The 85,198-nt window shown below is 52.8% G+C and carries 64 protein-coding genes and 1 pseudogene; 52 read left to right on the top strand and 13 right to left on the bottom strand.

From position 1 onward, the window contains the following. The 3 genes from ACESLM_RS09315 to folE all read left to right on the top strand — a co-directional run. Window positions 1-938, top strand: a 938-nt coding sequence (locus ACESLM_RS09315) for an HD-GYP domain-containing protein (protein WP_372631288.1), incomplete at its 5' end; no start/stop codon positions are given. A 151-nt stretch (window positions 939-1,089) separates the two neighbouring features. Continuing rightward, a complete protein-coding gene (locus ACESLM_RS09310) occupies window positions 1,090-1,353 on the top strand; it encodes a YneF family protein (protein ID WP_094046861.1) in 264 nt (87 codons plus the stop codon). A 16-nt stretch (window positions 1,354-1,369) separates the two neighbouring features. Beyond that, the gene (gene folE, locus ACESLM_RS09305) at window positions 1,370-1,963 is read left to right on the top strand and encodes a GTP cyclohydrolase I FolE (protein ID WP_372631287.1); all 594 of its coding nucleotides are present in this window, start codon (window positions 1,370-1,372) and stop codon (window positions 1,961-1,963) included. Window positions 1,964-2,417: 454 nt separating this feature from the next. Here the strand turns inward: folE and ACESLM_RS09300 are convergent, their stop codons facing one another. Further along, window positions 2,418-3,401 carry a tyrosine-type recombinase/integrase gene (locus tag ACESLM_RS09300; protein ID WP_372631286.1) on the bottom strand — a complete coding sequence of 328 codons (984 nt, stop codon included), beginning with the start codon at window positions 3,399-3,401 and terminating at the stop codon, window positions 2,418-2,420. 129 nt (window positions 3,402-3,530) lie between these two features. Between ACESLM_RS09300 and ACESLM_RS09295 the strand changes: the two genes are divergently transcribed. The 6 genes from ACESLM_RS09295 (at window position 3,531) to ACESLM_RS09270 (ending at window position 9,761) form a co-directional block, all read left to right on the top strand. Then, window positions 3,531-4,157: an HD-GYP domain-containing protein gene (locus ACESLM_RS09295; protein WP_372631285.1), complete on the top strand. Its 627-nt coding sequence runs from the start codon at window positions 3,531-3,533 to the stop codon at window positions 4,155-4,157. A gap of 172 nt (window positions 4,158-4,329) precedes the next feature. Beyond that, the gene (locus tag ACESLM_RS09290) at window positions 4,330-5,406 is read left to right on the top strand and encodes a Gfo/Idh/MocA family protein (protein WP_372631284.1); all 1,077 of its coding nucleotides are present in this window, start codon (window positions 4,330-4,332) and stop codon (window positions 5,404-5,406) included. A gap of 157 nt (window positions 5,407-5,563) precedes the next feature. After that, complete coding sequence (locus ACESLM_RS09285) at window positions 5,564-7,207, top strand: spore germination protein (protein ID WP_372631283.1); 1,644 nt, start codon at window positions 5,564-5,566, stop codon at window positions 7,205-7,207. After that, a complete protein-coding gene (locus tag ACESLM_RS09280) occupies window positions 7,204-8,316 on the top strand; it encodes a GerAB/ArcD/ProY family transporter (RefSeq protein WP_372631282.1) in 1,113 nt (370 codons plus the stop codon). The genes ACESLM_RS09285 and ACESLM_RS09280 overlap by 4 nt, the downstream gene beginning before the upstream one ends. Continuing rightward, on the top strand, window positions 8,294-9,529 hold the full coding sequence (locus ACESLM_RS09275) for a Ger(x)C family spore germination protein (RefSeq protein WP_372631281.1): 1,236 nt from the start codon (window positions 8,294-8,296) through the stop codon (window positions 9,527-9,529). Before ACESLM_RS09280 ends, ACESLM_RS09275 begins: the two co-directional genes overlap by 23 nt. Window positions 9,530-9,551: 22 nt before the next feature. After that, a complete protein-coding gene (locus tag ACESLM_RS09270) occupies window positions 9,552-9,761 on the top strand; it encodes a CLC_0170 family protein (RefSeq protein ID WP_372631280.1) in 210 nt (69 codons plus the stop codon). A 97-nt stretch (window positions 9,762-9,858) separates the two neighbouring features. Here the strand turns inward: ACESLM_RS09270 and ACESLM_RS09265 are convergent, their stop codons facing one another. Together ACESLM_RS09265 and ACESLM_RS09260 are read right to left on the bottom strand one after the other, a co-directional pair. Further along, the gene (locus ACESLM_RS09265) at window positions 9,859-11,004 is read right to left on the bottom strand and encodes a superoxide dismutase (RefSeq protein WP_372631279.1); all 1,146 of its coding nucleotides are present in this window, start codon (window positions 11,002-11,004) and stop codon (window positions 9,859-9,861) included. A gap of 72 nt (window positions 11,005-11,076) precedes the next feature. Beyond that, entirely contained in the window at window positions 11,077-12,075 is a 999-nt protein-coding gene (locus ACESLM_RS09260; protein WP_372631278.1) for an alpha/beta hydrolase, read from the bottom strand. 209 nt (window positions 12,076-12,284) lie between these two features. Between ACESLM_RS09260 and ACESLM_RS09255 the strand changes: the two genes are divergently transcribed. Beyond that, window positions 12,285-13,028 carry an IclR family transcriptional regulator gene (locus tag ACESLM_RS09255; RefSeq protein WP_372631277.1) on the top strand — a complete coding sequence of 248 codons (744 nt, stop codon included), beginning with the start codon at window positions 12,285-12,287 and terminating at the stop codon, window positions 13,026-13,028. Window positions 13,029-13,127: 99 nt separating this feature from the next. Here ACESLM_RS09255 and ACESLM_RS09250 read toward each other — a convergent pair whose 3' ends face one another. The 3 genes from ACESLM_RS09250 to ACESLM_RS09240 form a co-directional block, all read right to left on the bottom strand. Further along, window positions 13,128-13,346 (bottom strand): tetratricopeptide repeat protein, encoded by a 219-nt coding sequence (locus ACESLM_RS09250; protein ID WP_372631276.1) that lies wholly within the window; start codon window positions 13,344-13,346, stop codon window positions 13,128-13,130. Window positions 13,347-13,355: 9 nt separating this feature from the next. Next, a complete protein-coding gene (locus tag ACESLM_RS09245) occupies window positions 13,356-14,264 on the bottom strand; it encodes a hypothetical protein (protein ID WP_372631275.1) in 909 nt (302 codons plus the stop codon). 199 nt (window positions 14,265-14,463) lie between these two features. Continuing rightward, window positions 14,464-15,534: a SepM family pheromone-processing serine protease gene (locus tag ACESLM_RS09240; RefSeq protein WP_372631274.1), complete on the bottom strand. Its 1,071-nt coding sequence runs from the start codon at window positions 15,532-15,534 to the stop codon at window positions 14,464-14,466. A gap of 200 nt (window positions 15,535-15,734) precedes the next feature. Here ACESLM_RS09240 and ACESLM_RS09235 point away from each other — a divergent pair, with 200 nt between their 5' ends. The 8 genes from ACESLM_RS09235 (at window position 15,735) to ACESLM_RS09200 (ending at window position 24,571) form a co-directional block, all read left to right on the top strand. Then, the gene (locus ACESLM_RS09235) at window positions 15,735-16,388 is read left to right on the top strand and encodes a GntR family transcriptional regulator (RefSeq protein ID WP_372631273.1); all 654 of its coding nucleotides are present in this window, start codon (window positions 15,735-15,737) and stop codon (window positions 16,386-16,388) included. An 80-nt stretch (window positions 16,389-16,468) separates the two neighbouring features. Continuing rightward, window positions 16,469-17,392, top strand: coding sequence for an ABC transporter permease (locus ACESLM_RS09230; RefSeq protein ID WP_372631272.1), 924 nt, complete (start codon window positions 16,469-16,471; stop codon window positions 17,390-17,392). Window positions 17,393-17,452: 60 nt separating this feature from the next. Next, window positions 17,453-18,310 carry a carbohydrate ABC transporter permease gene (locus ACESLM_RS09225; protein ID WP_372631290.1) on the top strand — a complete coding sequence of 286 codons (858 nt, stop codon included), beginning with the start codon at window positions 17,453-17,455 and terminating at the stop codon, window positions 18,308-18,310. Between the two features lie 94 nt (window positions 18,311-18,404). Then, window positions 18,405-20,081, top strand: coding sequence for a type 2 periplasmic-binding domain-containing protein (locus tag ACESLM_RS09220; protein WP_372631271.1), 1,677 nt, complete (start codon window positions 18,405-18,407; stop codon window positions 20,079-20,081). 23 nt (window positions 20,082-20,104) lie between these two features. Continuing rightward, complete coding sequence (locus ACESLM_RS09215) at window positions 20,105-21,295, top strand: extracellular solute-binding protein (protein ID WP_372631270.1); 1,191 nt, start codon at window positions 20,105-20,107, stop codon at window positions 21,293-21,295. A gap of 28 nt (window positions 21,296-21,323) precedes the next feature. After that, window positions 21,324-22,091: an SDR family NAD(P)-dependent oxidoreductase gene (locus ACESLM_RS09210; protein WP_372631269.1), complete on the top strand. Its 768-nt coding sequence runs from the start codon at window positions 21,324-21,326 to the stop codon at window positions 22,089-22,091. A gap of 28 nt (window positions 22,092-22,119) precedes the next feature. Beyond that, window positions 22,120-23,217, top strand: coding sequence for a mandelate racemase/muconate lactonizing enzyme family protein (locus ACESLM_RS09205; protein WP_372631268.1), 1,098 nt, complete (start codon window positions 22,120-22,122; stop codon window positions 23,215-23,217). A gap of 73 nt (window positions 23,218-23,290) precedes the next feature. Continuing rightward, the gene (locus ACESLM_RS09200; protein ID WP_372631267.1) at window positions 23,291-24,571 is read left to right on the top strand and encodes an alpha-L-fucosidase; all 1,281 of its coding nucleotides are present in this window, start codon (window positions 23,291-23,293) and stop codon (window positions 24,569-24,571) included. Between the two features lie 105 nt (window positions 24,572-24,676). On the opposite strand, the gene acnA is transcribed toward ACESLM_RS09200, so the two are convergent. Beyond that, on the bottom strand, window positions 24,677-27,388 hold the full coding sequence (gene acnA, locus ACESLM_RS09195; protein WP_372631266.1) for an aconitate hydratase AcnA: 2,712 nt from the start codon (window positions 27,386-27,388) through the stop codon (window positions 24,677-24,679). Between the two features lie 408 nt (window positions 27,389-27,796). On the opposite strand from acnA, the gene ACESLM_RS09190 reads away from it, so the two are divergent. The 7 genes and pseudogenes from ACESLM_RS09190 to ACESLM_RS09160 all read left to right on the top strand — a co-directional run bounded on the left by ACESLM_RS09190 (window position 27,797) and on the right by ACESLM_RS09160 (window position 38,654). After that, a complete protein-coding gene (locus ACESLM_RS09190; protein WP_372631265.1) occupies window positions 27,797-28,879 on the top strand; it encodes an amidase domain-containing protein in 1,083 nt (360 codons plus the stop codon). Window positions 28,880-28,980: 101 nt separating this feature from the next. Continuing rightward, complete coding sequence (locus ACESLM_RS09185; protein ID WP_372631264.1) at window positions 28,981-30,123, top strand: D-alanine--D-alanine ligase; 1,143 nt, start codon at window positions 28,981-28,983, stop codon at window positions 30,121-30,123. 88 nt (window positions 30,124-30,211) lie between these two features. Beyond that, a pseudogene (locus tag ACESLM_RS09180) lies at window positions 30,212-30,421 on the top strand (ABC transporter substrate-binding protein); the annotation flags it as partial. Between the two features lie 620 nt (window positions 30,422-31,041). Next, complete coding sequence (locus tag ACESLM_RS09175) at window positions 31,042-32,412, top strand: ABC transporter substrate-binding protein (RefSeq protein WP_372631263.1); 1,371 nt, start codon at window positions 31,042-31,044, stop codon at window positions 32,410-32,412. Window positions 32,413-32,483: 71 nt separating this feature from the next. Then, window positions 32,484-33,386: a carbohydrate ABC transporter permease gene (locus tag ACESLM_RS09170; RefSeq protein ID WP_372631262.1), complete on the top strand. Its 903-nt coding sequence runs from the start codon at window positions 32,484-32,486 to the stop codon at window positions 33,384-33,386. Further along, window positions 33,386-34,201: a carbohydrate ABC transporter permease gene (locus tag ACESLM_RS09165; protein WP_372631261.1), complete on the top strand. Its 816-nt coding sequence runs from the start codon at window positions 33,386-33,388 to the stop codon at window positions 34,199-34,201. The genes ACESLM_RS09170 and ACESLM_RS09165 overlap by 1 nt, the downstream gene beginning before the upstream one ends. Before the next feature lie 409 nt (window positions 34,202-34,610). Continuing rightward, window positions 34,611-38,654: a carbohydrate binding domain-containing protein gene (locus ACESLM_RS09160; RefSeq protein WP_372631260.1), complete on the top strand. Its 4,044-nt coding sequence runs from the start codon at window positions 34,611-34,613 to the stop codon at window positions 38,652-38,654. 58 nt (window positions 38,655-38,712) lie between these two features. Here ACESLM_RS09160 and ACESLM_RS09155 read toward each other — a convergent pair whose 3' ends face one another. Together ACESLM_RS09155 and ACESLM_RS09150 are read right to left on the bottom strand one after the other, a co-directional pair. Further along, window positions 38,713-40,329 (bottom strand): response regulator, encoded by a 1,617-nt coding sequence (locus ACESLM_RS09155; protein ID WP_372631259.1) that lies wholly within the window; start codon window positions 40,327-40,329, stop codon window positions 38,713-38,715. Next, window positions 40,307-42,055: a sensor histidine kinase gene (locus ACESLM_RS09150; protein ID WP_372631258.1), complete on the bottom strand. Its 1,749-nt coding sequence runs from the start codon at window positions 42,053-42,055 to the stop codon at window positions 40,307-40,309. Before ACESLM_RS09150 ends, ACESLM_RS09155 begins: the two co-directional genes overlap by 23 nt. Before the next feature lie 344 nt (window positions 42,056-42,399). Between ACESLM_RS09150 and ACESLM_RS09145 the strand changes: the two genes are divergently transcribed. Next, on the top strand, window positions 42,400-43,797 hold the full coding sequence (locus tag ACESLM_RS09145; protein WP_372631257.1) for an extracellular solute-binding protein: 1,398 nt from the start codon (window positions 42,400-42,402) through the stop codon (window positions 43,795-43,797). 110 nt (window positions 43,798-43,907) lie between these two features. Here the strand turns inward: ACESLM_RS09145 and bglS are convergent, their stop codons facing one another. Next, a complete protein-coding gene (gene bglS, locus ACESLM_RS09140; protein WP_372631256.1) occupies window positions 43,908-44,636 on the bottom strand; it encodes a beta-glucanase in 729 nt (242 codons plus the stop codon). A 468-nt stretch (window positions 44,637-45,104) separates the two neighbouring features. On the opposite strand from bglS, the gene ACESLM_RS09135 reads away from it, so the two are divergent. The 17 genes from ACESLM_RS09135 to ACESLM_RS09055 all read left to right on the top strand — a co-directional run bounded on the left by ACESLM_RS09135 (window position 45,105) and on the right by ACESLM_RS09055 (window position 73,736). Further along, window positions 45,105-45,254 (top strand): beta-galactosidase, encoded by a 150-nt coding sequence (locus tag ACESLM_RS09135; protein WP_372631255.1) that lies wholly within the window; start codon window positions 45,105-45,107, stop codon window positions 45,252-45,254. Window positions 45,255-45,368: 114 nt separating this feature from the next. Then, on the top strand, window positions 45,369-46,025 hold the full coding sequence (locus ACESLM_RS09130; protein WP_372631254.1) for a beta-galactosidase: 657 nt from the start codon (window positions 45,369-45,371) through the stop codon (window positions 46,023-46,025). Between the two features lie 45 nt (window positions 46,026-46,070). After that, window positions 46,071-47,606 carry a glycoside hydrolase family 43 protein gene (locus ACESLM_RS09125; RefSeq protein WP_372631253.1) on the top strand — a complete coding sequence of 512 codons (1,536 nt, stop codon included), beginning with the start codon at window positions 46,071-46,073 and terminating at the stop codon, window positions 47,604-47,606. Window positions 47,607-47,638: 32 nt separating this feature from the next. Continuing rightward, window positions 47,639-50,554, top strand: coding sequence for a glycoside hydrolase family 3 C-terminal domain-containing protein (locus tag ACESLM_RS09120; protein ID WP_372631252.1), 2,916 nt, complete (start codon window positions 47,639-47,641; stop codon window positions 50,552-50,554). A gap of 946 nt (window positions 50,555-51,500) precedes the next feature. Next, window positions 51,501-52,409, top strand: coding sequence for an ABC transporter permease (locus tag ACESLM_RS09115; protein WP_372631251.1), 909 nt, complete (start codon window positions 51,501-51,503; stop codon window positions 52,407-52,409). Between the two features lie 15 nt (window positions 52,410-52,424). Then, complete coding sequence (locus ACESLM_RS09110) at window positions 52,425-53,333, top strand: carbohydrate ABC transporter permease (RefSeq protein ID WP_372631250.1); 909 nt, start codon at window positions 52,425-52,427, stop codon at window positions 53,331-53,333. Window positions 53,334-53,400: 67 nt separating this feature from the next. Then, window positions 53,401-55,137, top strand: coding sequence for an ABC transporter substrate-binding protein (locus ACESLM_RS09105; protein WP_372631249.1), 1,737 nt, complete (start codon window positions 53,401-53,403; stop codon window positions 55,135-55,137). A gap of 89 nt (window positions 55,138-55,226) precedes the next feature. Continuing rightward, entirely contained in the window at window positions 55,227-57,044 is a 1,818-nt protein-coding gene (locus ACESLM_RS09100) for a cache domain-containing sensor histidine kinase (RefSeq protein WP_372631248.1), read from the top strand. After that, window positions 57,025-58,572, top strand: coding sequence for a response regulator transcription factor (locus tag ACESLM_RS09095; protein ID WP_372631247.1), 1,548 nt, complete (start codon window positions 57,025-57,027; stop codon window positions 58,570-58,572). The genes ACESLM_RS09100 and ACESLM_RS09095 overlap by 20 nt, the downstream gene beginning before the upstream one ends. Before the next feature lie 188 nt (window positions 58,573-58,760). Further along, window positions 58,761-61,748 (top strand): WD40/YVTN/BNR-like repeat-containing protein, encoded by a 2,988-nt coding sequence (locus tag ACESLM_RS09090; protein ID WP_372631246.1) that lies wholly within the window; start codon window positions 58,761-58,763, stop codon window positions 61,746-61,748. A gap of 298 nt (window positions 61,749-62,046) precedes the next feature. Beyond that, the gene (locus tag ACESLM_RS09085) at window positions 62,047-63,024 is read left to right on the top strand and encodes an ABC transporter permease (RefSeq protein WP_372631245.1); all 978 of its coding nucleotides are present in this window, start codon (window positions 62,047-62,049) and stop codon (window positions 63,022-63,024) included. Between the two features lie 16 nt (window positions 63,025-63,040). Further along, on the top strand, window positions 63,041-63,922 hold the full coding sequence (locus ACESLM_RS09080) for a carbohydrate ABC transporter permease (RefSeq protein ID WP_372631244.1): 882 nt from the start codon (window positions 63,041-63,043) through the stop codon (window positions 63,920-63,922). Window positions 63,923-63,976: 54 nt separating this feature from the next. Further along, entirely contained in the window at window positions 63,977-65,617 is a 1,641-nt protein-coding gene (locus tag ACESLM_RS09075; RefSeq protein ID WP_372631243.1) for an ABC transporter substrate-binding protein, read from the top strand. A gap of 176 nt (window positions 65,618-65,793) precedes the next feature. Further along, window positions 65,794-68,127: an AraC family transcriptional regulator gene (locus tag ACESLM_RS09070; RefSeq protein WP_372631242.1), complete on the top strand. Its 2,334-nt coding sequence runs from the start codon at window positions 65,794-65,796 to the stop codon at window positions 68,125-68,127. 27 nt (window positions 68,128-68,154) lie between these two features. Beyond that, a complete protein-coding gene (locus ACESLM_RS09065) occupies window positions 68,155-69,801 on the top strand; it encodes an extracellular solute-binding protein (protein WP_372631241.1) in 1,647 nt (548 codons plus the stop codon). A gap of 45 nt (window positions 69,802-69,846) precedes the next feature. Next, window positions 69,847-72,825, top strand: a complete 2,979-nt coding sequence (locus tag ACESLM_RS09060; RefSeq protein WP_372631240.1) for a family 43 glycosylhydrolase — start codon at window positions 69,847-69,849, stop codon at window positions 72,823-72,825. Then, on the top strand, window positions 72,822-73,736 hold the full coding sequence (locus ACESLM_RS09055; RefSeq protein WP_372631239.1) for a glycoside hydrolase family protein: 915 nt from the start codon (window positions 72,822-72,824) through the stop codon (window positions 73,734-73,736). Before ACESLM_RS09060 ends, ACESLM_RS09055 begins: the two co-directional genes overlap by 4 nt. Window positions 73,737-73,811: 75 nt before the next feature. Here ACESLM_RS09055 and ACESLM_RS09050 read toward each other — a convergent pair whose 3' ends face one another. Next, the gene (locus ACESLM_RS09050) at window positions 73,812-74,618 is read right to left on the bottom strand and encodes a polysaccharide deacetylase family protein (RefSeq protein WP_372631237.1); all 807 of its coding nucleotides are present in this window, start codon (window positions 74,616-74,618) and stop codon (window positions 73,812-73,814) included. Between the two features lie 14 nt (window positions 74,619-74,632). Beyond that, window positions 74,633-76,129, bottom strand: a complete 1,497-nt coding sequence (locus ACESLM_RS09045; RefSeq protein ID WP_372631236.1) for an alpha-L-fucosidase — start codon at window positions 76,127-76,129, stop codon at window positions 74,633-74,635. A gap of 126 nt (window positions 76,130-76,255) precedes the next feature. Here ACESLM_RS09045 and ACESLM_RS09040 point away from each other — a divergent pair, with 126 nt between their 5' ends. From ACESLM_RS09040 to ACESLM_RS09025, 4 genes are all read left to right on the top strand, one after another. Further along, window positions 76,256-77,092: an AraC family transcriptional regulator gene (locus tag ACESLM_RS09040; protein WP_372631235.1), complete on the top strand. Its 837-nt coding sequence runs from the start codon at window positions 76,256-76,258 to the stop codon at window positions 77,090-77,092. A gap of 96 nt (window positions 77,093-77,188) precedes the next feature. Continuing rightward, a complete protein-coding gene (locus tag ACESLM_RS09035; protein WP_372631234.1) occupies window positions 77,189-78,766 on the top strand; it encodes a spore germination protein in 1,578 nt (525 codons plus the stop codon). Continuing rightward, a complete protein-coding gene (locus tag ACESLM_RS09030; RefSeq protein WP_372631233.1) occupies window positions 78,735-79,952 on the top strand; it encodes a Ger(x)C family spore germination protein in 1,218 nt (405 codons plus the stop codon). The genes ACESLM_RS09035 and ACESLM_RS09030 overlap by 32 nt, the downstream gene beginning before the upstream one ends. 25 nt (window positions 79,953-79,977) lie before the next feature. Beyond that, on the top strand, window positions 79,978-81,069 hold the full coding sequence (locus ACESLM_RS09025) for a GerAB/ArcD/ProY family transporter (protein ID WP_372631232.1): 1,092 nt from the start codon (window positions 79,978-79,980) through the stop codon (window positions 81,067-81,069). A gap of 33 nt (window positions 81,070-81,102) precedes the next feature. Here ACESLM_RS09025 and ACESLM_RS09020 read toward each other — a convergent pair whose 3' ends face one another. Then, window positions 81,103-81,312 (bottom strand): YczF family membrane protein, encoded by a 210-nt coding sequence (locus ACESLM_RS09020; RefSeq protein WP_372631231.1) that lies wholly within the window; start codon window positions 81,310-81,312, stop codon window positions 81,103-81,105. A 178-nt stretch (window positions 81,313-81,490) separates the two neighbouring features. Here ACESLM_RS09020 and ACESLM_RS09015 point away from each other — a divergent pair, with 178 nt between their 5' ends. The 5 genes from ACESLM_RS09015 (at window position 81,491) to ACESLM_RS08995 (ending at window position 85,131) form a co-directional block, all read left to right on the top strand. Then, window positions 81,491-81,808: a hypothetical protein gene (locus ACESLM_RS09015; protein ID WP_372631230.1), complete on the top strand. Its 318-nt coding sequence runs from the start codon at window positions 81,491-81,493 to the stop codon at window positions 81,806-81,808. A gap of 31 nt (window positions 81,809-81,839) precedes the next feature. Then, complete coding sequence (gene uvsE / locus ACESLM_RS09010; RefSeq protein WP_372631229.1) at window positions 81,840-82,853, top strand: UV DNA damage repair endonuclease UvsE; 1,014 nt, start codon at window positions 81,840-81,842, stop codon at window positions 82,851-82,853. A gap of 123 nt (window positions 82,854-82,976) precedes the next feature. Then, window positions 82,977-83,744 (top strand): enoyl-ACP reductase FabI, encoded by a 768-nt coding sequence (gene fabI, locus ACESLM_RS09005; protein WP_372631228.1) that lies wholly within the window; start codon window positions 82,977-82,979, stop codon window positions 83,742-83,744. A gap of 228 nt (window positions 83,745-83,972) precedes the next feature. Further along, entirely contained in the window at window positions 83,973-84,818 is an 846-nt protein-coding gene (locus ACESLM_RS09000; protein WP_372631227.1) for an inositol monophosphatase family protein, read from the top strand. 52 nt (window positions 84,819-84,870) lie between these two features. After that, the gene (locus ACESLM_RS08995) at window positions 84,871-85,131 is read left to right on the top strand and encodes a hypothetical protein (RefSeq protein WP_372631226.1); all 261 of its coding nucleotides are present in this window, start codon (window positions 84,871-84,873) and stop codon (window positions 85,129-85,131) included. Window positions 85,132-85,198 lie beyond the last annotated feature (67 nt).

The raw sequence follows: 85,198 nt of genomic DNA, 5'->3' as shown, positions 1-85,198 counted from the left end.
CGACCGGCGTACAGCTTACCGTATATATGATTAGCACCCTTAAACGACTGGGCGTCACGACGGTCTATATCGACGATCCGATGTTTCGCGATATTTCGCACGATGAACTGTTGTCGGAAGAGACGAAGCGGGCCGTCATCCACCAGATGTCGGAAACGTTCGAACAGCTTCGCTCGGGCAAAAATTTCAGTTCGAAGGCGATCGGACAGACGGTCGACGATCTGCTGGAGGACGTAATGAAAAATCAGAACCTCATGATCCAGCTGTCGGACATACGCACCGCCGACAACGCCATGTTCCTTCACGCGATGAACGTCTGCATGATGGCTTCGCTGGTCGGCCTGAACATGGGGCTCAACATGATTCAGCTCAAGGAGCTGGCGGTCGGAGCGCTGCTGCACGATATCGGCAAGCTGGGCGCTCCGGAAGTTCAGGAAGGGCGTATGCACCACGCTTGGCGCGGATTCGACTTGCTGAAGAACAAGAGGGAGCACAGTCTGCTTATCGCGCACGTCGCCTTCCAGCATCACGAGGCGATCGACGGAAGCGGCGCTCCTCGCGGGCTTACCGGGGATGACATTCATACGTACGCGAAAATTACGGCGGCTGCCAATCTATACGACAATATGATCTATCCGTCCGGCGACGAAGCTCCGCTGATGCCACACGAAGCGTGCGAACGGTTGAACGCCTATTCGGGAACGCTGCTGGATCACGAGGTGCTCGTCCACTTCATGCGCATCGTGTCGATCTACCCTAACGGCATATCGGTCAGGCTGTCCACTCGTCAGACGGGCGTTGTCGTCGGACAGCACCGGGGGCTGCCGGGAAGGCCCGTCGTCCGCATTATCGACAAGGACGGCGACGATGCGGTCGGCTACAGCGAGATCGATCTGGCGCAGCACCCGACCGTGTTCATCGATTCCGTGCTGTCTTGACCGCGGGGAATGCGGATGGGCTTGCAACGGGCTTGCAAGCTATGGTTTGCGCACGCTGTTCGGCCATGCTATCATAGTACAACAGCCCTGCTCAACGCATTGCGGCGTTCGCGGGGTTTTATTTTATGAAATTCGGAGGGTGTATCGGCAAATGTGGTCCTATATTATTCCGATCGTGACGTTAATCGTCGGTTTGATCGTCGGTTTCATCATCGGGGTGTTCTACCTGCGCTCGCAGATGACCAAGATGCAAAGCAATCCCGAAATGCTGCAGAAAATGGCCAAGCAGATGGGGTATAACATGAACAGTCAACAGATCGCCAAAGCGCAGCAAATGATGAAAAACCAAAACTCCGGCGGCAAGGCGACCCAGGGCGGAAACCAGAACCGCAACAATCCGAAGTTCCGCAGATAGTAGGGGAGGCGTTGTCATGGCGGGAGCCAAAGATTACTCTAACGCGCAAGTCGGCCAGAACCGCGAGCAGATCGAATTCCATGTGCGGGAAATATTGAAGCTGATCGGCGAAAACGTCGAGCGCGAAGGCTTGCTGGAAACTCCGGCACGCGTCACGCGGATGTACGAGGAAATTTTCGCAGGCTACGCGGTCGATCCCAGAGACGTACTCGGCGTTACTTTCGACGAGCAGCACGAGGAACTGGTGATCGTCAAGGATATCGTCTATTACAGCCAGTGCGAGCACCACATGGCGCCCTTCTTCGGCAAGGCGCATATCGGCTATATTCCCAGCGGCAAGATCGCGGGTCTGAGCAAGCTCGCAAGGCTTGTCGAAGCCATCTCCAGAAGGCTGCAAGTCCAGGAGAGAATTACTTCGCAGATCGCGGACATCCTGGAAGAGGTGCTTAAGCCGCACGGCGTCATGGTCGTCGTCGAAGGCGAGCATCTGTGCATGTGCGCGCGCGGCGTGAAGAAACCCGGCAGCAAGACGGTTACGTCCGCGGTTCGCGGGGAATTCCGCAAAAGCCCGGCGCTTCGTTCGGAATTTCTGGAATTGCTCAACAGATAAGAATACGACGCACCAACGCCTGCGAGCGATCGCAGGCGTTTTTGTTCTGCCGCCAATCCAAGCTCCTGGCATCGATTCGCGAAAATGTCGGGAGCGCGCGGCACGCCCGGGCTACAGACAACGAAAAAAAAGATCAGGCGCGACGACCGGAAGAAACGCAAGATCAAACGACGAGGGAAAAAGCGACAATTGGAGATGAAGGGAGAAAATAGGAGGCATAATGGATGTTTATTGTTAGACCTTAGCGTATATGGCAAATATAGATTTGAGGGTGGGCTTAGGATTGGGTATGCTGAAATCGATGTCGGACAATTTCTGTTATACGACATTCGAACCAGGCCTTAAGGACCTGTAATTCCCATAATTTATCTGGCGACACTTCAAATATTAGGCTAATTCGCTCAAATCTACAACGCTTCATTTTCCCTTTTCTTCCTTATTAATCCAAACTGAGTTAATATGTCAAAAATTCAGACAAAGTTTCTTCAACAAAATCGGGGGCCGCTTTGTTAATCAGTTCGACGGTATGCAAGTAGCGCTGCGTTGTATTGATGTGAGTATGGCCAAGCGTTTCTTGAACCTGCTGCAAGGTCGCTCCTTTAAGCAGCGCCAGCGTCGCGTTCGTATGCCTTAGCCAATGCGGCGTCGGTTTTTTCGAGCGGATGCTTTGTTTGCCCGCGTCGCGGATGATACGTTCGATCTGCCTTGAAGTGATTGGGAACACGGGCGCCGTCGGATCCTGCGCGGAGTTGCGCTTTCCGATCATGCCGCGATAGTTCTGAAAAATAGACCAGAGGCTTGCCGGAACCTTGACGTCTCTGCTCTTGCCTCCCTTTCCGTTCTTTACGTGCAGCCATACGGATTTCTCAAGCGGATCGGAATGGAAGTCCCCCCACTGCACGGCGACTAGCTCCGAGACCCGAAGTCCCAACGTAACGAGCGACAGTCCGATCAAGTAATTGCGAAAGCTTTGGCATTGCAGCTGATTCAACAAACTGCCAACCTCTCCCTTGGTCAAATAATGCTTGCGGCTTGTGACGCGCACTTGCGGAAGACGGATAGAGCTCGTCGGATTATACGGGAGGAGACCGACGTTGGCATCGCTTCCCCATTTGTACAATGACTTAAGCGGAGCGATCAGCGCGGCGACGCTTGCGGGGGCCAGAGGTTTATTGCGAAAACTGGCGGCTCCGCAAATCAGGCCCAACTTGTAGGCTTCTATTTCTCTCCAGGTGACTTCCCGAAGCGACATATGCGAGACGAAGGTTCTGAACGTTTTGATAGCCCTGCTGTAATTGCGAAGCGTATGAGGAGAGTAACCGCATACGGCAAGAAACATTTCAACGATCTGATCGTCGCCGATATTCGTTCCATTGGCGTAAGCGCCGGAACCTTTCATAGAACTTGCAGCCTGCGCCGTCAACGTCGTGGTATTCATGAACTGATCCTCCTCTAGAATGTCGTATAACAGAAATTGTCCGACATCGGCATAGTGGGTAACGTCCAATATATCGGCTAGACATGGCGAACATTGAATCGGGGCAGGTGCATAAAGGTGATTGGAGCCATGAGAGCAGTAGGAGAATTTCCCCATCATTTCGATCATCCCTCTGATATTTCGGAGATGATGAAGTTGTTGCGCTACAAGCACGAGGACACGTACCACCACTGCGTTCGAGTCGCCCTGCTGAGCGAGAAGGCGGCTTCGGCGATGCGGCTGGATCCGGCAAGCGCGCAGAAGCTGGTCAGAGGCTGCTTCATTCATGATCTGGGCAAGCTGCTCGTTCCGAACGCGATTCTGGATTCCGTCAAGCCGCTCACGGAGGAACAATGGTCTCTGATCAAACGCCATCCGGAGTACGGAGCGGACATTTTGAGAGATAAGGGAGAGCGGGACGCCGAGCTGATTCATCTGGTACTGCACCACCACGAGAGGTGGGACGGCAAAGGCTATCCCTACGGACTTGCCGGGGAACAAATTCCGCTGTTCGCGAGAATCTGCTCGGTCGTCGACGCCTTCGACACGATGATGTCTCCCCGTCCGTATCGTCGCCGCAAGACGCTGGAGGAGGCGACGGAGGAGCTGCTGAGGAACGTTGGAACCCAATTCGATTCCGCGGTCGTTCACGCTTTCGTTCCCATGGCGAGCGAAGTGACTCCGCTCTATTTTTCGATATATGACAGGGAAGATTAGCCGTTCCGCCGGATGCTCGCGCATTCGCCGGAACGCTTGAGAGTTCGTACGAAACGGCTTCGGACAAAAGACCATAAGAAGAAAGCCAAAATGGCTCTGTCTGTGCGGGCGGGTTTTCGATTAAGATGGGGGTAAGCGCTTAAATCGCAACTTAATTGGAGGAATTATCGATATGGCAAGCTCGTCCAAAATCCGCATCGGCCTGATCGGCGCAGGCAATATCGGCAACGTTCATCTTCAGGAATTCGGCAAGCTCGGCGAGGAATGCGAGTTCGTCGCCATTACGGACGCCTATCTTCCGCTTGCGGAGCAAAGGGCCAAGCAGTACGGAATCCCGGTCGTCTCCCCTTCTCCCGAGGAGCTGATTCGCAGGGATGACGTAGACGCGGTCATCGTCGCCGTTCCCAACCAGGCTCACGCTCCTCTGACGATTCTGGCGCTGGAGAGCGGCAAGCATGTGCTCGTCGAGAAGCCGATGGGACTGGACTCCGCCGCCGCCAAAGATATCGTCCGGGCGCAGAAGCGCACGGGCAAGACCGTGATGGTCGCGCATCAGATGCGTTGGGAACCGCTCGCTCTGAAGGTGAAGGAGCAGGTGGAGCGGGGAGAACTGGGCAACATCTATACGGCCAAGACCGGCTGGTATCGCCGCAAAGGCATCCCGGGCTGGGGCACGTGGTTCACCCAGCACAATCAGTCCGGAGGCGGTCCTCTGATCGATATCGGCGTGCACATGCTGGATCTGGCGTTCTTCCTGATGGGCGAGCCGAAGCCGGTATCGGTATACGGCTCTACTTACGCGGAGTTCGGCCCAAGGAAGAAAGGCATCGGAACCTGGGGCAAACCGGACTGGAACGGAATCTACGACGTAGAGGATCTGGCTACGGCGATTATTAAAATGGACGACGGAACTTCGCTTACGCTGGAGGTCAGCTGGGCGGTCCATATGGACACCGACAGCGCTCCGTTCCTTCATCTGATGGGGTCCGACGGAGGCATCGCGCTGCGCGGAGGGGAAGGCAAGTTCTTGACCGAGCGATTCGATCAGACGGTCGATCTGCCGCTCGCCGCCCCGACGGACGACGAAGGAGCCCGCGTACGTCTAAGCCGGCATTTCCTCGATTGCATTCGTACTGGCGCGCAGCCGTGGACGTCGGCGGAGACGGGCCTCCGCAGCAACCTGATCATCGACGCGATCTATGAATCTTCCCGCACGGGCGGCGAAGTGAAGCTTGATTGGAGCTTGTAAGCAACGGAAAGCTCTCGGACCGAATACGGTTCGAGGGCTTTTTTTCATTCCTGTCGGGGGCGTGCCTGGACGCGGGGTTTAAAAAGGGGAGGAATGCCAAAGAATAACACCTACATATTCAACAAGTCTTACTTGTAGAATGGCGGTGAGAGGCATCATGTTTCTGTTCGGAAAAAGAAAAAGAAGGCCATCTTCGGGCGGCGTGGAAGAACGGACTTGGCGTCCCGCCGAACGGCTGAACGAAGCCGCCGTCAATGGCGACCTGGAGCGGGTCGTCGATCAAATTCGCGAGGTTCTCGGGGAAAACGATGATTTTACGATTCGCAGGTTTCAAGTATTCGGACGGTATCCCGCGGCGATGTTTTTTTATCCCAATATGATTGACATGACGAGCTTGAATTCGGAGATTTTAAAGCCGCTCATGTATGGGCCTCCGCATGCGGAACGGCTTCCCGAGAAAGGGGACGAGCTGTGGGACTTCATTCTGGAAACGACTCTGTATCATAGCGATGTGCGGTCGGAGACGCTCGTCGCAAAGGTCGTCTCCGATGTTCTCCGCGGGCAGACCGCCGTCGTCATCGAAGGCGTGGAAAAAGCGCTGTTGTTCGGAACCCGGACCATCGACAAGCGTTCCATCGATCAACCCGCCACGGAGCAGGTCATTCGCGGACCGCGCGAAGGCTTCATCGAACTGCTGTCCACGAACATCTCCTTGATCCGTTACCGTCTGCAAACCCCGGACCTGCGCGTGAAGACGATGGAGATCGGCCGGAGGTCGCAGTCGAAGGTGGCGATCTGCTATATGCAAGGCATTACAAATCCGGAGCTCGTGGAGGAAATTACGAGGCGGCTGGAACTGATCGACGTCGACGCCATTCTGGATTCCGGGTATTTGGAGCAATACATCGAAGATAACCAGATGTCCCCGTTCCCTCAGGTTCAGTACACCGAAAGGCCGGACAAGGTCGTCGCGAATCTGCTGGAAGGACGGGTGGCGTTGATCGTGGACGGGTCGCCGCTGGCGCTGGTCGTGCCGACCGTCTTCAGCCAATTCTATCAGACGGTGGAGGACTACACCGAACGGTTCCTGATGATGAGCGCCATCCGCTGGGCCAGACTGATCGCGCTCGTGTTCTCCCTCGTCTTTCCGTCGCTATATGTGGCGATCATCTCGTTTAATCCCGAGCTGATTCCGACGGAGTTTGCGGTGGCCGTGGCGGGGGGGCGCGCGGGCGTTCCTTTTCCGGCCATCGTGGAGGTGCTGGTGATCGAAATCTCGATGGAGGTGCTGAGGGAAGCGACGATTCGCCTGCCGCAGCAGGTCGGCGGGGCGTTATCCATCGTCGGCGTGCTTGTCGTCGGCCAGGCCGCGGTCGCGGCCGGATTCGCCAGCCCGATTACCGTCGTCATCATCGCTCTCACGACGATCGGCTCTTTTGCCACCCCGGCGTACAACGCCGCGCTGGCCCTGCGCCTGCTGCGCTTTCCGCTTATTGTGCTGGCCGGAATCTTCGGCCTGTACGGAGTCATGATCGGCCTCATTCTGATCGCCAACCATCTGCTGTCGCTCAAGTCGTTCGGCGTTCCGTACTTGAGCCCGCTCGTTCCCGGCAGCGCGAAGGGAATGAAGGATCTGTTCCTGCGCGGTCCGTTCTGGTGGATGAGCACGCGCCCGGATTTCCTGTATCCGAGCGACAAGACCCGCATTAGCGAACGGACGGTCGAAGAGCTGAAGGAGCCTCCCAACAACGTGATGGAGCCCGCGAACATGGAGAAGACAGGAAAGGGGGGAGGGGCATGAAGCAAGCGAAGCACATTACGACGGTGCAGGTCGCTGCGATTATGACCAGCACGATTATCGGGGTCGGAGTGCTGCCGATTCCGTTGTTCGCCGTGAGGGGAGCGGGGTCGGGCGCTCCGCTCGTCACTTTGCTGGGCGCAGCGGTCGCTTTCGTGGGACTGTTTCTGATTACCCGGCTCGGCATGCGCTTTCCCGACCAGTCGATCGTTCAGTACGGCGAGGTCGTCATCGGCAAGTGGCTGTCATGGATCGGCAGTATCGGCGTGATCGGCTTCTTCGCGATTCTGACGTCGCTGACGGCCCGGGAATTCGGAGAGGTGGTCATTACGTCGGTATTGACCAAGACGCCGTTGGAAGTCACGGTCATCGTCATGCTTCTTCTGGCCGCCATCTCCACCCGTAACGACATTACGACATTCGCATACATCCACCTGTTTTATTTCCCGCTGTTGCTTGGCCCCGCTTTGCTGATCGTCGCATTATCGCTGAAGAACGCTGACTTGATCAATTTGCAGCCGCTTTGGGGCAACACTCATAAGGGCATGCTGACCAACGTGTTGACGATTGCTTCGTTGTTCCAAGGCTCGTTCATCATCACCTCGATCATCCCGGCGATGCGCGAGCCGCGCAAGGCGATGACGGCCAGCGTATTCGGACTCGTCATTGCGGGCGGCATGTACGTGACGATCGTCGCAGCGACCGTCGGCGTATTCGGCTCGGAGGAGACGAAAAATTTGCTCTGGCCGACGCTGGAACTGGCCAAGGCGACGTCGCTGCCTGCCAACGTGCTGGAGAGGCTTGATGCCGCTTTTCTGGCGGTGTGGGTGACCGCGGTGTTTACGACGCTGTTTTCCAGCTATTATCTGGCGGTCAAGGAGCTAAGCAAGCTGTTTCGTCTGCAGGACCACAAGCTGTTCTCCTTTTTTCTGCTGCCGGCCGTGTTTTCCATGGCGATGGTGCCCTATAACATTTTACATATGTATGAGACTATCCAGAACGTGGGCCGCATCGGGTTGTTCGTGACGATCGCTTACCCGGGGCTGCTGCTTGTCGTCGCCATTCTTCGAAAAAAGAGAGGAGAGCCGAGTGAAAAGCGGTCTGCGGGTTAAAAAGGCGCTGTTGTCGGCGTTCGCGGCGTCCTTCATCCTGCTGCTGACGGGCTGCTGGGACCGTCTGGAGATCGAGGAGAGAGCCGTCGTGCTTGGCATATCCGTGGACACCGCGCCGCCCGGAGCGGCCAAGCGAGAGGGAGAAATATCGCATACGGCCGAAGGGTTCCCGGTTCCCGATGTCCACATGATTCGCGTTTCTGTGCAGATCGCGCTGCCCGGAAAAATTCCGCTCGGGCCTGGAGAAAGCGGGGGAGGAGGCAAAGGCTCGGAACAGACGGTATGGGTCGTCGGTGCGGAAGGACATACGGTCGACGATGCGATCATGAATTTGCAGCAGCAAATTTCCGGCAAGCTCTTTTTCGGCCACCTGCGCGTTATCGTCGTATCCGAGGACATCGCGCGTCGAGGGATGCAGAATATCAACGACTATTTTCACCGGAATCCCGAGGTTCGAAGAATGGCCTGGATGATGATCTGCAAAGGAAAAGCGGAGAAGCTGATGAACGCAGCGCCCGAACTGGAACGGGTTCCGGCGCTGTACCTGATGTCGACGATGGACAACGCGGTAAAGCTCGGCAAATTTCCCGAGAACTACGTCGGCATGTATTGGAGCAATTCCGCCAAGCAGGGCCAGGAAGGCTACCTTCCTTACGTGGAGCTGAAAAAGCATCAAAATATCGAGGTGTCGGGGGTGGCTTACTTTAAAGACGACAAGCTTGAAGGGATGACCAAGCCTTTTCAGGTGGCCGCCTACATGTCGATTATGGGAATGAATCCCGCCGGATATAGGGGCGTGGTCAAAATCGGCGGGGCGTCGGACAGCGTCATGGTCTATGCGACGTCGCGCAGATCCACCATCAAGGTCCGGATGCAAGACGGTGAGCCGATCGTGAACGTGTCGATCTTCACGGAGGTTAATCTGGAAGAGAAAATCAACGATCAGATTACGATCAAAGATTCCGCCTCGCTGATCCAGATTGAGGAACAGAACAAGAAGTCCCTGCAGAAGGAGACGAAAGCCCTGATCCTCGAAATGCAGGAGAAAGGGGCCGATATTTTCGGGTTCGGCGAATACGTGCGGGCGAAAAAGCCGGGTTATTGGAACGCCCGCATCGGATCTAAGAGCAAGTGGCAGAGAGCGTTCAAGGAGCTTCGCATCGAAGTAGAGGTGGATTCGAAAATACGCAGGATCGGGATGAAGGCGAAGTAATCGGAAAGGAGTGAGTCGGAAGATGAGAGGCAGCGGTTATATCGGATCGCTTGGATACATTGTCCCGCTTTGTTTAATCACTGGGGTGTTGCTCCTCCGTTGGGAGGTCGTCATGTATCAGAAAACGAAGCTGAAGCGCGAAAAAAATTTCGCAAGGACGCTCGGGTGGATTAACGTCATCGCGGGAATCGGCATGTACGCGGGCAACTGGATTGTAAGCAAGCTGATTTAATCGACGAAGGGCTGTTCCGCAACCTATCAGGCATCTCGGTGACTCGAGTTGCCTAGCTTAGGGGACAGCCCTCAGTTCGCGCGCGGAAGTGAACGGTTCAATAAGGAACCCACTTAACCGTGCGAGCCGTGGCGAACCGTTCCGCGACGTAAGGCCAGTTGACGACGTTCCACCAGTCCTTGACGTAAGCGGCGCGGTCGTTCTGATGCTTGAGATAGTAAGCGTGTTCCCAGACGTCGAGCGGAAGCAACGGAATGACGTCCCATTGGGACAGATTCTGGTGCTTCTCTGCGGTCAGAATTTCGAGCCTGCGGCTGCGCGGGCTCCATACGAGAATAGCCCAGCCTCCTCCTTCGACTTTGCCGGCCGCTTCCGAGAACTGCTTCTTAAACGCGTCGTAGCTGCCGAAGCTGCGGTTGATCTCGTCGAGGAGCGCTCCGGTCGGCTTGCCTCCGCCCCGGGGGGACATGACGTTCCAAAACAGCGTATGCAGGTAATGTCCCGCACCGTTGAAAGCAAGCTCTCTCTCCCAATGCTTCACCAGATCGAAGTTGCCGGTTCGGCGCGCCTCCTCCAGCTTTTTCTCCGCCGTGTTGAGGCCTTCGACGTAGCTGAGATGGTGCTTGTCATGGTGAATGCGCATCGTCTTCTCGTCGATGTAGGGCTCCAGGGCGTTGTAGGCGTACGGGAGCGGAGGGAGGGTATGTCCGCCGATCGGAACGGATTGTTCAGCAGCGGCAGGCGGCGATGCAGGCGAAGCGGAAGCGGCTGGGGAGACGACAGCCAGGCGGACTTCGTCCGCATTCAGCGCGCCGGACAATCGCAGCTGGTTCAGCCCTTCTTCGCCAAAGTCGAGCTGCCGCTCCAAATAGGCGAACACGGAATGCGAAGGCTGCGCGTTCCCGACGGCCTCGCTATGTTGGCGCAGCAGCAGCAATTGGCGGCCGAATTCCTTGGATTGCTTCAACGCTTCCTCGAGCAGTTCGGGGCTAAGCGCGTTGCGATCGTCTTCGGCGTCTTCAGCCGGTTCGGCGAGCTGCCTGTTCAGCCGCTGCGCGTATTCCCGGGTTTGATCGAAGACGTTCTCCCATTCAACGAGCCAGCTTACGTAGACGGGCTCCAGCCCGGGCAGGGCGGAGCGGATGGACGAAGCGTTCTCCCGCTCGCGGGCTTTCCAGATCGCGATCTCCTCCGTAAGCCGGAGCGGATCGATTAAACCGTATTCGGATCGGATGATGGGCATGATTCGTCAGCCTCCCCTATTCGCTTGTATCCGAAGCAAGCTTCGTACAAACGTATGCGGGAGGCATCCGAATCATGCCAGTTTGCGAACGCTTTCCAGAAATGCGGCGGTTCGGGCGACGTATTCTTCCGTATGCGTGCGGTAGATCATTTCGTGTATCGCTCCGGGAACGATCCATAGCCGGGACAGGTCGTTCGTCTGCGCCCGGGCGACGTTCTCCGCGATGGAGTACGGGGCTTTGTCGTCTTCCGTGCCGTGGATCAGGAAGATCGGAAAAGCATAATCCGTCGCTTGCGCTTCGGCGGCGGGCACGTCGTCCAGCGCGACTCCCCCCATCAGGGGCAGGAACAAGCGAAGCAGAGAAATCGTCGGATATTGCGGGAGACGGATATAATGATTAATGTTCGCGTAGACGGTGTTCTCGTCTGGCAGGAAGGTGCTGTCCAGGATCATCGCGTCGACCGGCTCGGATTGCAGGGCCGCCTGAAGCGCCGTGCCGGCTCCCATCGAGAAGCCCCAGACGATCAGCTCGTCGCTGCCTTGCGAACGGGCGTACTGCAGCGCGCCCCTCAACTGCTGGGATTCGGAGATCCCTCCGGTCGCGGGCGACGGATTAAGCGGGTTGGCGTAGCCGTAGTCGAACATCAGGACGTTATACTGCAAGCCGTTGAGGAAGCCCGCGAGATCGTACATCGGAACCCACGGCTCTTCGCGGTTCGTTCCGTACCCGTGGCTCAGCACGACCGTTTTGCGGCTGTCGCCGGCGGGAATCCACCAGCCCTCGACCTGGGAAGCGCCGTCCGCGCTCGCGAAGACGACGTCGGAATAGGCGAGGCTCTTGGCGAGCATCGGGTTCGAGCCGATCGATGCGATCGGAGGATAGGAGAAGAGATACGCAGCATAAGCATGGAAAGCGACGAACAATCCCGCCATCAGGCAGGAGAGTGCAACGAATAGATTAAGCGCGATGCGGCTCAGCTTGAATGAGGCCGAGTGAGGATAGGAGGAGACGGGAGTGGAGATAACCGTATCCGATCCCGCGTAAGGAAGTGGCGTCGACAATGAGGTCATGGGGATCGCCTCGCTTTGCACGTTCTGAGATTCTTCTAATTTTAATCGTAGAAAAAGCGGCATTCAGCGTCAATGCGTAACGGAGAGTTGTAAATGAGACGTAATCAAATTGTAATAAAGCGCTTCCAATATTTACGGAAATGCAAGTTTGAGTTATAGTGGATGTAACAGGGTTTCATAGAGTGAAACGGATTAGGAGGGACACTGGCATGGAAGAGGAGAAAAAGACGGTTCGTGCCGTGGAGAGAGCGCTTGACGTGCTGCTTTGTTTCGCCTCGGGCCATGAGTGGGGACTTACCGAAATCGCGGGCAAGGTCGGCCTGCACAAGAGCACGATCCATCGGCTGCTCGCGACTCTGGAGGATAGAGGCTTCGTTACGCGCGATCCTTCGACGGAGAAGTACCGTCTGGGGCTCAGCATTCTCGAACTGTCGGCGCACTTGTCGCGGTCGGACGATCCTTCCGTCATGCTGCTTCCCGAGATGGAGAGACTGAGGGATCAGCTTAACGAGACGATCAGCCTCTACGTCCGGGATAGGACGGAGCGGGTCAGAATACAGGCGGTGCAGAGCATGCAGGCCATTCGCAGAGTCGCGACGGTAGGCGCGCGGCTTCCGCTGTCCGTGGGAGCATCGAGCAAAGTGCTGCTCGCCTTCGCCGATCCCGGCGTGAGAAGCGCGGTGCTGACGGACCCTGCTTGGCCCGCTCAGCTCGAGCGAGAGGCGTTCGCGAAGCAACTGGACGATATTCTCGCCGCCGGTTACGCGACCAGCTTCGAGGAGCGCGAGCCGGGCGCCGCGGCGGTGGCCGCTCCGATCTTCAACCGGTCCGGGAAGCTTGTGGCGGCGCTGTCCGTCTCGGGGCCTTCGAACCGGCTGACGCCGGACCGGATGCACGAGTTCGCTCCCGCCATCGTCGAATCGGCGCATCGCATGGGGACGATGCTGGGGTAATTTTGCGGCATAGGGTAATTTCATGACCGTATGAGGCAGGCGCTTCGCTCTCCAGGAGATACATACCCCTATTCTGTATCGATAATACAATTGTCCGACTTATTTGCTGTTGATGCGCTCCTGAACCCGCTTGAGGGCGATCGAGGAGGCCTTCGAGCCGAGCTGCTTCCAGTAAATCTTGTAGTGGGACTTGGCGGCCGATCGCTGTCCGAGCGCCCATTCGACGTCGGCCAGATTGAGATAGGCGACGGTGCGGGAAGGGACGAGCTTAACGACGTTGGCCAGCACCGGCTTCGCTTTCTTGTTTTGCCCGGTCAAGGACAGGAATTAGCCATAATCGTTCAGAATGCCGACGTAAGCGCCCAAGGTTAGCCGGAAATCGGCGTCGAAGGCGTCCGCAATACCGACGATATCCTCTTTGGCCAGCTTGCCTTCCGCGTAATCCCATGTGCCGAACGCTTCGCTGTATTGCTCAAGGCCGTATTCGAGATAGGCTACCGCCTTTTTGTTATCTTTGGCCTTATGCGCTTGCAGAGCTTTCTGATGGGCCAGCTTCAGCGTCGGAGCGGCCAGCGTATAGCTTTCTTCGTACGCTCCCGGGTACATGGGATAGTCGAGCGAAGCGAGTTCGATCAGTCCGTCCAGGTCCTTCGCTTTCAGCAGGTCGGCCTTCTCCATGTAGTAGTTTGCGGTCGGATCGTCGTATTCGTGGGTGACGACATAGAACCGGTCGCCGCCCCATTCAAGTTCCACTACGGATTCGAAGGCCCGGAACGGCACTTGGGTCCAGACGTAAATCCGGTTGCCTTCCGTGGAGAAATCCAGCTTGGCGGTGTTCAGGAACATGTCGCCGCTCTCGCTGCTTGCCGCGCGGTCCAGCAGCACGATTTTCGAGGCATCCTCGTTCGTGGCCACCAGTACGAGCTCGATCCATTCGTAATTGTAAATGAAAGAAATAAATTGCCTGGTATAGCCTTTAGGATAATTGCCCAAGTCTACTTCGTAGACGCTCTCGGCCGTAACGGCTTCAGCCTCTTCGTCGCTCAGTTCCAGATTGTCCGCCACGAACGGCCATATTCGCTCGTACAGCCTCGTGCCGTCCTTCAGCTCGGTCAGGCTTGCAGGCGCGAAGGAGGCGCTGCCGTCCGCCGCCGCTGCATAAGGAGTCTGCGGGACACCCGCGAACGCGAACAGGGCCAAGGCTGCGATCAGGAACCATTTTTGCCAGCTTCTCATACGTTACCCCTTTTCTTTTGGAGGTTGTTCAAAAAGTCCGCTTTTGATCACGAAGCATCACGGGAAGCGGATTCGACATCGAATCTTGAATTCAGCCAGTTCTTCCGGTACTCACGTAGGTTCGACTACGCTCCGTTCCTCATTCCCGGTCTTCATCCAACCTTCTCGGTGCTGAAAACCGGACTTTTTGAACACGTACTTATAACTTCCCGTCGGGTTCATCGGGTTTCGGGTCCAGCTTCTTCAGGAATTCCACCGCTTCTTGCAGCGTAGAGACTTTGACGAGCTTCGGCTTCAGCTTCAGCTTGTCGACAGTCTCCTGGGCGAGCGTCCAGTTGGATTCGTTCTGCGGGTTGTAGGGGACGAGAAAATAATCGGCATTCTCCCTGTCCGCCGCCATCAGCTTATAGTCGATGCCTCCGATCAGGCCGACCGTTCCGTCCGCGCTGATCGTCCCCGTGCCCGCGATTCTGTACCCTCGGGTCAAATCCTCTCCGGTCAGCTGGGCGATGATCTCTAGCGTCATCATGAGGCCGGCGGAAGGGCCGCCGGTATCCGCGAAGTCGAATTTGACGGGGTCGGGGGCAGTGACCTTAAGAACCGTCTCGTTCCTGAAGCCGATGCCGGTGCGGTTGTCCGGCGCCATCGTAATCAGCGGTACGGTCGTTTCGAATTTCTCTGTGCCTCTCGTGCCCGATACTTTGACCTCGTCTCCGGATTTTTTCCCCGTTAAGTAGTCGGAAAGCTCCTTCGCGGAAGGAACGTCTTGGCCGTCCACCTTCGTGATGATGTCGCCTTCCTGCAGGCCATTCTCTCTCGCTTTGGATTCCGGCAGCAGCGCGACGACGATGACTCCCTGCGGCTGGACGTCGATCGGTTTGCCCATCGTGGTGTAAGCGGCCAATAGCGCGTTGGCTTCGGAGCTGTCCCGCATGTAGGAGAGCAGGTTGCGATAAGCGGTCAGGTTGGTGGCGCCCCCGGTAGCCGTCTCCTCGGACTTGACTTCCATGCGAGGGTTGAATCTGGCGTACAAAATCGAGAAAATGTTCGGGTTCGAGTAGGTGGAGACGGTCGTGAACAGAAGCGCGCCTTTCTCCTCGAGCTCGTGGCCGGTCTCGACCCGGGGATGCACGGGCTCCGCGGATCCGGGACCGTACAGCATGTAGGGCCAAGGCTTAATGTACGCATAGAACAACAAAAAAAGGACGGCCAGTAAGATGAGGGCAGTCCGGTATTTTCGTAGCCAAGAAGGTTGCTTGTAGGTGTCCAAACCGGATTCGCCTCCGTTCGTAAGCTTGGCGCGCTGCAAGCGCAATGAGAATATTATAACGCATACGAGGTACAAGTAACAAAATTTAGTATGAGAAAGCCTTGTTGCGACCGCGTATCGATTCGGGAGAGCGAGTTGAGCTTTTTTTCGTCAACCGTACATGATATGATTCTGGTGAGATTGATTGAGGAGTGGGCAAAATGTCTGAAAAGCAACTGCAACGTTATGTTCTTACGGATGAACTTTATACGATTTTGAAGAAGCAGATCTTGTCTCATACGATGCCTGCTGGCGATAAGATTAACATTGATAAACTGACACGAGACTTGGGCGTAAGCAATATCCCCATTCGAGAGTCGCTTTTTCGTCTTGCCTCGGAAGGGTTTGTGACGATTGTACCCTTCAAGGGCATGTTCGTGGCTGAAATGAATTTAACGGATATCGATGAGATTTTTGAAATCCGCAGTCAGCTTGAAGGGCTGGCCATACGGAAAGCGACTCAGCATATTCCTGAAGCCAAGCTCAAAGACATTCTTAATGCCTTGAAGCACGGAGAAGAAGGCGCTCCTCAGAATAACGACGAAGATGCGATCTCGATTATGAATCACGATCTGCATGGTACGATTTTAATGTATGCGAACAATGAAAATTTAAAGCAGATGGTCACTTCTATTATAGAACGTATTCACCGGTATCTTAATTTGAATCACTATCGCATCGAGCTGGAAGAAGAGAAGAAGGAGCATGAAAGGATCGTTCAGGCTCTGCTGCTCCGAGATGTTGAACAAGCTGCGGAAGCCATGGCGATTCATTTGAAAAATGCGCACAAAAGACTTAGAGATAATTTCGATTGATCTCTTTACATCATAAATCGTGTATGATAAATTAATATCGTACACGATTTAGTAATCGCTTTCATTTAGGGGGATTCGACGTGGTTGCTCTTGCAAACCGTACGTGGATAAAAAACATTTACCGGCATTGGCAGCTTTATTTGATCGTGGCTTTGCCCGTTTTATTTCTGATTACGTTTAATTATGTTCCACTGTTCGGCGCACTAATCGCATTTAAGGAGTACAACCCGATTCAAGGCATATGGAGAAGCCCTTGGGTTGGGATGAAGCAATTCGATTTGTTTTTTAATTCTCCCTTTTTCTGGCCGATCCTAAGAAATACATTAATGCTCAGCGTCTATGCGCTGTGCGTCGGGATGCCGGCTGCAATCGTTCTTGCCCTCTGCCTGAACGAAGTTAAAAATCAGCGCTTCAAGAAAGTCGTTCAGATGGTCACGTATGCGCCTTACTTTATTTCTACAGTCGTACTTGTTGGCATGATCAATATTATACTGTCCCCTTCTACCGGCTTGTACGGCCAAATATCCAAATTGTTCGGAACAACGCCGAGTCTGGACTTGTTCGGAGATCCTAAAATATTCTCGTCTCTCTATGTATGGTCTGGCATATGGCAGGAAACCGGATACAGCGCGGTTATTTTTTTAGCGGCCTTGTCAGGCGTGAATCCTGAATTGCATGAGGCAGCGAAAATGGATGGAGCCTCAAGACTGCAGAAAATATGGAATATCGATCTGCCAACCATTCGTCCGACCATTATTGTGCTCCTGATTTTATCGGTAGGCGGATTGCTCAGTATCGGCTTCGAGAAAGTCTACCTGCTGCAGAACATCATGAATCTCAGTCATTCTGAGATTATCTCAACTTATGTCTATAAGATTGGTCTGATTAACACGAACTACAGCTTCGGAGTAGCTGTTGGACTGTTTAATTCAGTCGTTGGATTTATTTTGATTGTAACGACCAATCTGCTAAGCAGAAAATTTTCGGACTCCAGTCTGTTCTGAGGAGGAATAACCGTTGTGAATGATGCGATTGTAATCAAAGAACCTTACAGCGATCGGGTTATGATGCTCTGTATCTATATTTTTTTATCCATCGTGTTCGTCGTGATCGCATACCCGCTCTTATATATTGTCAGTTCATCCTTCAGTTCATCATCCGCCGTACTGGCGGGAAAAGTGTGGTTGTGGCCGGTTGAACCCACATTGTACGGCTATGAGGCGGTGTTTCAGTATCCGCAAATTTGGAACGGCTATCTGAATTCCATTCTGTACACTGGGCTAGGCTCATTAATCAGCGTCGCTTTAACGGTGATGATGGCCTATCCGATCTCGCGTAAAACGTTTACCGGACGTCGGTTTCTCCTGTGGCTGCTGCTGTTCGCCATGCTGTTTAACGGGGGACTCATTCCCTATTTCCTGGTTGTCAAAAATCTGCAGCTTATAGACACGCTGTGGGTCATGATCTTGCCGTCTGCGCTTAATATTTTCTCAATTTTAGTTGCTCGATCCTTTTTCCAAACCTCCATTCCTAATGAATTGTATGAAGCTGCGCAAATCGACGGATGCAGCGATACTCGGTTTTTGCTGCGAATCGTCATTTCTCTTTCGAAGCCGGTCATTGCCGTGCTGCTATTATGGTCAGCCGTAAGCAATTGGAACTCTTATTTCAATGCGCTAATTTTTTTGAACAGCGAGAATAGATATCCGCTGCAACTGGTGCTGCGTGAAATTCTGGTCAATAACAACATCAGTATGACCAATATGTCGCTGACCGCAGAGCAACTCAAAAGATTCGAAGACATGCGTACGCTGCTCAAGTATTCCGTGATCGTCGTTGCCAGTATTCCGATTTTGCTGCTGTATCCGTTTATTCAAAAACACTTCGTGAAGGGAGTGATGGTAGGTTCAATCAAAGAATGAATGAAGGTGCTTTGAAAAAAGCCATGCATGCGCTTTTGGAAATGAGCAGGACTGAAACGGAAAATCTCACATCAATTTCTATGGAGGGGTTCGTATGGGAGTCAACAAAAAAAGGGGTTTTATATTGTTTCTAGGCATTATGCTTGTGCTGTCTGCATGCTCTGGCGGCAACAACGGTGTCGAAAGTCAAGACCCGGCGCAGAGCAGCGCCCCGGCGACCAGTAAAGCGAATGACGATCAAGTCGTGGACATTACGTTCTTTGCTTCGCCATCGGGGAATGTCATCGATCTAGAAACAAACTGGTTCACCCAATATGTACGGGACGAATTTAAATTAAACGTTAAATTCAATGTAGCGCCATCCAGCGACAAATTAACGAAGCAACAGCTTCTTCTTTCGAGCGGCAACTACCCCGAAGTATTCTGGAACGGAGAGTTCTCTCCGTCCGACATCCTTAAATTGTCCAAGCAAGGAATCGTCGTCGCGCTTAACGACTACATTGACGCGTATGCCCCGAATTTGAAGAAGGCGATTGAAACCGCTCCGGGACTCAAAGAGGCGATAGTAGCTCCGGACGGGAACATCTACGGATTGACCTTCTATAATGCGTGTACACACTGTAACTGGGGATCGAAGTTTTGGATCAATACCGAGCTGCTCGAAAAGCACAGCCTGACCACGCCGACGACGACCGAGGAATTCGAGCATGTGCTGCAAGTATTCAAGGATAATGGATATATTCCGTTGTCGGGAACATCTGATGGTTTCGATCCGACTATTTTTCTCATGAATGCCTTCACATACAACAACGGATCGGATTACTTTGAGATTAAGGACGGACAAGTCAAATATGCACCTGTTGAAGAAGGCTGGAAACAAGGTCTCGCGTATATGAACCGGTTGTATAGCAAAGGCTTGATCGACAAGCAAGCATTCAGTCAGAAATCCGATGTACTCAAACAGTTGGTTTCGCAGAACAAGGTTGGCGTCGTGCCTTACTTGTATAGTGCAGGATTCATTGATACGACGCACGAAAAATATAGCAAATGGCAGACGATCGCGCCGCTGAAAGGTCCTGAAGGCATTCAATATGCGGCGTTCAGCGGCAACTCTCCAAGAAACATGACTTTCATTGCGACGAATAACGCGACCGAAGACCAGTTGGTCAGACTCATGAAGCTCATCAATTTCATTTACACGCCAGAAGGCACGCAGACGCTGAACTACGGTCCGGAAGGAAAATATTGGACGAAGGCTACGCCGGATGTGAAAGGATTGAATGGGGAGCAGGGACTATTCATCACCCAGTCGGATGCATTCTATTCTGCCAATGCGAAGCAAAATGAAGGCTGGGACCAAATGGGGCCGAATTTCCAGGATACGATATGGCGCAATGGTTTTGTACAAGCTAATCCGCCGTTCTCCCAGGATGGCCTCGAATCTCTGCTAATGCTCGAAACGATGTCTAACTATGCCGGCAAGCAGCCTGAATTTGTATACCCTGGAGCGGTATGGATGGAGTCGGAGGATTATCAGCAATATTCATTGCTGAAGACGAATATTGAAAACTATGTCAAACAATCGATGGCGCAATTTATTATCGGCTCCAAGTCGACGGACAAGGACTGGGACTCCTATTTGAAAGGCTTTGAGCAATTGAATTTGTTCCAATACCTGGAGCTTGCGCAAAAAGCGATGAAGGCGCCGTTTAATACTTCGGCTTACAAGTCCGATCCGCAGACAGTGGAATTCCTTTCTTCACTCAAGTAATCCAGTTGAGGTGAGCATACCGCATGAGACGAACTACTCTTAAAGTTGGATTAATTGACGGACCTTCCTATCAACCGCTCTACCGAAGTTTTGCGGAGTTCAGCGAGCGAACCGGAATCGAAATTCAGATTGTATTCCAAGGCGCACATCCCGATCTGAATCGATTTGTACAAAAGACGTTCGAATCCGGTGAAAATGCTTTTGATCTCTTATCCACACATACGAAATACGTACCGTCTCAAGCGCCATATCTGCTCTCGTTAAATGAGGCCTTCTCGACAGAAGAGCTGGGGGATTTCTCCCCCGCTCTTCTGGAACTGGCTCGTTACAACTCGCAATTAATGAGCATACCGCGAAACTTCGATGCCCGGTTGTTGTTTTATCGAACGGATCGTTTTGCGGAGCTGGCCATCGAGGTTCCGCGTACCTGGCATGAATTGAGCGAGGCAGCGCAGCAACTGCAAGCGGCAGGTTATACGGGCTTTGTCTATCCAGGCAAGGAGTCGGGGTTGTTCGGTACGTTTTTTGAACTGCTGATCAGCGAAGGCGGCCGGTTGTTCAACGAGAATCTCCAACCCGCTTTTTATAGTCGTTCCGGCATTGAGGCGCTTCGCAGGCTCAAGGAATTGTATCAGAAGAAACTCACGCCTGCCGCTCTCCCCGACTATCATTATGATGAAGTTTCGACTAGCTTCAGAAGCGGTGACAGCACGATGGCAACGGATTGGCCGGGCTATTGGGGACTGCTCAACGACGATGCCTGCATAGTAAGGGACAAATTCGGCGTTGCGTTGACGCCTTCGAGCGAGTGCGGCAAGCGCGCCGTCTATTGCGGCAGTCACTCTTTCGCCGTGACGGCGGCATCTGAGCGTCAGGATGAGGCGATTGAGCTGCTGAAGTTTATAACGTCGCCCGAGATTCAGGCCATCGATGCGGCGAACGGACACGTTCCTGTTCGCCTCTCTTTAATGGATAGGATTAAGCAGGGGGCGGAGGATCATCCAATCGAATCGCGAAGATGGGCTTTGCTGGAAGAGACGATCGAGACCAGTGTCATCATTCCTCCTAAATTTGCGGAATACCCTGAAACCGAAGATATCCTTTGGCAGTCTCTCAGACGCTGCATCATCGGTTCATTGACCGAGGAGCAGGCACTGTCGGAAGCGGCGTCCGCAATAAGTAAAATCGTTAGTAAATATAGCCAATCATGCTAAAGATGGATGGGATGGAAGGAGGCGTATCATGCTGCTGGAAAATAAAGTTTGCATCGTCACGGGCGGCGGCTCGGGCATCGGGGAAGTGACTGCGAAACGATTCGCTTCTGAAGGCGCCGAAGTCATTATTGCGGATATTGCAGAAAGCGATGGAAAACGCGTGGCGCAGGAAATCAAGGATGCATACGGCCCGGGCAAAGCGATCGCCTATCCTGCCGATGTGTCTTCGGAGAAAGCAGTGCGACAGCTGGTAGAAAACGTGATCGCACAAAAGCAGAAAATTGATGTTCTGTGCAACAATGCTGCAACGATTTTGCCCAAGGAGTTAGAAGAGGTAACCGAGCCTGAATGGACAAAGGTGATGGACATCAATCTGAAGAGCGCCTATTTGATGACGAAGTTCACGATTGCCTATTTGCGCCAAACCAAGGGAGCGATCGTGAACATGGCATCGCTTAACGGACTGGTCGGACAGCGAAAAAATCCGGTATACGCTTCCGCCAAGGGCGGCATGATTGCGATGACGAAAGCACTCGCTTTGGACTATGCGGCTGATGGCGTGAGGGTTAATTGCATTTGTCCGGCGGGCGTATCGACGCCATTGTTGGAACAATGGGTATTGCAGCAAGCTGACCCTGATCATGTGCGCCAGTTGCTTAATGATATGCATCCGCTTGGGAGACCGGCGGAGTCGGAAGAAATTGCCGATGCTGCCCTGTTTCTTGCGTCGAGACTTTCACGATTCATAACGGGGGTAGCGCTGCCTGTTGATGGAGGAGCATCGTTGGGGTACTAAAGATCATCGGAAATTGGAGGAGAGCTATATGAGAATTATTAAAGTCGAAACTTTCATTTTACATGTTCCAATCACCCCTCCAATTACGGACGCGATTAACGCGGCATCTCATTGGGGCGTTACGGGCGTTCGAATATTTACGGACGAGAATATTACCGGCTATGGCTACACAGGCACATGCGCCAAAGGCGACGAGATGATTGTCGATACGATCGATCGTTACTATGCCCCTCTTCTTATTGGCAAGGATCCATTCATGGTGAAGCAATTGTGGGATGAGATGCGATACGGCGCCATGCACTGGATCGGCAGGGCAGGGGTCACCCATATGGCGCAAGCAGCGGTGGACATCGCATTGTGGGACATCATGGCAAAGGCGTCTAACCAACCTTTATGGAAATATTTAGGTGGTCATAAATCAGAAAAAATCAAGGCTTACAACACGAATGGCGGATGGCTGAACTGGACCAAGGATAGATTGATTAAGGACATGACGGAAATATTGGAGCAGGGCTTTACCGCCGTCAAGATGAAGGTGGGCAGGACCGATCCGCGCGAAGATTTCGACAGAGTTCAAGCTGTGCGCAGAGCGATTGGCGACGATGTCGGCCTCATGATCGACGTCAACCAGCAATGGAATATTACAACCGCGATGACGTGGGGCAAGAAGCTGGAGCAATTCGATCTGATGTGGTTGGAGGAACCGCTGAATCCGGACGATATTATGAATCATCGCAGGTTGGCGGACGAACTCAATGTGCCGATTGCACTAGGGGAACATGTTTACACCAAATATGCTTTTCGCGATTACATTCATCAGGGAGCAGTCGAGTATGTGCAGGTGGACGTTACTCGAGTTGCGGGAGTAACGGAGTGGTTGCAGGTTGCTTCGCTTGCAGCGGCTTACGACTTGCCGGTGTGCCCGCATGTTGGCGATATGGGGCAGATCCATCAACACCTCGTTGCGGCAACTCCGAATGCGATTTTGCTCGAATATATTCCTTGGATCAGGCATATTTTCGTGGAACCTGCAACCGTCGTAGACGGTTATTATGTTCTTCCGCAATTGCCGGGCGCTTCGACTGAAATGATTCCTCGTTATTTTGAGCAGTACAGAGTGAGATAATCCAATCTGGATTATGCATCAATATGCGTGAGAATTTCGATAAACACAATACGACTCTTCGGGAGGCTTATTCATGAAAGCGACACATCCAGATGCACAATGGTTTGGCGATGCGCGATTCGGCGTGTTCATTCATTGGGGTCCTTACGCGCTTAGAGAAATCGAGGCGTCCTGGCCGTTAATGCCGCACAGCAAACAGCACATAAGCGCGGATGAGTATGAGAGGCTTGCGGAGGAATTCACCCCCGACAAATACGATCCTAAGCAATGGGCTAAGGCGATTAAGGAGTCGGGAGCCAAGTATGCGGTGCTGACGGCCAAGCATCACGATGGTTTCTGCTTGTTCGACACGAAAACGACGGACTACAATTCCGTGCAAAGAGGACCGAAGCGCGATCTTGTCGGACCTTACGTGGAAGCCATCAGAGAGGTCGGGTTGAAGGTAGGCTTGTATTTTACAACGATAGATTGGTACGATCCCGATTTCGCGACGATTCCAATCAGTCCGCACATTCAATCTCCAAAGCAAAATGTGTACGACCCGAACAGATGGTGGGAGTTCCATAAGCGCTTCGTCGAGCAATTGCGCGAATTGCTTACGAACTACGGTCAAATCGATCTCGTTTGGTTTGATGTTCCCGGTTTCGGGGCAGACCGCTGGCGGAGTCATGAAGTGAAGCAGATGATGCGCAATTTACAGCCGCACATTATTATTAATGACCGGCTTCCAGATGCGGGAGATTATGCGACACCGGAACAGTTCGTTCCTACCGTTCCGCCGCAAGGCTGGTGGGAAACTTGCATGACTATGAACAACCAATGGGCATATCATTCCGATCCGGCGGGCTATAAGAGCGAAGTTGCATTGCTGGAAACGCTGCTTGAGGTTGCGGTTAAAGAAGGCAATCTGCTGTTGAATGTCGGACCCCGACCGGACGGATCCTGGCCGGAGGAAGCCATTGTCAGACTCAAGCGCATCGGAGAGTGGCTCGCGCATTCGGGAGAAAGCATTTACGGGACGAGAAGCGTGCCGGAGCATCATCCGACCAGCTATTATGGACCGACGACGCGCAAGGACAACACCTTATATTTGCACGTTCGAGATATTCCTCGATTCCCAATCGAGGTTCGGGATATTAGCGGCATAGTGACGAATGTAAGGCTACTGCGAAACGGTAAAGCTCTGCCTTATGAAGTTCAAGAAGTACACGGCTACTGGGGCGGGTTGAACGGAACGCATACCGTGAATCGAATAAAAATTCAACTGGACGCGGCGGAGTGCGACGAATGGAATACGGTCGTTGCGATCGATTTTGAAAACTCGCCGGAATGGCCGCGCAATCTTCACAAATAAGCTGAAACCCCGTTCATGCCTTCGGATGGCATGAACGGGGTTCTTTATTCTGCGCGCCCTCGGAAACCGAAGACGCTCTTGCTTATATATTCGTTCGGTCAGCGACTAGTTATTGCTGGCCATCATCTGACGAAGCACCGTTTGAAGAATGCCGCTGTTGCGGTAGTAGTCGACGTCGACCATCGAATCCAGACGCACGATCGCGTCGAACGCGAAAGTCGTTCCGTCCTCGCGGGTAGCGGTCACGGCAACCGTCTGGCCCGGAGTCACGTCGTTGGACAGGCCGGCGATGTCGAACGTCTCGCGGCCGGTGATGCCGAGCGACTTCCAGCTTTGGCCCGCAGGGAACTGCAGCGGAAGAACGCCCATGCCGACGAGGTTGGAGCGGTGAATCCGCTCGAAGCTTTCGGCGATGACGGCTTTGACGCCGAGCAGGAACGTGCCTTTGGCCGCCCAGTCGCGGGAGCTTCCGGTGCCGTACTCTTTGCCCGCGATGACGATCAGGTTCGTGCCGCTGTCCTGATATTTCATCGAAGCGTCATAGATGGACATCACTTCGTCCGTAGGCAGGTAAGTCGTAACGCCGCCTTCCGTGCCCGGAGCGACTTGGTTCCGGATGCGGATATTGGCGAACGTGCCTCTCATCATCACTTCGTGATGACCGCGGCGGGAGCCGTACGAGTTGAAGTCTTTTCTCTCTACGCCGTGCTCGAGCAAGTATTTGCCCGCAGGGCTGTCGGCTTTGATGTTGCCCGCCGGAGAGATGTGGTCCGTCGTAACGGAATCGCCCATCAGCGCCATGACGCGAGCGGCTTTGACGTCTTGAATGTCGCCGGCTTCCGGAGCAAGGTCCTTGAAGAACGGCGGGTTGGCGATATAAGTGGATTTCTCGTCCCACTCGTACAGTTCGCCTTGAGGAACCGGGATTTGGTTCCATTGCTCGTTCTGCGTAAATACGTTCTTGTATTTAGCGCGGAACATATCCGGGTTGAGCGAAGCGGCAACCGCCTGCTGGATTTCCTCGTTCGTCGGCCAGATGTCCTTAAGGTACACCGGCTTGTTGTCGTTGTCGTAGCCGATCGGCTCCTTCGTCAAGTCGACGTTGACGTTGCCGGCCAGCGCGTAAGCGACGACGAGCGGAGGAGAAGCCAGGTAGTTCGCTTTGACTTGCGCGTGAACGCGTCCTTCGAAGTTACGGTTGCCGGACAGAACGGCGGCAACGGTCAAGTCGTTGTCGGCGATCGCGGCGCTGACTTCGTCCGGCAGCGGGCCGGAGTTGCCGATACAGGTCGCGCAGCCATAGCCTGCGACGTAGAAGCCGAGCTTCTCCAGGTAAGGCAGCAGGCCGGCGTTGGTCAAGTACTCGGTAACGACGAGGGAACCCGGAGTAAGGGAGCTCTTGACGTATTCAGGCTTCGTCAAGCCGCGCTCGACGGCTTTCTTGGCGACGAGGCCCGCGCCGATCATAACGCTCGGGTTGGACGTGTTCGTACAGCTCGTAATGGCCGCAATGACGACGGCGCCCGTGCTGAGCTCGCTCTTCTTGCCGTTCGGGTGGTTGACGGCCGCCTTCTGTTCGATCTGAGCGTCGGACAGGCCGAAGCCGCCTTTCTCGATCGGCGTGCGAATGCTCTCGTTGAACGATTGCTTCATCGCCGTCAGCTCTACGCGGTCTTGCGGACGCTTAGGTCCGGCCAAGCTCGGCACGATCGTGGACAGGTCGAGCTCCAGCACTTCGGTGAAGACCGGATCCGGCGTGTCGTCCGTGCGGAACATGCCTTGCGCTTTGTAGTAGTTTTCGACGAGCGCGATTTGATCTTCCTCGCGTCCGGTCAGTCTCAGGTAGTTCAGAGTCTCGCTGTCTACCGGGAAGAAGCCGATCGTAGCGCCGTATTCCGGAGCCATGTTCGCGACCGTCGCGCGGTCCGCGAGGCTGATGTTGGACAAGCCGGAGCCGAAGAACTCGACGAACTTGCCGACAACGCCTTTTTTACGAAGAATCTGGGTAACGGTCAGGGCAAGGTCGGTCGCCGTTGCGCCTTCCGCGAGTTTGCCGGTCAGCTTGAAGCCGACGACCTCAGGCATAACGAAGTAGAGCGGCTGGCCGAGCATGCCGGCTTCCGCTTCGATGCCGCCGACGCCCCAGCCCACGATGCCGAGACCGTTGATCATCGTCGTGTGGGAGTCGGTTCCGACGAGCGAGTCCGGATAAACGTCGGTTACGCCGTCTTTTGTTTTCGTAGCGGCAACGGATGCCAGGTACTCCAGGTTGACTTGGTGAACGATCCCCGTCGCCGGAGGAACGGCGCGGAAGTTATCGAACGCCGTTTGCGCCCAGCGAAGGAAGCGGTAGCGTTCCTCGTTGCGCTCGAATTCGACGTCCATGTTGTATTGCAGGGCGTCCGGGCTTCCGAAAGCGTCGACCATGACGGAGTGGTCGATAACGAGATCGACCGGTACGAGCGGGTTGATGCGCTTCGGATCGCCGCCTGCTTGTTTAACGGTTTCGCGCATGGCCGCCAAGTCGACGACTACGGGAACGCCGGTGAAGTCTTGAAGAACGATACGCGCGGGGATAAAAGGAATTTCCTTGTCCTCGCGGCCTTCCGTCCATGTGGCCAGTTGCTTGACGTGCTCTTCCGTAATGCCGCGGCCGTCGAATTGGCGAACCGCCGCTTCGAGCAGCACCTTGATGGAGAACGGAAGCTTGGAGACCGGGCCTGCGCCTTGCTCTTCCAATGCCGGCAGGCTGAAGTAACGGTAGGATTTGCCGGATGACTGCAGCTGAGCTTGCACTTGATAAGGGATTTTAGACAACTGTGAAACCTCCTTGATTCGAAATCTGTAGGGCAGTCCGTATTTTTGCGCAATCGCGGTCCTAATTGAGAATGAGTTTCATTCTATGAAACGCGATTTCAAAAATACTCTATGCATCCAGTATACCTTGTCGAGGCGGCTCCGTAAAGTCATTTCAGTCCATCTTGAAGCGATTTCACGGAGGAATCCGCAAAAGCGCATGTCGTGTGCCGACAGGGCAGAGCGATGCCCTGATGACCCCGAATCGAACTTCTATAGAATGCCTCATTTGAGTTCCGGCCATCCGAAGCGAGCCTCGTGCCTGAGCGCGAAACAAGTGGGCGGCATGGAATGATTTTTTCCGGCATAGGATGAAGTGGCGCAATCTGACGACGGCTTGTCGAGAAATCGGATTCGGAGGTGATCTCCATGCCCGGCGAGAATACGGAATGGAAACAAGCTTTGTTCGAATATGTCAACGCGATCAATGAGGCGGCCCTGAGCACGGATTCCCGCAAGCTGCGGGACATTCCGGACAGGGAGCATCGGGTACGGCTGAACGAGCGCGTGCTGCTCGCAGCGCGCAGAGAAGCGAGATGGGCGATTCGGACGGCGCGCAGCGAAATGAGGGTAAGAATCGAGCGCTACCAGGCAACGCGCGGCGAGGTCGCGGCCGATCTGTCGATCCATCTTGTGCGTCTGATGGAGCAGCGGAATCAGGTATGGTCGGAGGAGCGAGTCGAAAGGGAGAGGCTTCGGTTTATACGAGCCGGCAGAGTATGGCGTCTCGAGACGGTAAGGCCGCTGCCCGGAGAAAGACCGGGAGAGCTGGCGGCGGAGGAACTGGACGAAGTTCACGATCCCTGGGACGGAGAGAAAAGGACGCCGGTTCCTTCCGCGCCTTTCATGAACCCGAACGCGCTGTACGGCTTCAAGTCGAAGGTGTACGCGGGGGCATATGCGCTGGGCGACGACGGTTGGGGGTACGGAGCCGTCGGAAGGGGGGTCCCTTATTTGCGGGAAGAAGCGGTCGCGTACGCCGAGAGATGGTGGAACGAGCCTAATCCCGCTTACGAAAATTTCGAGGTCAACTGCACGAATTACGTCTCCCAGTGTCTCTTTGCAGGGGGCGCGCCGATGAATTATACTGGGAGAAGGTCTTCGGGCTGGTGGTACAAGGGCTACTCCGGCAAGGAAGAATGGTGGAGCTTCAGTTGGGCGGTCGCGGCCGGATTGCAGCAATACTTGGCGACTCCGCGCGCCTCCGGGCTCAGAGCGGAAGCCGTGTACGAGCCGCAGCAGCTTAAGCTGGGCGATGTCATCTGCTACGATTGGGAAGGCAACGGCCGGGTCGGTCACAATACGATCGTCACCGCGTTTACGCCGGACGGCATGCCTCTCGTGAACGCGAACACGGTAAGCAGCCGACACCGTTACTGGGACTACAAGGATTCGTATGCTTGGACGGATAAAACCCGTTATTATTTTTATCACATCGCGGATGAATTTTGACGAACAGAAAAGCCGGGTTTGCGCGGGGAGGCAGGGCTTCCGCTTCGATTGCGGAATTCGCTGAGGGCGCAAACGCCGATAAGCCGGAGGTATTCGAAGCTATGGGGAACAAAATACGCGTCGGACTCGTGTACGGGGGGCGTTCGGGCGAACACCAGGTGTCGCTGCAGACGGCCCTTGCCGTATTGAAGGCGTTCGACTACGACAAGTACGAACTGATTCCTTTCTATATTACGCCTAAAGGCCAGTGGAGATCGGGACCGCTGCTCAGCGCGCCTCCGTCCGCGGTGGCGGAGCTGCAATTTACTCCCGCGGGGGAAGTGTCGGCCGGGAGCGGAGATGCGGGCGGCACGCTTGCATTGCTGCCGGTGCTGCAGGGAATGTCGGAGAAAGTGCTGACGGAGGGTTCGCCGGTCAGCGACGGCAAAGCGATCGACGTGATGCTGCCGCTGCTGCACGGAACGTTCGGAGAGGACGGCACGATCCAAGGATTGTTCGAAATGGCGGGCTTGCCCTACGTTGGCGCGGGCGTTCTGGCCTCCTCTGTCGGAATGGACAAGGTCGCGATGAAGACGATGTTCGCGCAAGCGGGACTTCCTCAGGTGGGCTACCGGCATTTGATCCGATTTCAATGGAACAAGGATCGGGAAGCGGTGCTGGCGAATATCGAGGAGCTCGGATACCCTTGCTTCGTCAAGCCGGCTAACCTCGGGTCCAGCGTCGGAGTGTCCAAAGCGCGCAATCGCGAGGAGTTGGTCGCGGCGATCGAGGAAGCGCTGCGGTTCGACCGCAAGGTGATCGTCGAGGAGTTCGTCGATGCGCGCGAGATCGAAGTGAGCGTGCTCGGCAACGACGACCCTCGGGCTTCGGTTCCGGGCGAGATCGTCAGCTCGAACGAATTCTACGATTATAAAGCGAAATATATCGACGGCAAATCGATCATGGTCATCCCGGCGGAAATTCCGCAGGAGACGGCGAACGCGGTGCGCGACATGGCGCTGAGAGCGTTCCGCTCGATCGACGGCTCCGGCCTGTGCCGCGCCGATTTCTTCCTGCGGCGCAGCGACGGCAAGCTGTTCATCAACGAGGTGAACACGCTGCCGGGCTTTACCCCTTACAGCATGTACCCGCAGATGTGGAAAGAGTCGGGCGTCTCCTATCGCGAGCTGCTCGACACGCTGATCCAGCTTGCTTTGGAGCGCTTCGAGGAGCGCCAGTCCATCGACTACGGCGGTGGGGAGTAAGCGGGTTTCGGGGGCAGGGAATGGGCTTTGAAGGCAGCGAACGGACTTCGTTCGCTGCCTTTGCTGTGGGGGGAAGCGGGGCAATGTTGTCAGCCTGTCCCTGAACGGAGGGGAGTGGCAGATTTTGATTACCGTCTCCAACCCGGCCGTCGCTACGGCGGGCGTGCCGGATGAAGGTGAAATTTATATCGATCCGGCTACCTATGAGGCGAAGTTCCATTACCTGCGTCCGGAGGAGAAGGAATACTTCCGATGGCTGAACCATATGCACGACATTGGCTTGCTGGACCCGGAAACAACCAGAGCTTCAGGCAAACGACAGGCGTAGAGATGTACCGAATCGGACCGAGCTACGGCGACGGCGTGAAGGACCCAGCTGGCAACTAGTACACCACGGTCTTCCCCGAACAGATTGGAATATGTGTTGTGTCTAAACCTTTTTCTGTTAAGCTCTCGGTTTGGGGAACCATTAATGCGGTCGGTAAAATTGCATCTGAAAAGTAGAGCCGATCCAAGCGATATCGGACTGTTGACGTCGGCTCTTCTTAATCGCATCAATTGAATGAAGGAGTGCCAAGCCTTTAAGGTTTGGCACTCTATTTTTCGTTCGCAGCAAGGTTATAAATTTGGTATGAACCTTAAGTTCTTGTTATTTAACGCATTAAATATCACTTTTATAATTAACCCGATAATAACCGAAGAAGTGTTGACCGGTTTCAAAGAACGGTTGCGTTTGGCTTGCTGGATCGGATGGGTAGTTCTCTTGTTCCTTCTTATCTCATTGCGATCGAACCGGAGCTCGTGATTCGCGAGAGCGTGACGAATAAACAAGTGTGAAAGGTGGTGGTGCCGTACAAGCTAGGCATGTGGAAGACTAAACAAAGCTATAATCACTCATCATTTCAAGGGGGATCATCCATGAACAGTCGATTGACAAAAAAAGGTTTAACTGTGCTGACATCCAGCTTGCTGGTGCTGGCTCTGGCCGCTTGCGGCAACAACAACAACGGAAAATCATCTTCCAGTCCCGCGGCTACAGGCGCGGCTTCTCCGTCCGCTTCCGAAGACACGAAGCCGATCACGCTGAAATTGGCAACTTGGGAGCAGCCGACGAACATCGAGGCGTTCCAGAAGCTGAACGAGAAGTTCACTGCGAAGTATCCGAATATTACGGTAACGTTCGATACGTCCAAACCGGACGGGCCATACCAAACGCTGCTGCAAACCCGTCTGAACGCGGACGATGCCGATATCGTCACTAGCTTCGCGATCAATCCGAAGAAGGATTATCACGCGGGCGCCGCGGTTCCGGCTATGCAGCAATATATCGATGCCGGCTTGATCGAAGACTTGACGGGCAAGGCATTTCTGAACAATTTCACTCCGGAAAGCTTGAAGGACGCCATGACGTACAATGACAAAGTTTGGGGTATCGACGTCGGCATGGTTACTTATACCGGCGTATTCTACAATAAGGAATTGTTCGAGAAGAACAACCTTAAAGTGCCGACGACCTGGCCTGAGTTGCTGAATGTGGCCAAGACACTGCAGGACAGCGGCGTTGCTCCGTTTACGATGGCGGGCAAAGACATTTGGCCGCTGGGCATGGCCGCGAACGGTTTTATTGCCGCGCTCGAGCCGGATCTCGAAGCTTTCGACAAGAAGATTTGGTCCGGCGAGGTGAAGTTCACCGATCCGGTGTTCAAGGAAATGCTCGAGAAATACGAGCAAATGATGGGCTACATGGAGAAAGGTTTCATGGGAGTCGACTACGCTTCCGTCGTCGGACGGTTCGCGGCCGGCAAAGCCGCCATGCTGCCGGACGGCATGTGGAATGCAGGTGCGATTGCCAAAGCGAACCCGGATATGAAATTCGGATATTTCCCGATGCCTGTGAGCGATAATGCCGAGAATAACAAAAACTTCTACGGCAAATACGACATGTCCCTCATGATCGCGGCGCATTCGAAGAACAAGGAAGCGGCGCTCAAGTATCTCGAGTTCTTCTCCGAGCCGGAGAATTATAGCGAGTTCGTCAATGCCGTCGGATTTTTGCCGACGCAGCCTAACGTGACGCTCAAAGATCCGTTCTTGCAAGAAATCGCTCCGCAAGCAAGCAAAATGAAGCTGGCGATGGATATTATCTGGCAAGCGCCTCAAGGAGCTGGCAACTACACGAGCAGCGTGACACCGGTACAATTACTCAAGCCGGCCGGAAAAGAAACGCCTGAAGAAATTATGAACAACATGCAAAAAGAGTGGGAAAAGGAAATGGCCAACTTGAAATAAGCAGTTCATAGGAATTGGAGGCGGCCGTTCTCGACTGCCTCCATTCTTCGATTAGAAGGGAGTTGCAACAGATGTATCCGTTCGGAAAAAGTTGGAGCCGATTGTCTCCGTATTGGTTCCTGCTGCCTGCTTTACTGATTTATATCATCTTCTCATTCGGACCGTCCGTATTCACCATAATCTATTCGTTCACCGATATTACCGCCGTTCAGGGGACCAAGTGGCAATTTATCGGATGGGATAATTACAAAGAGTTTTTCCAATCCGGGCGTACGCCCGTTTATTATGCCGCGCTGAAGAGAACGCTTATATTCGCGGCCGCCGTCACGGGCATTCAGACCGCCCTTGGCTTGTTCATCGCCATCGTGATCAATACGAAGCTGCGGGGCCACATGTTCTTTCGGTCGCTCATCTTCTTGCCCGTCGTGCTTGGCGTGACCGTCTTCGGTCTAGTATGGACGCTGATGCTCAACCCGCTGGACGGACCGGTTCAGAAAATATGGGAACTGTTCGGCAGCTCCTCCACCTTCCTCGGTTCCCCGGATCTTGCATTTCCGTTGACGATTTTCATTCAAATTTGGGGAGCGCTCGGCTATACGGTGGTTATCTTTCTTGCGGGCCTTCAATCGATTCCCGGCGATCTCTATGAAGCGGGGCGCATCGACGGGGCTAAGGCGTGGCAATCGTTCGCCCACATCACATGGCCGATGCTCGCGCCTACCGTTACCGTGAACCTGCTGCTCGCCATCGTTGGGTCCTTGCAAACGTACGAAGTCATCTTCATCCTGACGCCGAATAATCCTTATACGAGCGTGCTCGGCTACGAGGTTTATCTAGCTGCTTTCGGCAGCAACGCAGGCGTAAGCCTTCGCCAGGGCTTTGCTTCAACAGTAGCGGTTCTGCAATTCGGCCTCGTGCTGGTCGTCGCCCTGATCGCTCAATTTTACTTGCGCAGAAGAGAGGTGCAGATGTAATGAAAATGCACTTGGTACCCAAACCGCTCGGCTACGCCGTGATGGCGGTTATGGCTTTTTTGTACCTGTTCCCTCTTTTGTACCTGTTCAATGTTTCCGTTAAGCCCGAGCTCGAATTCCTGGTCGATCCGGTCGGGATCGTAAAACATGTCCTGTTCTCGAATTATCCGGATGCCTGGAAACAGGGAAACTTCGGCCAATTAATCGGCAACAGCGTATTCTATACCGCCGCGGCAGTCGGTCTTTCGGTTCTCATTTCCGCGCTGGCGGCGTTCCCCATTTCGCGGGGCTACGTGGGATGGGCAAGCTTTCTCTATGTCTTTTTCATGATCAGCATCTTCTTGCCGAACAATCTCGTTCCCCAGTGGAATTTGATTCATTCCCTCGGTTTGTACAATACCCGGCTCGGCTTTGTGCTCGTAAACACCGGTATCGGACTTGGCTTTATGCTGATGGCGGGATATATGAAGTCGATCCCGAAAGAGTTGGATGAGGCCGCGAGCATCGACGGCAGCAGCTATTCCCGGTTCGTGCTGACGATCATTCTGCCGCTCATCAAGCCGGTCTTGGCGACGAGCGCCATTCTGCAGGCGATCGGCGTCTGGAATAACATCATCGGGGCTACTGTCTATTTGTCCGATAAGAAACTGTATCCGATCGTGCTCGGCCTGTTCAAATTTTACGGCCAATACAGCAACCAGTGGACGCTGATCGCCGCGGCGCTCGTCATTGTGGCAAGCCCTCTGCTATTACTGTATCTTTTCTTGCAACGCTATATCATTGAAGGGGCCATGACGGGAGCTGTGAAATCTTAAAAACAGAAGGAAGGTTGTCCCCATTAGCGGGGACGCACCCGGCAACTGATGGCGTACAGCGCGCGGATGCTCAATTCCGAGAACGACATCAAGCACGTCAGCCAACAAGGCGAGAACAATGTGTCCAAATTGATTGAGAACACCCTATCGATGGAAAGCATGATGCGCCGGATAAATGACCGCGTTAGGCAAACTGAACGAGAGTACGGCGTCCATTCAAAATAGATTGAGCCTGCTCGTCCAATGGCTTTAATGTTTAAAAGAAATGCGGCGATCGAACGATCGCCAATTTTTTTTTGCGTGTTTTGAATTTGATATCAATGTTATGGATTTGCTATATCTGGCGGTTTTTAGGCCACCTATAATAGAAAACACATTCCATACTTACTTCCAATAGGAGGAGTTCACATTGTCAAAGAAATTACTGTCAGCGCTGCTCAGCGTCCTGCTCGTTGTCGCATGCTTTGCCCAAGCCGTGTCGGCCGGGTCCATGCAGACTAACGACAACCAAACCAAGGCTGCAGCCGGCACACCGTTCACAGATTTGCAGGGCCACTGGGCCGCTTCGGCCGTGGCCACCTTCGCGCAGGCCGGAATCGTAAGCGGTTACTTGGATCAATTCCGTCCCAATGATCCGGTTACGCGCGCGGAATTCGTATCGATGCTGAATCGCGTGTTTCATTACCTCAATATAGGCCAAGCCTCTTTCAAAGACGTGGATGCCGCCAAATGGTATGCCGACGCTGTAGATAAAGCTGCGGAAGCCGGTGTCGTCCAAGGCTTCACCGACGGCAGCTTTCATCCGAACGACGCGATTAAACGTCAGGACGCCGCTGTCATACTCTATCGTGCTTTTCAATGGAGTGAATCTGCGGCGGGTGCGACCACGGCATTCAAAGATGGGGACGCCGTCAGCAAATATGCTTTGCCTGCTGTGAACAGCCTGGTGTCTTCCGGTTATTTAAAGGGGAACGAACGTAAGGAGCTTCGTCCACAAAGTCCGATCACGAGAGCCGAAACGGTCGCGCTGCTAGACGGCATGATCGGCTGGTTGAGGCCGGATTTCGGCGAGTTTCTTCCGAATGCCGATGTAAAGGGGAACCTAATCGTAAGCAAGCCGGACGTGAAACTGTCTTCCGTCACGGTTGACGGCAATCTCTACGTGACGGAAGGCGTCGGAGAGGGGGAGGCGACCTTTGCGGGCATCACGGTGAAAGGCAGATCATTCGTAACGGGCGGAGGGGTTCACTCTGTTATTTTCAAAGATGCCAAGCTGACCGACCTAGAAGTAAACAAGAAAAACAGCCCCGTCCGCGTTGTCTTAACTGGAAATTCCACGGCAGGCATCATTATGGTTGGCAAGCAATCCCAGATTGAAATTGCTGCCGGGTCGACCGTGAAAGAAATCCGGGTGGAAGCAAACGCGAAAGGTTCCGCGATCGTCAGCGGCGGCACTATAGGCCGGCTGCTCGTATCAGCGGAAGGCGTGACGTTGAACGGCAAGCCAGTGGCCAAAGGCGCGGATCTTTCCGCTGCGGAAATCGCCAAAGGCGCCGCAAATCCGAGCGGAACGACCAACCCTGCGCCGTCCGGCGGTCCGGGCAATCCGTCTCCGTCCCCTTCCGATCCTTGGAAGCTCGTCTGGCAGGACGAATTCGACGGCGATACGGTGGACGCGAGCAAATGGAACGTACAAGATACCGATCTCGTCTACAACAATGAACTGGAGTATTATCGTCCGAACAACGTCTACATCGAAAAAGACGGGGCGAACAGCGTACTGGCTCTCGAAGCCAAAAGAGAGAACTACGGAGGGAGGCACTTTACTTCCGGCAAAGTGACTTCTGCGGAAAAAGGGGACTGGACGTACGGGAAATTCGTCGTCCGGGCCAAGCTGCCTGTCTCCCAAGGCATGTGGCCAGCCATCTGGATGCTGCCGACGGACCAGCAATACCAGTATGGAGGTTGGCCGCAATCCGGCGAGATGGACATCATGGAGCTGACCGGGCCGAAGTCGAGCGATCCGGACAACCGGGACGTATACCCCCGCAAAGTGTTCGGTACGATCCATTACGACGAAGACCCGAGCGATTCGGCGCACGACATGCAGTCCAAGACCTATTTGCTGCCGCCGGGCAAGACGTTTGCGGACGACTATCACGAATTCTCGATGGAATGGCTGCCGGGCGTCATCCGGATGTATGTAGACGGAGAGAAGTACTTCGAAACGAGCGATTGGGGGGCGCAAGGAATCGGACAGCCGGAGGATTATACGTACCCCGCACCTTTCGATCGGCCGTTCCATATGATTCTTAATCTGGCGGTAGGCGGCGACATGCCGGAAGATCCGCCGAAGGACTCGTTCGAGTCCGAGAAAATGCGGATCGATTACGTTCGCGTCTATCAATATAAGGATTTGGCCAGCCTGCCGGACGTCACCGGCAAACGCCCGACTGGCCAAGGCACCGTAGAGCCGCAGCGTCCGCCGCTTAGCGACGGCAACCAAATCTACAACGGCGGATTCCAAGGATCAGCCGATGCCCAAGGCGTCCCGGATCAATGGCAGCTCGTTCTGAACGCCGGCGGGGCCGGCAGCGTCAGCGTGGTAGACGATCCGGAGAAAGGCAAAGCCGCGAAGGTGTCGATCGCCAGCACCGGCAGCCAGCTCTATTCGTTGCAGCTAACGCAGATGCCGGTTTATTTGCAGAAAGGAAAAGCGTACAAGGTCACGTTCGACGCCAAAGCCGACGCTCCGCGCACGATCATGTCGAAGGTGACCGAATTCCAAGGCGGATGGAAGGCATATTCCAAAGAACGGACCTTTGACTTGACCGACGAATGGCAAACCCTCACTTATTCGTTCAATATGGACTTCAAGAGCGACAACAATACACGGTTTGAATTCAACCTGGGCCAAACGTCGACCGTAGCCGCTTACTTCACGAATGTAAGAATCAAGGAGACCGACTGGATCCCGGAAACGCCGCGGGAGAAGACCGTGCTTGGCGACGGTAATTACATTTATAATGGTACGTTCGATCAAGGCTTGAAGGATCGGATGGGATATTGGACCTTCTCCGCTACAGGAGGAGCAAACGCTAACGTATCGGTGAGCAACGATTATAATCCATCCGCCTTCCTGATGGAGCGTAAGTTGCACGTTACCATTGCAAATGGGGGCGCTTCGCCGAAGCAGGTCGTGTTGTCGCAAGGTGATCTTAAACTGACCAAAGGCTCGTCTTATCGGCTGAAGTTTGACGCCAAAGCGGATCATAGCCGCTCAATTCACATCGGCCTGGATACGGGAGCGGAGAACGGCGCTCTCTACGACGAAGGTTCTGCCTTCACCCTGACCGATACGATGACAACCTATACGAAAGTGATTACGATTGCGGATTCGGGGCAGGGACCTTCCGCGCTGCAATTTTTGTTCGGAGGCGAGGGCGGAACGGTCGTGCTGGACAACGTGTCGCTCGTTGAAAACTCGGACAATATGATGAATAACGGCGATTTTTCGCAAGGCACAACCGGATGGACGACTTATTCGGAATCGGATCCCGCCAGCGTCCAATTGGCCGTTTACGACGGGGGCGGGGATCTAGGCATCCATGTCGGCACGACCGGGGAGGAGTCCTGGCATCGCCAAGTGTTCTACGGCGGCATCCATTTCCAGAAAGATCAGCAATATACGCTTACCTTTAAGGCCAAGGCTACCAAGCCGCGGAAAATGAACATCAGCATCGGCTGGCCGGGCGGCGCGTCTGAAAACTACCAATGGCACGGATTCGGTGGAGGGGCGGTCGACTTGGGAACCGAATATAAGGACTATACCATTACGTTCTATGATCACTTGGATAATACCAGCATCGGACGGATCAGTTTGGAGCTTGGCAAGATCAAAGATGGGGATGGCAACGTCGTCAGCGATGTCGGAGACGTGGATGTGAGCATCGACGACATCCGGCTGGTACCCTCGCTAATTCAGAACGGCGACTTCAAGCTGGCTGGACTTCCGGGATGGGCTTCCTACTCTGATCAGGACCCACAGTCGGAGCAATTGCATATCGCAAACGATCAGGAATCGCTGAAGATCGACGTCGGAACCGTCGGAACCGCAACATGGAACCGCCAGGTGTATTATGAAGGGATCAACTACAAGCAAGGCCATCGGTACACGTTAACCTTCAAGGCGCGCGCCACGGCGGCCCGCGATATGAATATCAGCATCGGCTGGCTGGACAGCACCTTCAACTGGCATGGCTATGCGAGTCAAGTCGTTTCCTTGAACGAGACGGACAATACGTATTCCTTCACTTTCGACGATACGCTGGACTCGACGAAAATAGGAAGAATCAGCTTCGAACTGGGAAAAATCACGGGAGGCAGCGAAGGCAACGTCAGCGTGTATATCGACGATTTGACGTTAACCGATAATGGCCCGGCGGCACCTTAAACCCAGCCTGAAAAGAAGAAAGGGAGAAAGCCCAAGGCTCTCTCCCTTTCTTCTTTCCTTATTCCCTGACGCCGGCGGAACGGTCCCGGTACTCTTGCGGCGTCATCTGTCTGTAGTCTTTGAACAGCTTGATGAAGTAGTGCGCGCTCGAATACCCGAGCATGGACGAAATCTCGTAAATTTTGAGGGGGGTGTGAAGCAGCAGGTGCGTCGCCTTTTCCATTTTGAGCTGGAGCAAATAATTACTGATGCTTTTGCCCGTATCCGATTTGTATATTTTCGATAAATAGACGGGGTGCAGCTTAACGTGGTCGGCGATGGATTGCAGGGACACGTAGCCGATATTGCGGTCGGCGAAATCGTGCACTTCCCGAATGAGAACCGAACGGGAGTCTTTCTGTTCGATGTCTACGTATTCCCTTAAACGCCTGACGATGTCCAAAGCCCATTCTCTCAGCGCGTCTGCCGTGTGAAACAGCCGCCTTGATTGGTCCGGCCCGATAATTTCGCCGAGCAGCTTGTTGTTTTTGTGGGCGATAAAATAAAAAGCCGCTTCCAGATAGTGCCGAACTTCCTCCGTATGCTCGAGGGAGTGCTTCTTGGCTTCTTTCAATTCATCCACAATCGCGCCCAGCTTCTCTTCGATGGCATCCCATTGGTTGATTTCGAACAAATGAAGCAGCGTCGGCGGCTCGTGCAGGGAGCGAAGAGATTGAATGTCCGGCGCGTCCGATTGGGCATCGGCGGCAAGGAACAGTCCGGTTTCCCGGCCGATCTGCCTGCGAATGGCCGATACGGCCGTCTGGTAACGATCCCGGGTTTCATCCGGAAATACCCCCCACGGCGTCGTGACGACCGAAATGGCCCCCTTCAAGTAGGCATTGACATTGCGCTGCAGTAAATAGGCCATTTGTTGAAGATGTTCCTGCCAGATGGGGGAGGAAGAGTCGAAGCTTTTCGGCTGCAACAGGAAAATCAGATAATCATGGATTTCTTTGCAGGACCAAATCTGGAAATGTTCTTGAAAAAGCTCGCCTGCGATGTTCACGATCGCATATTCGAATAACAGGAGGCTGTCGCCGTCTTGTTGCTGAAAGTAATCTTCCAGCCTGACGGCAAGCAGCGCCGCCGGCTTGCCCGCAACGAAAGAGAGCTCGTACTTCTGCATCTGTTCCGACAATTGATCATTAGAAAATTGGCGGCCTTGGAGCAGTTGGTTCAGCAGCTTATCCCGCAGCAATGGGAGGTGCTCGTTCAACGTTTGGACGGTTCGCTGGTAGGACGATTTCTTTTCCCACTCCAGCCTGATCTCTTCGCGGAGTCGAATCAGCAACTCGATGAACGGCTCGTTGCCGATCGGCTTCAGCAAGTAATCGTCCGCGTGATGTTGGATCGCTTTTTGTGCGTAGTCAAATTCCGCGTATCCGGTCAGCAGCACGCATTTGAGGTGCTTCCACCTGCTGCGGATCTGCTCGATGAGCTCAAGGCCGGTCATGCCGGGCATGCTGATATCGGTAATGACGATATCGATCGGATGCTTCTCCAGGATTTCGAGCGCTTGCATGCCGGAATATGCTTTATGTACGAACTCGAATTGCAGGTCCTCCCAAGGAAGGGCAACCGATAAATCGTCTACGACGTAGGGCTCGTCATCAACGAGAAGAATTTGAAGCATCGTTTTTCACGTCTTCCTCTTGAATTATACGTATTGTTGCTCGGATGCCGCCCAGCGGTGGTGAAGCAATCGTAAGGCCCGAGGCGTTTCCGTAATGCAGCTTCAGCCGCTGCTGCACATTCCAAAGTCCGCAGCTTCCGTCATCCCGTACGGGTGAATTGATTTTGGCGTCAAGAGCGGCAAGCTGCGCTTCCGTCATCCCGGCTCCGTCATCTTCGACGAATATCGTCATGCCGGCATCGTTCTTCTCCGCATAAATCCGGATGTTTCCCCGGCTGATTTTGGGTTCGATGCCATGGACGATGCTGTTTTCCACGAGCGGCTGGATCAGAAGGCGAGGAATCTGTTCGTTCCACAGTTCGGCGGGAACTTCGATTCTGTATTCGAATTTCTGCTTGCGAAGATCTTGAATGGTCAAGTAATTCGCCAGCAGCTTCAGTTCTTGTCCAACGGTCGTGAGGCTATGATCCAACCGTGTTACGTAGCGGTAATACTCGCCGAGATTGAGCGACATGGCCTCCACGGCGTCCGTATCTCCGATATTCGCTTTACTTTTGATGAAGAACAGGCAGTTATACAGAAAATGGGGGTTGATCTGGGCTTGAAGCTGTTTGAGATAGGCGTCTTTCGCCCGAATTTGCTCCAAATAAACCTTTTCGATCAGTGCCTGGATCTGGCTGGCCATCTCGTTAAATCCTTCGTTCAGCGCCGAGAACTCGACGTTCGTCCGCGTTCGGATGCGGGTGGACCACCGTCCTTCTTTCATCCGGTTGATGGACCGATGCAGCAGGATGATCGGCCGTTGAACCTGACGGTAAAGCATCAGCGACAAGACCATGCTGAGAAGCAGGAGCGCGGCCGTCGCAACGATGAAGGAGTACCGGCTGCTGTTGATTGGGCGAAGGATTTGCGATAAAGGCGAGTAGTGAATCACATCCCACCCAAGCGTTGACGAACGCACCATGCTGATCAGGAAGGCGTTGTCCCGAATCGTGACGACCGCCGATTGAGTTTGACCTGCCGTCAGGGGAGGCAGGTTGCTCTTGATTTCATTCAGGTACGGATCCTTCGTTCGTCCATGAATGAGTCCCAACTGCGGATGATAGAGAAAGGTGGTTCCGCCGTAGTTGTACCCTTCGATCATTTTCTTGATATTGGCCGCAGGAAAACGCATTTCGAAAATCATATTGGCCTGATCCGGTTTGCTTTGGAAGCCGATCGGATCGGTGTACATCAGACGGAACATGCCTTCGGCTCCAGTAGGTGAGAAAGCCGGGACATAGACCCAGCCATTCGGCAAGGCATCCTTTAGCAGCGAACGATCTAATGGAGACGATGTGCCTGAGGTAAGCGAGTCGCCCACATGCGGATTGTGAAGCGTAATTTGGTTCTCCCAGGTGCTTGAACTGGCTTGAAGCGCCAATTTCTCCTGAACCGTCAGAATAACTGCGTTCTCGTCTTTCAGATGACTGAGTTCATGGATAAATTCATAATCACGAACGGTCGGTTCGCGATTCAAAGTATAGAGATTGCTTGCCAATTGCGAGACCTGGTTGTCGATTTCTTTGGTGAAGTAATCCAAGTGATTCAGGTCGGAAGTCTTTAATTGTTCGGTAATGACGCGAACGCTGTTGCGGTAGGAGACCCCATAGAGCAGCATCGTCACGATGATGACCGATAGAATCAGCATAATAAACTTCAAGAACAAGTTCGGTCGAAATCGCATGGGGATCATCCTTATTTTCCAATGCATATTAACAATTAATTGTACCATAACTATGCGAAGATCCGACCATTATAAAAATGAAATTATGACTATAATTGTTGATATATGCTACAATATTAACATCTAACGCATGTTAGGGGACAGATGCCATGCATATAATCCACAAGAGAATTTCGATTCTTTTCTTGCTGCCTTTTATTCTCATCGGATGCTCCTCCGATTCCAATTCTGGTCTGGTAGGAGAGGGTAACACCCATATGGATGACGTTGTTCATTTTGATCGGAGCCTTGGCAAATTTGTGCCCCCCGTAGATCTAATTACCGTGGGTGCCATCAATCCCGATATGACATTTAAAAATGGAGAATATTTGGAAAATAATGTACATACGAGGTGGGCCGAAGAAAGGCTCGGCATCCGCATTCGATATAACTGGACGATTCCGGATTTCAACGACGCGTACTCTAATAAACTGCGAATCGAGCTGGCGAAAGGCAATATGCCTGACATCGTGACGGCGCGGGAGCGGGACGTCATTCAGGATATGATCGATTCGGGACAATTCATGGAAGTCGGCCCGCTGTTTGACCAATACGCGTCCCCTGTATGGAAAAAGGCGATGCAGGAAGATCCTTCGGTTTGGGATCCGTACCAACGCGACGGCAAAAGCTATGCCATTCCCATTCTGGATTTCGGCTATGCGACCGACCCTTTGCTATGGATTCGGCAAGACTGGTTGGACAAGCTGAAGCTCCCCATCCCTCGCACCATCGGGGAATTGTCGAAGGTGATGGAAGCTTTTGCGAACGAAGATCCCGATGGAAACGGCAAAAAAGATACGTACGGATTAACTATCGCTTTCCGAACCACTCCGAGCACGTGGATGGGGGATTCCAGTTGGATCTTCGGCGCCTTCGGAACCGTACCGAGACAGTGGAACAAGGCGGAGAACGGCGGATTGGCCTACGGCTCCGTACAGCCCGAAGCCAAAGAAGCGCTTCGCGTGATGAAGATGTGGGTGCAGAAGGGCTATATACCAAAGGAAAGCGAACGATTCAACGAGACGCAGGCAGCCGACCTGTTCGTCTCCGGCCGCGCCGGCATCATCGCGGGTCCGTATTGGATGTTCGGATGGCCGCTGCCCGGCCTGACGGTCCACAGCCCCAAAGCCGTCGTGACGCCGATCCGCTTGCCGTCCGGCCCGTCCGGACAGATTGGCAGAAGGGGCACTTTGCCAATCAACGGCGCGATTCTGATCAATAAGAAGATGAAGCATCCGGAAATCTTTTTCGCTTATCAAAACTACTTGTTCGACCACTATGCGACATCGACCGGCGAATTCGCGCACGGGTTCGCCAAAGACTACGACTGGACGACGGTGAACGGCGTACTGACGAAAGATGCTGCGCTCATACCGGGCGGATTCATCCGGGCAGCCACTTATACATTGACTTTTGACGGGGCACGCATTCCTTCGAAAGTCATCAAGGAGATCCCGGTCGAGATCGCGTCGGTGTTGTTATCCCAAGCCGACGCGTCCCGTAAAGAGCGATTTACCGGTCCGCCGACGCCAACGATGAAGACGAAATGGGAGCTGCTGCTGAAGCTTGAACAGGAAACGTTTCAACAAATCCTGTTTCATGACGGTTCGGAAGGCGATTTCGATGCGTTCGTGAGCAAATGGAAGCAGTACGGCGGCGGCCAAATTACGAAAGAAACGAACGACTGGCTGAGCGGGAAATAGAAGGTCGGAAGCAAACAGGAAGGAGACCGCAAGTTCAAGAGGTTTCGGGTGCCACCGAAGGCCTTGAACTGCGGTCTCCTGCCTATTTGACCCTATTTGGGACGATCTGTCTAATTGCTCGTATATTTGATGTGGTCATAGTAGGCGTACAGCGGATTAGCTCCGTTATAAGCGCCCAGCCAGCCGTCCACGCCAGTTCCGTTCCAGATGTTGGCCATGATTTTGCCGGCATGGGAAGGCAAAGTGGAGGGACTGCCGGTGACCGTGTGTTTCAACTGGCCGTCCACGTACCATTTGATGTAGTTCGGCTGCCAATCGAAGGCGTAAGTGTGATAACCGGCAGATGCGTCGAAGCCCAGATTGATGACTTTCTCATGGCCGCCGACTCCGTTTTTGTAATAATTGAATTGGACCTGCGTCGTATTTCTGCCCAGGAATTCGATGTCGATTTCATCCCAAGGCTTGCCGTCCGAAGGGCCGGTGTAAGTGAAGAAGGACGAGACGATGCCGGTATTTTTGGCCGGCTTCATTTTGACCTCATAGTACCCGTAACTGTAGAAGCCGGTCGAACGGTATTCCGCGCAGTCGAACTTGTTATAGGACGGGCTGGTGATCGCCAGTCGCATTTGACCGTTTCCGACGAACGACACGTTGTTCGCCCTCCAGGTGCAGTTGAACATACTGCCGTTGGAATAACCGTCTGCTTTTGCCCAGGTGCTGGAGTTGAAATACGTGAGAGGCTCCCAAAATACCCATTGGGCAGATACCGAGGTGGCGAGTACGGTCAAGGAAATCACTGCAACCAAACAGGTAAACCAAAACTTTTTCAATTTCCTCATCTCTATAATCCTCCTTGTAAGGGTTTTCAACTTCAATTTCATCATAAGCCCGCGATGCTTTTCCCCTCTATAACAAGAAAACAATTCGGATAACAAAAACAAGAGGTAACTTTTGAATAAACGAGGTCACCTGCGATAGAGAGATCTTAATTCGTAACAGAGTACAATGAACCCATCCTGTTAAAGGAGACGGAAATTTACCGTATCGGACTTCGAAACGTTCACCAACGGCTGTATATGATGTGGTGCGCGAGGCGGCCGAGCGGGTCGGGTACCCTAACGCGGACTACCTTCATTTGAAATTTAAGAAACATACCGGGATGTCGCCTTCTTCATATAAAGCATAAAATATGCCGGACAAATCCTTTATTTTTATATGATTTTTAGATGACTTTGGGTTGTATTATTAGAAGCTTCGCAGAGTTAAAATAATGATGTTATCGCTTCCATTGGAGTGGAGGATTGCCGATGATCAAAATGGGTGTGGATTATTATCCGGAACATTGGGAACGCGCCATGTGGGATCATAACGAGTGTCACTGCGAACATTGCAGCAAGAGGTTCCAGGAATGGCTGTCGACCAAGTACGGATCTTTAGAGGCGCTTAACCTCGCCTAGGGCGCAGTCGTATGGAGCGGGGAGTATAGCAGTTGGTCTCAAATCAAACCCCCGTTGGGCGGAGCCGCCTTCAAGAATCCGTTTACAGCGGGGCGTTGACGCTGGACCTGACGCATGGGGATCAAGCAGCGCAGCTTCTGGATCATGGAAACGATCAGCGGCTCGCCGGGATGCTGGTTCCCGATGTGGCGAGCGCCGCAGCCAGGGTTTATTCGAGCGTTCGTCTGGCAGTGCATCTCGAGCGGCGCCGATGCGCTGGAGCATTTCCGATGGAGAAGCGCGCCGATCGGCGCCGAGCAATTCTGGCATGGCTTGATCGACCACAGCAACGTTCCGGGCCGTCGGTTCGAGGAGTATAGCAAGCTGTGCAGGGAAGTGAACAGCCTCTCTCCGCTGCTGACCGGATCGGAGGTGCATGGCGAGGCGGCCATTCTCCATTCGCACGATCAATACCATGCGTTTCAGATCCAGCCGCAGGCGGAGGGAATGGATTATTTCGACAATCTGAAGCGGTATCATCGCGCATTGACCAAGCTGGGCGCGAGCTTGTACCCCGACCTGCCGGAGGGCGTGCAAATCTCGATTCGCAAGAAGAAAGGGAAGCGATATTTTTTGTTCCTGTTGAACCTTACGCGGAAGCGGCAGCAGGTGACGCTTGGTCAAGCCTATTCCGGTCTTCTCAGCGAGAAGCGGATCGGACCGAAGCTGAATATGGAGCCGTATGACGTAGAGATCGTCGAGTTTGCCGAAACCGGCGGCCGGATCAAGTAAACGGCCCTGTGGCCATTAAGTCATGAAGAGGAAGGAGTCACACAAGTGTCGTATACGAATCCGGTTATTCCCGGCTTTTATCCCGATCCGAGCATTTGCCGGGTCGGGGAAGATTATTATCTGGCGACAAGCTCGTTTGCCTATTTTCCGGGAGTCCCCCTGTTTCACAGCAAGGATCTCGTCAATTGGCGCCAGATCGGACATTGTTTGACAACCGTGCGGCAGCTGCCGCTGGGGAGCGCCTGGCTCTCGGGAGGAATCTATGCCCCGACGATCCGCCATCACAATGGCTGGTTTTATATGGTAACGACGAATGTGAGCGGGGTCGGCAACTTTTATGTTCGCAGCATGCGGCCGGAAGGACCCTGGTCCGAACCGATCCCGGTCGCGCAAGGAGGCATCGATCCCTCCTTCTTATTCGACGATGACGGAAAGGTCTATTTTCAATCCACATACGACGGTAATGAAGGCACCGGCATTTATCAATGCGAGATTGACATTTCAACCGGAAGAATGCTGACGGAGAGCCGCCTGATCTGGCAAGGCACTGGCGGAGCGCATCCGGAAGCTCCTCACCTGTACAAGATTAACGGACTTTATTATTTGCTGCTTGCCGAAGGCGGTACGGAATACGGTCACATGGCGACGATTGCGAGAAGCGAATCCCCTTATGGCCCCTTTATCCCGTGTCCTCATAATCCAATTCTGTCTCACAGGAGCCGAAAGAGCAGCATCCAGGCCACCGGGCATGCGGACTTGGTACAAGCGCACGACGGAACCTGGTGGGCGGTGTTCCTGGGCATCAGACCGGTCTCATATCCCTACCGGCATCATCTGGGCAGAGAAACTTTCTTGGCGCCCGTGTCATGGACGGAGGAGGGCTGGCCGATCATCGGCAATGGCGGGCGTATCGAGCCCGTTATGGAGGCTCCGCAGCTGCAGGAAGTCCGGTGGCCGAATGAGGCAATCCGGGATGATTTTGATGAAGCGACACTCGGTTTGGACTGGCTGTTTCTGCGGAATCCGCCTCCGGAAAGCTGGTCGCTTCGCGAAAGTCCGGGAAAGTTGACGCTGCGCGGGAATAAGACGTCGCTTGACGATGGCGGCTCGCCTGCTTTTGTAGGCCGGCGTCTGCGACATCTGTCGTGCAACATCGCTGCTCTGCTGGATTTCGAACCGGAAAGCGAAGATGAGGAAGCCGGACTTACCGTATTCATGAACGAAAAGTATCATTACGATCTGGCTGTAAAGCTCAAGGACGGACGCAAGGCGATCGTACTCCGGAGGACGGTGGGATCATTAACAACCGAACAGACGTACGATTGCGCAGCAGGCCCTGTCGAGCTCAAAGTTGAGGCCCAGCCGGAATGGTTTGTTTTCTCCATTCAGCCCCATCAATCCGATAGCCTTGAATTGGGCTCGGGAGAAACGCATCTCCTCTCAACTGAGGTGGCGGGAGGCTTTACGGGAGTCATCATCGCGATGTATGCCGTGTGCAAGGCGGGTCAGAGCGCGCCGGCGCACTTTGATTGGTTTGATTATGAGCCGGTGAATTCGCCTGGCGGATCCGCGCCGTTCTGACGGTGCTTAAAAATGTTGAGGAGTGTGATCATATGGCGGTTGACATGACGACATCCCCGTACCGGAATCCCGATCTGCCGCTCGAGGACCGCATTAACGATTTGCTGTCGCGAATGACGCTGGACGAAAAAATCGGCTTGATGCCCCAGTATCAGATCGCCGTCGAGCGGCTTGGCGTCCAGGCCTATAAGCATGGCACGGAGGCCGCTCACGGCATGGCGTGGCTAGGGGAGGCAACGACCTACCCGCAGCCGATCGGACTGGCTTGCACGTGGGATAAGGAGCTTCTGAAACGGATCGGCAGTGCGATCGGCGACGAGGCGAGGGGGTTTTACAAGCGGAACCCGACACACAACGGCCTGACCTTGTGGGCCCCGACAGTGGATATGGAGCGCGACCCTCGCTGGGGCCGGACGGAAGAAGCCTATGGAGAAGATCCGGTGCTTGCCGGCAAGCTGACGGCGGCGCTCACGCAAGGCATTCAGGGCGACCATCCGTTCTACCTGAAAGCAGTGGCGACGCTGAAGCATTTTATCGGCAACAACAACGAGGTAGGCAGGGGAGACTCCTCCGTCAGCCTCGATCCGCGAAATCTTCGCGAGTACTATCTGAAGGCGTTCGAAATTCCGTTCAAGGAAGGCGGCGCCCTGTCGATGATGACGGCGTACAACGCGATCAACGGGGTTCCTGCAAACCTTAGTCGCGACGTGATTGACATCGTCAAGCGCGAATGGGGAATGAACGGCTTTGTGGTGAGCGACGCGTTCGACGTGACAGGAACCGTCCGGGACCACCATTACGTCGAGACGCAGAAGGAAGCTGTAGCCCGGTCGATTCGGGAGGGCGGCATCGACAGCATTACGGATGAGGCCGCCGTCGTGACCGAGGCGATTCGCGAGGCGCTCGCGGACGGGCTTCTGACCGAAAACGACCTCGATATCGCGCTGCGCAATACGTTCCGCGTTCGCTTCCGGCTCGGGGAGTTCGATCCGGTCGAGCGTAATCCGTATGCTCACCTGAATGAAACCGCGATCCTCCGGCCGGCGCACGCGGAATTGGCGCGAGAGGCCGTGCAGAAGTCCGTTGTGCTGCTCAAGAACGACGGAGGCGTACTGCCGCTTCAGGCGAGCAAACTGCGCAAAATCGCGGTGATCGGTCCGCTCGCCGATATCGTTTACAGTGATTGGTACAGCGGTTCGCTGCCCTATGCCGTCACACCGCTGCAGGGTATCCGGGAGCGGCTTGTGAATGCAGGCGGTGGCGCGGAGACGGTATATGCCGGCGGCTCCGATCGCGTTCGACTGAAATCGGTTCGCAGCGGACGGTATGTCCGGTTTGGCGACGAAACCGATGCGACTCTCGCCGCAGCCGCCGAATCGGCGGAGGACGGCGACGTGTTCGAAATGACGGACTGGGGCTGGGGAAGCCACACGTTGATCGCGGAGCGTAACGGTCGCTATCTGACGACGGACGACAAGACCGTGCAGGCGTCGGCCGACCGTATCTGGGAATGGTTTACGAAAGAAGTGTTCAAGGTTGAACAGGCGGACTCCGATCCATCGCTCTTGACCCTCTCGACCTGGAACGATATGCCGGTAACCGTCGATGATCAGACGGGCGCGCTTCTTGTCGGCGACGGCAGCGCGGCCGAGACCGCTAACTCCATTAATGTAGGCGGCGCAGCCGAGGTAGACCGAGCCGCTGCCGACACTCCGGCCGAAGCGTTCGCGCTTGAATGCGTGACGGGCGGCGCGGACAGAGCCGTACAGGCGGCAAGCGGCGCGGATGCGGCGATCGTTGTTGTCGGCAACCATCCCCTGATCAACGGTAAAGAAACGATGGATCGGCCGGATATTACGTTGGCTGCCGCCCAGGAAAAGCTGGTCCTGGAGGTGCTCAAAGCCAACCCGAACACCATCGTGGTCGTAGTCGGAAGTTATCCTTTCGCCTTGAACGCCTTGCAGGAACAGGCGCCGGCCATTGTGTACACGTCCCATGCGGGCCAGGAGCTTGGTCATGCGATAGCGGATGTGCTGTTCGGCGAGGTTAATCCGGCAGGCCGTGTGAACATGACCTGGTTCAAGTCTATCGACCAGCTGCCGCCTTTCATGGACTACGATATCATTCAGGGGGGGCGCACGTATCAATATTTTGAAGGCGAGCCGCTCTATCCGTTCGGGCACGGACTTTCCTACAGCGAATTCCGGTATGAGGATTTGGCGCTGTCCGCAAGCCGGGTGGAGGCTGGAGACGACAGGACCGTCGAGCTGAGCTGTCGTGTAACCAACATCAGCGAGCGGGCAGGAGAAGAAGTCGTGCAGCTCTACGTGCGGGCGGGCGACTCCCGCGTTAAGCGTCCGCGTCTGCAACTGGCAGACTTCCAGCGGATTGCGCTGAGTCCGGGCGAAACGGCGGAAGCGAAGTTCAGCCTGCCGCTGGAGTCGCTCCGTATCTGGGATGTGACGCGCGATCGATTCTGCATCGAGAGCGGCGAGTACAAGATCCTGATCGGCTCATCCTCCCAGGATCTTCGTCTGGAGGGTCGACTTACGGTCGTCGGAGAGACCATCCCGCCGCGCGACCTGAAGCAGGTGACAAGGGCCGTCAATTATGACAATTACGAAGGCATCTTGCTCGGAGAGTGCGCCGAGGGAGGGAGTGCGGCAGTCGTAAGCGGCAAGTCCGGGTGGCTTGCGTTCCGGGATGCGGAGCTTGGCGAGGGCTGCAGCGCGATCGAGATAAGGGCCGCCAGCACAGAGGATGCAATCGTCGAAGTCCGTTTGGACAGACCGGATGGACCGCTCGTCGGCGCGTGCGCGATTCCGGCCGGCGGCCAGATGAGCTGGAGGAGCTTCACATTTGGACTGGCGTCCGCGACCGGTCGGCACGATGTATACCTGATTCTCAAGGGCGCGGTATCGCTTGGCTGGTTCAGAATTATGAAGTAGAGCTGCGGGAAGAGATGGCGAAACGGCAACTGCGCTTACAGGAGCGGTATGCCTCATCCTTCTTGATAGATGCCGATTGTTCTGCCTTATCGCCGGATTTCGAGCAGGAGAAAATGGTTCAACTGGTCTTTTCCGTGTTAGACCCGGTCACGCGCCAACACATGGAACAATTCAAGCCGCTTCCGGATCGGGGACTTTCTCGATTGCCGGAAGTGGTCCGAGCGTTTGAAGCGAGAGAATAGGGATCGCCCTCCACTGAGCTATAATAGGCTGGATGGAGGGCTTGGATACGGGAACCGTTAATGGCGCATAACCTGTGCATTCATCCCTTTTCAGCCCCGCCGCCCATCCAGTAGTGTTGATTCTCCGGCTTTTCCCCCGAACTGCTCTCTTTTTTCTACGACTGACCAATTCGCATACATAAACCGACCAACGAAACGCCTGATGGAGAGGCATTTGCAAGGAGAACGGAGGGCGATGTTCTAAAGAATCGGTTATCGTCTCCCGAATAGTGCTCAAACGGAGGGTGATGTTCTAAAGAATCGGTTATCGTCTCCCGAATAGTGCCCAAACAGAGGATGATGTTCTAAAGAATCGGTTATCGTCTCCCGAATAGTGCCGAAACGGGGAGCGATGTTCTAAAGAATCGGTTATCGTCTCCCCAATCGCGCACAAACGAAGATTGTTGCTCGAAAGAATCGCACATTGGCACATGGGGGGAGGCCATGACGAATAGCCTTTTTACTCCAAAAGAGCCTTGCGGAGTTGATGTGAGTCAGTTGGTCAGCCGTAGTTTTTTTTCGGGTATTGACGGCTTTTTATCTTGCTAATCATTTCCCAGAACGAAGAAGCTTAATTTAGACATGATAAAGAGACGATTTCACAGGGTATGTATACGCTTACAACGCCTTTATACTATTCACCAAGGGGGGGAGGACATCAAGGAATGAAAGTCCTAAGAGCTGTACGCGATCAGAAATATTTGCTGCTGATGTCGTTTCCATTCGTGATCTGGGTTTTTGTGTTCAGTTACGTCCCATTGTGGGGCTGGATCACGGCTTTTCAAAAGTATCGCTTCGGCAGGTCGTTATTTAATCAGGAGTGGGTGGGCCTGAGGTATTTTCAGGAGCTGTTCCACGATGACCTGTTCTATCAGGTGTTGAGAAATACGATCGCCATGAGTGTGATGGGATTGGTTGCAGGCTTCACCGTCCCGATCCTGTTCGCGGTTTTGATGAACGAACTCAAAGGCTCATTGTTCAAGCGCGCCGTGCAAACGATCTCTTATTTGCCGCATTTCGTATCATGGGTCGTTGTCGCCGGATTGGTTACGAAGATGCTTTCCATAGACGGCGGCATCGTTAACGAATTGCTAATGAGCCTCCGTATTATCGATAGTCCCATCAACTTTATGGCCAAGGGAGAATGGTTTTGGGGGATTGTCACCCTATCCGACCTCTGGAAGGAGACCGGTTGGAATTCGATCATTTTCCTGGCCGTTATGATGGGCATCGATCCGGAGATGTACGAAGCCGCGAAGGTGGACGGGGCCTCGCGGATACGGCAAATTTGGCACATTACGCTCCCTGGCATTCGAACTACCTTCTCGGTGCTGCTGATCCTGTCCATCGGCCATCTGATCAGCATAGGGTTTGAGAAACAGTTCCTGCTCGGCAACCATCTGGTGATCGAGTATTCACAGGTGCTTGACCTGTATGCCCTGAATTACGGTATCGGGACGAACCGGTATTCCTTCGGAACCGCCGTCGGGATATTTAATTCGGCTGTCAGCGTTGTCCTGTTGTTAATCGCTAACGGATTATTCAGACGTTATACCAAGGAAAGCGTTATTTAAGGAGCGGGTTTGAAGATGATAGGGCAAGCGCGCCGAAGTAGAGCGACACGATCCGACAAGATATTCGACAGTTTGAATCTTCTGATCATGTTGCTCGTAATCACCGTTACGTTATATCCTTTTTTGAACGTTCTAGCCATTTCTCTCAACGATTCCAACGACACCGTTAAAGGCGGCATCTATATTTGGCCGAGAGCGTTCACATTGGAAAATTATAGCACAATCTTCGCCTTCGAAGGGTTGATTACCGGCTTCCGCAATTCCGTATTGCGGACGGTCATCGGTACGATCCTGGGACTTCTCTCGGGGTCCATGCTGGCCTACACGCTGAGCCGCAAAGAGTTTATCGCCAGACGGTTCGTATCCATTTTTATTGCCTTAACCATGTATTTCTCGGCGGGAATCATTCCGTTCTTCATCTTGATCCGCAACCTCGGGTTGATGAACTCCTTCTGGGTCTATGTTCTTCCTGGCTTAGTCAGTGCCTTTAATGTGTTCGTCATCCGTTCTTATATCGACGGACTTCCGTATTCCCTGCAAGAATCGGCCAAGCTGGACGGCGCCAACGACTTCCGGATATATTGGAGTATCGTGCTGCCTCTCTGCAAGCCGGTGCTCGCGACCATCGCGCTGTTCCTGGCCGTTGGACAATGGAATTCATGGTTCGACACTTATTTGTTCAATTCGAATAATTCGCAATTGACGACGCTTCAATTCGAGCTGATCAAAATTTTACAAAGCACGACTTCCGGGAACGAAGCTCAAATTCGCGGCCAGAGCTTGCTTGAGTTGCAACGCAAAGTTTCGCCGGAATCGATCAAGATGGCCATTACGATGGTCGTAACGGTGCCGATTCTGATTGTTTATCCTTTCTTGCAGCGGTATTTTATCAAAGGGATGACGCTGGGCGCCGTGAAGAGCTGAAATCAGTATGACCAGGGCAACCTGTTGGTACAATAAATATGAATTCGAGAGGGGTACAGATTTTCAGATGAAAAGCAAATTCATTAAAACTTCCAGCCTGTTGACGACCGCTATTCTACTCACGGTTATGACCGCGTGCAGCGGCGGCAGCAAGCCCGAGAGCAGCGGCAGTCCTTCTGCGAGCACGCCGGCCGAATCCACGGCGACGGGCAGCGAGCAGGCAGACCTGTCTCCGATCAAATTCAGCATGTATTCAGCAGCACAAAATCCGAACTGGAACAACATGCAGGATGATGTCGGCAAGGAAATCACATCCAAAACAGGCGTCTCGCTGGACATTAGATTTTCCATGGGGGACGATAATCAGGACATAGCACTCATTGCTTCGAGCGGAGAATATCCCGATCTGATCTCTCCTGCCAGCCAGGGGGCCACGCTTGTCGACGCAGGCGCGATGCTGGATCTGACCGATTTGATCGACAAATACGCGCCAAACATTAAGAGAGTCGCTGGAGAGAACTTGAGCCATATGCGCTGGAGCAAGGATGACCGCTCGATCTACTTCGTCCCTACGCTCTTTACGATTTCTTCCCCGGATGCCGAAGGCGTAACGGATGCGACGGGTCCATTCATGCTGCAGCATGCGGTCGTAAAGGAATTGGGCTATCCGACCATCCGTACGCTTCAGGATTTCGAGAACGCGATTAAAACTTATTATGAGAAATACCCCACCATTGACGGCCAGAAAACGATACCGCTTTCCTTGAACGCCGATGACTGGAACATCATCTTCACGGTCACGAACCCGGCAATGTTTGCTACGGGCGCTTCCGACGACGGAGAATATACGGTCGATCCCGTGACGAAGGAAGCCGCCCTTCACTACAAACGGCCTATAGAGAGAGAATACTTCCGCTGGCTCAACCATATGAACGACATCGGCTTGATCGATCCCGAATCCTTCGTTCAGAAGAACGACCAGTGGAAAGCCAAAATCGCCAGCGGCCGCGTTCTGGGTATGATTGGCGAAACCTGGCAATTCAACGATGCGAAGCGTACCTTGATCACGGAAGGCAAAGCCGAACGCACCTTCGGAATATACGATGTCAATCTTTCCGCGGATATGAAGTCAACGAGAAATCAGGTGCCCGCTTTCTCCGGCGGCTGGGGAATGGGCATTACGACAGATTGCAAGGATCCGGTGCGAGCCATCAAATTCCTTGATTTCCTTGCTTCGGATGAAGGCCAAGTGTTGATCAACTGGGGGGTTGAAGGCAAGCAATATGTTGTGGAGAACGGCAAGCGGGTAATTCCGCAAGAAGTACTGGACCAAAAAGTCAATAATGCCAACGCATTTTTGAAAGAAACGGGAATCGGATCCTACGGTTTCTCCCTTCGGTACGCGGATGGGATGAAGGATCCGAGCGGAAACTTCTATACCCCGATCTTCCCGGAACAGATCGTGAACGAATATACTCCGATCGAGAAAGAGGTGTTGGCGGCCTACGGCAAAACCATGTGGAGGGACATGTTCCCGAAAAGCAGCGAGTTCCCGGTCAAGGAATGGGGCGCGGGATGGACCCTGCCGATTCCGGTCGATTCGGACGCCAACGTCCTTGCCGAGAAAATCCGTAAAAACGTCATATGGAAACGGATTCCGGAAATTATTCTTTCAAAGCCGTCCGAATTCGACAGTAAGTGGGATGCGTTCATTCAGGAATTGGACAAAAATGGCGCTGAAAAAATGGAAAAAGATTTCACGAAGTATTTAAAAGAAAGATTAGATCTTTGGTACGGAGAATGATAATATCGATTGAAACGGCTGCCGAAGCGACCTCATCTTCGGCGGCTTCTCTTCTTTCCTAACCTTAAAGGGGGGAGCGAATCCCGCGCATGAGTCGGCTTCTCTTCATCCAGAACTTTCTGAACAATGTCCGAATCAAGCACAAGCTGATCTTATCCTATGTTCTGGTCGTATTTATTCCCGTGCTCATTGTCGGAATTTTCTTGACCGCCCGATATCGGCAGGACGTAATTGAGCAAGCCACCCTGCAAACGATCAATAACGTAGATCGGGTCAAGCAACGAATGCTCGAGCTGACCCGCGTGCCGACGGATATATCGAAAAACCTGCAGGCGGACAATAACTTAATGTATACGGTGAATGCCGTATATCCGACTACTCTGGACGTGGTACATGCCTATTGGGACTATTCGAAATTCAAAGAGTATCGCTCGCAGAACAAAGAGATTGCAAGCATCCGGTTCTATACGACGAATCCGACTCTTCTCGACAATTGGGAGTTTATCAAGGTTACGGACGAAATTGAAAGCGCTGACTGGTATCAGGTTGCGATGAAACAGAATGGCGTCCATTGGTTCGATCTTGCCGACGAAACGAAAGGGAACAAAAAGCACTTGAGTCTGGTTCGCAAGATTATGTTCCAGCAATTTCGATCAAGCGGCGTGCTGGTCATATCCGTTAACGAGGAGCAATTAAATGCGATACTGCGACAAGAACCTTTCGATACCATGATCGTGGATGAACAAGGCTTTATTGCCGCGTCCAATAATGCGGCTTGGAATCATGCCCATATCTCGGAGTTGCAGCTCGGGAATCAACTGACCGGTATGCCAACCGGAACTTACCAGATCAAATACAAAGGCAAGCGTTGCAAAGCGATCGTGGAGGATTTACAGCCGCAGATAAACGGTGAATCGATCCATATTATCTCCATATTCGAAATCGACGGCATCGTAGACAAGGCCAAGCACGTCAGCAAGCTCGGGTTTCTGATCATCGCGGGCAGTCTTCTGATCGCCATCATTCTCATCTATATGTTCTCTGGCGTCCTCAGCAGAAGAATCAGCATTCTTAACCGGGAATTGTACAAGGTAGGGCTCGGGGATTTAAAGATAATTTCCGAAATCCGGGGGAACGATGAGATCGGCTTGCTGTCCAGACAGTTCAACAATATGGTGGCCAGACTTCGAATGCTTATGGATGAGGTTGCGGAATCGCAAAGAATCAAAAACCGGCTGGAGCTGCGCCAAAGGGATATCAAGCTGAAAATGATGGCGAGCCAGATCAATCCCCATTTTCTGTTCAATGCGCTTGAATCGATCCGGATGAATGCCCACATCAAGGGGCAAGATCAGCTCGCGTCCATCGTCGAGATGCTGGGATTTATCATCCGCCGCAACCTCGACACCGGCTCTCGTAATATTCCTCTGGAAGATGAATTGGAAAGCGTGCGCTGTTATTTGGAGGTTCAGAGGTTCCGTTTAGGAGACGACCGGTTAGCGTTCCGCATTCACATGGACCCGACAATCGAAGGCATGGAGCTTCAAATTCCACCTCTCGTTATACAGCCGCTTGTTGAAAACGCTGTCGTCCACGGTTTGGACGACGTCGAACAAGGAGGCAGGATCGAAATCTCGATCTCTATGGTTGGCAGATTCATCCGGTTTGAAGTGACGGACAACGGGTGCGGGATTCCGGAAGCGAAACGCAAAGAAATCGAAGCTTCACTGGACGATATGGAGGAGACGAAAATTTACCGTATCGGACTTCGAAACGTTCACCAGCGGCTGTACATGATGTACGGGGATCCATGCGGTCTTACAATCGACACAGAAGAAGGCAAAGGCACGAGAGTGTCTTTCCAAATCCCATGGGGAGGCACGCAACATGGAGACGCAAGCGCGTAAGGTATTGATTGTGGATGACGAACCGATGATCCGGAAAGGGCTTCGCACGATTATTGACTGGGAAGCGTACGGTTTTTGCGTAGTTGGCGACGCGTCGAGCGGTGTGGAGGCGTTATCCAAGCATATGCAGCTGTCCCCGGATTTGATGGTCGTTGATATTAAAATGCCGGGCATGAACGGTCTTCAGGTCATCGAGGAAGTTAGGAAAGTCGACGATAAATGCTGCTTTGTTATCTTGAGCGGTTATTCCGATTTCACTTATGCCAAGCAAGCGATCGGTTACGGCGTGAAGGGCTATTTGCTGAAGCCGATCAACAAGAAAGAATTGGCGCTCTTGGTCAAGCAAATCGGCGAGCATATCGGCGACCGGGCCGTTGCGGAGCGGAAAGTTAAACTAGCCCAGGCCGTCCGCCGGGCTGAGCTGCTGAAAACCGTTCTCGTGAATGAGCCGGAAGGGCGGATGCTGGAGAGCCACTTACAGGAATTAGAAAATCTGCTTGGGGGTTCCGGCAAACCGTATCAAATTTCTCTCATCCGGCTTTACCAGGGGGAAACCGGGGATTCTGCGGCGAAGATCCTTTTCGAGGAAGCGTTGATCGCGCATATGGAGAGCAGGAACATCGGTTGCGTATTTCCGGTCGGAACGGATACTGGACTTGTGTTTGTCGACTGCAGCGCCCAGGTTGAGTTTAATCGGGATTGGCTGCGGAGCATCCAAGCGATACTCCATTCCGGCGCAACGTTTACAGCGACTTCGGGACAGATCGTGGGGTCAGTCGAAGAGCTGATCCTCAGCTACAGGACGGCCAGCGAACTGATGAAACGCAGCTTTTGGCTTGCGCCGGGGAAGCTGCACGGACCAGAAGCTGAAGGAAGTAGGGGACGGGAACCTGCCTCAGAGCCTGACATTCAAACCCTAGCCAGACGGATCTATTATGCGCTGGAGATTGGAAATGCGGAGAAAATCCGCAGCCTGCTCAGGGAATCGACCGATCAAATCAGCCAGTACGACCAGACAGAGCATGACGTGAAATCAAGCTTCGCCAAGCTCGCGGCGCATGTTGTCAAGTTGGCGTCCGCCCCCGGTCGGCAGCCGGCCGTCGATCCTTGTCTTTCCATGATTGCGAACATGCATAAGCACCGACATCTCGCCGGTTTGATAGAAGACATGGAACGCCAGTTTCTTCTCCTTTCGATGGGACTCGGGAGAAAAGGCTGCTCCGAACCTATCATGAAGCAAATGACGGACTTCATCGAACGAAACTATATGGATCCTCTGAGGCTGGAAACCTTGGCCGAGCTCTTTAACTATCAAAGCGGCTATTTGGGTAAAATGTTCAAAAACCATACCGGTCAAAGCTTTCACGCTTATCTGGATAAAGTGCGAATCGAGAGCGCCATCCGCCTGCTGGGCGAAGGCTGCATGGTGCGCGAGGCGGCCGAGCGGGTCGGGTACCCTAACGCGGACTACCTTCATTTGAAATTTAAGAAACATACCGGGATGTCGCCTTCTTCTTATAAAGCATAAAGCCGTCGTGCCGCCAAAGTTTTTTCGGTTAGTTGATCGGTAGGATGAGTGTTAATTCAGACATGATAAAGAGACGAGTTCACAGGGTATGTATACGCTTACACCGCCTTTATACTATTCACCAAAGGGGGGAGGACATTCTGGGATGAACGTCATAAAAGTTAATCACAAGGAGGACTAATGAGGGAATGAAACAAAGGAAGAAATGGCTGTCTGTGCTGACGGCCGCCGCATTGACGGTAAGCATGGGATCTTCGTTGACGACGATTCAAAGCAAGGCATTCGCAGCGGATTCTATCGGAAGCGCTTCAATAGCTGTACAGTCGAACATCGTGCCAGTGAAATCGCAAGCTTATGATTGGGGCAGGGTGAAGATCGTCGGAGGCGGATTCATTCCGGGTATTATTTTCAACCCGAAGGAGAAGGATCTCATCTATGCCCGCACGGACATAGGGGGCGCGTATCGCTGGGACCCGGAGACCAAGACGTGGATTCAGCTGATGGATTGGGTGAGCTTGGAAGACTGGAACCTGACGGGCGTGGAGAGTCTGGCTACCGACCCTGTCGACCCGAATCGCGTCTACATTGCGGCAGGCACCTACTCGAACGATTGGGTGAAAACGAACGGTTACCTTCTTCGTTCGCAGAACCGCGGGCAAACGTGGGAGAAGACCGAAATGCCGTTCAAATTCGGCGGCAACATGCCCGGTCGTTCCATGGGCGAACGTCTGGCTATCGACCCGAACGATAACCGCATCCTTTACTTGGGAGCCCGCAACGGGAACGGATTGTGGAGGAGCGAGGATTATGGAGCGACATGGCATAAGGTGAGCAGCTTCACTCCGGTCGGCGACGTGAAGGATGACTACGACGGCAATGTCGGCCCCGTATGGATCACCTTCGATCCTTCGACGGGCTCTGCAGGCTATGCGACGCAGACGATATATGTCGGCTTGGCGGACACGCAGACGAGCATTTACAAGTCGGTTGACGGCGGCGCGACCTGGGAGCCGGCGGCGGGCCAGCCGAAGCAGGGCTTCCTGCCCCACCACGGAACGCTGGGTTCCAACGGTATGCTGTACGTATCGTACAACTCGACGATCGGACCGTACCTCGGCGGCAATGGCGCGATATGGAAGCTGGATACGAAGACGGGCGAGTGGACAGACATCAGCCCGGGCGGAGTCGGCGATACGAGCAATCCGTACGGCGGGCTTGCCGTCGACGCTCAGCATCCCGATACGCTGATGGTCGCTACAATGAACAAATGGTGGCCGGACGAATCGGTATTCCGCAGTACAGACGGAGGAATAACGTGGAATTCGCTGTGGCAGTTCAGCTCGTATCCGAAGCGAGACAACCGGTTTACGATCGATTATTCGCTCTCGCCATGGCTCGACTGGGGCATTCAACGCGATCCGGAGACCGAACCGGAAATCTCGCCGAAGCTTGGCTGGATGATCGGCGACCTGGAGATCGATCCGTTTAACTCCGACCGGATCATGTACGGTACCGGGGCGACGCTGTTCGGCTCCGAGAACATGACCGATTTTGACAAGGGCGAGAAAATCGGGATCTCCGTCATGGCAGACGGGATTGAAGAGACCGCGATTCTTGGTTTGATTAGTCCTGCCTCTGGGGCGCCTTTGATCAGCGCTATGGGCGATATCGGCGGTTTCCGTCATGTAGACTTGAATAAGTCGCCGCACATGATCAGGAATCCCTACATCGGAACCAGCACCGATCTGGACTACGCGGAGTTCAATCCGAACCTGATCGTGCGGGTCGGCAATTCATACAACCAAGACGCGCGGATGGGCATATCGACGGATAACGGCGTCACCTGGACGCCGGCGGCCAATGCCTGGCAGGCGGAGAACAACGACAACACGGGCGGAGGATCGGTCGCGGTCGGCGCGAACGGCCATACGATCGTATGGGCTCCGGATGGCAACGCCGTTCGGCCGGTGAGCTTCTCTACCGACCTAGGCCAGACGTGGACGGCCTCGAAAGGCATTCCGCAAGGCGCGATCGTCTCTTCAGACCGTGTTAATCTGGACAAATTCTACGGGTTCCATGAAGGGAAGCTCTATGTCAGCACGGACGGAGGCGCCAACTTCACGGCTTCGGAGGCTTCCGGACTTCCGCGCAATCTGAATGGCAAGATCAAGGCTGCTCCTACGGCCGAAGGCGATATTTGGCTTGCCGGCACGGTGGACAGCGAGTATCCGGAATATGGGGCAGGACTATTCCGTTCAACGGATTCGGGAGCGAGCTTCAAGAAAGTAAGCGGCGTCGACGAGGCGGTATCCGTCGGCTTCGGCAAAGAAGCGCCGGGCAAAACGTATAAAACGATCTATGCCGGTATGAGAGTGAACGGAGGCAAGTACGGGTTCTACCGTTCGGAGGACCAAGGCGTCAGCTGGATCCGTATTAATGACGATCGGCATCAATTCGGGAATGCAAGAGGGGCGATTACGGGCGATGGACAAGTGTACGGCCGGGTCTATATCGGAACGAACGGTCTGGGCATCGTGCGTGGCGATATTAAACAAGGTGCGGCGGTAATTACGCAAAGCAATAGCACGATCCATGCCGAGCCGTATGCGGACGCTGAGGGGACGGCATCCGTATCCTTGGGCGAGGACATCCTGCGGAGCGCGATCGAGCAGACGCAGGACAAGACAGTGACCGTCGCGGTGAAGCCGTCGGCGGACGTCAAAGCCGTGAAAGTCGATTTTCCGGCCAAGTCGCTTTCCTATGCGAACGACCGCCATGTCAAAACGATCGTGATCGACAACGGACTTGCCGCCGTCTCGATCGATCCGAAGCTGATCCGGGGAAGCCGTCTATCGCCAACGGCCAACGTTGAGCTCCGAGTCGGCATCGTGGATGCAAGCACGCTTCCAGGCGACGTACGGAACAAGCTGGGCGGCAGCAAGATGCTCGACTTCAGCCTGACGATAGACGGGAAGCCGGTAACGAAATTCGACGGCAACGATATTCGCATTGCGATCGGCTATACGCTTAAGGACGGCGAGAAGCCGAACCGGGTTACGCTCTATTATTTAAACGATAACGGAAAACTGGAAATCATCAATAATGCGAAGTACAATCCGAAAACGGGCAATGTCGAGTTCAAAGCGAAGCAGCTCGGTAAATACGCGGTCAAGTAAAAGCATGAAGCGAAAATTAAAAAATCTTTTCACGGAGAAGCAGGATAAATGCCTGCTTCTTTTTTGTGTCCCCACATCCGAGCCGAGGAACACGATCATCATCAGGCCGATCACGGTTGAAAATCAATCAATTTGAAGCTATTTGAAGAATTCGAATGGCTACAAATCATTGTGTTTAAAGCTTCTTAAACTATCCAATGCACCAGAAATCTGCGAAAGTACCCTTATCAGCCGAGGCGAGGGGCTGCGGTTCAAACACAGCAAACGGAATCAGGTTAATACGTGGAGGAGGATACATGTGAATGTCGCTTTGAGCAATAAAGCTGACAGCGTAGTAAGGAAGAAGAATAAAAAGACCTTCATATCGGAGATCAAACAAAATTTTTATTTGTACTTATTAGTTTTGCCGGGTGTTTTATATTTTTTTATTTTCAAGTATCTTCCAATGGTGGGATTAGTGGTAGCTTTTCAAGATTTTAATTCTGTAAAAGGATTTTTTAAAAGTAAATTTGTCGGTCTGAAAAATTTTGAATATTTCTTCACTTCAAAGGATTGGCTGCTTGTAACCTGGAACACGCTGTATTTAAATCTATTGTTTCTGGTTACCGGGTTGTTTTTCTCGATCCTTATTGCGATTGTTCTATCCGAAATCAGCTCCAAATCATTCAAGAAAGTGACACAGTCCATTGTCATTCTGCCGAATTTTATTTCCTGGACATTAGTTGCGATGTTTGTTTTTGCATTACTGTCGACGGATGTAGGATTTATAAATTCCGTGTTAAAAGCGTTTGGTTTTATTCAAGAAGGACAGGAAATCAGTTTTTATTCCAATCCGAATTTATGGGTCGGAATACTGGTTGTCTTAAAAATATGGAAAGCTGCAGGCTTCGGTTCCGTTATCTATTTGGCTGCTATAGCAGGCATTGACCAGGAAATCTATGAAGCGGCCAAAATTGACGGAGCCAGCCGGTTGCAGTGTATTACAAAGATTACCTTGCCACAGCTTAGAACAACAGTTGTGCTTTTGACCTTATTCGGCATCGGGGGCATATTCCATGGGGATTTAGGAATGATTTATGCGATTATAGGCGACAACCCTAATTTGTATGAAACGACCGATGTCATTGACACTTATGTATTTAGAATGCTCAGGCAAATGAATGAAATCAGCATGTCTACTGCGATCGGATTTTATCAATCCTTTGTAGGTTTAATCATCGTATATGTATCGAATTATTTTGCCAAGAAGTATGATCCGGATTCAGCCATTTTTTAAAGGAAGGAGATTAGAAATGAAAAACAGCTTGGAGAACAAAGCAATAGATACATTTTCTTATCTTTTTATGGCCCTATTTTCTATATTTTGTCTTGTTCCTTTTATCCTTATTATATCAAGCTCCATATCAGACGAAAAAGCTGTACAATTGACCGGTTTTGCTCTTATTCCCAAAGAATTCTCGTTAACTGCTTACGAGATCATCTTTCAGGATAACACCATATTCACCGCTTACAAGACAACGATCATTTTCACGGTTGTGGGTACGATCCTTTGCCTGATCATTACCAGTGCGATGGCTTATGCCATTTCCGTCAAAACGTTTACTCACAGAAATAAGATTGCTTTTTTCGTCTATTTTACGATGCTGTTTAGCGGAGGTTTGATCCCTTCGTATCTTCTTATCGCGAAGTATTTAGGCTTAAGTGATAATATTATGGTTTATATTTTACCGGGGTTGGTTAATCCGTTTAATATGTTTTTGCTAAGAAACTTCTTCAAGCAAATACCGGATTCACTGGCGGAGTCCGCCAAAATAGATGGAGCTAATGACATCTATATTTTATTTAAAATCATCCTTCCATTGGCCAAGCCTGCCATGGCAACGATCGGATTGTTTTATGGACTCGGCTTCTGGAACGAATGGTTTACAGCCACCCTTTTTATTAACGATAAAGATCTGTACTCCTTGCAATATCTGATCATGAAGGTATTGAGGGAAGTTGAATTTATGTATCAATTGGATTATATGCAAGGAGCTACAGTTAGTTATGTACTCCCTCAGAATACGGTCAGAATGGCTACAGCCGTAGTCACGGTAGGTCCCATCATTTTTGTTTACCCATTCCTGCAAAAGTACTTTATTAAAGGATTAGTAGTTGGAGCTGTTAAAGGCTAAACCCGCAAAAGCGGTTTAGTATAGAGGATTGAACCAAATAAGGGAGGAAAAAAGATGAACAAAAAGTGGATTGTATTACCGCTAGCTGCAACCCTGCTTGCTGCGTCAATCGTTGGATGCAGCAAGGGATCAAACGAGTCGTCTGAAAGCGCTGTCAATAGCAGCGGTACACCTGCCAGCAATACGGCAGAAAGCACTTCGCCCGCAGCCAAGAAGGATCCGGTTACGCTTAATATTCGTCTGTTCGGAGTTGAAAACGGGATGTATCGCGATGTCGATCCCATCGTTAAGGAGTTTGAGAAACGGACGAAGGATACGCTTAATACGACCTTGAATCTTACCTTTACACCGCCTGCCGACTATGGAGCCAAGCATCAATTATGGATCGCATCGGGAGAAGACGTCGACCTCTTTAACCCGTGGGAAAAGGATAAATTCATTAGAGAAGACGCATTGGCAGATTTAAGCGAATACTTTAACAATCCTAAATATCCCGGACTTCAGAAGGCATTTTCACCTGAATATATCAATGACAATAAAATCAATGGCAAAACCTATGTCGTTCCGCTTACAAACGCGTTTATGGATATGGAAGGCGTATGGTATCGGAAAGATTTGTTAAAGAAGTATGGAATGAACGATATCAGCAGTTATGACGATTTGTATCATTTCCTTGAAAAAGTAAAAGAAAACGAAAAAGACATGATCCCCTATGGAAACTACGGAAATACGGCTTTCTTCAAACTATTTACCGATATCAATGCACAACAGCTGGAGGGGAAAGTATTTCCATTTACCGGCTCCGGAAATCCGAAAAGAAATTTCGTTTACGTTCAAATCGCCGATGATGGGAAATCCGTTGCGGGTGTGGCAGCATATGGAGATCCGGCATCCGAATGGGCTAACTTTAATCCCCAATACGGTCTGAATTATCTGATGAACCAGTTTAATCAAGCGAAGCGGTTTAACAAATTTATTCCGGCTGATACCATGACGGCCGCGTCTGGAACAGGGAAGCCTGAAGCTGCCGGATTCGCAACCATAGGCGGTTTCAAGGGGAAAGTAAACGAGCAAAAGGCACGAGATCCGAACGCGGAGATCGGTTTCTGGCCTATTTTTAAGAACAATCAGGAAATGGCGCCAGGAACGCAATCTACGGACGGCAAGGCATGGAATTTCATTGCTGTACCTGCTAGTTCCAAAAAAGTGGACAGAGCCATGGAATTCCTGGATTGGATTTTCTCCAGTCAGGAGAACAATGACTTATTCACTTACGGTATCGAAGGTAAAAACTGGAAGTCAATAGGAGATAAACAGTGGGATATTCCGGATGGAGTGGATACGACTAAAAATTATCTTTTCCCCGCTTTCCAGTTGACCTGGAATCCGACATTGTCTCGAGTTCCTGCAGGATTGACGGAGCAAGTTCAACAATATTATGAATATCAATTTAAGCCGGATTCGTATCAGAAACATGTATTGGCAGGCTTTACATTTGATCAAGAGCCTGTCAAAAATGAAATGGCCAAATGCAACACCGTAATGGATAAATATCTGCCGTTCTTATTGTCCGGTTTCGGCGACGTGAATGATAATTTATCAAAGATGAATAAGGATTTGAAGGATTCAGGCGTAGAAAAGATTAAAGAGGAATTGAAGAATCAAATCAACGCCTTCCTCGCTCAAAAGCAGTAAAAATTCGAATCTTCCGATGCCTGTACGGACTCTTAGAGTCTGTGCAGGCATTTATTCTTGGCAGATTAATTCGATTTCCAACAATTTGATGATATTCAAACAGCCTTCGGCCCCCGCTAAGGTGCTGCTCAAGTGTATAATATGGAGTACAGAATTCATTTGCTGGGGGCGTACATATGAAGCATGTCCTGGCCGTTTTTCGAAAAAAAAATATGTTGTTTAAGATCATTCTGTCCTACGTGTTGATTGGATTCGTGGTAATTGGCTGCTTTTCCTATGCGGTTCTCAAGACGGTATCCTCCAACATGACGCAGGAAATTGTGGAAACCTCGACAAGAATGATGAATCAGACCTACAATACGGCGGATATTCTGCTTACCTTCACGTACAATTATTATTCTCAGATTTATCTGAATAATGAGTATTTATCGAAGGCCTTGAATGGGACCTCCTTTAATACCCACGATATCTACGAAATTAACAGCCAATTGGCAGGGTTTAAAGATACCAACCCCTTAGTCGCCTCGATCTATGTCTATAATTACAAAGCGGGCATTGTTTTCAATTCGGCCAAGATCTTTAGCAAGATGGATCATTTTTATGATAGAGGCATGGCGGACTTTCTGAAAAAGGGGGATTTATCAAGGAGCGGCTTGTTTATACCGAGAACAGCGACCTTATCGTATTCATCGCAGTCTAATAAGGTGATCTCGGAAAACTATATTTCGATCATCTATACAAGGATTGGCTCGGGTGAAGAGCAAAACAGCATGGTATTGAACCTGGATCAGACGGTGCTTCAATCCTTAATTTTGAAAGGAAACGATGCAGGACCGAATAAGATGATGATCATTAACGATCAAGGTCTCGTTATTTCCAAACCGCTGGCTTGGTCTTACGATGACACGTCAACCCAGCAAATTCTTTCTGAAATCGTGCATTCCGCCAGTCCACGCGGAGAGATGGATCAGGCAGTCCAAGGACAAACGTATCGTATTTCTTATGTGAAGTCGGATAAACTAGGCTGGAATTTCATTGTATTTACAGAAAAGAACCAATTGTTAGGGAAGGTCCATACGTTACAGAACTTCATACTTGTCCTGACGTTGGTTAGTCTTCTTATGATTACAATTACATCCGCCTTCTTCGCAAGAATGATCTATATCCCGATCGCTAAGCTGCTTCATAAAATCAAAACAAACACAGAGGCTAAAGACAAGGCTGTCCTGAACGAATATGATTTGCTTGACAAGTCTTTCTCGCTATTGGAAGGCAAAGTTCAAACCTTGCAAAAGGACTTCAATCAAACTGTACCTATGCGTAAGCAAAGCCTTCTTCGGTCGGTTCTCAACGGGAACATTAATCGTAATGTGGAAATGAAGAAAGCAATGGAAAATCTGCAAATCGGGTCGGCGTCGGATCGTTATATCGTTTGCGTGCTTAAAATCGATGGATTCCAGGATCTCTCGCAGAAATATGATACGGTTGATATTTCGCTATTCAAATTCGCCATTCAGAATATTAGTGAAGAGATCGTCGGAGACGAGTATAAAATGGAAGTCATTGAAAACGGTTACGACTCGTTAGATTTTATTTTCAATATAGGTACTGCTGAGGAAGAGCTTACAAGCGTGCTGAGAAGGATATGGGTCGAAATCCAAAAGAACATAAAAAGCTTTTTGAAAATCAGTGTTACTGTAGGGATTGGCTCCGTCGCGCACCAAATGGAACAAATGCGCGAATCCAGGGACTGCGCTTACCAGGCCGTCCTATACCGTTTAATCTATGGAACGAATAGTATCCTGTCCTACGATGATTGGATCGGAGCGGAATCCAGAGAGTATGAATATCCCGAATCGCTGGAGAAGCAGATGATGTCCAATCTCAAAGCTGGCGATGGGGAGACCTTAAAGGAATACACCTCCGAGTTTTTTTCTGAAATGATGGCCTTTAAGTATTACGAGATCACCCATTCCCTAACCCAACTGCTGATCATGACAATCCGCGCAGCTAAGAGCATGTCAAACCTGGAACAGGCAGATCATCATTTGGAAATCCATACTTGTCAGCAGCAATTATGGCGCCTCGACACGTTGGAACAAATGGAAGAATGGTACATGGATCTATGTAATCAAATCATCAAGCTTCGCGATCAGGAGTCCAAATCAAAGAATAGCAAGACGGTTGCTGCCTTAGTTGAATACATGAAAGTTAATTATTTGGACCCTAATATTTCGGTCGATCAGATGTCCCATTACGTAGGCTTGTCCACCAATTACATGAGACGATTATTCAAAGAGGAGATGGGCGTATCCGTTTCCGAATATCTTACGACCCTTCGCATGGATAAGGCAAAGGAGCTTTTAGTAAAAACAGACGATCCTGCCAGGAAGATTGGCGCAAACGTGGGATTCGAGAATACGAACTACTTCTACGTGTTATTCAAAAAGCATGTGGGCATGACTCCAGACCATTACCGCAGGGAGCATAAACTGGAGACGCTAGTATGATGGATGCGAATAACAGGGGGCAGTCAAATGAAACACAATAGATCCAGACTTGCTTTAGGTCTGATGATTGTCTGTAGTTTTAGTTTGTTCCTGTCGGCCTGCTCAACCCGTGAGCAAGAGAACAGCGCAAATCGTGGGTCAGATGCACAAGGAACGCAATCGTTGACGGAGGGAATTCCTGACCCGGCCACATTAAAAGTGTTGCTATTCGGGAAAAAACCCGTAGACATGGACAAAATTATACAGAAATTCGAGCAATTGACGCGTGAATCATTAAACACAACGCTTCAATTCGAGATTAGTCCTTACCTGGAATATGAACAAAAGATGAGGTTAAGAATGTCTACCGGGGAGCCCATCGACTTGATGTTCGATGCGCCATGGACCAAAAATTTATTCAATAATGTGAGCATGGGGTATTATCAACAACTAGACAAGTACTTTAACAACGAGGATTATCCAGGTCTGAAGAAAGCATTTCCGCAGGAGATGATGGAGGCAAATAAAATTAACGGCCATATCTATACGATCCCTTTGTTCGACTCTTATTACGACCCGCCGGCAATTGCCATTCGGAAGGACATTCGGGAGTCGCTAGGGATGAAACCGTTGGAAACATTGGAGGATCTGATCCAATTTTACGATAAAGTGCTCGATCAATATCCGGAATATATTCCGGCGGCGATCGGCAGCAGAGGCATTTTTCAATTGGGATTGCCTGATCAGAAAGGGCACAACGACATTCGATTAGCCTCGATTATGTCAAATTCGTTTACGGGCGGCATTCCGTTTAATGTGGCGTTGTCCAAGGATGGCAAGGAGGTAATCGGCGCTGCGACCATCGGCGATCCCGATTCGGAATTTGCTCACTTTCCTGCTCCTTTTAATTCCCATGACTCGATTTACGGACATTTCGGGACCCGGGTTCAATTTCGCAAGTACAACAACGCGAATCCGCTGTCGCTAGAAATAGAAGATGCAATTGAATTAACCAGAGAGGCTTCGAGAGCCGATACAACCCTATTCGGGATAGCCAACCTTAGGAAGGATTTGAAGCTTGTCGATCCCCAAGCGGATTACGAGCCATTCCTTATGGGGAGTCAGGCTCAACGCGATATGCAGCCGGCATCCATCGGAACCACGTTCCGCGCGAATAACAGCTTGGTGATCCCGGTTACATCCCGAAATACGGAGCGTACGATGAGGTTTTTGGACTGGCTCTTCGGCAGTCAAGAAAACCATGATTTATTCGAACTTGGGATTGAAGGCGAACATTGGATTAAGGATGGCGACAACGGGTATAAGTTGACTGCCCAATCCGCCAACTACCGCTTTCCCGGCTATGAACTAACTCTGAATCCAACCCTCTCTCGCCTCTTGACGGATAACGATCCGAAGACACTGGCTTACATGAAATGGGCAAGGGATAAGATTAGCTATTACCAGCTCCCGCTTTCCGGATTCGTATTTCATTCAACGCCGGTCGCAACGGAAATCGCTAAGGTCAAACCCGCTATGCTCCAAGCATCCGAACTGCTGATGACCGGTATGGTCGATGATTGGAAGGAGTACACGCAGGAACAAAACAAGAAATGGCGCGCCTTGGGTCTCGACACGATACGCGAAGAGGTTATTAAACAGGTACAAGCTTATCTTGATGCTGGCGGGAAGTAATCACCAACTGTCGATTTCGTAAATTTTCCAGGGGGGAGAACAACGATGAGTTATTTAAAGATTTGGGATGCGCCCGAAGGTGCGATTGGTCGGGATGATTTCGAGGTGAGCGTCCGCATCCCGGGACAGAATTGGGAGCCGTTATTCGTATATGAAGCTAAGGTGGACATGCACCATGTCAGACAGGCCTCTATGGCCTATTTTGACATGGAGGGAACGGTGGAGGTACGGGTCGAGAGCCTGAAGGGACCTATTCAACAAGCTGTCATCCGCCCGCTCTCGAAGCGGATCCCGTTCGAAGTGGAAGATGCGGTCGTTACCTTCCGGTTGGAAGAACCGTGCAAGCTGTCTATTGAAGTGAACGGGGACCGCTTTAGCAATCTTCATCTTTTCGCGAATGCTCCGGAGGAGAATCCCCCGCAACCAGACGCACCGAACGTGATGTTCCTGAAGCCTGCCATTCATCGGATGGCGGATATCGACCGTTTGGCTAACCGTCCGCTGCAGCCCGGAGGCGCGGCACCGGAAGTGATCTATTTCGGGCCTGGGATGCATTATCTGGAGGAGACGATCTTCCGTATTCCTTCCGGGAAAACCGTCTATATTGCCGGCGGCGCCATTGTTGTCGGTTCCCTTGTCTGCGATCATGTACAAGATGTCGCCATTCGTGGCAGAGGGGTGCTCTATCTATCAGATTTCCACCGGTTCTCCGCTTTCCGGGGCGTTAGGATCACGTTCTCGCACCATATTTCAGTGGAAGGTATCGTGCTGCTCGATCCGCCTCACTATAGCATTTACATCGGCAAGTCCGAGCATATCCGGATCCGCAACTTCAAGTCATTCAGCACGCGAGGATGGTCCGATGGGATCGACATGATGTCCAGCTCGCATGTGGAGATAGACGATGTGTTCCTGCGGACATCCGACGATTGTATAGCCATATACGGAAGCCGCTGGGATTATAAAGGAGATTCGCGCTGCATTCATGTCAAAAACTCCGTCCTTTGGGCAGACGTAGCTCACGCGATGAACATCGGCGGGCATGGGGACTATCGTCGGGGAGGCGATCTGATCGAAGACATCAAGTTCAGCAATATCGATATATTGGAGCACCATGAACCCCAACCTGGTTATTGGGGGGCCATGAACATTAACGTAGGAGATAATAACACGGTGCGGAATGTCTGCTACGAGGATATCCACGTGGAGGATTTCGAGCTTGGGCAGCTTGTGGATCTGCGCGTGGTATTTAATGAAAAATATAATCCTGCAGCCGGCAAGAGGATTGAGAACGTCGAATTCCGGAATGTGACCTACAATGGAAGAAATGAAAATAGAAACCGCATACACGGGTTTAACCCTGAAAGAACCGTAGGCGGTGTGACCTTTACAAATCTGCGGATTAACGGCGAGTTGATTCTAAGTGCGGAGCAGGGGAATTTCGACATTAACGAACATACCCATGACATTCAGTTTCGTATAGAATACCCCTTTTCGAAGAAGGGAGCATGGGGAGATCAGGGGGACGGCACCTATGTCAATCCTGTCTTGCCGGGAGATTTCAGCGATCCGGATGTCATTCGAGTCGGGGACGATTATTACGGCATCTCCTCTACCTTGCATTGCTCTCCGGGGATGGCGGTGCTGCATTCCAAAGACCTTGTGAATTGGAGAATGATCGGGCATGTCGTTAAAGATTTGACAAGCATCGGCCCCGAATACAATTATGATCGAATGAACCGGTACGGCAGAGGAGTCTGGGCAGGGGCTATCCGATTCCACAAGAATAAGTATTGGGTCTATTTTTTCACGCCCGATGAAGGATTGTTTATGAGCACGGCTTCCGATCCTGCGGGACCTTGGGCACCGCTTCATCAAGTTTGGGCGGTTAGCGGATGGGACGACTGTTGTCCGTTTTGGGACGATGACGGGCAAGGCTACTTCGTTGCCACTCATTTTGCCGATAATTATAACATCCATTTATTTAAACTAAGCGAAGACGGCAAAGAGCTGCTGTTTGACAGCGATACGATTATTCATCAGTACAAAGGGAGCGAAGCCAATAAGCTCTACAAAATAAACGGAACCTATTATTTCTTCCATAGCGAGGTTCGCCTTGAGGAAGGCGTTGAGGTCAGAGTCGTCATGATGTTGAGGTCAGAGCATATTTATGGGCCTTATGAGGAAAAGGAAATTATCCATACACACGGAAAGGAAATAGACCGGGAGCCGAATCAGGGCGGACTTGTCCAGACGGGTTCCGGGGATTGGTACTTCATTAGCCATCAGGGATCGGGCGATTTCGAAGGCAGACCGCTTCACTTGCTGCCCGTAACATGGGTAGACGGATGGCCGATCATCGGAAACGATATCGACGGCGACGGAATCGGGGAGATGGTATGGGGAGGCAGGAAGCCCCTCAACGGACATCCCGCGACGGATCTGTCCACGAACGACGATTTCGACCGGGCGGCGCTTGAGCCGTATTGGGAATGGAACCATCAGCCAAGAGCCGACAAATGGTCGTTAACGGAACGACCCGGCTATTTGCGCCTACACGCATGCCAACCCATCGATAAAGACAATTTCTTTACCGTATGCAACATCCTTTCGCAAAGAGCGTATAGAACGGCTCACAATGAGGCAACCGTACGATTAGAGATCGGCGGCATGGCGGACGGGCAGGAAGCGGGGCTTTGCCATTTCGCGAAAACTCATTGCACGATTGGCGTCCATCAACGGAATGGGACAAGGGTTCTGAAGTTTAACCATTCGGGAACGATGGAATGGGGCCCGGAATTATCAGGTTCCACCCTGTGGTTAAGGTCTGTGTGGAACCTGGACGGAATCAGCCGGTTCGAATATAGCGTCGATGGGGACCATTTCACGAGCTTTGGAGACGCCTATCAGCTGGGGTGGGGGAATTACAGGGGAGACCGAATTGGGCTATACAGCTATAACGGCGAGCGTGAACAGGGTTATATCGATGTAGACCGATTTTGTTATGAGGTGGAGAATATATGAAATCGCCATTGTTTAGGGATCCCATCTATGATGGAGCGGCAGATCCTGTCGTCATCTGGAATCGTCAGGCCAAGGAATGGTGGATGATCTATACGAACCGCCGCGCAACGCAGGAAGGGCCGAAATTCGGATGGGTGCATGGCACCGATCTCGGCGTTGCTTCTTCATCGGATGGCGGATCAACCTGGTTATACCGGGGAACCTTGGAAGGTCTCGAAACCGAATGGGGCAGAAATACGTTCTGGGCGCCTGAAATCATTTGGCATGATGGGCTTTATCATATGTATGTCACTTACGTTCACGGCGTACCGGTAGATTGGACGGGCAAGGCTCGTATCAGGCATTATACAAGCCCGGACCTTATTCGTTGGGAGTTCCAGTCCACGCTTGGCATTAGCGAGGAGAACGTGATCGATGCCTGCGTGTACCGGCTGCCGAACGGCACGTTTCGAATGTGGTTTAAGCAGCGGAATCATACCTACGCGGCCGAGAGCAAGAATCTGTATAATTGGCAGCCGATCGGTCCGGTGATCACCGAAAGAGGACACGAAGGACCGAATGTGTTTCACTTAAAAGGATATTATTGGCTTATCATAGACGAATGGAGAGGACAAGGTGTTTTCCGCTCCGATGATCTTATGACTTGGGAACGAAACGGCCTCATTCTCGACCACCCTGGCAAACGTAAGGATGACGGGACGATCGGCCTTCACGCGGATGTGGTCGTTCAAGGAGAAGAAGGGTATATCTTCTATTTCACTCATCCCGGCCGTGTGAATGGACATCATGAAGATTCGGACTATGAAATGCGCCGCTCGTCCATTCAGGTAGCCAGGCTGGAGGTTGTGGACGGTGTGCTGGTCTGCGACCGCGACAAGGAGTTTGCGTTGGATCTAAGAGCGGAAGAATGAATGCAGTCCTGCAACAGAAGAAGGGACTGTCCCAGGTCGATTACTGCGGGACAATCCCTTTAACATCCGCAATCGTCAATCCTTAGACAGATTCAGCAATTGACCAGCCGACACCTGAATAGACTCTTCATCAGCGCTGATCCAGACGTCCAAGGCGGAAGGATTGTATACCAACCTTCTATCAACCGAAAATTGCAGTCGTTCTAGTGCATTCTTATAAGCAATGATTTCTGCGTTCGTTGCATACCAGATGGTATCATTATCCATAAGAAGCTCTCCTACCTGGTCGATGAGCTCCCAATTATCGTCATGATCAAACTCGTAACTATGACCCCAAATGTAGAGCAGAGACATCCTGTTAAACCAGTCACCATGAGCAATGAAAGCCTGGGTCCGCTCTACCATTTGCTTATGATGGCAGGTGGGGTGCCAACGAAGGGGGTCAGACGGCATATCGAATTGGCCATGACTGTTAACCGTTCTTGCATATTCGATTCCGAGCGCCGGCAACATGGACACAACCTTATCATCATAGGTTCCAAAAGGATAACTCATGCCTCGGACGGGGTAGCCAACCAGGCCTTCGAGTGCCCTTCGATCCTCCAATATTTCGTGCGCCACTTGGTCAGGTGGAGAAATTTCCAAAAAGGGATGATCAACCGTGTGTGCGGATACCTCATGACCCCGATATAACGTTTTAACTTCTTCCGCTTCGATGTAGCCCTCTCTACCCAATAAACCGGAATTCAGGTGAAAGGACCCCTTGAGGCCGTATTGATTCATTTTGCTCACGAGTAGGCGATCCTGCGACCGCCCGTCATCAAAGCTGAAGGTTACAGCCTTGGACCGTCCCCCCGGAAATAGCTTGTATTGAATTCTCATCTTGGATCTCCCCTTTAAGGCTTTAGTTCGATCGCCAGGCAGTTGACGTAAGGCGTCGGACGCCGGTCTGGAAGCGAAACGATCAGAGCCCCGTAGGGCTGTTCGAACGGAACTTCACCCACGCCAAGCAATCGGACAGACTGCACCCGGTCTGCCGGAGTCAACGTACGGATGAAGGCGCGATGATCATCCGGCCACCGCATCAGGAAGGCGTAAAGCGTATTTCCCTTTTGGGTGAAACGGAAGTCGCCTGAATTCCATTCTACTCTGTCTTCCTTGAAATGATCAATGACAACGCTGGAATGGCCTTCGCCCGATACGCGGAAAGGCCGGGTGCCATGCACGCCTTCCCCGCATACCTGAATCCATTGGGCCATCTCTTTCAGAATATGCGTGCACTCGTCATCTATCGTGCCGTCCGGCTTCTGCGGAATATTAAGGAGCAGGTTGCCGTTTTTGGCAATGATATCTACGAAAATTTCGATGACGTGCCCCGGTTTCTTGTATTCGGTTTTCACATTGTAGAACCAATCCCCGACACAAGTATCGGTCTGCCATGGGTCAGGCCTGATGTCCGGCAACTGGCTGCGCTCAATGTCGAGGATCCCGATGCGGTAAACGTCCTGCCTCCGGTCTTTCTGATTATAAACCGCGCGATTCACTCCGCCATTGGCCGCTGCGTTCGTATTGTACAGGTGCGCGACCGCTTGCAGTCCGGCCGCGAATAACGGGTCGTCCAAGGAGGCATCTTTATGATCCCATGCGCTGGCGAAGGGAAGCCCGCCGTCGGAATAGAACAGATCCGGCTGGTACAGATCGATGACTTCTTTGACGACGTCGAACCAGCGCTGATGCCATTCAGGATTGGAGGTATACCATGGCGTCGGTTCGGACGACAGGTTGTCGGGATCGTAATGCTCGCGGTTCGGCAAATAAAAATCCTCGTACTCCGGGTCGTTGCCGTCATAAGGGATGCCCGCGTACGGACCCTCCTTATCCTGTCCCTTATTGAATTTATACCAGCTGAACGTTGCTCCGAGATGTTCGGTCAGACCGAAAGGCAGTCCCCGCCGGGAAGCGGCGGCTTTCCACAGGGCTACGATATCTTTCTTCGGTCCCATATTGACGGAGTTCCAACGGTGGATTTTCGAATCGTAATTGAAGAAGTTATCGTGGTGCATCGCCTGCGCGACGAAATACTTGGCGCCGGCAGCTACGTACAAGTCCATCAGCGATTCCGGATCGAATTTCTCCGCTTTCCATTGCTGCGCGATATCTTTAAATCCGAATTTCGACGGATGCCCGTAATGACGAATATGATACCGGTATTGGTCGGAGCCTTCGAGATACATGTTCCTCGCGTACCAGTCCCCGTACATCGGCACCGATTGCGGACCCCAGTGCGACCATATGCCTAATTTGGCGTCCCGGAACCATTCCGGGCACGCGAATGTCCTGAGCGATTCGAATGAGGGTTCGAACGGACCCTTGGCGATTTGCGCCTTAACCATGCGGATCAAGCCTCCCATTTGTTATGCTACAGAATTATCCTAGCAATACCGTGGTATACTCTTGAATATAGAATCCTAACTTCCTGATGGTTAAAATTATCTATCTTTCATACAAGGTGACTGACCATGGACAATGTCAGGCAACAGCTGATCCGGCTTTATCTCGATAATCTACAGGTCCGCGTAACCGAAATGGGATTTAAGCAGGTTTTGCCCGACTGGCGGGACCTCGATTACACGCCGGATTATAATAAATTTTATTTGATTTGCGAGGGCGAAGGTTGGCTGAAAATCGGCGACACGGAATATGCTCCCCAACCGGGACAGTGGTTTCTGATGCCGCAGGGAGTGAAGCAATCGTACTCCTACGCGTCCGGACCGAGGTTTACGAAATATTGGTGCCATTTTACGGCAATGGTAGGGGAAAACAATCTATTTGATCTTCTGAAAATCCCTGTCGTTCTCGATTCGGGAGTCGAGGGCGAACCTCAGCGGCTGTTCCGGGAGCTGCTTGCTTGTGAAAACGATACGTCCTTGACTGCCCCTTTGCTGTTAAAAACCGCTATGATGAAGCTGATCGCCCATTATATCGAGCGAGCGGCGTCCAGCGCGGTCGGCGTCGAGCCTGCAGCAGAGTCCATGCCGCTTCAAGCCGTCATCGAGCATATCCATCTTCATTACAATCGAAACCTAACCATCGACGAGCTGGCGGAACGCGCCCACCTGCACCCCAATTATTTTATTCGCGTGTTCAGAAGGCATTTCGGCACGTCTCCGATCCAGTACGTGAACAGAAAAAGAATCGAAGAGGCCAAGTGGCTGTTAACCTCTACCGACCTCAAGCTGGCAGAAATAGGCGCGAGAGTGGGCATTCCCGACGTTTCCTACCTGTCCAAGCTATTCAAATCCTCGACAGGCTTATCCCCGACGCCATATCGATTGACTCATCGTTCGAATCCCTGAATTCGTATACTTCTGAATAGTCAAGGATCCGGCAGCGGTTGAATAGCGGTAACTCAATACGCAAATACTGGAAAGAAATGCTTCACAAGGGACAGGATGTTGATGAAACGGACGGGTTACCGGGTCGGGAAAGAAGGCGCCGAAGGGAAGGATTCGCGGCAAAACGGCCGGGTGCTTCGGCGGGAAATGGCCGATACGGTCGGTTCCGTCAAGGAAGCTTTAGGCCATAGTCCGGACTTGATCGTACGTACTTTTCTAATGCGGGGAGAGCCGCAGGTCCAGGTTGCGGTCATATATATTGACGGGCTAACGGATAAGGAAAAAGTGAATGATTTTATCATGCAGTCGCTATGGGGCGCGCCGACGGAAACCGACCTGACGGCGGCCAAAGCCGATTGCATCGGAGTATTTAAAGAGATCCTGGCAAGGGCAACGACTGTCGGGGGCGTCATGGTCCGGACCGATTGGAACGATATGATGCACAGCCTGTTGTCGGGCGATATCGTCATCTTGGTGGACGGGTGCGCCGAAGCGATTATCGGGGACCTTCGCGGCGGGAGCTGGAGAGCGATAGCGGAGCCTACGACCGAGGTTACCGTCCGCGGTCCGAAAGACAGCTTCATCGAATCCATCCAGACGAATGTCTCGCTGATCCGAAGAAGACTTAAGAATCCGAATTTATGGGTCGAACCGATGACGATCGGCCATTCATCCAAAACCGACATTGCGATCGTCTACGTAAGAGGCGTTGCGGAAGATCGTCTGGTTCAGGAAGTGAAGCAACGGCTGTCCGCGATTCGTATCGATGCGATTCAGGGATCAGGTTACATCGAAGAGCTGATTCGGGATCAAACGATTACCCCCTTCCCAACGTTGTACAGTACGGAACGGCCGGACATGGCCGTCGGTCAACTGCTGGAGGGACGAGTCGCGATCGTCGTCGACGGGACCCCGTTCACGCTGAGCGTACCGACCAACTTCTCGCAATTTTTAAAATCGACGGAGGATTACTATCTACGGTTTCACTTTGCCGTATTTATGCGAATCGTCAGGTATGCCAGTTTTTTTATTTTGCTGCTGCTGCCGTCGATTTACATTGCCGTAACGACCTTTCATCATGAAATGATCCCGACCATCCTGGTCATCAATTTATTGGCGCAACGCGAAGGGATTCCGTTTCCCGCCTTCTTCGAGGCGCTGCTCATGGAGGTTTCGTTCGAGATCATGCGGGAAGCCGGCGTCCGGATGCCGCGGGCGGTCGGACAAGCCGTATCGATTGTCGGCGCCATCGTGCTGGGCTCGGCGGCCGTCGAAGCTGGCGTCGTCACCGCGATGATGGTCATCGTCGTATCCCTGACGGGGATCGCCAGCTTTGCCACCCCGGGCGTCCAGTTGAACAACGCCGTCCGGGTGATTCGCTTCCCGATGATGATCTTGGCGTCCACCTTCGGCTTCTACGGCGTCATGATGGGGATGATTTTTCTCGTGGCGCATATGACCAGCTTGAAATCGTTTGGCGTTCCGTATCTGTATCCGTTCTCTCCGTTCGATCCAAGGCGTCAAGAAGATACAATATGGCGCTCCTCCATCCGAACGTCCCGTACGCGACCGGATCTTAGCGCGAAACAGGAGGGATTATCCGATGCTTCGGAAGGGAAACGTCAAGATTCGTAGACTCGGCCTTCCAGGCTTGGCGTTGCTTGGTTTGATTTTCCTATCGGGCTGCTGGGACTACCGGGAGCTGAACGAGCTTTCCCTCGCCATGGCCATTGGCATAGACAAGGACGCGAAAACCGGCGATTATCGCGTCACGTTTCAAATCGTCAATTCCAAGGAAATCGCCGGCCGCAATGCTACTGGAGCCGTAGCCCCTGTTGCGGTTTTCACCGAATCGGGAGAAACGGTGTTTGAAGCGGTTCGCAAGGTTGCGCTTAAGGGCTCGCGACGAATTAGCCTGCAGCATTTGCGGGATCTGGTGATCGGCGAGCGGCTAGCGAGAGAAGGAGTGAAAGAGCTGTTCGATCTTCTGGAACGCGACCATGAATCGCGGCTGACGACGAGAGTGTATATCGCCAGGGGAACAGATGCGGAAACGCTGCTAAAGACGCTAACGCCGATCGACGAAATTCCGGCCAACGCCATACTGGGCAAGATCCAGCTTGCGGAAAGTACAGTAGGGGAAAACTATGAAGTTCAGCTGGTCGAAGCCATTCACGGCATATACCGCAAGAACGCAGGCCTCGCCATCAGCGGGATCAAGCTTACAGGCCCAGAGACGACAGGCAGGAAGAGGGCAAATTTAATGCATACGGATCCGCCCGCAGCATTGAAGGTTGCCGGCATGGCCGTCATGAAGAACGGCAAGCTGGTCGGTTGGCTGAACCGGAACGAGACGCGCGGCGTTGCATGGATCAACAATAAGCTGAAAAGCACGATTGTCAATCTGAAATGCGAGCCGAAAGGAAAGATCGCCGTCGAGACTTACGGATCGGCAACCAAGCTGAAAGCGGATGTCCGGGATGATCGGCCGGTCATTCGGATCATCATCAAGCAAACCGGAAAAGTGGGAGAAGCGAATTGTCCGGTCGATCTCACGAAATCGGACGAAATCAAGAAACTGGAACAGCAGTGGGAAGCCATAACCGTGCATGAAGTCAAGCAAGCCGTAAAATTGGCGAAACGGTTGAACAGCGATATTCTCGGATTCGGAGAGGCCGTGCAACGGGACCGGCCCAAGGCGTGGAAGGCGATGGAGAAGGAATGGGGGGAACTCTTTCGGACCTGCAAGGCGGAAGTGACGGTGGAGACGGTTCTGTTAAGGACGGGCATGACGACGAAATCGAGCATGACCAATAAATAGATCCAGGCGGAAAGGCGGCGGCAGGGTGGAAAAAGCGAAAATCAGTCCCGGACAAATGGCGGCGTTGATCTTCCTGTTCGAGATGGGCACCGCCTTGGTCGTCAGTCTGGGTTTGGACGCCGAGAAAGACGCATGGATCGCCATTCTTCTGGGAACAGCGGGGGGGCTTGCGTTGCTCGGGCTGTACGCTTCCTTGTATCGGCGCTATCCGGATCTGCCGCTTACAAGCTATGCAATAGAGATCCTGGGCAAATGGATCGGGTGGCCGCTAGGCTTGCTATACGCGCTCTTCTTCATTTACGGGGCGGCGAGAGATATGCGAGACGGGGCCGATCTGCTGATCACCTCGGTGCTGGATCAAACGCCGTTGGTCGCGATAGGCGCCTTGATGATGCTGACGATCGGATATGTGTTGCATAAAGGCATCGAAGTACTGGCGCGCACGGCTCAAATCTATTTTGCGGTAATGGTCGTTCTGGGGGTTCTAAGTAATTTACTGTTGATTGTATCCGGAGTGATTGACGTTGATCGGCTTCTTCCCGTGTTGGAGAAAGGATGGGGACCCGTTCTCGATACGACGCTCACGCAGTCTTTCGAGTTCCCGTTCGCCGAAATGATTTGCTTTACGATGCTTTTTCCTTATTTGAGCCGGCCCGGTAAAGGAATCCGCTGGTCTTTTGTCGCTCTGTTCGCGAGCGGTCTCGTATTAAGCTTCAGTATGGCCATGAACATTGCCGTATTGGGCGTTGATATTGCCAGTCGCTCCACTTTTCCGCTCCTGACGACGATCAGCCTGGTGAATATCAAGGAGTTCATCCAGCGCCTGGACGTGTTTGTCGTGATGACGCTCATTATCGGCGATTTCTTCAAGGTAGCGATCTTCTATTATGTCGCCGTGCTCGGGATATCCGGGTTATTTCGTATTGGCGATTATCGAAAGCTGGTCTATCCGGTCGGGTTGATTATCTATTGTCTTTCGCTCATCATTGCGGCCAACTTTGCGGAACATATCGAGGAAGGGAATCTTGCTCTGTCCTCCGTTTTTTTATTGTTCGGCGTCTTCCTGCCGCTTCTGCTCTGGATTGTAGCCTTCGTGCGCCAACGATCTCTGGCTTAAATGGCGGGGACGAGGGTTGTTTGCCGACTTGGATTATCCTTGGCGAGCGTGCATGATTTCCAGAGCCGCAACGATGAAAATCAGGAGAGCGATAACGACCGTCTCCGCCTTCACCATGACACGAAAAGGCAGAAGGATCGATTTCAGGGCCATGTCGGGCGTAAATCCCAGCAACAAATCCATCATCACCGTAAATCCGATGGACAAGATGAAGACGATCGGGACAACGATCCACCGATTCAAAGTCATTCCCCCCCTTCCACATAGAATGCCGTGGAGAACGAGCATTTATCCCTTCAGTGATCGGGATGACAACGGCCTTTCCCTGCATCCCTTCCGGAGGGTATAATGAATGTCAGGAAAAGCGCGCGAGCAGCCGCGAAGCGGAGACAGACGCGCTAACGAGTCAGGAGGGAACGCCATGGGTTTTCAAACGGAATTCAATTCGGTGTGCAAATTCAAATCCGACCAGGAATTATACGAGCTGCTGGAATACGGGCGCGGCAAAATGGTCAAAAAGCAGTTTCGCGTGTTCCCGACAGGGCAGAAAGTGATCGCCTATACGCCCGATAACCAAGCGGTAGCTATCGTGCGTATAGTGGCGTCGATCGCCGAGATCAACTTCCAAGGGGAAGAAGTGACGCAGGTGGAGATGGAGCTCGTTCGCCGTTTGACCGAGGAGGAAGCAAGAGTCCAGACCGCGCTCGCACATGAAATGTTCTTCGGAGAGCAATCCTAGAACCCTCAAGCAAATCCGGGGGTGAAAGAGCATGATCGTCCGTTTCGGCTATGTCGCGATGTCCGTGCAGTTGGAGAATGCCTCCCCGTCGAAAACGATGACGATGGCGAGCTTCTCCAGGCTGGCGGATCGGGAAGCGGGGCTGCGCAGGCTCGAGAGGATCGCCGAGGAAAATCTGCGCAACACGCTGCGGCTGCTGAAGCATAACCGGTACTTGGGCGTTCGCGTGTACCGGATGACCTCGAAGCTCATTCCGCTGGCCACCCACGAGGACTTGCGGGATTGGGACCCGTACCCGGCTCTAGCGGCGTCGTTCGCGGAGGTCGGGGATTTCGTGCGCGAGCATGAGATGCGGGTGTCTTTTCACCCGGATCATTTTACGGTGTTGAATACGCCGCGCAAGGATGTGTTCGAGAAATCGGTCAACGATCTGAAGCATCATGTGCGGATTCTTGAAGCGATGGGACTGGACGGTCGGGCGCTGAACAACATTCACGTCGGCGGCAGCTATGGAGACAAGGATACGGCGGGAAAACGGTTCGTCGAGCAATTTCGTCTTATCGAGCCGAGAATTGCCAATCGAGTTACGCTGGAAAACGACGATAAGACGTTTACGGCCGAGGAGACGCTGGCCATCGCCGAGGAAGTCGGAGTGCCGATGGTGCTCGACATTCATCACGATGCGGTGAACCGGGGCAGCGAGACGACCGTGGAGCTGTGGCCGAGAATAATGCGCACTTGGGATCGGCTCGAATGGAACGTCGTCCATGGCGCCGATTCCGACCTTAAACTCCCGCCGAAAATTCACGTTTCCAGCCCCAAGAGCACCTCCGATCCTCGCGGTCACGCCGATTACGTCGAGCCGGAGCATCTGCTTGAATTTCTGCACGGTATCGCCGGGACAACGCCGGCTCTGGACGTCATGATCGAAGCGAAGAAGAAGGATGACGCGCTGCTGCGGTTGATGGAGCATTTTCGCTCGTTGGAAGCGGCTGGGCAGCCTGTTCGCGTGCTTGACGGAGGCACAGTGGAGATCCGGGCATGATCCTTCGATTCAAGCGTTCCTCCGGCGCATTTCATGATTGCATTCCCTTTGGAAATAAGGTACGTTGGAAAATGGAGGATGCTTATCCGTCCGCAGTATAACGAAGAGGAGGATTTCTGCGAAATGAACGGTTTGCTTGAGGGGAAAAATATCGTGGTCATGGGCGTCGCCAACGAGCGCAGCATTGCCTGGGCCATCGCGCAAGCGCTTGCATCGCAAGGAGCCAGACTGATTTTTACATACGAGAACGAACGGGTGGAAGAACGGGTCAAGAGGCTGTCCGGCACGATCGAGGGCTCGCTGACGCTGCAATGCAACGTGTCTTCCGATGAGGAGATCGAGGGGTTGGCGGCGAAGCTGAAGGAAGAGGTCGGCGTCGTCCATGGCTTGGCGCACTGTATCGCTTTCGCGAAGGCGGAGGAACTGGACGGACTGTACGTCAACACGTCGCGGGATGGATTCGCTCTGGCGCACGACGTCAGCGTCTACTCGCTGACCGCGGTGGCGCAGAGACTGTATCCGCTCATGACCGAAGGCGGCAGCGTCGTTACGCTGACTTATCTCGGTGCGGAGCGCACGCTTCAGAACTACAACGTCATGGGCGTCGCCAAAGCGGCTCTGGAGGCGTCGGTTCGTTATCTGGCCAGCGATCTCGGACCAAGCGGCATTCGGGTGAACGCGATCTCGGCAGGTCCAATCCGTACGCTCGCGGCCAAAGGAATCGCCGGCTTCAACACGATTCTGAAGCACGTCGAAGAGAAGGCGCCGCTGCGCCGCAACACGGAAGCCGCGGACGTCGGCGACGCCGCGCTGTTCCTCATGAGCCCGTGGGCGAGAGGAATTACCGGAGAAGTCATTCACGTCGACAACGGGTATAATATCGTAGGCTGAGTCGGCCTCGAACGGGAGAAGAGCTTTTCTCGCTTTTTGGCGGGGAAGGCTCTTTCCTATAAAACTTTGTAGATACGGGGACAATAAGCTATGATAAGGGAAAGTCGGGCGGAAAATAAGGCGGTCCGTAAGCGAACGCCGCAACCGCTCGTCGCCGTTTTCGTATATGATTAGAAGAAGGACAACCTGGTCCTTGCAACCGATTTCGAAGATTAGAGGGATGAATTCATGAATGCCAATCAACCGGAGAGCGTCATCGGCGGCAAGAGCTTCACCGCGGTAGCCGTCAATTGCGCGGCCAAAGCCGGGGAGTGGATCAAAAGCAAGAGCGGAAATATAACCCAACTGGATACGAAATATTCGGCGCAGGATTTGGTCACGGAAGTGGACAAGGGCGCGGAGAGAATGATTCGCAATTTGATCGCTACCCATTTTCCCGACCATGTTTTCTTAGGGGAAGAAGGAGTGGAGCCGGGCCCGAAAGCGTCGGCCAAGGCGCTGGAGGCGGTAAGCGACGCCGAGTATTTGTGGATCGTCGACCCGGTGGACGGAACGACGAACTATGTGCACGGCTTTCCTTTCTATTCGGTGTCCATCGCTCTGGCCCATCGGGGGGAAGTGATCGTCGGAGTCGTCTACGATCCGTCGCGGGACGAGCTGTTCGTCGCCGAACGGGGCAAAGGCGCGTACGTGCACGGCCGCAAGATGAGCGTGTCGCAGGAAGAGACGCTGAGCCAAAGCTTGGTCGCGACCGGATTCCCGGCCGATCCGCACGCAGCCTTGCCCGCCAATCTGGCGGATATTCAGGCTATCGCGCCCAAGGTTCGCAATCTGCGCGTGGCGGGCTCGGCGGCGCTGCATCTCGCTTACGTCGCGGCGGGGCGGCTGTCCGGGTTCTGGGAGCACAACCTGAGCGCCTGGGATGTCGCGGCCGGATCTTTGCTCGTCCAAGAAGCGGGCGGACGAATGTCCGACTTCGGCGGCGAGCCCTACCAGCTTGCCGTGCGCAACGTGCTGGCCACGAACGGCCGCATCCACGACGAACTGAGCCGGGAACTGAAAGCCGGCGGTTAGCACATGAGATGAAGCGCATTCGACCATCCTAGTGACGAAGGAGGCGAACGAATTGGAGCGCGAAGAAGCCGAAGAGCTGCTGGCCCGCAAGCTGAGCGAGGAGCCGGCGGAGGCCGACGAGGAAGAAGCCGGCGCCAAAGCCGCGAGGCGGCTGCACCCGAAGTGGGAAATCCGCATCCAGGCGAACGTCGACCCGATCGTCGAAGAGACGATCGCCTACCGCAATATCGCTGAAGAGGTGGACGGCAGGTATGATGGGGTTAGGACGGACGGCGGCAAACGAATAAGCAAGGATGAAGGACGCTCCGAGTGATCGGGGTGTCCTTTTTTTTGACGGCGTCGTACGATTGTTCGGCTTCGAACGCTTTCGCGATAAGGCG

The organism is Cohnella sp. (assembly GCF_041641335.1).
Taxonomy (GTDB): domain Bacteria; phylum Bacillota; class Bacilli; order Paenibacillales; family Paenibacillaceae; genus Cohnella.
Note: the sequence above shows the minus strand (reverse complement) of the source record. Positions and strands in the feature narration are given on the sequence as shown.

Coding starts and splice junctions, on each gene's coding strand:
- ACESLM_RS09225 (WP_372631290.1), top strand. CDS start 17,453: ATGATGCTCTGTATCTATATTTTTTTATCCATCGTGTTCGTCGTGATC.
- ACESLM_RS09145 (WP_372631257.1), top strand. CDS start 42,400: ATGACATTTAAAAATGGAGAATATTTGGAAAATAATGTACATACGAGG.
- ACESLM_RS09285 (WP_372631283.1), top strand. CDS start 5,564: ATGTTTCTGTTCGGAAAAAGAAAAAGAAGGCCATCTTCGGGCGGCGTG.
- ACESLM_RS09170 (WP_372631262.1), top strand. CDS start 32,484: ATGTATCCGTTCGGAAAAAGTTGGAGCCGATTGTCTCCGTATTGGTTC.
- folE (WP_372631287.1), top strand. CDS start 1,370: ATGGCGGGAGCCAAAGATTACTCTAACGCGCAAGTCGGCCAGAACCGC.
- ACESLM_RS09080 (WP_372631244.1), top strand. CDS start 63,041: ATGAAAAACAGCTTGGAGAACAAAGCAATAGATACATTTTCTTATCTT.
- ACESLM_RS09295 (WP_372631285.1), top strand. CDS start 3,531: ATGAGAGCAGTAGGAGAATTTCCCCATCATTTCGATCATCCCTCTGAT.
- ACESLM_RS09090 (WP_372631246.1), top strand. CDS start 58,761: ATGAAACAAAGGAAGAAATGGCTGTCTGTGCTGACGGCCGCCGCATTG.
- ACESLM_RS09165 (WP_372631261.1), top strand. CDS start 33,386: ATGAAAATGCACTTGGTACCCAAACCGCTCGGCTACGCCGTGATGGCG.
- ACESLM_RS09150 (WP_372631258.1), bottom strand. CDS start 42,055: ATGCGATTTCGACCGAACTTGTTCTTGAAGTTTATTATGCTGATTCTA.
- ACESLM_RS09015 (WP_372631230.1), top strand. CDS start 81,491: ATGGGTTTTCAAACGGAATTCAATTCGGTGTGCAAATTCAAATCCGAC.
- ACESLM_RS09185 (WP_372631264.1), top strand. CDS start 28,981: ATGGGGAACAAAATACGCGTCGGACTCGTGTACGGGGGGCGTTCGGGC.
- ACESLM_RS09270 (WP_372631280.1), top strand. CDS start 9,552: ATGAGAGGCAGCGGTTATATCGGATCGCTTGGATACATTGTCCCGCTT.
- ACESLM_RS09155 (WP_372631259.1), bottom strand. CDS start 40,329: ATGCTTCAAATTCTTCTCGTTGATGACGAGCCCTACGTCGTAGACGAT.
- ACESLM_RS09060 (WP_372631240.1), top strand. CDS start 69,847: ATGAGTTATTTAAAGATTTGGGATGCGCCCGAAGGTGCGATTGGTCGG.
- ACESLM_RS09200 (WP_372631267.1), top strand. CDS start 23,291: ATGAAAGCGACACATCCAGATGCACAATGGTTTGGCGATGCGCGATTC.
- ACESLM_RS09300 (WP_372631286.1), bottom strand. CDS start 3,401: ATGAATACCACGACGTTGACGGCGCAGGCTGCAAGTTCTATGAAAGGT.
- ACESLM_RS09175 (WP_372631263.1), top strand. CDS start 31,042: ATGAACAGTCGATTGACAAAAAAAGGTTTAACTGTGCTGACATCCAGC.
- ACESLM_RS09245 (WP_372631275.1), bottom strand. CDS start 14,264: ATGAGAAGCTGGCAAAAATGGTTCCTGATCGCAGCCTTGGCCCTGTTC.
- ACESLM_RS09070 (WP_372631242.1), top strand. CDS start 65,794: ATGAAGCATGTCCTGGCCGTTTTTCGAAAAAAAAATATGTTGTTTAAG.
- ACESLM_RS09215 (WP_372631270.1), top strand. CDS start 20,105: ATGAGACGAACTACTCTTAAAGTTGGATTAATTGACGGACCTTCCTAT.
- ACESLM_RS09260 (WP_372631278.1), bottom strand. CDS start 12,075: ATGACCTCATTGTCGACGCCACTTCCTTACGCGGGATCGGATACGGTT.
- ACESLM_RS09235 (WP_372631273.1), top strand. CDS start 15,735: ATGTCTGAAAAGCAACTGCAACGTTATGTTCTTACGGATGAACTTTAT.
- ACESLM_RS09000 (WP_372631227.1), top strand. CDS start 83,973: ATGAATGCCAATCAACCGGAGAGCGTCATCGGCGGCAAGAGCTTCACC.
- ACESLM_RS09135 (WP_372631255.1), top strand. CDS start 45,105: ATGATCAAAATGGGTGTGGATTATTATCCGGAACATTGGGAACGCGCC.
- ACESLM_RS09105 (WP_372631249.1), top strand. CDS start 53,401: ATGAAAAGCAAATTCATTAAAACTTCCAGCCTGTTGACGACCGCTATT.
- ACESLM_RS09100 (WP_372631248.1), top strand. CDS start 55,227: ATGAGTCGGCTTCTCTTCATCCAGAACTTTCTGAACAATGTCCGAATC.
- ACESLM_RS09040 (WP_372631235.1), top strand. CDS start 76,256: ATGGACAATGTCAGGCAACAGCTGATCCGGCTTTATCTCGATAATCTA.
- ACESLM_RS09280 (WP_372631282.1), top strand. CDS start 7,204: ATGAAGCAAGCGAAGCACATTACGACGGTGCAGGTCGCTGCGATTATG.
- ACESLM_RS09210 (WP_372631269.1), top strand. CDS start 21,324: ATGCTGCTGGAAAATAAAGTTTGCATCGTCACGGGCGGCGGCTCGGGC.
- ACESLM_RS09265 (WP_372631279.1), bottom strand. CDS start 11,004: ATGCCCATCATCCGATCCGAATACGGTTTAATCGATCCGCTCCGGCTT.
- ACESLM_RS09255 (WP_372631277.1), top strand. CDS start 12,285: ATGGAAGAGGAGAAAAAGACGGTTCGTGCCGTGGAGAGAGCGCTTGAC.
- ACESLM_RS09130 (WP_372631254.1), top strand. CDS start 45,369: ATGGGGATCAAGCAGCGCAGCTTCTGGATCATGGAAACGATCAGCGGC.
- ACESLM_RS09075 (WP_372631243.1), top strand. CDS start 63,977: ATGAACAAAAAGTGGATTGTATTACCGCTAGCTGCAACCCTGCTTGCT.
- ACESLM_RS09055 (WP_372631239.1), top strand. CDS start 72,822: ATGAAATCGCCATTGTTTAGGGATCCCATCTATGATGGAGCGGCAGAT.
- ACESLM_RS09045 (WP_372631236.1), bottom strand. CDS start 76,129: ATGGTTAAGGCGCAAATCGCCAAGGGTCCGTTCGAACCCTCATTCGAA.
- uvsE (WP_372631229.1), top strand. CDS start 81,840: ATGATCGTCCGTTTCGGCTATGTCGCGATGTCCGTGCAGTTGGAGAAT.
- ACESLM_RS09205 (WP_372631268.1), top strand. CDS start 22,120: ATGAGAATTATTAAAGTCGAAACTTTCATTTTACATGTTCCAATCACC.
- ACESLM_RS09030 (WP_372631233.1), top strand. CDS start 78,735: ATGCTTCGGAAGGGAAACGTCAAGATTCGTAGACTCGGCCTTCCAGGC.
- ACESLM_RS09190 (WP_372631265.1), top strand. CDS start 27,797: ATGCCCGGCGAGAATACGGAATGGAAACAAGCTTTGTTCGAATATGTC.
- ACESLM_RS09035 (WP_372631234.1), top strand. CDS start 77,189: ATGTTGATGAAACGGACGGGTTACCGGGTCGGGAAAGAAGGCGCCGAA.
- ACESLM_RS09110 (WP_372631250.1), top strand. CDS start 52,425: ATGATAGGGCAAGCGCGCCGAAGTAGAGCGACACGATCCGACAAGATA.
- bglS (WP_372631256.1), bottom strand. CDS start 44,636: ATGAGGAAATTGAAAAAGTTTTGGTTTACCTGTTTGGTTGCAGTGATT.
- ACESLM_RS09095 (WP_372631247.1), top strand. CDS start 57,025: ATGGAGACGCAAGCGCGTAAGGTATTGATTGTGGATGACGAACCGATG.
- ACESLM_RS09115 (WP_372631251.1), top strand. CDS start 51,501: ATGAAAGTCCTAAGAGCTGTACGCGATCAGAAATATTTGCTGCTGATG.
- ACESLM_RS09310 (WP_094046861.1), top strand. CDS start 1,090: ATGTGGTCCTATATTATTCCGATCGTGACGTTAATCGTCGGTTTGATC.
- ACESLM_RS09290 (WP_372631284.1), top strand. CDS start 4,330: ATGGCAAGCTCGTCCAAAATCCGCATCGGCCTGATCGGCGCAGGCAAT.
- ACESLM_RS09120 (WP_372631252.1), top strand. CDS start 47,639: ATGGCGGTTGACATGACGACATCCCCGTACCGGAATCCCGATCTGCCG.
- ACESLM_RS09050 (WP_372631237.1), bottom strand. CDS start 74,618: ATGAGAATTCAATACAAGCTATTTCCGGGGGGACGGTCCAAGGCTGTA.
- fabI (WP_372631228.1), top strand. CDS start 82,977: ATGAACGGTTTGCTTGAGGGGAAAAATATCGTGGTCATGGGCGTCGCC.
- ACESLM_RS09220 (WP_372631271.1), top strand. CDS start 18,405: ATGGGAGTCAACAAAAAAAGGGGTTTTATATTGTTTCTAGGCATTATG.
- ACESLM_RS09065 (WP_372631241.1), top strand. CDS start 68,155: ATGAAACACAATAGATCCAGACTTGCTTTAGGTCTGATGATTGTCTGT.